A 115343-nucleotide genomic window follows, 5' to 3' on the forward strand; every position below is an offset into this window, starting at 1 on the left:
GAAGAACCGCTCCCGCAGGTCGCTGCTCAGGGCCTCGCCTCCGCACTGGAGGTGTCGCAGCGTGGGACGGCACGCTTCGATGCCGGGCGTTTCCAGCAGCACCCGCAGCATGGACGGCACGAAGCCCGCGGTGGTGATGCGCTGCTCCGCGAGCAGCTTCACGAGGTAGGCCGGATCTCGGTGCTCCCCGGGGCGGGCCAGCACCAGCCGGGCCCCGCTCACCAGCGGCGCGAAGACCTCCCAGACCGAGGCATCGAAGGTCAGCGCCGCGGACTGCAACACCGCGTCTCCCGGCGCGAGCGGATGGCGCTGGCGCTCCCAGTGCAACCGGTTGGCGATGGCCCCATGGGAGATCATCACGCCCTTGGGGACGCCCGTGGATCCGGACGTGTAGAGCAGGTACGCGAGGTGCCGTGACTCCACGGCGCTCGCGGGCGGCACCCCGGGCTCCGAAGCGAGCTCCGCTCCGTCTGGCCCCAGTTGCAGCACCCGGGCCGCGACGTCACGCGCCGTCGCGGCCGTGGCCGGGTGGGTGAGCACGAGCGGGATGGAGGCGTTGGCGATCAACGTCGCCAGGCGCTCCCTCGGATGGGCCGGGTCGAGCGGAACGAAGGCACCTCCGGCCTTGAGCGTCCCGAGGATCGCGACGACGACCTCCAGGGAGCGCTCCATGCAGAGGCCGACCGGCACGTCCGGGCCGATGCCCAGCGCCATCAGCCGGTGCGCGAGCTGGTTGGCGCGCCACTCCAGCGCCGCGTACGTCAGCGCCGTGTCCTCGAAGACGAGCGCGGTGGCGTCGGGCGTCCGCGCGGCCTGCTCCTCGAACAGCGTGTGCAGGCAGACGCCTTCTCGCAGCGAGGCGCGCGGCTGGTTCCACTCGACCAGCATCCTGTGGCGCTCATCCGCCGCGAGGAGCGGCAGCGCGGAGACGGGCACGTCCGGCGTTGCCACGGCCGCTTCGAGCAGCACTCCCAGATGGCCCACCATCCGGGCCACCGTCCGCGCCTCGAAGAGGTCACTGTCGTATTCGAGCTCTCCCGACAGTCCGTCCGGGCCCTGGGCGAGCGACAGCGTCAGGTCGAAGGCCGAGCCGCGGGCCTCCACTTCGAACGCGCGCAGCTCCAGCCCCGGCAGCACGAGCGGACGCGAGCGCGTGTCCTGGTAGGCGAACATCACCTGGAACAAGGGGGTCCGGCTGGGATCCCTCGTGGGTTGGAGCGCCTCCACCACCTTCTCGAAGGGGACCTCCTGGTGCGCGTACGCCTCCAGCGCCGTCTTCCGGACGCGGCCCAGCAGCTCCCGGAAGGAGGGATCGCCCGTCAGGTCGGCCCGGAGGACGAGCGTGTTGACGAACATGCCGATGAGCGGCTCCAGCTCCTCCCTCGTGCGGCCCGCCACCGGGGTTCCCACCAGCAGCGTCTCCTGGCCGGAGTAGCGGGCCAGCAGCGTCTCGAACGCCGCGAGCAGCACCATGAACAGGGTGCTGTCCTCGCGCAGGGCGAGCGCGTTCAGCGCGCCCGTCAGGGACGCCGGGAAGGCGACGGCGTGCACGGCGCCGTGACCGTTGCGCACCTGGGGCCGGGGATGATCGGTGGGCAGCTCCAGCACGGTGGGGGCGCCTTCGAGCTGGCGCACCCACCAGGACAGCGGGACCTCCAGCACCGGGCCGCGCTCCTGCTCACGCTGCCACGCCGCGTAGTCTCCGTACTGGAGGGGAAGCTCGGGCAGCGGCGAGGGCGCGCCGGAGCGGAAGGCCTCGTAGAGCCTGCCCACCTCGTGGAGCAGCACGCCAAGGGACGCGCCATCCGACACGCTGTGATGCATGGGCAGCAACAGCACGTGGTCGTCCGCCGTCAGGCGCAGCAACGTCGCGCGCACCAGCGGGCCCTGCTCCAGATCGAACGGGCGCAGGTGCTCGGCGAACGCGCGCTCCCGTGCCCCGGCTGCGCGCGCGGACGGCGCGAGGTGGCCCAGGTCGACGACGGGCAGCGACAGCCTGCTCGGGGGCGCGATGACCTGGACGGGCCCCGCTTCGGTCCGCACGAACGTCGTGCGCAGCGCTTCGTGCCGCCGCAGGACTTCATCGAGGCTCCGCTCCAGCGCGGTCACGTCCAGCGTCCCCGTCAGCCGGACCGCCGCGCGGAGGGTGTACGTGGAGGACGTGGGCTCCAACTGGTGCAGGAACCACAGTCGCTCCTGGGCGAAGGACAGCGGCGGCGGCACGGCGCTGTTCCGGCGCGGGATGGGGCTGGGGTCGCGCCCATCCCCGGACGACGGCGTGTCGGCCAGCCGCCGGGCCAGGGCCGCCACCGTGGATGACTCGAAGAGGGCCGCCAGCGGCACGTCGCGCTGGAAGACCTGGCGCACGCGCGCGATCAGCCGGAGCGCGAGCAGCGAGTGGCCCCCCAGCTCGAAGAAGTTGTCCTCGACGCCCACCCGCTCCAGGCCCAGCACGTCCGCCCAGAGCGCCGCCAGCGAGGCTTCCAGTGGGTCCCGGGGCGCGACGTGCGGCGCGCTCCGATCCAGGACTCCACCGTCCAGGCGCGGAAGGGCCCGGCGGTCCACCTTGCCGTTGGGCGTGAGCGGCAGCTCCGCGAGCACGCCGAAGGCCGTGGGGCACATGAACTCCGGGAGGCGCGCCCGCAGGAAGTCGTGGAGCGCCCTGGGCTCCGGCGGCCGGTCCCCCCGCCACGACACATAGCCGGTGAGGCGCTTGTCTCCCGGACGGTCCTCGCGCACCACGACGGCGGCTTCGCGCACGTCCGGGTGCTGGCGCAGGAGGGCTTCAATCTCTCCGGGCTCGATGCGGTAGCCCCGCACCTTGACCTGGTGGTCGACGCGGCCCAGGAACTCCAGCCGGCCCCCCTCGGTCCAGCGCACGAGGTCGCCGGTGCGGTACAGCCGCGTGCCCGGCTCCGGGGAGAACGGATCCGGAACGAAGCGCTCCGCCGTCAGCTCCGGCCGGCCCTGGTAGCCGCGCGCGAGCCCCGCTCCGCCGAGGAACAACTCTCCCGCGATGCCAACGGGAACGGGGGCGCCGTCCGGGGCAAGCACCCGCACCCGCGTCCCCGCGATGGGCCTTCCGATGGGCACCGGGGCCCGCGCGTCCTCCGTGCGCGAGACCGCGTGCGTGGTGGCGAAGGTCGTCACCTCCGTGGGGCCATAGCCGTTGATGACCTGGCAGTCCGGATGCAACGCCAGCACGCGCTGGACATGGGACGCCGACAACACGTCGCCGCCCGCGAGGAGCTGGCGCACCCCGCGCAGCACCTCCGGGGCGTGCTCCACCACCTGATGGAACAGGCCCGCGGTGAGCCACAGGGTGGTGACGCCTTCCTGGGTGATGACCCGGCCCAGCGCCTCCAGGGCCAGGGCTCCGGGAGGGGCCAGCACCAGCCGCCCTCCGGTCAGCAGCGGTCCCCACAGCTCGAACGTCGACGCGTCGAAGGCCAGGGGCGCGAAGTGGAGCACCTGCTCCGCTGGCCCCAGCCGGACGTAGTCCACCTGGTGCACCAGCCGCACGATGGCCGCGTGGGTCACCTGCACGCCCTTGGGCCGGCCGGTGCTGCCTGACGTGTACAGCACGTAGGCCAGGTGCTCATCGGAGAGGCGCACCTCCGGAGGGGTGGCGGGGTGCCGGGTCCACGCGGCTTCCTCCGCGTCCAGCAACACGCGGTGCCCGGGGGCCGGGGGAAGCGCGTCGGCCAGCCGCGCCCGCGTCACCACGACCCGTGGCTGACAGTCCTCCAGCATGAAGGCGAGGCGCTCGCGGGGGTACTCCGGATCGAGCGGCACGTAGGCGCCCCCGGCCTTCAGGATGCCCAGCAGCGCCACCACCAACTCGAACGAGCGCTCGACGCACACCCCCACCTTGACGTCGGGGCCGACACCGAGCCCGCGCAGGTGGTGCGCCAGCCGGTTCGCGTGGGCCTCCAGGGCGCCATACGTCAGGGGCTCCCCATCGCGCACGACGGCCACCGCGTCCGGCGTGGCCGCGACCCGCGCCGCGAACAGGGATGGAACGTTGGCGCCGCCGTGGAAGGTCGCCGGGCCCTCGCTCCAATCGACGAGCAGGCGATGACGCTCCTGCTCGGACAGGAGCGTCATGTCGCCCACGCGTCCTTCCGGCAGGGCGAGCAGGGTGGAGAGGACCGTCCCCAGGTGCTCCGCGAGCCGCGCCACCGTGGCGTCGTCCAGGTGGCGGGCGTCGTACAGGAAGCGGAAGGCGAGGTCCGGGCCGGGCACGGCCACCACCGTCAGCGGGTAGCCGGTGCGCTCGAGGGTGTGGACGTCGCTGATCCGAAGGCCGAGCGCCGGATCCTCCAGCGCGTGCTCCAGCGGATAGTTCTCGTACACGAGCAGCGTGTCGAACAGCGCCTGGCCGCGCGGCAGCGCGCTCCACCCCTGGATGCGCGCCAGCGGGGCGTGCTCGTGCTGGCGGGCCTCGGACTGCTGCTGCTGGAGGGCCCTGAGCCACGCGTCCACCGGCGCGTGTTCGTCCACCGTCACGGGCACCGGCAGCGTGTTGATGAACAGGCCGACCATCGTGTCGGCGCCGGGGAGCTCCGCGGGACGGGCCGCGGTGGTGGCGCCGAAGAGGACCCGCCGCTCACCGCTGTAACGGGCCAGCAGCAGGGCCCAGGCCCCCTGGACCAGCGTGTTGAGCGTGAGGTGGTGACGCCGGGCCCGGGCCTGGAGCTGTCCGGTCACCCCGGCCGGAAGCCGGGTCCGGTGCTCCCGGTGGGGGGAGGCAATACCGGGGGCTTCCGGGCCCGAGCGGGGCAGGGCGGTGGGCGCGGTGAATGGCGCCAGGGTCCGGCGCCAGAAGGCCTCCGGCGCCGCGAGGTCCTGGCGTCGCAACCAATCCAGATAGGCGCGGTAGGGCCGGGACGGCGGGCTCGGCGGGGGCTCCCCCTGGAGGAGCGCCGCCTGCGCCATCGCCACCTCGTGGACCACGCGCGCGGCGGACCAGCCATCGAGCAGCAGGTGGTGGTAGCTCCAGACCAGCGTCCACCTCCGCGCCCCGGTCTGGAGCAAGGCCACCCGCATCAGGGGCGCGCTGTCGAGCGTGAACCCCCGGGCCTGATCCGCTTCGAGGTACGACGCGAGCCGCGAGGCCTGCTCGGGGGCGGGCAGGGTGCTCCAGTCGAGGTGTTCGACGGGGACGGTGGCCTCGCGGTGGACCACCTGGACGGGGTGCTCCACGGCCTCCCAGTGGAAGGACGTGCGCAGCACGGCGTGGCGCTGGACCACGTGCTGCCAGGCCCGCGCGAACGCGTCCGCTTCCAGCGCTCCCTCCACCGTGCAGTGGAGTTGCTGGAAGTACGCCCCTTGCGCCGGGGCGTTCAGCGCATGGAAGAGCATGCCCTCCTGGAGCGGCGTGAGCGTGAAGGCGTCCTCCGCCGTGGGCATGCGGGCCCGCAGCCAGTCCTGGATCGCCGGAGCGAGGCTGGAGAACGCGGCCGGCTCCTCCAACGCGGTGGGGGACTCCGGCGCGGGCGCGCCGTCGATGACCTGGGCCAGGGCGGCCACGGTCTGGTGCTCGAAGAGCTGGCGGACGGTGAGCGGCAGCCCGGCCTGGTTCGCGCGGGCGATGAGCAGCACCCCCTGGATGGAGTCGCCTCCCAGCTCGAAGAAGTTCGCGGTGACGTCCAGGTGCTCCAGGTGGAGGACTTCGGCCCAGAGCCGGGCGAGCCGTTGCTCGGTGGGCGTGCGGGGCGCGACGAGGCCCGCGGCGGGCTGGAGCGGTCCCGGGGCGGGCAGCGCCTTGCGGTCGACCTTGCCGTTGGGGGTCAGCGGCAGCGCGTCCAGGACCACGAAGGCCGACGGCACCATGTACTCCGGCAGCAGGGCGCGGAGGTGATCCCGGAAGCCGGCGGGCGTGGGCGGCTCACCGCTCGCGGTGACGTAGGCCACCAGCCGCTTCTCTCCGGCGACGTCCTCGCGCACGACGACGACCGCCGCGCGCACGCCTTCGTGGCGCGTGAGCGCGGCCTCGATGTCGCCCGGTTCGATCCGGTGCCCGCGCACCTTCACCTGCTGATCCCTCCGGCCCAGATAGTCGACGGTTCCGTCCGCCCTCCACCGGGCCAGGTCGCCGGTGCGGTAGAGCCGCGCGCCCGGTGCGTCGCTGAAGGGATCCGGCGTGAAGACAGCGGCCGTCAGGTCGGCCCGGTCCAGGTAGCCGCGCGCGAGCCCGGCGCCGCCGATGTACAGCTCCCCCGGGACGCCCACCGGGACGGGCTGGAGCGCCGCGTCCAAGAGGTAGAACGTGGTGTTGGCGATGGGCCTCCCGATGGGGATGTCCGCCCGCGTGTCTTCCACCCGGTGGACGGAGGACCAGATGGTCGTCTCGGTGGGACCGTAGAGGTTCCAGACGCCGGCCGTCGCCGCTCGCAGCGTGGCCGCGAGGTCGCGCGGCAGGGCCTCGCCTCCGCACAGCACGCGCAGGTCGGGCTTCCCGCTCCAGCCGCTCGCGATCAGCAGCCGCCACGTCGCGGGGGTGGCCTGCATGACGGTGGCGCCGTGGCGCGGCAGCGCGTCCGCGAGCCGCGTGCCGTCCACCGCCACCTCGCGAGACACCAGCACCAGCCGCGCGCCGGCCAGCAGCGGCAGGTAGAGCTCCAGGCCCGCGATGTCGAAGGAGAGCGTGGTGACCGCGAGCAGCACGTCCGTGGCACCCATGCCGGGCTCGTGCAGCATGGCGTCCAGGAAGTTGCTCAAGCCCCCGTGCGTCACCTGCACGCCCTTGGGGCGTCCCGTGGAGCCGGAGGTGTACAGCACGTACGCGGGATGCTCGGGCGAAAGCCCGACCCCCGGCGGAGTGGCGGGCAGCGTCCGCAGCAGGTCCGTGGCGGCGTCCAGGCAGACCACGGCCGCGTCACCGGCATCCACGGCGTCGCGCAGGGCCGTGCGCGTGAGGAGGACCGTCGGCCGCGCGTCCTCCACCATCTGGGCCAGGCGCGAGGCCGGGAAGGCCGCGTCCAGGGGCACGTAGGCCCCTCCGGCCTTGAGCACGCCCAGCAGCGCCACGACGAGCTCCACCGAGCGGTCCAGGCAGAGTCCCACCCGGACCTCGGGCCCGACGCCCAGCGACCGCAGGTGGTGCGCGAGCTGGTTGGCGCCGCGCTCCAGCGCCGAATACGTGAGCGTGGCCTCCGGAGTGATCACCGCCAGGGCGTCCGGGGTCCGCGCGGCCTGGGCGGAGATCCGCTCGTGCACGCACCCTACTGAGGACTCCCTGCGCGTGGCGTTCCACTCGCGCAGCACCTGGTGGCGCTCTGCCTCGGGGAGCAGCGGCAGCAGGCCGATGCGTGCGTCGGGGGTGCGCGCGGCCCCTTCGAGCAGCCGCTCCAGGTGGCGCACCATGCGCCCGGCGGTCGGCGCGTCGAAGAGGTCCGTGTCGTACTCCAGGCTGCCGTGCAGCCCCTGGGGACCCTCCTCGAGCGTCAGCGTCAGGTCGTATCGCGCGGTGCCGGGCTCCACCTCCACCGGTGTCAGGCGCAGGCCCGGCAGCGCCTGCTCCGGCACCGGCGTGCCCTGCAACGCGAAGAGGACCTGGAAGAGGGGCGCGTGGCTCAAGCCGCGGGGGACGCGCAGCTCCTCCACCAGCTTCTCGAAGGGGACGGCCTGATGCGCGTAGGCGCCCAGCGTCACCTCGCGGACGCGCGCGAGCAGCTCCCGGAAGGAAGGCTCCCCGGACAGGTCCGTGCGCAGCGCGAGGACGTTGGCGAAGAAGCCGATCAGCTCCTCCACCTCCACGGGGTCGCGGTTCGCGACGGGGGAGCCGACCACCACGTCGGTGGCGCCCGAGTAGCGGTGCAGCAGGGTCTGGAACCCCGCGAGCAGCGTCATGAAGAGGGTGGTCCCCGTGTCGCGGCCCAGCTCCACCAGGGCCCGCGTCGTCGCGAGTGACAGGTGGACCGGCTGGCGCGCGCCCCGGTAGCGCTGCACGGCGGGACGGGCGCGGGCCATGGGGAGGTCCAGCACCCGGGGCGCCCCCGTGAGCCGCTCACGCCACCAGCCCAGCACCGCCGCGAGCGCGTCCCCGTCCATCCACCGTCGCTGCCAGGCGGCGAAGTCCGAGAACTGGAGGCGAAGCTCGGGGAGGGGGGACGGGCTGCCGGCGCTGAACGCGGGGTAGAGCGCCATGAGCTCGCGCACCAGCACGGCCATGGACGCTCCGTCCGCGACGATGTGGTGCATCACCAGGAGGAGCAGGTGCCGCGTGTCCTCCACTTGCAGCAGGTGGGCCCGCAGCAGGGGACCCTCGGCCAGGTCGAAGGGCCGCCGCGACTCCGCGGTGGCGAAGCGCAGGGCCTCCGCTTCACGCGCCTCGGGCGCGAGCGCGCGCAGGTCCCTCCGCTCCACGGTGAGCGGCGACTCCAGGACGTGCAGGGCCGGGTGTCCCTCCCGCTGGGGGAACGTGGTCCGCAGCACCCGGTGCCGGCGGACCACCTCGCGCAAGCTCCGCACCAGCGCTTCGGCGTCCAGCGCGCCCTCCAACCGGACGAGGGCGGGCAGGTTGTAGAACGGGTTGTCCGGCTCCAACTGGGCCAGGAACCACATCCGCTGCTGGGAGAAGGACAGGCGTCCGGCGTCCGCGCTGGCCGCGGGTGCGAGCGGCGGAGCCTGGGGGACCCCCGGGGTGCTGGCGAGCGCGGCCGAGACACGGGCGGCCAGCCGCTCCACGGTGGTCGCCTCGAACAGGTCGCGCACCGCGAGTTCCACGGAGAAGGCCGCGCGCAGGCGGGAGATGACGCGGGTGGCGAGCAGCGAATGGCCGCCGAGCGCGAAGAAGTCGTCCGAGGGGCCCACGCGTTCGTGGCCCAGCACGTCCGCCCACGTCGCGGCGATCCGCGCCTCCACCGCCGTGAGCGGACGCTGGGTCGCCGCGCCCGACGCGGGGATGCCCCGGGCTGGAGCGGGCAGCGCCTTGCGATCCAGCTTCCCGTTGGGGGTGAGCGGCAGGGCCGGGAGTGTGACGAAGGCCGACGGCACCATGTACTCCGGCAGCAGCGCCCCCAGCGCGCCCCGGGCCGCCCCTTCGTCCCACGCGGGGGCCGGATGCGGCACCACGTACGCGACGAGGCGCTTGTCGCCCGGGACGTCCTCGCGGGCCAGCACCACGCACTCCTGGACCGCGGGCTGCCGCGCGAGCAGCGCCTGCACCTCGCCCGGTTCGATGCGGAAGCCGCGGATCTTCACCTGATGATCCAAGCGGCCCAGGAACTCGATGGCTCCGTCCGGATGGAAGCGGGCCAGGTCCCCCGTGCGGTACATGCGGGCGCCGGGCGTGGCCGCATGGAGGTCCGGGATGAAGCGCTCCGCCGTCAGGTCCGGCCGTCCCAGGTAGCCGCGCCCCACCGGCGTGCCGGCGATGAACAGCTCGCCCGCGACGCCCACGGGGACCGGCTGCAGCTCACCGTCGAGCAGGTAGATGCCGGCGTTGGAGATGGGCCGCCCGATGGGCACCGCGAGCCGGGAGTCGCCCCGCTGGCACTCCCACGCGGTGACGTCCACGGCCGCCTCGGTGGGGCCGTACAGGTTGTGCAGGGCGCAGGTGGCCCACCGCGCGAAGAAGCGGGCCTGGAGCTCCGCGGGCAGGGCTTCGCCGCTGCACAGGACGCGGGTGAGCGCCGTGCATGCCTCCAGGCCCGGGGCCTCCAGGAAGGCGCCCAGCATCGAGGGCACGAAGTGCATCGTGGTGACGCGCTCGCGCGCCACCAGCGAGGCCAGATAGCCGGCGTCGCGGTGTCCCCCGGGCCGCGCCACCACCAGCCGCGCGCCCGTCATGAGCGGCCAGAAGAACTCCCAGACCGACACGTCGAACCCGAAGGGCGTCTTCTGGACGACGACGTCCGAGGGGCCCAGCCCATAGGCCCGCTGCATCCACACCAGCCGGTTGACGATGGCGCCGTGGGTGTTCATCGCGCCCTTGGGGCGCCCCGTGGATCCGGACGTGAAGATGACGTAGGCCAGATGGTCGGGGGTCACCCCGGTCTCCGGGGCGTGGGTGGGTTCCCGCGCGAGCGCCGCTGCCTCCGCGTCCAGGCACAGCACCGCCGCCTCGCCCACGGGCAGCGTCTTCGCATGCCGCGAATGCGTGAGGACCACCGGGGCCCGGGCATCCTCCAGCATCCACCCGAGCCGCTCGGCGGGGTACTCGGGGTCCAGCGGCACGTAGGCGCCGCCCGCCTTGAGCACGCCCAGCAGCGCCACCACCAGCTCCAGCGAGCGCTCCAGGCAGACCCCGACCCGGACCTCGGGGCCCACGCCCATCCGGCGCAGCCGGTGCGCGAGCTGGTGCGCCCGCGCCTCCACCTGCGCGTAGGTGAGCGTCGCCTCCTCGAACGCGACGGCCACGGCGTCCGGAGCGCGCGCCGCCTGCCGCGAGATCAGCTCATGCAGGCAGGTGTCCTGGGGGAACTCCACGCGCGTGTCGTTCCACTCGCGCAGGAGCTGGTGCCGCTCGGGGGCCGTGAGGAGCGGTGCGCGCGCCAGGGTGACGCCGGGTTCGGCGCACAGCCCCTCCAGCAGCGTGCGGTAGTGGCCCATCCACCGGCTCACGGTGTCGGGCCTGAAGAGGTCGGGGTCGTACTCGCACTCGAACCGCAGCCCCTCCGGCAGCTCGGTCACCACGAAGCGCAGGTCGAGCGCGGAGGACCGGTTGTGGACCAGCTCGAACCGCGCGCGCAGCCCGGTGCCGGCGAAGCACTCGTCGCCGGGGAGGTCGAAGGCATGGAAGAGCAGCGCCACGTTGTAGAGGGGCGACGGGCCGCCGGTGCGCTGGGGCCGGGCCGCTTCGACGATGGCGGCGAAGGGACAGTCCTGGTGCGTGGAGGCCTCCAGCACGGACGCCTTCACCCGCTCCAGCAGCGAGCGCGCCGTGTCGTCCCCGGACAGCCGCGTGCGCAGGGGCAGGAAGTTGATGAAGTTGCCCACCAGCGGTTCCAGCTCCGACCGGCCCCGGTTCGCCACGACGGTCCCGACGACCAGGTCCGTCTGCCCCGTCCAGCGGTACAGCAGCACGTCCAGCGCCGCCTTGAGGACCATGAAGGGCGTGGCGCCCTCCTGCCAGGCCCGCTCGCGCACCCCGGCGGCGAGCGCCGCGGGCAGCGTCTCCGAGTGCAGGGCCCCGCGGAAGCCGCGCCGTGAGGGCCGGGGCAGGTCCGTGGGCAGGTCCACGGACGGGGGCGCGCCCGCGAGCGTCTCGCGCCAGTACGCCAGGGAGTCCGAGAGCGCCTCGCGCGTGAGGCGCGCCCGCTCCCAGACGGCGAAGTCCGCGTAACGCACCGGGAGCGCGTCCAGGGCCGCGGCGCCGCTGTCGCCCCCCGCGCGATACAGCGCTCCCAGCTCGCGCATGAGCAGGGCGCCCGACCAGCCGTCCACCACCAGGTGGTGCAGCACGAGCAGCAGCACGTGCCGGTCCTCCGCCAGGGGAAGGAGGCAGGCGCGCAGGGCGGAGCGGTCCAGGTCGAAGCGCCGCCCCACCTCCCGGGCCAGCACCTGCTCCGCCTCCAGGGCGCGCGCCTCGGGGGTGGAGCCGCGCAGCGCCACGACGGGCAGGTGGAAGTCGGTGGCCGGTGGGATGACCTGATACGCGTGGCCCTCGCGCGAGTGGAAGGTCGTGCGAAGAACCTCATGCCGGCGCAGCAGGGCGGCGAGGCTCGCCTCCAGCCGGAGGACGTCCAGCGGCCCGTCGAAGTGCACCGCGTAGGGCACGTTGTAGAAGGCCTGCTCGGGCTCCAACTGGGTGTTGATCCAGATGAGCTCCTGGGCGTGCGACAGCGGCGCCTCTCCCAGCGCCTCGCTCCCGCGCGGAATCCCCGCGGCGGCGGCGGCGGCCTCCACGGCGTGGTCGGCGTTCCAGCGCGCGAGCACGCGGCCCGCGAGGTCCGTGACGCCCTCCGCGAGGAAGATCTCCGCGAGGGGCAGCTTCAGGGACCAGGTCCGCTCGATGCGGTTCTTCAGCTCGAGCCCCATGAGGGAGTCGAGCCCCAGCCGGTTGAGCGGCTTGCCCAGCTCCACGCGCGCCGGAGGCAGGCGCAGCACGGCGGCGACCTGTCCCGTGACGCCCTGGGCGAGCAGCTCCGCGCGTTCACCGGGAGTGGCCGCGTTCTGGAGCGCCACGAGCGGGGGCACGCCCACGGGCAGCGCGGCCTCCCGCGCCGCCGTCCAGGCCTCGGGCTCCACGTCCGGCACGTCCGCGGGCGCCCGCCGGGCGGGGCCGTCCGGCAGCGCCGCGACGACGACGTGCTGCTCCAGCACCTCCGCGGGCGAGCCCGGGGGCGGGAAGGCCTGGACGTCCACGAAGCCCTGGGTGCGCAGCAGCTCCGTCCAGCGCGTGGCGGGCAGCAGCGGTTGGTCCTCGCGCCAGGCGTCCTCGTGCCGGGACCACCCTTCGATGAGGCCGAAGGAGATGTCGAACCACGGCTGCGGGTGCGTCACCTCCCAGAGGACGAGCACGCCCCCTGGCGCGAGCAGCGACCGGACGTGCTCCAGGGTCTCCCGCAGGTCGCGCGTGGCGTGCAGCACGTTGGAGGCCACGATGAGCTGGAAGCCGCCGGGGGCGAAGCCCTGCGTCCGGGGTTCCCGCTCGATGTCGAGCACGCCGTAGCGCACGAATGGATGCGCGGCGAAGCGCTCGGCGGCCCGGGCGAAGAAGAACTCCGACACGTCCGTGAACCAGTACGTCACGCCCAGGTCCGACAGGGCGGGCAGCAGCGTGGCGGACGTGCCGCCCGTGCCCGCGCCAATCTCCAGGATCTGCACGGGGCCCGGCAGGACGCGCGGGACGGACTCCACGACGGACCGGACGATGGCGTTGTAGTACCGGGCGATGGCGGACGTCTGGTACAGCCCCTCGGCCGTGGCCAGGGAGCCGCCCGGGAACATCAGCTCCAGCGGATCCACCGCTCCGCGCAGGACGCCGGGCAACTGCTCGCCACAGCGCTGGAGGTAGTCCACGAGGAAGCCAAGGCCCGCGCAGTGCGTGCGCGCCTCCGCCACGAGCGTGCCGACGGAGGGCTCGGGCAGCGCCAGGCGGGCGACGAACGCGTCACCGTGCGGCTCCAGCAGCCCCGCGTCCACCAGGCGGCGCAGCCACCGCGACATGAGCTTGCGATAGCGCGGCGCCACGCCGTGCGCGGTCTCCAGCCCTTCGAGCGTGACGTGCTCGCCGGCCTGACGGAAGGCTCCCAGCGCTCGCAGCGCCGCCACGATGAAGCCCTGCGTGAGGGCGTCCAGCCGCCGGCGGGTGTCTGGCTGCGCATGGAGCGCCAGATCCAGCGGGGCCTGGGCCGCCTGACGCTGGCCTGCCTCCAGCGCCACCTCCGCTGGCGAGCGCCGCGCGGTCCGCGTGCGGGAGGGCGCCTGCGCCGGCAGCCAGTATCGCTCCCGCCGCCAGGGGTGGCGCGGCAGCGGGACGGGCGGAGTCCGGGGATGCACCCGCTCCCACCGGGGGGCGCCTCCGCGCACGTAGAACGCGCCCAGGGCGCCGAGCAACACCGTGCGCGCGTCCTCGTCGCGGCGCAGGGACGGCAGCACCGCGATGTCGCCGCCCTTGAGCGCGATGCTCTCCGCCAGGGGCATCGCGAGGATGGGGTGGGGGCTCACCTCGATGAAGGTGTCGTAGCCCTGGGCCAGCAGGTCGGCCACGGCCTCCGCGAAGCGCACCGGCTGACGCAGGTTCCACCACCAGTAGTGCGCATCCAGGTACGGCTCGCCCTCGCGCTCCACCGTGGAGAAGAACTTCAGCGTGGGCGTGCGAGGCTCCACCGCGTCGAGCGCGTCCAGCAGCTCCGCGCGCAGCGGCTCCACCTGGGGGCTGTGCGAGGCGACGTCGACCTTCACCTCGCGGCAGAAGACATGCTCGCGCTCCAGCTTCGTCCGCAGCTCCCGGAGCGTGTCCGGCGCCCCGGAGAGCACGGTGGAGCGGGGGCCGTTGCTCACCCCCACGGAGACGCGATCCTCCATGCCCGCGATGAGCGCGGTGGCCTGCTCCGCGGACAGCTCCACCGCGAGCATGGCGCCCTGGCCCCGCAGGCGCAGGAGCAACTGGCTGCGCACGCAGATGATCCGCGCCGCGTCCTCCAGCGACAGGCCCCCGGCCACGTACGTCGCGGCCACCTCACCCATGCTGTGGCCCACGACGGCGTCCGGCTCCACGCCCCAGGAGCGCCACAGCGCCGCGAGCGCGACCTCCACCGCGAACAGGACCGGCTGGAGGACGTCGATTTCGTGGAGCCGCGTGGCCGCCGGGCCTCCCGTCAGCACCTCCACGAGCGACCAGTCGACGTGGGCCTGGAGCGCGGTCTCGCACCGCTCCACGGCTTCGCGGAACACGGGCTCGGACGCGAACAGCTCCCGGCCCATGCCGGCCCACTGCGAACCCTGCCCCGGGAAGACGAACACCACCCGGGGACGGCTCGCGCGACGGGGCCCCGAGAAGAGCCCCGTCCGGGGCTCGCCCCGGGTGAAGGACTCCAGCAGCCCCGCGGCCTCGGCGTTCCCCCGGGCGACGAGCGCCAACCGGTGGTCATGCTGGCCGCGGCGCCGTGCGGCGGTGGAGGCGACGTCCGAGAGCGCGGGCGCCTCCGGGGTTCGCGTCAGCAGCTCGCGGTAGTCCCGGGCCAGGGACTCCAGCGCGGCGGCGTCCCGGGCGGACACGGTGAGCAGCCGCGCTGTGTCCGTGGCGTCCCGGTGCTCCGGCGACGTCGCCTCGGAGGCCGGCGCGGACGGTGGCGCGTCGAGCACGACGTGCGCGTTGGTGCCGCCAAAGCCAAACGAGCTGACGCCCGCGAGCAGGGCCGCGTCCGCCCTCGGCCACGGGGTGGCCTCCGTCTGCACCGTCAGGGCCAGCCGGTCGAAGGGGATGAGGGGGTTGGGCGTCTGGAAGTGCAGGCTGGGCGGCAGCCGGCGGTGCTTGAGCGACAGGACGACCTTGATGAGCCCGGCGATGCCGGCGGCGGCCTCCAGGTGCCCGATGTTCGTCTTGACGCTGCCGACGCGGCAGGGCCGGCCGGGCTCGCGGCCCACGGAGGACACGCTCCCGAGCGCCTCCAACTCGATGGTGTCTCCCAGCGACGTGCCGGTGCCATGCGCTTCGACGTACTGGACCGCGCCGGGCACGGTGCCCGCGCTCCGGTGGGCCTCGCGCAGCACGGCCTCCTGGGCCTGGCGGTTGGGCGCGGTCAGGCCGTTGCTCCGGCCGTCCTGGGTGACGGCGCTGCCCCGGATGACGGCGTGGATGGCATCGCCATCCGCGAGCGCCTGGGACAGCCGCTTGAGCACGACGACGCCCGCGCCCTCGCCCCGCACGTAGCCGTTCGCCCCGGCGTCGAACGCCTTGCAGCGCCCGTCCGGGGCCATGAAGCCGGCCTTGGTGAAGTTCACCGTCACGGCGGGAGACAGCAGCAGGTTCACGCCGCCGACGACCGCCAGCGTGGACTCGCCGCGCAGCACGCTCTGGCAGGCCAGGTGGACGGCCACCAGCGACGAGGAGCAGGCGGTGTCCACCGCGAGGCTCGGGCCGCGCAGGTCGAACTGATAGGAGATGCGGTTGGCCGCGATGCTCAGCGCGCTGCCCGTGCCCACGTACGCATCGCCCAGCAGCGGGTCATCCAACTGCATGCGCCCGTAGTCGCTGTTGGAGATGCCGATGAAGACCCCCGTGCGCGTGCCCGCGAGCCGCTCCACCGGCTGCCCGGCGTCCTCCAGGGCCTCCCACACCACCTCGAGCAGCAGCCGCTGCTGAGGATCCAACCGGATGGCCTCGCGCGGCGAGATGCCGAAGAACCCGGGGTCGAAGCGGTCGACGTCCCGGAGGAAGCCACCCCAGCGCGTGCTCATCCGGCCCGGGCGCGTGGGGTCCGGATCATAGAACTCGCCCAGGTCCCAGCGCTCGGCGGGCACCTCCGTGATGGCGTCCGTCCCCTTCACCAGCAGCTCCCAGAAGGCCTCCGGGGAGTCCGCGCCGGGAAAGCGGCAGCCCAGGCCAATCACCGCGATGGGCTCCGACTCGACGGCGGCCTGGGGCGCGGCTTCGGGCGGGGCCACGGCGGCGCCGGCCAGGAACGCGGCCAGCGCCAGGGGGGTGGGGTGCTCCCAGAGCACCGTGGGGGACAGCGGACGGCCGAGCCAGCGGGACAGGTCGCCCGACAGGATGACCGCCTCCGCCGAGCCCAGGCCGTAGCCTGCGAAGGCCTCCCGCAGGTCGATCTGTTCCGGGGGCAGCCCCAGTCTTTCGGCGAGCCGCGCCGTCAACCAGGCCTGGATGTCCTGCGCCGTGAGTACCGGTGTCATGAGATGGGGCTCAGTCGTGGCCAGGGGACTGGCGTTCGGGGCCGGCCTGGAGCGTGCTCAGGCTTCCGGAGAGGAAGCCCTGGCGGCACGCCCGCCGTTGCAGCTTGCCGCTGGAGGTCTTGGGCAGGGTCCCCGGGCGCAGCAGCAGCACCTGGTGGACCTGGACTTCATGGGCGTCGGCGACGGCCTTGCGCACCGCCCGCACGATGTCGTCCAGCCGCTCCTCCGCGTCCGGGGTCGTGGAGGCCCGGACGCCCGGCGCGTGCCGGTCCAGCTCCGCCGCGACGAACAGCCGCTCCTCGCCGTCCACGTCCACCGGGAACGCCGCGCACGCGCCCTGGCGCACGGAGGGGTGGCTGCGCTCGACGGTCTCCTCGATGTCCTGGGGATAGTGATTGCGCCCGTGGAGGATGATGAGGTCCTTGAGCCGCCCGGTGACGAACACGGTCTGGTCCCGCAGGAAGCCCAGGTCGCCGGTGCGCAGGAAGGGGCCCGCCTCCGGCTCCCCGGCGAGCCGCGCCTGGAACGCGTGGGCGGTCTGCTCGGGCTCCTCCCAGTAGCCCTGCGCGACGCTGGGGCCGCGCACCCAGAGCTCTCCCACGCGCTCCGGGCCACAGGGGCGCCGGGTCTCCGGATCCACGGCGACGACGGTGAGGTCGGCCGGGGGCGTGCCGCAGCCCACGAGCCAGCGTGAGTCGTCCCCCGCCTCCGTGGCGTCGATGACCTCGTGGCGCTCCAGCGCCGCGGCCCGCACGCGGGCGTACACCGGCCCGGTGGCGGACTGTCCGCCGCTGACCTTGAGCGTCGCCTCGGCCAGCCCGTAGCAGGGGTAGAAGGCGCCGCGGCGGAACCCGGCGGCCGCGAACGCATCGGCGAAGCGCTCCAGGGTGTCCCGCCGCACGGGCTCCGCGCCGTTGTAGGCCACGCGCCAGCGCGACAGGTCCAGCGCCGCGCGCTGCTCGGGCGGGATGCGGCTGACGCAGAGCTCGTAGGCGAAGTTGGGGCCGCCGCTGTGGGTGGCGCGGTAGCGCGACAGGGCCTGGAGCCACCGCAGCGGGTGTTGCAGGAAGGCCAGCGGGGCCATGCCGTGGCTCACGAAGCCGCCGTAGAGCGGCTGCAGGATGCCGTCGATGAGCCCCATGTCGTGGAAGGCGGGCAGCCACGTCACCGCGACGCTGTCCTCGGTGTGCCCGAAGCCCGCGTGGATGGCCTCCAGGTTGTGCAGCAGGTTGCGGTGGCTCACCCTCACGCCCTTGGGCGCGGAGGTGGAGCCGGAGGTGTACTGGAGGAAGGCGAGCGATTCGCCGGAGACCGCGGGCGGCACCCAGGCCGACTCCGCCCCGGCGGGCAGCACGTCCGTGGCGCACCAGCGCGACACCGGGAGCTCGGGCGCGCGCGGGCGCAGGAACTGTTCGATCTCCCGCGAGGTCAGCACCACCGACGGCCGGGCGCTCGCCGCGATGGACAGCAGGCGCGGCAGCGTCCGCTTCAGGTTGCCTCGGCCGGGCGTGTACGCCGGCACGGCGATGAGGCCCGCGTACAGACACCCCATGAAGGCGGCGATGAAGTCCAACCCCGGAGGCTGGAGCAGCAGCGCGCGCTCCCCCACGGCGCTTCCCTGTTGCAGCACCGCGGCGATGGCCCGCGCCCGCTGGTCCAACTGCCCGAACGTCAGTGAGGCGTCTTCACGCTCTCCGTCCCGGAGGAAGGTGTGGACGACGCGGTCCGGCTGGCTCGCGGCCCGCAGGCGCCCGAGTTCAATCAGTGTCGCGGGCTGCTCGTCGGTGAAATGCGGAGGACGGACGCGAGTGGTTTCCATGGACGGACGTTCAAGACGTTCTGGGAGGAATTCAGTCCGGGGCGTGGGAGGCATTTGGAGTCGCCGCCTGGAATCCGGCCAATATGTCATATCGAGTTGTGTCCAGGTAAGGGGGCTTTCCCAGGAGAGGAATGGTGATAGTTTCCAGCCGCGAATCCGCCCTCGCGAGGACGACCGTCCGTGCAGTTTCCACAGATTGAACGCCGAGCAGGCCTGAGCGACCACGCCTTCGTCCGGGACTACCTCCGCCAGCGCAGGCCGGTGGTGGTCACGGACGCGATGCGCGACTGGGCCGCCCTGGGGAAGTGGACGCCCGACTACCTGAAGGGGTTGCTGGGGGACATGACCGTGTGCTTGCAGGGGGGCGGTTTCCAGGAGACGCGCCGGATGCGTTTCGCGGACTACGTCGACCTGCTGCCACGCTTTGAGTCCGGCGACGTGCCCGCGGGCGGGGAGGTGCCCTACCTGCGCTGGTCGGACGAGGACGGCGGGTTCACGGACGCGCTGTTCCGGTGCGTCCGGGATGACTGGGCGCGCCCCTCCTTCCTCCCCGCGCGCTTCTACCTGCACCCGCACGTGCTGCGCTCGGATCCCACGACGCTGCGCCATCCGGCGTCCGGCATCTACGTCTCCCCGAAGGGGGCGGTGACGAAGCTGCACGCGGACTCCGGGCTGACGAACGCCGTGCTGTGCCAGGTGCATGGCCGCAAGCAGTGCTTCCTCATCTCCCCGGATCAGGCGCCCCTCTTCCCGGACCTGAAGTCCCGCACGCCGGAGCGGTGGGACTCGCCACGGCTGCGGGAGGCCTACGCGGGTGCCCGCGTGGTGGAGACCGTCCTCGAACCGGGCGACATCCTGTTCATCCCGGGCTGCTGGCTGCATGAGGTGTACACGCTGAGCGCCAGCGTCTCGCTCACCTACAACTTCGCCCACGTCACGGAGGCGGCCCGGTACATGCCCTTCGCGGTGCATTACGTCGCGTCGGAGGCGGCGCGGCAGCTCTCCCCGCCCGCGCTGCGGCGGCCCGTGCTGCGGCTGCTGGAGGGGTATGCGCGGCTTGGGCGGAGGCTGAACCTCGAGGGCTTCTGACGCGCGGGAGGGAGCGGTGCTCCCGACCGGGCGCGGCCCGCCAACGCCATGCAGGGACCGATGACGCCATCCGGAGCCGCCGACAGGATGGAGGGCGGCGTACGCGTCTGGTCACGGCCCTTCCTGCTGTTCTGGCTGGGCCAGACGGTGACGCAGGCGGGGTCCGCCCTGACGCGCTTCTCCCTGGGCGTCTGGGTCTTCCAGCGCACCGGGTCGGCTTCCCAGTTCGGCCTCATCGTGCTGTTCGGCTCGCTGCCGGCGGTGCTCGTCATGCCCTTCACGGGCGCGCTGGTGGACCGGATGGACCGCCGCCGGGCGCTCATCCTCAGTGACGTGGGCGCCACGCTCTGCACCCTGGCGCTCGTGGCGCTGCTGTTCGTGGGGCGGCTGGACACCTGGCACATCTGGCTCATCGTCGCGGCCAACTCGCTGTGCGGTTCGCTGGGACAGCCGGCGCACTTCGCGCTCGTCACGCAGCTCGTCGCCCGGCAGGAGGCGGCGCGCGCGGACGGGATGTTGCAGATCAGCGACGCCCTCTGTGGGCTGGCGGCCCCCATCGTGGCCGGGCTGCTGGTGTCGACGGTGGGGTTGACGGGCGTGGTGGTCATCGACCTGGTGACCGCGCTGTTCGGGCTGTCCACGCTGGCCCGGCTGCGCGTCCCCCCGCGCCTCTTCGCGGGCGCGGAGGCGCCGCGCCAGGGCCTGCTGCGCGAGGCGGCGGAGGGCTGGGTGTACCTGCGTCAGCGGACCGGCCTGTTCGGCGTGCTGCTCGTCTGGGCCGCCCTCAGCTTCATCGTGGAGCTGGTGACGCTGGGCGTCTCTCCATTGGTGCTGTCGTTCGCGAGCCCCGTGGCGCTCGGCTCGACGCTCGCGGCCGGGGGCGCGGGCATCCTGACGGGCGCGCTGCTGATGAGCGCCTGGGGGGGCCCCCGGCGGCTGGTGGACGGCCTGCTGGGCGCTGCCTTCGTCGGGGGGCTCGCCATCAGCGCCATCGGGCTGTGGCGCTCGGTGCCGTGGATTGCTGGCGGCCTGTTCGTCAGTGGCCTGTGCCTGTCGTGGCTCTCCACCTGCGTGCAGGCCCTCTGGGCGCGGTGTGTCGCGCCCGGGGTTCGGGGCCGCGTGTACTCCGTGCGGGCCGTCATCCAGGGGCTCTGCGTGCCGGTGTGCGCGCTGCTCGCGGGCCCCCTGTCGGAGGGCGTCCTGCAGGGGCTGTGGCTGGGCGGCGGGCCCGGGGGACTGGGCCGGCTGCTGGGCGCGGGGCCGGGCCGGGGATTGTCATTGCTGTTCGTGCTGGGCGGCGTCTGCGCAATGGCAGTGGCGGTGACGGCCCTGCTCCATCCGCGCGTGCGGGCCGTGGAACTTGAAACCGGATTGCCAATGACAGACGGGCAGTCCCTTGGACATGGTAAAGGAAACCCATGACGCAGAACCTCCCTGTTGTCGAAGTCGCCAGCGATGGCGTCGAGTTTGGCGCGGCCTGGTGGAAGACGATGCTCTGCTCCGCGCTGCCCGTGGACACGGGGCCCCGGGGGCTCATCTACGCGGGAGCGCACATCGGTGAGCACGTGCCGCTCTTCTCGGCCGGCGGCTTCAAGCCCATCCTCGCCATCGAGCCGAACCCGGTCGCCTTCGCCCGGTTGCGGCAGGTGGCGCCCCGGTTCGAGGGGGTGGAGTGCGTGAACGTGGCGGTGGGGGACCGCGATGGCACGACGCCGTACTTCGCGGTGAGCGACGTGCCGACGCTGAACTCCACGCTGGAGCCGGACCGGGACTACTGGCTCAAGGTGGCCGGCCCGGAGCTGGTGGACCGCCACCCGGTGCAGCGCAGCGAGGTGCCGGCCGCGCGGCTGGACACGCTGCTCGCGGGCAAGGCGGAGGCGTTCAACACGCTCTACATCAACACCCAGGGCTCCGAATTGAAGGTGCTCCAGGGGGCCCGGCAGATCCTCCCCCACATCGAAGCCATCTTCACCGAGGTGAACTTCGTGCGCCGCTACGACGGCTGCGCCACCTTCGACGAGGTGGATGCCTACCTGAAGGCCGCGGGGTTCGGGCTCATCTACCTGTGGCGCTACCAGGACGGGCGCTACACCCACGGTGAGGCCATCTATTCGCGCTCCGCGGCGCAAGCGTTCAAGGAATACGCCTGAGCATCCGTTCGCGGGGCGTGCCTGGAAGCGGCGCCCCCTTCGAGGAAGGACGTCCATGCATCAGCCATTCGTGTCCGAGTCGCAGTTCGAGGCCATCCAGCAACTGCTGACCGAGGCGCGGGGGCGGTTCGCCCCGTCCGAGCTGGAGCGCTTCGAGCAGGCCCTGCTGGGCGCCGCGGGAGTGGTGCCCCGCCCCCAGCTCGCTCCGTTGCAGGATCCGGCGTTCTATTTCCCGGGGCTTACGGCGCGGCCCTGGCATGAGGCGTCCCGCTATCCCGCCGTCGCCGCCACCGTGGAGCTGCTGGAGTCGGCCGCGGCCGGGGTCCGGGAGGAGCTGCTGGCGGTGCTGGAGACGCGGCAGGGCTTCCAGCGCTTCCCGGAGGGAAACGAGGAGCGCGCGGACTGGAACGTCGTCTATCTCAAGGGCAACTCCCGCAAGGTGCTCCAGAATCGCGAGCTGTTCCCCAGGACGGCGCGGCTGGTGGATGCGATTCCGCGCTCCGGCGCGGGGAGCATGGCCATGCTGTCGGCGGTGAACCCGGGAGGGCACATCGAGCCGCACTGCGGGCCGATGAACGTCCGGCTGACGGTGCACCTGGGCCTCGTCATCCCGCCGGACTGCCGCTTCCGCGTGGGCTCGGAGTCGCGGACGTGGCAGCCCGGCCGGTGCCTGGTGTTCGACGAGAGCTTCGAACACGAGGTCTGGAACGACAGCACGCAGACGCGCTTCGTGCTGCTGGCGGACCTGTGGCATCCGGAGCTCACCGACGTGGAGATCGAGCTGCTGGAGCGCTGCGATGTCATCCTCGGCAAGAGCGGGGCGGTGGACCAGATGGTGGACGCGGCGCAGGGCCGGCTCGACGGGCAGAAGTGGTGGGCGTAGTGGCCGGGCCCGGAGGATCGGAGGCGGGGACGGCGCGCCGGGGCGTGGCGCTCTTCCTCGGCGTGCTGGGGCTGCTCCTGGCCGCGTGCATGGCGGCGCTGCTGCGCACGCAGGGGCTGTTGGAGGAGCATCTCGGCCTGGCCCTGGCGTTCATGTGGACGCCGGCCGTGGCGTCGGTCGTGGCCCGGCTGGCCCTGCGCGAGGGCTTCCAGGACGTGTCGTTCCGCCTGGGCGGCGCGCAAGGACGCCGGGCCGTGCTGGTGGCGTGGCTGCTGCCGGCGCTGGCCTCGGGGCTCGCCTATGGCGTGGCGTGGGGGGCCGGGCTGGTGGCCTTCTCACCGCCGACGCTCCGCGACTTCGGGCTGGAGGGGCTCCCCCCACTGGCCCGGTTCGGCGTGCTGCTCGCCATCAACCTCACCGGGGGACTGCTCATCTCGGCGGTGACCGCGACGGGGGAGGAGCTGGGCTGGCGCGGCTACCTGCTGACGCGGCTGGTGGCGGCGGGGGTGCGCTACCCGGTGCTGTGGAGCGGGCTCATCTGGTGGGCCTGGCACCTGCCGCTCCTGGTGAGCGGTCGCTACCGGGTGGGGCCGGAGCCCTGGCTGTCGCCGGTGTTGTTCCTGATCCCCATCCTGGCGGCGTCCTACGTGATGGCGCGGCTGCGTCTCACCACCGGGAGCGTCTGGCCGGCCGTCATGCTGCACTCCAGCTCCAACGCGGTGGTGCAGGCCGCGTTCGACGCCTCGTCCGGTGATGCCTCGCTCTGGGTGGGCGAGTCCGGCCTCCTGGTCTGCCTGACGAGCCTCCTGGGAGCGGCGCTCATCGCGCGGTGGTGGGCGCCGCGGCAACCGGCGGGCGTCACACCGCGTCCCGCGCCTGGACCCTGAGCTCGCCTCCTCGGAGCTCCGAATCCATTTATCACCGGCGCCGGGGTCCATTATCAGGTGCGGCGCACCCTTCATCCCAGACTGGTATGCGCCCCATCGTGCTTCGTTCCCCGGGTCCTGACCGCCGCTCACTGTTCCACCTCCGAAGCCTTCCGGCGCTCGTGCTGGTGGTGGCCGCCTTGATGGCGGGCGCCTGCGGCTCGTCGGAAGCGCCCGTGGACCCCTCTCCGACGCCGCCTCGTGACGCGGGGGTGGACGCGGGGACGGGAACCTCGGATGGCGGCTCGGACGCGGGGGCGCAGGAGCAGGACGCTGGCACCGGGGAGCCGGATGCAGGGGGGCCGCCTCCCGCGTTCACCCTGTCGACGGCCTCCGAGCAGACGGTGCGTTTCAATCCTTCGACTTCGACCGCGTTCGCGGTCCAGGTCGACCGGGATGCGGCCTTCACTGGAGCAGTCTCACTCTCGGTGGAGGGGCTGCCTCCCCACGTGCGCACCACCCAGGCGCTGCCGGTGATCATCCCCGAGGGAGCGACCTCGACGCCGCTGGGCTACATCCCGGACGAGTTCGCGGCCTATGGCCGGTTCTCCCTCAAGCTCGTGGGGGAGGGGGGCGGCACGCGTGTGGAGTTCCCCGTCACGCTGGAGGTGCAGCCCGGATCGGCCGCGCTGGACAGTGCCTTTGGGACGGAAGGCGTGGCGACGGTGGAGCTCGGCCTTCCCGCGGTGAAGATCAACGGCATGGCCGAGCAGGCGGACGGCAAGTGGATCCTCGTGGGGTCCACCGGTGCCACGGGCCAGCGGGACGTGCTGGTGGCGCGGCTGCTCGCGGATGGGACGCCGGACGCCACGTTCGGCACGCAGGGCGTGGTGGTCAGCGACATCTGCGGGGGCGATGACTACGTGGACGCCGTCGCCGTGCAGTCGGATGGCCGCATCGTCGTCGTGGGTGGGGCCATCGCCGGCACGAACACCTGCTCGGGGACGAAGTATCAGAGCGTGCTGCTGGCGAGGTTCACGTCGGCAGGCGTCCTGGACACCACGTTCGGTGGCACGGGCGTGCGCACGCTCCAGATCTCCACGGGCATCTCCACCCTGCACTCGGTCACCGTGGACGCCAACGGCAACATCGTCGGTGCGGGCACCGTGGAGAACGACGGCCTGGACCTGCTGGTGGTCCGCCTGACACCGGCCGGGGTCCCGGACACGACCTTCAGCGCGGACGGCGTGGCGAGCATGGACGTGGGCCGCGAGGATGACGGCCTGTGCGTCGCAGCCGAGCCCGACGGCAAGGTCGTGGTGGCGGGGACCTCCACGGGGAGCCTGGACACGCTGGTCGTGCGCCGCTTCAACGCCAACGGCACCGCGGACAACAGCTTCCGCTACCTGGCGGCGTTCAGCTCGCCGGACCTCACGCCGCGAACGCTGCGGCGGCTGCCGAACGGGAGCTGGTTGGTGGGCGGGAAGGCGGTGTTCTCCGACGGCGACACCCAGGCCATGGTGGCGCGGCTGACCGCGAGCGCGGGACAGGACACGTCCTTCGGCCGCGAGGGCTACACCTACTTCACGGCGGGATTCACGGGCGTGCGGGACACGGTCGTGGGCACGGGCGTGCTGGCGGATGGAACCCTCGCGGTCGCCACCTGGAGTCAGGACGCGAAGGGCGCATCCGGAGTGGGAGTCGTCCACCTGTCCCCGAACGGCGCGAGCATCCTCCGCTCGCACCGGACGGACCTGCCCGGTGACGAGCAGCCCACGGCCGCGCTGCTGGACGCGCAGGGCTTCCTGCGCGTCGCCGGGACGCGAGTCCCGGCGGGCAAGAGCGAAGCCGTGCCGTTCGTGACCCGCTTCCACCCGTACTGACGGCGGAGGTCCGCGGTTCCTCAGGCGGTCTCCAGCACGATGCGCTGGCTGACCTCCCTGCACACGGACTGCGCCTGCTGCACGGTGTCCGCGTAGGCGAGCACATAGCCCGCGCGGTCCTCCGACTTCAGGGCCTGGCGGATGGTGGCGCCCAGCTCCACCGCCAGCGAGATGTCCACCACCCCCGGCAGCCGCTTCAGCGCCAGCGCGCCGTTGATGCGCTTGAGCTTGCCGGGGGGCGGGGTGAAGTACTGGATGGCCGCGCCGCCCCGGGGCACCGGATCCGCCTCCAGGGGCTTCAGCGTCCCCATGGCCCACTGGAGCGTCATGTCCAGCAGGTCATGCCCCGTGGTCAGCCGGACCAGGTCCCACAGGCGATCACCGCCCAGCCGCGTGTGCGTCTCCACGATGCGCGGGCCGCGCGACGTGTACTTCAGCTCCGTGTGCGAGGGGCCGTCCTTCAGCCCGAGCACGTCCAGGAAGCTCCGGATGAAGTCGCGCACCTCGCGGTCCCGCTCCGGGCTCATCGGCGCGGGGACCTGGTGCGCGACCTCCAGGAACGCGCTGCCGTTGGGGTCCGTGCTCTTCGTCTCCTCGTTGATGCCCAGGATGACGTGGCGCCCCGCGAAGGAGAAGCACTCCACGGAGTACTCGGGGCCGTCCAGGTACTCCTCGGCGATCCACGACGCGCGGCCGTTCAGCACGCCCTCCAGGTCCGCGGCGGAGCGCACGAGCCGCACGTCGATGCTGCCCACGCCGTCCACGGGCTTCAGGATGAACGGATAGCCCTGGCGCTCGGCGAACGCGACGGCCTCCTCCCGCGTCTTCACCGGGGCCCACTGCACGGGGGAGAACCCGCCGGAGTCGAGCACCCGCCGCATGGCCGGCTTGTCGCGCGTCTTCTCCACCAGCTCCAGCGGCGTCCCGGGCAGCCCCAGCGCGTCGTTGATGCGCGCGCAGGTGATGAGCGCCTCTTCCGCGACGGTGACGGCGCTCACGAACGGCGTCACCGCGTGCGCGGCCTTCAGCATGGGGATGAGCGCCGGGTCGTCGTAGCTCATGAGGAGGACCCGGTCGGACTGCCGGTTCACGTGGTCATCGGACAGGCCCGGCTGCTGGATGATCAACGGCCGCAGGCCCAGTTGCCATGCCCGCTCCGTGATGAACTGCCTCGCGCCCAGAAGGATGAGGTTCGCCGCCATGGTTCATGCACTCCTTGCAGTGACGTCCACCGCGCGGCTCCGCGCGTGACGGATGAAGGCCTGGCGTCCCTCCTCGGAGACGACGAACGCCCACCCCAGCTTGCCTCCACTGGTGATGTTCACCACCTTCGAAGTGCGGCTGCCGCGCACCAGGAAGCCGTTGGGCTTTCCGCCATACGAGTAGAAGCCCAGCACCAGCCGGTACTCCGCCGGGGCGGAGTCGCCCGCCGCGCGCAGCCGGACGGTCTCCGCCTCCACGACGCGCTGGCAGATCCACCGCTCGATGCCCGGCTCGCGCAGCTTCTGCTCCAGCACGTCCGCGGGCCAGTCCGTCCCCATCAGCACGCCGCTGCCGCCGTAGGAGCTGCTGTCGTCGATCTTGAACACCCACCCGGCCCTGTCGCGCAGCGCGTCCGCCAGGTTCTCCTCGGACAGGGAGAAGGCGTGGGGCAGGTACCTCCGGATGGCGGCCACCTCGTCGTCGCTGAACAGCGCGTGGTGGCCCGGCTCGCACAGCAGCGCGAGGAACCGCTTGCTCATCCGCAGCTCCGGCTCGAAGCCGTTGGTGAGCACCGCGCCGCTGGCCCAGAGCTTCTCCAGGAACACGAAGCCGTCCGTCACCTCCTCGTAGGTGAACATGCGGTGGATGAGCGTGCGCTCGCCCTCCTCACGCGTCAGCCAGGCCGCCGGGTAGCTCACCTCGTCGAGGATGTGGACCGGCACGCCCGGGTTCAGCTCCTCCAGGTACCGCTTCAGATAATCCTGACGGGGGTACCCCAAACCCGAGTGCCCCCTGGAGTCGAGGATCACCACCCGGCGCAGGTCCCGCTCGCGGCACGTCTCCGCGTACAGCACGGCGAGGTCCTTCAGCGGGCTGTTCATCAACCCGGCCGTGGGATGGCCCAGCGCCTCCGTGGCCGCGCGGGAGCCCTCGTAGGCCTCGCCTCCGCCCACGCCGGGGAAGATGTTGAACTCGCAGAAGAAGTAGCCCTGCCGCGTCGGCACGACGTCCATCCGGCCAATCGTCGCGTCGCCGTGGCGCAGGTTGTCCCAGTGGATGAAGTCCACGAGCCGCCGGGGCATCCGCAACAGGTCCAACAGGCCCTCCCGCGAGCGCGTGTCGATGAGGTGGCCGATGAGCTTCAACTGCGCGGAGAGCAGGTGGCGGCACGCGCGGCTCAGCTCCTGGAACTCCGCTTCACTGAAGAGGAGCGGGTGCGCGAACTGGCTCTTCTCGTACATGGGAGAGTCCAGGTCGTGGATGGCGGCGATCGTGCTCGCGTGCGCCCGGGCATCCCGCTCGGGCGACCATCCTTCCTCCACGGCGTCGAGGAACGCTTCGTTGAATGCACCGATCATGGGTGGGCCTCAGGAGCGTCCGGCGTCGGTGACGCCGAACAGCGCGTTCATCTTCTGGAGGGAGAAGGCCTTGTAGACGACGGGCTCGTACTTCGCGGGCGTGTCCTTGCAGAACTTGGGGAAGCACTCGATGAGCGCGTCGTCGTTGGCGAGCTTGAAGAACGCCAGGGATTGACGCTCGCCTCCGGACAGGACGACCCGGTGTGGCGTGGACACGTATTCGTCGTTGGACCAGCGGGCCATCAGGTCCCCGATGTTGACGATGAGGTGATCCCTCCGCTCCAGCGTGGGCGTGATCCACGAACCCCCGCGCTCCTTCACCTGGATGCCGGGGCCCGTCTGCGCCAGGACCGTCAACAGCGTCCCGTCCGTGTGCTCGCCCATGCCCTGGTCGTTGGTCAGCTCCGCGCTGAGCTGGGGGTAGAGCAGGGAGCGCAGCGAGTCGGTGGACGCGGAGGTCTTCTTCGCGAAGAAGTCCCGGGGCAGGTCCAGCGCGATGCTGAACAGCTCCGTGAGCCGGGCCGTCAGCGCCTCGCACTCCCGGAAGTACGCCTTGAGCGCCGCGCGCAGCCGCTGGCCCTCCGCGTCCTCGCTGAACGGCAGGCTCGCGCTGTCGTCCTCGATGAGCCGGCCCACGCTGAACTTCTCCACGTAGTCGCTGGGGAGCCCCTTGCGGCCCATGTACGCGAAGGCGTTCTCCTCCAGCATGCCGCTGTAGCCGTAGGGCGTGTAGTCGTCCGCGGCCATGGTGAAGCCGGACTTCAACCGGCACCGGTTCTTCGCCTCCAGCGGCAGGCGGAAGAACGCCCGCGACAGGGCATATGCGTCCTCGAAGACCGAGGGGGCGATGCCGTGGCCGCTCAGGGTGAAGAAGCCCACCTGCTTGCAGGCCCGGTCGATCTCGAACGCCGCGCGGCGCTCGGCTTCGGACCCTGGCGTCGCGGACGTCAAATCGATTCGGGGCAACTCCTTCATCATGTGCTCCTCCAGGTTCAATGGCTCAGCTCGCGTTCACGCAGCACGTGCGCGACCGTGAGGACGTCCAGGAAGGCGTGTCCCGTCGAGCTGAAGACGGTGCGGCCCGAGCGCAGGGGACCGCTGTCCCTCCGCACGAGCTGCCCCAGGGTGATGGCGTTGGCGTGCACCGGCCCGGCCTCCGCGAGCGCCGTGGCCAGGTCCTCGACGATCACCGTCAAGGTGCGCAGCAGTTCGAGCGGAACCTCCCGGGCCTCCACGGTGTGCCCGCCCATGCAGTTGATGTGCACGCTGGGGGAGAGGCCCTCGAAGCGCCCCAGCGGTGTCTTCGACGACGTCGCGGTGCCGATGACATCCGCGCCCCGGATGGCCTCCTCCAGCGACGCACAGGCGACGACGTGCACGGCCTCGCCCAGGGACGCGCGCAGCTCCGCGGCGAACGCGCCGCACCGGGCGGGGTTCCGCGCCCACAGCCGCACCTCCTGGATGGGCCGGACCGCGCGGACCGCCAGCACCTGTTGCCGGGCCTGCGCCCCGGTGCCGGCCACCGCCAGCGTCCGGGCATCCGTGCGCGCGCAGAAGTCCGTGACGAGCGCGGACACGGCGGCGCACTTGAGCTCCGTCACCGCCGCGCCATCGAGCAGCGCGAGCAGCTCTCCCGTGCGCGCGGAGAACGCCGCCACCACGCCGTTCATGGTGGGCAGCGGGTCCGTGGCGGACCGCTCGAAGAGGGTCGCCACCTTGTTGATGTAGAGGCCCAGGTGCTCCGACACGGCCGGCATCGACACGAACGCGGCGTGCCGGGAGGAGGAGGGGACGGCGACGCGCAGCGGGACCTGCATGCGCTCATGCAGGCCCGCCGTGAGCGCCGCCTCCAGCTCGCGCACGAGCCGGGACAGGTTCCCGTGCGCGGTGACGACCTCATGTGAAAGGAAGGCAGCCATCGCGCGCGCTCCTCCGCCTACAGCGTCGCGAGGACTTCCTTCAGGTGGCCGATGAACGCCTGGACCTGCTCCGTGGGCAGGTCGCCGCGCAGCATCAGCCGGATGCCCGCCTTCCCCACGGGCACGATGGGGAAGAAGACCGCGGAGCAGTAGAAGCCTCGCTTGTAGAGCTCGCGCGAGAGCTTCACGGCCTTGTCCTGCTCGCCCACCTCCACGACCTTGATGTGCAGGCCGTCTCCGCGCTGCTCGGTCTGGATGTGCTCGTCGAACAGGGCGATGTTGCGGCGGAGCTGCTCCTGCCGCTTCGCCAGCTCCGGGCTGCGGTGCACCTTGATGCTCCCCATGGAGGTGCCGATGGCCGCCGTCCGAAGGCTCTGGGACCAGCCCATGGGGCCGGTCCGGTAGAGGAAGTCGTAGTGCTTGCGGGAGCCGAGCATCGCGATGCCGCCCGTGCTGCCGAACGCCTTGGCGATGGAGGCGATGATCAGCGTGCGGTCGTTCATCTCGCGCAGCCGCGAGCGGATGTAGCCCTCGCCGTTCTTCCCCTGCGTGGAGAGCGAGTGCGAGTCGTCGATGTAGAGGAAGAGGCCGTACTTCTCCTGGAGCGTGAGCAGCGCCTGGAGGTCCGTGACGCCGCCCGTGGAGTAGACGCCGTCGCACACGTACGCCACGCGCGGATACTTCCGGCAGACGTCCTCCAGGTAGTTCATGTCGTTGTGCGGGCAGTTCAGCACCCGCGTCTCGTCCGCGACGATGGGCTTCACGAACGCCATGGAGAAGTGCGCGAACTTGTCGAACACCATCACCAGGGGCTCGCTGTCCGTCAGGTGGCCCGACCCGAGCACCGGCAGGATGGCCGCCGTGAGCGCGCTGGAGGTGACGGCGGGCAGCACGGGCCCGCCGAAGAGGTCCGCGAGCTGCTCCTCCAGCTCCTCCATCAGGCCCAGCCGGATGCGGAACTCCGCCATCGACAGGCCGGTGATGCCCGCGCGCTTCAGCGCGTCGATGCCGCCTTGGAGGACGTCCGGGTGGCTGTTGAGCCCCAGGTAGGAGCAGGAGCACAGGTTGGCGAACTCGTGCCCGGTGTCCACCTCGCGCAGCCGGTTCTGGCCGTCCACCGCCTCCACGCGGATGTTGAGCATGTTCGACTCCCGGGCCACGGCCCAGGCGCTCTCGCTGGCGGGGATCATCTTCTGGTTGTTGCGGTGAATGTGGGGACCCATCACCGCGTCGCTGGGCGTCGTCACTTCCGCGCTCCTGTCTTGTCGATCACGAACTGGCCGATGCGCCGGAGGGCTTCACGGCCGCTGGTGAGGCGGTGGAAGTGCAGGTGCCAGACGTGGACCATGTCGGGCCACTCCTCGAACGTGACGTCCACGCCCTGGGCGTGGGCCTTCTTCGCCATCGCCTGCGAGTCGCTGAAGAGCAGCTCCCGCTCGCCCACCTGGATGAGCAGCGGCGGGAAGCCGGTGAGGTCCGCGTGGATGGGTGAAATCGTGGGCTGCCGCGCGTCCTGTCCGTTGAGGTAGTGCCGGGCGACCTCCTCCACCACCTTGCGCTGGACGAGCGCGTCCGCCTTCTCGCGCGTCTCGTAGCTCTCACCCTGGATGCCCAGGTTGAACCACGACGAGATGCACACCAGCGCGCCCGCGAGCGGGAGCCCCTTGGCCCGCGCATTGACCTGCATGGAGACCACCAGGCCGCCACCGGCGGAGTCACCCGCGATGGAGATGTGGCCATGCTTGAACCCCCGCTCCAGCAGCCAGCGGTACGCGCTGGTCGCGTCGTCCAGCGCGGCCGGGTAGGGGTGCTCCGGTGCCCGGCGGTAGTCGAGCTGGAGCACCCGGCAGCGCGCCTGCCGAGCCATCTCCGCGGCCATGTGCCCATGGCTCACGAGCGAGCCGAACACGAACCCGCCGCCGTGCAGGAAGAGCAGGGCGCGGTCCTGATCGCACTCCGGCGGCGTGAGCCACTGGGCACGGATGCCGTTGACGTGGATGGGCTCCACCCCGATGTCCGAGGCGATGGGGAGCCCGAGCGAATCGTAGTGGACCCGCGCCGCTTCGTACCCGTCCGGCCAGGGCCGCGCGTCCAGGTACGCGAGCAGGTCCTTCATCTCCGCCGCGTTGCGCTCCGCGTGCTGTCGCGAGGTCATGCCCGCACCTCGATGATGTTCGGGTACGGGTTGAGCTCGCCCTGGACGAAGCGGGTGATGTTGGCGTCGTCCTTGTGGTTTGTCGCCTTCTCCAGCGACAGGCCGTAGTAGTCGTACCAGCGCTTGAGGTCGTCGGTGCCCGCGACCTGGTACTCGACGTGGCGGATGGGGCGCCTGGCGGCCTTGCTCGCGTCGGTGAGGGACGGCTGGGTGGCCGCGTGCGCGAGCCCGCCCACCACCTCGTTGTGGAGGACGATCATCACGATGTCGTTCTCCAGGTCGAGCTTCAGCGCGAACGAGTAGTCGCGCAGGATCTCCTCGGAGAACTCCGCCTTCACGGCGACGTTGTAGTTGTTGGGGATGTTCTCGATGAGCTCTCGCGGGTCCAGGCCCTTGTCCTGGCAGAACCGGCGCGTGTCGCAGATCATCGGCATGCCGCCGCTGATGTTCTGGTTGGGGCCGTAGAGGTTCGCGATGAACGGCGTCGCCGAGTCGAAGTGGACGCACTTCGTGGTGACGAACTCGCGGCTCTCCGTGTGGTCGCTGTTGGGCGTGAAGTTCCGGTTCTTGTTGAACCCGTCCACGTCCATCTTCGCCACCCGGTCGTAGGCGACGGGCGTGGGGCTGTAGCGGGCCAGGTCGAAGCGCGGCGCGATCGCCCGGAAGATGCCCTCCAGGTAGTCGCGGGCCAGCGCGGCACCGGACTCCGTGTGGATGTCCAGCCCGCGATCCGCGAGCAGCTTGTTCACGCCGAACACCACCGCGAAGCCGTTCTTCTTCTCCACGGCCTCCACCACGGCGTCGAGCAGCGCACCGGCCGGAGCCGCCGAGCGGCCTTCACCCAGGTCCGCCGGGAAGGTGGAGACATTGATGAACGAATCCTTGAGACGGCTCGGATCGAGTCTTTTCATGGGCTGTCCAGGGGATGAGGGGAATGGGGCGGCAGCCAATGCCTGGATGGCGGGCCGCGATGTCTGACTTGATATACAGATGCGAAAGTCTGGCGTCAATCCACCCTGGGTTTGGCTGGATGATAGGGATTGTGGATGGTGCGCGCCGCTTGAAAACATATCAGCCGCTCCCGGGCTCCGGAACGACGCTCCCAGGAGGGCGGTCGCGCTCTCTCGACGAGACCCCTTGAATACGTTGGGTAGGATCGCGCTGGCGCCGTCTCATGTCGGCCTGGGTGTATGTGATTTGGCTGGTCGTGGACGCATCCGGATCATGGCTTTACATTGATTGGCAATGCGGAAGGTCAATCTGGATGGGATCGCGCCGGTGGCGATCTCTGGTTTTGCGTTTGCGTTGCCTGGCGCTCGCACCCTCGATGAGCTGGCGGAGGTGCTTCAAGGGGGGAAGACGACGTATGGCCAGTGGCCGGAGGAGCGCATTCCCCGGGGGCTGTATCTGGATCCTTCAGCGGCCGTGGGCGCGGCCCGGACGTCCACGTTGCTGGGGGGCGTCGTGGAGGACGCCTCCCCGCGGCCGTGGGTGGTGGAGACGGCGCACCGGGCCCTGGCTTCGGCGGGGCTGGCTCCTGGCTCGCTGGGTGGGCAGCCCGTCCCGGTGTTCCTGGCGCACTCACGCGGTGGCGGCCACGGGCTCTACGACGCCGCGGTGCTGGCCGTGGCGGGGCAGCTCCAGCCGTATCTGGTGCACGGCGCGCATCCGAATGAGTTCTCCCATCAGGAGCTGACGGACCTCACCCGGAAGGTGCGCCAGTCGCTCCGGGAGTCGTTCGGACCGGACTTCGTGGAGGCCCCGAGGGAGCGCGCCACGCACCGGCTCGCGAGCGCCATCGCGGAGGCGCTGGGCACGACGGAGAAGGCGCTGCTCGTGGATGGGAACTGCACCGGCGGTCTGGCCGCGATTGAACTGGCGGCGCGGGAGCTCGCGAAGGGAGCGCCGTGGGCCATCGCGGGGGCGCTGTCCTACGTCGACACGGTGAACCAGGTCCTCTATTCGAACTCACGCCTCCTGTCGTCCGAGGGCTGCTTTCCGTTCGCCCAGAAGGGGAACGGCACGGTCATCTCCGACGGCGTGGTGCTGCTGGTGCTCACGAGCCTGGAGCGGGCGACGCAGGAGCGGCTCCCCGTCCACGGAGTGATCCGCGGCATCGGAGGGGCGAACGACGGCGCGGCCGAGGCGTACATGCTGGTCCCGAACCCGCGTGGCCACGGGCTGGCGGTGGGGCGTGCGCTCGAGCAGGCAGGCGTGGAGCCTCGGGAGCTGGGAGTGATCCTCGCGCACGGGACAGGGACGCGGGCCGGTGACGCCGTGGAGGCGAAGGTCTTTGATCGCGCGCTGAAGGCGCATGGGGAGGAGGCCCGACCCACGTCGCCGGTGCCGGTGATGTCGATCAAGGGGAACCTGGGGCACGCGAAGGAGGCCTCGGGGCTGGCGAACCTGGTCGCGCTGCTCGCCCTGTTCGAGTCCGGGGCCATACCGGGGCCGGTGCATGGGGACAAGCCCCGGAGCCTGCTCGAACCGGGAGGGCTCATCGAGGTCGAGAAGACCGCCCGGTCGTGGCCCGCGGGCGAGCAGCCGCGCATGGGAGGTGTGAGCGCCATCGCGAGCGGAGGCCAGAACTACCACGCGGTGGTGGAGGACCGTCCTTCTCCCGCGCGAGCCCAGGCGCTGCTGCGAGGCACGCGGAGGCGTAGCGGGAGGAGCGACGAACCCATCGCCATCGTCGGGATGGCCGGTGCGTTCGCGGACGCGCCCGACCTGGGCGCGCTGTGGAGGAACCTGCTCCATGGCCGCAGGGCCTTCCGGCGGCTGCCGTTCGGGTTCGGGGCGCCGTTGGACCTGGATGCGTCCCGATTCACGGGCAACGCCAGCCAGTACGACGAACGACCGGCCGACATCCTCCGGCATGATCCGCTCCACTACCTGCTGGTGGACCTGACGCGCAGCGCGGCGGCGAAGGTCTCCATTGAGCGGGGGAGCAACATCCCGGTGGTCGTCTCCGCGGAGCACTGCAGCGAATACGGACTGCGTCAGGTGGCCGCTGCGCGCCTGCCGGAGATCGAGGAACACCTTCAGCGCGTGCTGCGCGAGACGGGCAAGGACCCCAAGGGCGTGGCGCGGACCGTGCGTGCGGCGATGAAGCGCCTGTCGAACGACCTGCCGGAGCTGTGGGCCGGCAGCCTGTTCAACCTGTCGCCCAGCTTCATGGCGGCGAGGATCGCCCGAGCGTTCGATCTGACCGGCCCGACGTGCGCCATCGAAGCAGGAGGCGCGGCGGCCTCCATGGGCGGTCTGGACGTCGCATGCGGCCGGTTGTCGTCGCGTGAAGCGGACGCGGTGTTCTGGGCGACCGCGGAGATGCGACTTGGAGTCACGCGCATGGCCGACGAAGGCGCGATGGGGCTCCTGTCCCAGCGGGACACACCGACCGCGTTCGACGCGGCCGCCGATGGGTATCTGCCAGGAGAAGGCGCCACGGTGTGCCTGCTGAGACGCTTGTCGGACGCGCGGGAGCGGGGGGAGCCGGTGCTCGGGATCATCCGTGCGGTGGGGAGCGCGTACGGAACGCCCGAGGACCACGGTCTCGTCTCCGAGCCCGCGATGAGCCTGGCCATCCGGCGCGCCTGGTCCCGGTGTGACGTGTCGGCGGACGCGCTCGCCTTCGTGGAGTGCTTCGGAAGTGGGCATGCCGCCAGCGACCGCGCGGAGCTCGCGGCCCTGGGGCGGACGCTCGGCGCAGCGCGAGCCCGGCCGCTCCCGCTGGGAGCCGTCATGCCGAACATCGGCCACACCGGTGCGGCCGCGGGAGCCGCGAGCCTGATGAAGGCACTGTTCACGCTGGCCGCGAAGCGGGCACCGGCAACCCTGGGCGTGACGGCTCCGCTCGCCGGAGCGGCCGACAATCTGCGCGTCCTCACGGCGCCACAAGAGCTGGAGGATGCGCGCTTCGCGGCCGTCAACGCAGCGGGAAGCGGAGGCACCCACTACCACGTCGTGCTCGAAGCCGGGCCCGACCTCCAGGTGTCAGGAACATGATCCTCCACCCGGACGCAGAGCAGAGCGCTCCCTGCATCAAGGCTTGGGGCGCTGCATGGGACTCTCTGGAGACAGTGCGTTCCGCGCAGGGCATGACGCGGTTCATGGGAGGCCGGTCGTGAACGGGCACCCCAATGAGGCGCAAGAGAACAGCGCTTCCCGGCCAGGGCATGGGTCGAATCCTGGGGCGCCGGCCGCGCACGGTGCGCACCTCGATGCACCGGAGGACGTCCTGGCGCTGTTGTCTCAGGAACTTCATGCACGCATCCCGATGACGAAGTTCCTCGGAATCCACTTCGAGTCGTTCGAGCCTGGGCGCATCGTGCTCGTGGCTCCACTGGGGCCTTCGCTCAACCACCGGGGCACGGCCTTCGGTCCGGGGGTGTTCACCTCTGCGGGGCTCGCGCCATGGCTGCTGCTGGTACGAGCGGCGTGGGCGGAGCGGCTCGCCGTGCAGATCCTCCTTCGCCGCTGCGAGTTCGCCATCCATCGGCCCATCACCCGCGACTACCGGGCCCGCTGTGACACGCTGCCCGCGTTGGAGGCCGACACGCTTCGTCAGGGAGGCAAGGTGCGGCTCACGGCGACGTCGCAGGTCTTCATCGACGAAGGCGAGCCCGCCGCGACCTACACGGCGCACTTCACGTTGCTGGGCCAGCCTGCTTCCTCCACCGGAGGAGAAGGCGACCTGGCGTTGCCCTTTCCGGAGGCGTGGCGGACGTGATCTACCGAAAGCTGGGCGGCATCGACGTCTCGGTCTTCGCGCTGGGGGCTGCCAACTTCGGAGGCATCGGGAGCTCCCGGAAGCTGCTGGGCCAGGGAGAGACCGAAGCCGAAGCGCACGCGCTCCTGGATCGCGCGGTGGCGCTGGGGATCAACCTCATCGACACGGCGGGCACCTACGCGGACGGAGCCAGCGAGGCCATCATCGGCGCGTGGTTGGCGTCACGCGGCGCAGCGACGCGGGACCGGGTGCTCATCTCTTCCAAGGTGGGACTTCGTGGCGGGCTCGCGCGGAAGCACGTGTTCGCGGAGGTGGACCGGTCGCTCGCACGGCTCCGCGTCGACACGCTCGACTTCTACCTGGCGCACGTGCCGGACCCCGCCACGTCGTGGGACGACGTCCTGGACACCTTCCAGGCGCTCGTGAGGGCAGGCAAGGTCCGCCGCTTCGGCTTGTCGAACGTGACCGCGAGCGACCTCTGGCGCTGCGCCGCTCCGCGCTCAGGCGGCCCGGTGGGGTTCGGCTGGGTCCAGAACCGCTTCAACCTGCTCGAACAGGATGACGCGCACAACGGCGTGCTGGAGGCCTGCGCGAAGCTGGGGCTCCAGTACACACCCTATTCACCGCTGGCGGGTGGCCTGCTGAGCGGCAGGTACGCCATCGCGGGTGCCATCCCGGAAGGCACGCGCATCGGACAGCGCAGGGACCTCTACGCGAAGGCGTGGACTCCGGAGAACGCGGCCCGCGTCGAACAGCTCAAGGCGAAGGCCGCCGCCCACGCGCTGTCACCGTCGGGCCTGGCCACGTGGTGGTTGGTGCACTGTCCCTTCGTGACGTCGATCCTCGTCGGCGCGCGCAGCCCGGATCAGCTCGAACAACTGGTGACCGAGACGTCGAGCCTGCCCGCGAACGACGACCTCTGGCGAAGCCTCGCGGCCCCTTCCACCCAGGAGTGACGACATGCGAGCGATTGTCTGCGGGACGTGGGGCGGGCCCGAACAGCTCACCCTCGCGGAGGTCCCCGAGCCCGTTCCGAAGCCCGACGAGGTGAAGATCGACGTGCACGCCTGCAGCGTGAACTTCGCCGACCTCCTCATGATTGGAGGCACCTATCAGACCCGGCCCTCACTGCCCTTCGTCCCAGGGCTGGAGGCCGCCGGCACCATCGCCAGCGCCCCCGAAGGCTCGGGCTTCCAGCCCGGAGACCGCGTCGTGGCCATCCTGTGGCACGGAGGCTATGCCGAGCAGGCAGTGGCCTCCGTGAGGGAGACCTTCCTGCTGCCAGCAGGCGTCTCCTTCGACGTCGCCGCCGCGCTGACCAGCGCCTACGTGAGCACCGCCCTGGCGCTGATCCGCGTCGCCCACCTGAAGCCGTCGGAGGTGCTCCTCGTGCTGGGCGCCAGCGGAGGCGTGGGGCTCGCGGCGGTGCAACTGGGCAAGGCGCTGGGGGCCACCGTCATCGCGGTCGCGAGCACGCCGGACAAGCTCGCCATCGCGCGTGAAGCGGGCGCGGACCACGTCATCAGTCACGCCGCCGGAGACTGGAAGGAGCAGGTCCTCGCAGTCGCCGGAGCCTCCGGGGTGAGCGTCTGCTTCGATCCGGTCGGTGGCCCGCTCTTCGACCCGGCGCTCTCGACGCTGGGGTGGGGTGGCCGCTACGTGCTCGTGGGCTTCGCCGCGGGACAGGTCCCGAAGATCCCCGCCAACCGGCTGCTCGTGAAGCACCGCGCGGTGCTGGGGTCGTCGCTGCGCTACTTCCGCTACCACGACCCGGCGGCGCTCCGCGAAACCCTGGAGCAGCTCTTCGCCTGGTATGCGCAGGGCCGCATCCTCCCGCGCATCACCGCGCGCCTCCCCCTGGAGCGGACCGCTGACGGCCTGCGCACCCTCGCGGAGCGACGCGCCATCGGCAAGGTCGTGGTCCACGTCCGCGAGGACCAGGACGCACCGCGCGACACCCGGTGACTCGCGGAGGCAAGAGCCGGGACCTTCCGCCCGGCGCTCCGTGCGCCGCCCGTCGCTACGTGAACGAGCGGGGCAGCCCCAGGACGTGCTGGCTGATGTACGACAGGGCCATGTTCCGGCTCACGGGCGCGTTGATGAACAGGCGCACCTCACGGAACTTGCGCTCCACGTCGTACTCCTCGGCGAAGCCATAGCCCCCGTAGGTGTCCATGCAGGCATTGGCGGCCTCCCAGGCGGCTTCGGCGGCCAGATACTTCGCCATGTTCGCTTCGGCTCCGCAGGGCTGGTGGCTGTCGAACAGCGTCGCGGCCTGCTCCGTCAGCAGCGACGCGGCCGTGAGCGCCGTGTGCGCCTTCGCGATGGGGAACTGCACGCCCTGGTTTGCCCCGATGGGCTTGCCGAACACGACGCGCTCCTGCGCATAGGTGACGGCCTTCTCGATGAACCAGCGGCCATCACCGATGGCCTCCGACGCGACGAGCACCCGCTCCGCGTTCATGCCATCCAGGATGTATGAGAAGCCCTTGCCCTCTTCGCCAATCAACCCCTCGACGGGCACTTCGACGTTCTCGAAGAACAGCGCGTTCGTCGCATGGTTGAGCATGGTCCGGATGGGCCGGACCTCCAGCCCCTGCGTCTTCCGCAGGTCGAGCAGGAACACGCTCATCCCGTCCGTCTTCTTGCGCACGTCCGCGCGGGGCGTCGTCCGGGCGAGCAGGAGCATCAGGTCGGACTGGAGCACGCGCGAGATGAAGATCTTCTGCCCGTTCACGACGTAGCGGTCCCCGCGCCGGACCGCCGTCGTCTCGATGGCGGTGGTGTCCGAGCCCGAGTTCGGCTCCGTCACCGCGAACGCCTGGAGCCGCAGCCGGCCCGCGGCGATCTCCGGCAGATACCGCTGCTTCTGCTCGGCGGACCCGTGTCTGAGGAGCACGTTCATCACATACATCTGCGCATGACACGCGGACGCATTCCCGCCGAAGTGGTTGATCTCCCCCAGCACGACCGCCGCTTCGCGCAGGCCCAGCCCCGCGCCGCCGTACTCGGCCGGGATGAGCGCGGCCAGCAGGCCGGCCTCCGTGAGGGCCTGGACGAAGGCGTGAGGGTATTCACGCTCCGCGTCGAGGGTGCGCCAGTACTTCGGGGGGAAGCGGTTGCACAGGGCACGCACGGACGCGCGGATCGCGTCCCGGGTCTCGGTGGAATCCATGCGCGAAGGATGTCCGTCCCCCCTTGCTGACTCCAGGACAGGGCGGGTCCGGGCCCGCGCACCGCGCGAGTCCACCCCCGGGGTCCGTTGGAGTAGAGTCTGCGGTTCCATGGAGCGGAACGGCGCGGCGGCGATCATCATTGGCAACGAGGTCCTCACCGCGAAGGTGAAGGACGAGAACGGCCCCCACCTCATCCAGCGGCTGCGGGAGCTGGGCATTCCCCTCGTCTCGGTGGAGACCATCCTGGACGACGTGGACGCCATCGTGGACGCGGTGTCCCGCGCCCGGCGCAAGGCCCGCTACGTCTTCACCAGCGGAGGCATTGGCCCCACCCACGACGACGTCACGGTGCGCGCGGTGGCGCTCGCGCTGGGCCGGCCCGTGGTGCGCCTGCCGGAGATGGTGTCGGCCATCCAGGCCCGCGCCGGCACGTCGCCGGTGACGCCAGAGTCCCTGCGCCTGGCGGACGCTCCCGAGGGCGCGGTGCTCCTGGCCCAGCCGGGCATGTGGTTCCCCGTGCTGACGGTGGGGGACATGTTCCTGCTGCCGGGGGTGCCGCAGCTCTTCCGGCTGCAACTGGAGACGGTGCTCTCACGGCTGAGCGGCACGCCGGTGCACCTGATCAACCTGTACTTCAACCTGGGCGAGAGCGCCCTGGCCGCCGTGCTGGACCGCGTGGCGCTGGACATGCCCCACGTGGCCATCGGCTCCTATCCGGTGTTCGACGCGGCCATGGACTACCGCGTGAAGGTGACGGTGGAGGCCACCGAGCGGGCCCACGTGGACGACGCCGTGGGCCGGCTGCTCGCGGGGTTCCCGGCGGACGCGCTGGTCCGCCGGGAGTAACGCGCCGGACTACAGCGCCAGGCCGATGCGCTGGCGCAGCCGGAAGAAGTCGTCCGTCAGCAGCCACGACAGCAGGGCCTTCAGGTCCGCGCGCTCGCGCACCGCCTGGAGGATGGCGTCGGTGCTGCCCTCCTGGCGGTTGGCCACGATGTTCGGATCCTCGCGCAGCACCATGGTGAGGCCCACGGACGGGTCGCCGCAGACGAGCAGGCCCGCGCGGTCCGCGGAGAAGCCGAGCGCGTCCACCACCGTCGCGACGTCGATCTTCGGCTGCTCGGACAGCGTCTGCGAGGGGCCCTCCGAGGCCTTCATCGCCTTGCGGCTGAAGGCCTTCTTGAGCTGCTTCGACATCTCGTCGTTGCGCCGGCCCAGGCCGTTGAACTGCGGCACGTGGACGCGGATGGCGTTGCCGAACAGGTCCACCGTCTCGCCCTGGGACAGCTTGGAGAGGACGGCCGTCTTGTTGAGCAGGCCCAGCACCGCCTTGCCGATGAGGAACTTCTGCTCGCGGGCGTTGAAGCGGCGCACGACGTCCTGGCCCACGCACAGGGACAGGGGCTCCGTCGTCTCCGGCTGCAACATGCCGCGCCGGGCGAGGTAGACCTCGAAGTCCTCCACGCCGAACGTCTGCGCCACCGCGCGCACGGCCTTGAACACGGCCGAGTCCGGCTTGAGCTTGTCCTGCTTCGGGTTGACGCCGAGCATCTCGAACTGCGGCGGGTACACCTTGCCCAGGTGCTCACCCATGGCGCGCAACAGCTCCGTCAGCGGGCCGCGTGCGGCCGGGTGCATGAGGACGGTGTCCACGTCCGTGGCGGGCAGCGCCTCCCGCGGCTCCTGCGGCTGCCGGGCGCGGGCCTCCGAGTAGAAGGCCTGCTCCACCTCGTTGGTGGCGCGCATGAAGGTCAGCACCGCGGCGACGGCGAACGCCTTGTCCTGCTGCTTCTGCGCGTCCCACAGCTTGAACAGCGCATGCAGGCTGCCCACGCTGGACGGGTCCTGGCGCAGGATCTGCCGGTGCTCCTCGATGGCGAGCGGGTAGCTGGCCATGTCGCGGCCATACAGCTCCGCCAGCGCGGCGCGGGCCTGGAGGTTCTGCGGGTCCTGCTCCACGAGCTGCCGGAGGATGACGGTGGCGCGAGCCGGCTCCGCCAGCGGCCCCGCGTAGAAGCTGGCCACGCGGATGCGCAGGGACACCGCGCGCTTGACGTCCGTGGACGCGGTGGCGGCGGCCTGGGCCTCCAGCATCTGCGCCAGCTCCGGCAGGTTGCGCTGGCGCTCGTAGAGGGCCACCAGCCGGTCCACCAGCGCGGGCTCGCCCGGCGTCAGCTCCAGCGCCTTCTTGTAGAGCGCCGTGGCCGAGGCGACGTCGCCCAGGCCCTCTTCGTGGATGCGCGCCAGCTCCACGGTGAAGCGCGCGCGGGCGTCGTTGGGCAGGTCCTGATCCAGCAGCCGCCTCAGGCAGTCCACCGCGCCGCCGAAGTTGCGGCCCTGCGCGTACACCGTGGCCAGCCGCTCCAGCGCCTCCGGGTGGCGGGGCAGGGTGGCCAGCGCCGTCTGGAGGTGCGCCGCCGCGCGGCCCGGGTCGTTGAGGTGCTGCTGGTAGAGCGCGCCCAGCGTCAGGTGGTGCTGTGCGAGCACGCGGGGATCGCCGCCCTGCTGCACGCGCTGGCCGAGCATCTGCGCGGCCTCCGCGTACTGCTGCGCCTCCAGGAGGAGCAGGCCGCGGGTCTCCAGCGCGTCGGGGAAGCCGGGCCGGGCCGCCAGGGCCTTCTCCAGCACCGCGAGCGCGCGGGCGCGGTCACCCAGCGCCACGTTGTGCAGCCGCGCCGCGGTGACGTACGCGGCCGCGGCGGCCTCCGCGTCGCGCTGCGCGAGCCGGGCCTCCGCGCGCCGCTCGTGCAGGGCCGCGAGGTCCGAGGAACCGCCGCGCTGCGCGAGCAGCTCCTCCAGGCCGGTGGCCGCGCCCGGGTGCAGCGGGTCGCGCTCCAGCGCCAGGCGGTAGAGAGCCGCGGCGCCGTCGGGGTCGTTGAGCTTCTGGGCCGCGATCTTCGCGGCGGCGACGAAGCCCTCGATGGCGCTCTTGGTGTCGCGGCTCGCGCGGGCCTCGGCCTCCATCATGGCGCGCGCGGTGGCGAAGTCGCCCCGGCGCAGGGCCACGCGGCGGGCGCCCTGGAGCGCGGGGAGGCACTGCGCCTGGAGCTCCAGCGCCTGCCGGTACAGCGCGGCGGCCTGCTCCTGGTCGGGGTTCTTCTCGGCCAGCTCGGCGGCGCGCAGCAGCAGCTCCAGCGCCTCGGTGGCGTCGGTGGTGACGGCCAGCCGCATGCCGTACATGCGCGACAGGGCGGCGGTGTCACCGCTCTGGCGCAGCACGCGCTCCAGGCCGAAGGCGAGGCGCGCGTCCGAGGGGTCCGCGTCGAAGGCGCGCTGGTAGACCTCCAGGGTGCGCTCGGAGGGCGGGCCCTTCTCCTGATCCGCGGCGGCCAGGATGCGCAGGGCGCTGGACAGGCGCGGGTCGGTGACGCGCTCGGCGATGCGGGCGCGCAGCTCCGCGCGGCGGAGGCGGTCCGACACGCGGATGCGCTCCAGCAGCATGAGGGCGGTGAGGTTGCCGGGCTCCAGGCCCAGCACGGACTCGCAGCACTGCGCGGCGCGGGACGGCTCCTGGAAGCGGTCCAGGTACAGCCGCGCGAGCTTCAGGTACGCGGTCACCTTGGCCGCGGGCGTCTGGCCCACCTGCGTCTCGCGGTCGAGGATGGACACCAGCTCCTTCACGTTGTCCTGCGCGACGTACAGGCGCTCCAGCGCGCGCAGCGTGGCGGCGTGGCCCGGCGTGAGGCGCAGCACCTCCTGGTAGCCGTCGATGGCCAGCTCCGGGCGGCCCAACTGGTCCTCCCAGATGGCGGCGGCCTGGTACATCGCGTTGGCGCGCTCCAGCGGATCCGTGCGGTTGGCGGCGTCCGCGCGAAGCACTTCCACCAGGCTCTCCCACGCACCGTGGGCCCGGTGGATGCGGGCCAGCGCGCGCAGCGCCGGGAAGTAGCTGGGCGCCAGCATCAGCGCCTCCTGGTACGACGCGAGCGCCTCGTTCTCCTGCTTGAGGCGGTGCTCGTACAGCTCGCCGATCTTGTAGATGAGCGCGGCGGCCGCGTCGGTGGACGGAGAGATCTCCGACTCCGCGCGGTACATGTCGATGAGCTTCTCCCACCGGCCGTCCTGCGCGTACAGCCGGCCCAGGGCCTTGAGCGCGGGCAGGTACGAGGGTGACAGCGCGAGCACGCGCTCATACGCGGTGATGGCGCCCACGCGGTCCTTCAGGTTCTCGTCGAGGATCTCCGCGTTGCGGTGGAGCAGCGACAGGACCTGCTTGGTGTCACCGGCGAACGACGCCTCCAGGTCATTGGTCTCCAGCAGCTCGCGGAAGCGCCCGGCGCGCTCGTAGAGGCGGGCCAGGTTGCGCAGCGTGGGCAGGTGATCCGACGCCAGATCGAGGATGCGCTTCATGCACTCGATGGCGTGGTCCAGGTCCCCGAGGCGGTCCTCGTAGATGACCGCCATCTTGTTGAGCGTGGTGATGACCTGATCGCGGTCGGACGTCTGGAGCAGGTCCTGCTCGAACATCTGGACCAGCTCGGCGAAGCGGCCCTGGCGCTCGTAGAGGCGGGTGAGGGCCTTCTGCGCGGGGAGGTAGCCCGGCTGGAGCTGGAGGCACGCGTTGTAGCGCGCGATGGCGTCCTCCTGGCGGCCCAGGCGCTCCTCCAGGATCTCGGCCGCCTTGTACATGCGAGCGGCCTTGCCCTTGGCGTCCTCGGCGGCGGTGACCTCCGCGTCGAAGACGGCGACGAGCCCTTCCCAGTTCTGCATCCGGTACGACAGCTTGCCCAGGCCCGCGAGCGCGGCGGCGTGGCTGGGGATGCGGGAGAGGATGGCCTGATAGCGGGCGGCGGCCTCCTGGTCGCGCTTGAGGTCGTCCTCGTAAAGCGCGGCGAGGCGCAGGTTGATGGCGACGAGCTCGCTCTCGTCGTTGATGGAGCCCACCCACGCGAGCAGCACGTCGGCCAGCTCCTCGAAGCGGCCCTGCGTCTCGTAGATGCCGGCGAGCGCGCTGAGCACGAGCGGCTCATGAGGGCTCACGCGGCGGGCGGCGAGCAGCGCGGACAGCGCGTCGTCCTTGCGGCCCAGGCGGTCATGGACCTTGGCGATGTGGAGGTACGCGGGAGCGCCCTGGGAGCCCTGGCCCTCGGCCTCGGAGAGGAGGGCGGAGAGGAGCTCGTCGGTGCGGCCCTCGCGCTCGGCGACGCGCTTGACGGCGGCCTGGAGCAGCGGGTCGGAGCGGTCGAGCGCGAACGCCTCACGGAACGCCGCGGCGGCGGCGTCCTTCTGCTTGAGGCGCTCCTCCAGGAGCATGCCCGCGGAGGTGAGGTAGTGGGCGCGAAGGGACGGAGGGACGACGGCGGTGGCGAGCAGCCGGTAGATCTCCACCAGCGCGCCCGCGTCGTTGCGCGCGGCGTAGACGGACTCGAGCTGGGTGAGGAGGGTGACGTCGGTGGGCTTGCGGTCCAGGGCCTGGCGAAGGGCATCCGCGGCGTCGTTGTCGCGGGACAGGCGCTCCTCGAGGATCTGCCCCTTCTCGAAGAGGAGGGACGCCTGCTGGCGAGGATCCTCGGAGGCGGCGAGCTCCGCGTCGATGAGCTGCACGACCATCTGCCAGTTGCCGACGTCCGCGAACAGGCGGCGGGCGGCGCGGATGTTGGCGAGGAACCGGGGCGCCAGCTTGTAGGCGTTCTGGAACGCGACCGCGGCATTGCGAGGGTTCTTGAGCGGCTCTTCCCAGAGCAGGCCGACCTCATGGAACAGAAGGGCGGCGGTCTGCGGCTCGGTGGTGGCGAGCGCCTTGGCCTCGCGCTCCATGGACGCGATGCGCTCGCGGGCATCGTCCTCGGCGCTGGCCTGGGGGGTGGGGGAGGGGAGGGTGCTCACGTTCTGGGCGAGTGTCTGGGCCGCGCCCACCTCGGGGGCCCCGGGGGGAGGCACCGATGCGGAGGACGAAGGCCGCGTGACGTCATTGCTCTCGCTCATGGAAGCCGGCTCCAGGCACTTTGGAAATGAGAGGGGGAGACTGAACGGGAGTTCGTACCACGCGCTCGCCCGGCCCCTCAACTTCCCGTCTTTCCTGGCGATTTGAGTGCAGGGGAGGCAGGCGGACGGGCGGTGGGACGGTGCCGGGCAGGTCGGGGGAGGTCGTGTTGCCCGGGGACGGAGCAGCGTGCATTGCTCTGCACTCGTGTAGGCCACTACTGCGCCACCCTCAATCATCTCAGCGTTGCAAATGGCCTGGGCGAGCCAGGGGAAGTACCCTGATCGTTTTGTGCAGATAGGCTCCCACCAGAACGCGGGCGTACCTGTGGTGCCGGGAGTCTGCTGTGCCCTTAATCGGTCAGCAAATCCGTTATAGTTACACTACCGCAAAGCCTGGGTAAGGTTGTTCGAATTAATGCTCGCGAGTCCGAGGTGGACCATTGATAATCGAAGAATCTGTGCAAGTACGGCCAAGGCACGTGGTGCTGGCATTGGTGGGAAGGCTCCAGCTAACTGCTTGAGATCCGCCATTTAGATGACATGCAGGACCTGAGGCAGCAGTACCTTTCAATAATCCGGGAAAGTTTCCGTCTATGCCATGCGGCGCTATCGCCCACGATCAAGACGCACAAGCCGATAGCAGATGGGCTCTGTGTTTAATTGCAAGCAAATGCGCAATGGTAGGATGGGGAGGTTTGAATGTTGGACATGTGTATCGAATAAATCAGTCGTATCGTTTGCTGGCTTGTTGCATGTCTTCTTTTGCCGCTTGGAGGGAATCGTGAAGAAGGTGTTTATTAGTTACGCGCAGGAGGGGAAGATCCACAACAAACGAGTGCGAAAAATCGCCGATCGATTCCGCAAAGATGATGTGAATTGCATGATTGATCAGTACGTTGAAGGTACCCCCGAGGAGGGTTGGCCTCAATGGATGGAGAATCAGCTTGTTGAAGCTGATTATGTCTTGATCGTATGCACCGCAACGTATCTTCGACGATATGAACTTAAGGAGGCGCCAGGCAAAGGACTGGGAGCGGTATGGGAGTCCATGCTGACGCGCCAGTTGCTGTATGCGATGCAGGGAAGGAATAAAACGATTATACCTGTGTTGCTTGAGGGCGCTTCTGTCGACGACATCCCGTTGGCGCTCAAGGGAGTCACCTGGTACAAGCTTCCCGAAAGCTATAGAAAATTATGTCAGTATATTAATGGTCGGATGACGAATGGTGCGCCACCGCTGGGGTCGCAAAGGAGTTCCTCTTCGCCGGACCCTTGACTAGCCCCTCGGCGACCGCGTTGCCCGATTCACATCGAGGGACTGCGGGTGGCGGTAACGAGTTTTCGCCGGGGGGCGATGTAGTTGGTGCGGTTTTGCGCCGTTTGCTGGCTTGGCGTGTTGTTGGTATGTGTGTTGCGCTTGGGTTGGCTCTCTGGGGTGTTGTGTTTCTTGTTCGTGATGGGTTCTGGCGGTCTTTGATTCCTGTTGAGGAATCTGTGCTGCCCGGTCCTTATCGAAACTCACATAGTACGCATGTGTTGATTGCGGATTTTGAGGGTTCGACGGCCGGGAAAGATCCTTTTTCGCGAAAAATAGCACTCCAGTTGACAAGGGCGCTGAAGCAGTATCAGGAAGAAGAGTTTAGGGATCCAAAGCGGTTTGATATTAAGGTTCCTGATGAGGCGCTTGAGGTTGTTCGGTTGAATCGAACAATTGAGTCTCACGAAGAAGCCGAAGAGATTAGTGCCAGGCTTGGTGCAAATGTTGTTATTTGGGGGGAAGTTGTTGGTGATGCAGATGGCGGGGCAAAAGTATTTCCACGTGCGACGTTGACGGACCGTGCGGTTTCTATTCGGGCAAGCGAGCCTGGTATTGAAATGGCTCGTCTCGGACGGTTTGACTTGCCGACATTGCAGGTGAGTAAGTCTTTCTATCTGGTGCAGTTCGCGCTGGGTTTGCATTTTATTGAGCAGGAAAATCCCTGGCTCGCGGTTCGGTTTTTGCAAAAGTCAGCGGAACAGGTTCTTGACGGACAGCGCAATGCAGAGTCATTGGATTTCATGCTGGCGACGGCCTACTTGGCGCTACCTAATCTTGACAAGGCGATGGAGTATGCACAGCAAGCTCTGGATAGAGTCGCGGCTAGTGGTAGCGTAGATGAGTCCATTCTGCTGAATGTTGTCGGGATTATCCATCAGGAAGGGGGGCGACTTGTGCCTGCGATTGATAGTTTCACTCGGGCATTTGATATTGAGCGAACGAATGGTCGCTCGTTGGGAGCAGTTGCAGATTTTTCGGCTGCGCGCCTGTTGTCGGCGTTGAATAGAGCTGGAAATTATGAGGAAGAATCGAAACTGCGGTCGGAGTTGAATGGTGCCGTCGCCCTCAAGGCAAGAAAACCTTCGCCAATGCTGACAGGGTGGCAAGGGCTTGTTCTTCGGCAGTTGAGTCGAATCGTAGATACCCATGGTGAGTCTCGGTGGGAGGCTGCTGGTATTGGTGGATTGGGTTCGCAGTCGTCTGTCGCTCGGGCAGGCGAATTGCGAGGGTTTTGTAGAGTAATGCATGAGGCTCGTGAGTATGCGAAGGGGCTTGAGTTTTGCAGGTTGAGTTTGGAGATGTATCGAGATGTAATGGGTCCCAAGCATCCGCGAGTTGCGCTCGCGCTAGCGGGGATGGCGATTAATCTTCAGGATATGCGCAAGTTCTCCGAAGCCCGTCGCTACTTGCTTGAGGCGATGGGGATGTTGACGGAGGTGAGGGGGTTGGACCATCCTGACACTGCATATGTATTTGCGGAATACGGGGGATTGCTGATCGCTGAGGGATTCAAGCTGAGTGACTTGAAGAAGTTGGAGGAGGCGCGTACTTATCTTGAGCCGGCCATGGTTAAGCTGGAGGCGGCTTATGGTAGAAGTCACGAAAAGCTGTTTCCTGCTCTTTCTCAGTTTTGTTTTCTGGCTGTGTCCGGTGCTAGCTCTGCGGGAGATTTAGATTTGTGTCGCAGGGCGTATCTTGTTGAGGTTGAGTTTCATGGTGCTGATAGTCCTCGCACTAAGGAGATTGGTAATGCCTACTACAATGCGGTGATGTTTGGCCGGATTCGCGATTTGATTTCGAAGTGGGTGGTTGTTGTCGATAGTTGTCCACCTTTGGCTTGTGGTGATCTGCGGGTCGGTGATGTTGTGGTCGAGTATGAGGGTGTGCGGATTAGGAATGCCGAACACTTGCGCCGAGTGTTTAAGGGTGGGGCGAAGCATAGGTTGAAGGTTATTCGTTCGGGCGCTGTCGTTGATGTTGTGTACGCCATGTCGGGTCTGCGTTTTGGGATTCGCTGAGTGGCTGGGTGGGGGTGGGTGTTTTGGGGCTGCTTGGTGAGATGCAAGTGCGCTGTGCGGTAGGAACATGAATAAAGAGTAGTGCTGCCCATTGAGTGTTAGGGGGGCTTTGCTCGACACTTATGGCTAGAGCCGAAACCAGCTCGGCAAAAGTGGACGTGAATTTTTTGCGTTACGTCTGGCTCTGCCGTGTATGGAGCTGGGCGTGATCCGCTTTCGTGGACAGGTTGGCTACGCCGCTGCCCTTCCGAAATCGGCCGGCGCAGCGTAGTCGATTGCCGAGTGCAGGCGCTGCTGGTCGTAAAAGACCTCGATCTCGTCGAAGGGCTTGGCCCCCGCGCTGCTGACGCTCTCGAAGGTAACCGTCCGGCCAACGACGTGCCGTGAGGGGTTGCCGGTATCGCGGCGCGCGGCGGACGCTTCCGGGCATGGCGAAGCAGGTGGAGAAGCCGGAGTGGGCGCGCGTCGCGGAAGCGTTTGAGGCGAGCGGGCAGACGCGGCCGGAGTTCGCGTTGGCGCACGGCATGCGACTGAGCACGTTGCAGTCGTGGGTGTACCGGTTGCGGCGGAGCGCGCCGTCGCGAGCGGATGCCGTGCGGCTGTTGCCGGTGCAGGTGGCGAGCGTCTCCGAGGCGCCCGAGGCCGTGCTGGAGGTGGTGGCCGCTGGCGGAGCGCGAGTGCGCTTCGCGGTGGGCACGGACGTGGCGTACGTGGCCCGGCTCGTCGCGGCGCTGGGGCGGTAGGCCGTGTTCGCCCTGCCTGCGTCGGTGCGCGTGGTGCTGGCGGTGGAGCCGGTGGACATGCGCAAGTCGATTGACGGCCTCATGGCGCTGGTGCGTACGGCCTGGGGCGAGGACGTCTACTCGGGCCACCTCTTCGCTTTAGTCTCTCGGCGGGGGACCGCATCAAGGTGCTGACGTGGAGCTGGGGCGGCTTCGTGCTCCTCTACAAGTGGCTGGAGACGGGCCGCTTCCGACTACCGCCGGTGGACGCAGGCGCGCAGGCGGTGACGCTGGACGCCACGCAGTGGGCGATGCTCCTGGATGGCATCGAAATTCGCGTGGCCTGCCGGAGCTTCACTCGTCCGTCGGCTCCAACTCGGAGATGAGTCCGGCCGGATCAAACGTGACCTTCCAACGCAGAGTCTGATTTTTGCCGTACACAGCGCGATAGGTCCGCGACAGATGGTCCGAGGAGTCCTGGAGGAGGACCAGACGGCTCAGCCGAGGCCATCCGCCGCGTTCGATGGGCAGCCACTCGTTGAAGTCCGCGAGCGCTTCTTTCGCGGCCCCGGTGAAGTGACGGGCTTCCGCCTTGCCTTCGAACAAGGCGGGCAGGAGTTCCTTCAGGACCTGCGTCCGCTCGGGAGCGGCATCGGTGATGCCGGAGTCGGTCAAGAAGGGTGGGGGCGGCAGATAGAAATTAGCGACGCCGTGCGCCAGGGTGGGGGACAGCTTCCGCTGGTTGGTGAGCACCACCACCGCGAGCTTGTCGTCCGGGTAGATGACCGTGTCGGAGAGCGCGGGGCCGCCGCTGTGTCCGACCTCACGGCGTCCCCGGTACTGGCCCACGGTCCAGCCCACCGCGAAGCTGCTGGGCTTACCGTCGTTGAGCTTGGGCTGGGTCCACATGGCGGACCGCAGCTCCGAGTTCAGGATCTTGTCGCTCATCATCGCGGCCGTGAAACGGGACATGTCCATCACGGAGGAGAAAAGGCCACCGGCCGACAGCGTGTAATAGGGATACATGAACCAGTATTGCTGCTGGTGGTCCGTCTTCCATTGATAGGTCGCAGAGCGTTCCATGACGACGTCGCTGGTCATGACGACGTGCTGCTCGGTGAGGGTGGCGTGGTCGAAGCCGCTGTTCGTCATGCCCAAGGGATTGAAGATGCGGTCCCGCAGGAGCTGTTCGTAGGGTGCGCCGCCGACCTTTTCCAGCACGTGAGTGAGGAGGACGAAGTCGTCCGATCCGTAGGCATTCTTCTCGCCCGGGGCTGACGCAAGCGGAGCCCCCTTCGCCGCAACGATCGCGGCCGTGACGCTGGCGTTGTCCGCGTCCACCGGGCCCGGCTTCAAGCCAGACGTGTGACTGGCGAGGTGGAGCAGGGTGATGTCCTTCCAGGCGGGAGGACACTCGGCGATGTACTGACAGACGCGGTCCTCCAGCCGGAGCTTTCCCTGGCCCACGAAGTCCATCAGCAGGACCGCCGTGAACATCTTGGTCCCGGAGGCGATCTGGAACGCCGTGCGGGTGCTCGCGGGGGCCTTCCACTCCAGGTTCGCCGTGCCATAGGCCGTGAGCTTGATGACCTTGCCGTCACGGACGACTGCGACTGCGGCACCAGGAATTTGATTGCGATCCATCTCCGCGCGCAGGAATGCATCCACCTTGTCCGGCGCGGCCCAGGCCCACTGCGACCAGCCAAGGAGAAATAACAGGCTCCAGCGTCGAAGAGACATGATCAATTCTCCTTCTGCTCGCTCTGGAGACCCAGGAGCGACTCAGTGAAGGCGAAGAGCTTCGCGTCATCTGGCCGCAGGCTGCTCAGCAGGATGACGGTGCGGCCACTTTCGAGGTCACGCCAGGCGACGGTGCGATAGGCGCCGCAAGTCCCGTCGTTCGTCGCGACTGTCCGGGGAGCCTGGCCCTTGGCCTCGAAGGTCCGGACGCGACCGCCCAGGGCATAGTTGGATTCAGGGCGCTCGATGGTCAGCAGTGCCTTCCTGGAGGCGGGTGACAGGAGCTTTCCCGACAGCACGCCGTGGGTCAGGCGCAGCATGTCGTCCGCGGTGCTGTAGAAGCCGCCAGCGACCACGAGGTAGTTCGGGAGCGTGTACACGCGACGCTCCAACTTGGGCTCCAGCGAGCGATAGCCCAGGGCCAGGTTCGGAACGTTCCCGGCTTCACCCGCCGCGATACCGCTGTCCGCCATGCGCAAGGGCTTGAACACGCGCCGCTGAGCGAGCTGCGCATAGGGCTGACCGGAGACTCGTTCCAGGATGGCCTGCACGAGAATCCAGTTGGTGATGTTGTAGTCAAAGCGGCTCCCCGGCGTGAACACCAGATCGCCGCTCGCGTACTTGGTGACGGCTTCCGCCTGGGGCCGTGTCTCACGCTCGATGCTGGGGTCCTTCTTTGCCGCGTCCATCAGTCCATTGGGCAGGCCGCTGCCATGGCTGATCAGGTGGCGCAGGGTGATCTGTTTGCCCGTGTCTGCGCGGTACTCCGGAAGATAGGTGAGGATGGGCTCGTCGAGCGCCAGCTTCCCCTCATCCACTAGCCGCAGGACCACGATGGACGTGAGCCACTTGCTCACCGACCCCACGAAGAAGCGGCTGTTCCGTTGGACCGACTTCTTCGCCTCCGTGTCCATGACCCCGAACGCTTCGACGTACTCCGCACGCCCGCCTTTCCCGGTCAGGACGACGCCATTGAAGTGCGAGTCCGCTACGAATCGATGGATCTGCTCCTGGAGCGGGTCTTCCGCACGCGCAGGAAGTGCGAAGCCGAGGCTGACCGTCAGTCCCAGGCAGGTCAGCTTGAAGTGGTTCATGGACAAGAGGCGCCTCGATGGATGGGGGCAGTCGAATCCCGCGTACGTCGGGAGTCGATGCCGATTTCATGAAATCGCCTTTCCCTCTGAGGAAACAAGCGATCCAAGGACTTGCTTTGAGCCCCACGGCCTACAGTTGCGTCCTCAGCGCCCGCCGATCTTCGGGAAGCGCTCGTAGGCTTTCAGGAGCGCTTCCAGATGCGCGGGCTTATCGAGATCGAGTGGCGCGTCTGTGAGGCTTACTATCCATCCATCCGTCGCTGTGCGTCGTGTCCGCGAGAGCAGGTCCGCGTCGCGCGAAGGATCGGGAAATCCGATCGCTCTCGCAGACTCCGCCGACCAATAGTTCAGCCATCCCAGGCGGTGTGGAATTTCAGGCGAGGAGATGTCCCAGGCGCATTTGAGGGCTGGGAGTCCTTTCGGTGGGGAAGGGGGACCGGCCATTGTCGGGGCCGTCTGCTCCGCGATTTCGACCGCTGCCTTGAATGGCGTGGCATGACCCCAGATTGCTCGCGCTCCGACCGCGATGGCTTCCAGCGCATTCGCTGCGTCAATGGGGCTGAAAGCCTCCATCCGGAAATCAGCGTGGACCTCGAAGTGCGGTGGACCCTCCGAAGAAAGTCCGTTCGGGTTCTCCCAGCCTGAAATGGTGACGAGGTTGTTGTCATCGTCATTGCACAGGAAGGGGAGTTTGCCGCTCAGACCGTTTGCAACAACCCACCCGTCGCGGTTGGACAACGGGATGAGGTCCTCTGTCGCTGAAGAGGTCCACTTCAGGTGCAGACCGGGAAGTGCTTGCTCCAGCCTATGGATGATGGTGAGTGCGCGGCCGTCGTTGCCCTGGGAACCAGGTGCATATGCAATCACTGCCAGTTCGATAGGGTTGGAGGGCATTCAGCACCAATCCATGATGACAACGTGGAGGGATGGATCCGCGAGCTTCAATTCGCTCCGATGCGCTTCGCTGCGCACTCCAACAACGAAGTCGTAGCCACACTCTCTGGCGAGCCTGGCTTCGCGTTGCAGTTCGGTCAGTTTCATGGAGACGAAGAATCGTCGGGAGCGGGGGGAGTGCTTCTCGAAGTCGTCGGTCTTGACCTCCCACAGCGTTCGACGGGACAGGACCAGGGCGTCGTAGTGCTTGCCATTGATGAGCACGTTGAAGCCGGGAAAGCTGTTGCCGAGAATCTTGTCGGCGCATTCATTGTGCGGATCGTTCCCGCCCCGGGGTGGCCCCAAGACGGGTCTGCACTCTGGCCTGCGATCCCGCTCGAACGGGTCCTTCGGCGATGGCGGAAACAAGTCCTGACCTGAAGGCTGGGGGCTGGGGTTTCGGTTCCTTGATGCTTCCCGCTCGGCGGCTTCACTCCTCTGCATGGGGATGGGGTGTTCGGCCGCTTCAGGCCAATCCGACTCATCCATCGCTTCCTTGATGGCGACCGCCACCACCACCACTCCGATGACGATGACCGCGCCAACAATGACCTCCGGAGCGGCCAGCACGCAGAGCCCGATTCCCAGCGTGGCGGCTTCAGCAGAGGCGACCGTGCATCTTCCTGCGCGATCAGTGAACCGGACACGATCCTGGTCGAGGACTTGAAAGCACCGTTCCGCCAGGACAGGCCAGGGCTCGGCGGACTCCCGGACGACGCAGCGTCCTTTGTCCGTCCACGGCAGGCTTGCTGCTCGCTGGAGGTTGGCGCGCCTTGGAGATCGACTTTCATGCGCCGCAGGTGCCGCGCATGCCGTCAGGAACAATAGAAGCGTGGCGAGGGCTCCGAGTTTCAAGGTCACAGCCTCTCCGTGGGCGCACGCTTCAGACTGGAAGCAGAGCCGGAGTAGACCTGATCCGGCCCTGCCTGATTCGCGACGGTGATTACGCCGTCGCCGACCGCACGGCCTCACGGATCGCCCCGGACTCCACCAGCGCGGTGACCGCGGAGATGTCGTGATGCAGCTCGCGGTCCCGGTCCATGTGCGGGACCTTGCTGCGGATCAGTTCGTACGCCGCCAGCACGCCCTTGCCGGGCTTCACCGGCTGACGGAAGTCCAGCGCCTGCGCCGCCACCAGCAGCTCAATGGCCAGACACGAACGCGTGAACTCCGAAACCTGACGGCCCTTCAGCGCCGCCGTCATGCCCATGGACACGTGGTCCTCGCGGCCCGCGGAGGAGGGGATGGAGTCCACCGATGCCGGGTGGCTCAGGATGCGCGACTCGGCTACCAGGGCCGCCGCGGTCACCTGGGCGATCATGAACCCGCTGTTCAACCCACTGTTCTTCGCCAGGAACGCGGGCAGACCCGACAGGCTCGGGTTCACCATCTGTTCCACTCGCCGCTCACTGATGCTCGACAGTTGCGTCAGCGCCATGGCCACCACGTCCATCGCCAGCGAGATGGGCTGACCGTGGAAGTTGCCTCCGGAGATGATGTTCCCCGTGTCCGGAAACACCAGCGGGTTGTCCGTCCCGCTGTTCACCTCCACCTCCAGGATGCGACGCGCGAACGCCAGTCCCTCTCGCGCGGAGCCGTGCACCTGCGGGATGCACCGCAGGCTGTACGGGTCCTGCACCTTGCTGCAGTTGACGTGCGTCTCCACCAGCTCGCTGCCCTTCAGAATCCTCCGCAGGTGCTCCGCCACCGCCTTCTGGCCCGCGTGCGGACGCACCGCGTGGATCTCCGGCAGGAACGGCTTGTGGCTCCCCAGCAGGCCCTCCACCGTCATCGCTCCCGCGATGTCCGCCACGTCCGCCAGCAGCTCCGCCCGGAGCTGCGTCAGCGTTCCCACCGCGCACATCGCCTGCGTGCCGTTGATCAGCGTCAGGCCTTCCTTCGCCTCCAGCACCACCGGCTTCAGGCCCGCCTTCTCCAGCGCCTGCTTCGACGGCATCCGCACGCCCTCGAAGAACGCCTCGCCTTCGCCAATCAGCACCAGCGCCAGGTGCGCCAGCGGGGCCAGGTCTCCGGACGCGCCCACGCTTCCCCGCTCGGGGACCACCGGGACCACGTCCTTGTTCAACATGTCGATGGCCAGCCCCAGCGTCTCCATCCGGATGCCGCTGAAGCCCTTCGCCAGCACGTTGGCCCTCAAGAGCAGGAGCACGCGCGCTTCCGGCAGGGGCAGCGGGTTCCCCACGCCACAGGCGTGCGACAGGATGAGGTTCCGCTGCAGGTCCCGCAGGTCCTTCCGGTCGATCCGCACCTCCGCCAACGTGCCGAAGCCCGTGTTGATGCCGTAGGACGGCGTGTCTCCGGCGGCCACCCGGTCCACCAACGCCCGGGAGGCCTGCACCCGCTTCGCGGCTTCGGGGGCGAGCTCCACCGTGACTTCGTGGCGGGAGACCTGGAGGATCTCCTCCAGCTTCAGGGTGTCACCATCGATGAGGAGGCGGGGGCGGGACATGTTCTGGCTACTCCGGGAATGCGGCTTGGAATCGTTGGGCCACGAACGCTAGCGGATTCGCGACAGGCAGGTTGAGGGCCCTTTACACCCAGGCCCCGGCGCCCATATAGCCTGCGCGCGTCCGTGCAGGGAGGTCGCAAGCCCCGTGGCCCTCATCGTCCAGAAGTACGGCGGTACCTCGGTGGGTGACACCGAGCGCATGAAGAACGTCGCGCGCCGCTGCCTCGCCGCCCAGAAGGCCGGTCATGACGTCGTGGTGGTCGTCTCCGCCATGTCCGGTGAGACCAACCGCCTGCTCAAGCTCGTGGCGCAGATCACCGACCGGCCCGACGAGCGCGAACAGGACGTCGTCGTCGCCACCGGTGAGCAGGTGTCCATCGGGCTCGTCGCCATGGCCATCCAGGCGCAGGGCGGGAAGGCCGTGAGCTTCCTCGGCCATCAGGTGCGCATCGTCACCGACAGCACCTTCTCCAAGGCGCGCATCAAGAGCATCGACGCGGAGCCCATCCGCGCCGCGCTGAAGCAGGGGAAGATCGTCGTCGTCGCCGGCTTCCAGGGCGTGGACGAGACGGGCAGCGTCACCACGCTCGGCCGCGGCGGGTCCGACACGACGGGCGTCGCGCTGGCCGCCGCGCTCAAGGCCGATGCGTGTGAAATCTATACGGACGTCGACGGCGTCTACACCACCGACCCCAACGTGTGCCCGGCCGCGAAGAAGCTGGACCGCATCACCTACGAGGAGATGCTGGAGCTGGCCAGCCTGGGCGCCAAGGTGCTGCAGATCCGCTCGGTTGAATTCGCCATGAAGTACAAGGTGCCCCTGTGGGTGAAGTCTTCCTTCACCGAGGATCCGGGCACGCTCGTCTGCGAGGAGGACGCATCCATGGAGGACGTGCTGGTTCGAGGGGTCGCCTACGACCGGAACGAGGCGAAGATCACCGTGGTGGGCGTGCCGGATCAGCCGGGCGCCGCGGCGAAGCTCTTCGGGGCGCTCGACGCGAAGCACATCGTGGTGGACCTCATCGTGCAGAACCTGTCCCGCGACGGGCGCACCGACGTCACCTTCACCGTCGCCAAGTCGGACTTCGCCAAGGCCCACGAGGTCGTCAGGCAGGCCGCGCAGGACGTGGGCGCCACCGGCGTCGAGGTCGATGACAATATCGCCAAGGTGTCCATCGTCGGCGTGGGCATGCGCAACCACTCGGGCGTGGCGGCGCGGATGTTCCAGACGCTCTCCCAGGAGGGCATCAACATCCAGCTCATCTCCACGTCGGAGATCAAGACCTCCTGCGTGATCCACACGAAGTACACGGAGCTGGCGGTGCGCGCGCTGCACACGGCCTTCGGGCTGGACGCGCCGCCCCCCGTGACGGCCAACCCCACCGTGTCGGAAGTGGACGCGCTCAAGGGGCAGAAGGCCTGAAGCGGTTCGGGCGCACGTCCGCGCTCGCGGCGCTGTCCCTGGGGCTGCTCGCCCTGGGCTTCACCGCCCGGGCGCGGTGGCCGGAGTCGCGGCCCTCGCTCGACTGCCCGCCGGAGGCCGTGCGGCTGGACGCGGCGGGGCTGGCCACCTGTGGCCCGGGGACGGTGCCCACGGGGGCCCAGGCGCTCGCGCTGGGGCTCAAGCTGGACCTCAACGCGGCCTCCGAGTCCGAGCTGGCCCTGGTGCCCGGTGTGGGCCGTGACCTCGCCAGGAAGCTGGTGTCCGCCCGCGAGGAGCAGGGGAGGTTCTCGAGCTGGGAGGACGTGGACGCGGTGCCCGGCGTGGGTGCTGCCAAGTTGCAGACCCTCCGGGCAGCCACGGTGCTGGACGCGGCGCCGGCTCCTGGGGGCGTGTGGTAAGCACGGCCGGTGCAGATCGCCTGCCCGCAATGCTCGATGCAGTACGTGCTGGATGCCCGACTCCTGCCGCCTGGAGGCGCGTCGGTGCAGTGCACCCGGTGTGGCCATGTGTTCATGGCCTCGCCCGCTGGCGTCATGGCTCCCGCGCCGAAGATTCCTCCGGCGGGTGGGGGAGACCGGTCGGGTGCGCAGTCGTCCACGCAGATCTTCGGCGGTGAGAGCACTGCCAACCTGAAGGCCACGAACCTGTTCGCGGGTTCGACCACGGCCTCCGGGTCCTTCGTTCCGCAGCCGACTCCGCCTTCGGGCGCGCTCTCTGCGTCCGGCGTGATTCCGCCGCCCCCGTCCATTGCTCCGGTCGCGGCGCCGCCCCCCGGGGCGTCCGGTGCGCAGGCTCCGGCGGAGCTGGGCAAGACGCGGGCCTTCGGGGCGGTGGGGGCCGCGGCGGAGGCTCCTCCCCCGGCGACGCCGCCGGGGCAGGGTGCGGCTCCTGGCGCGACGACGCGCGCGTTCGGCGCAGTCTCCGCTTCGTCCTCGGGTTCGTTCCGTCTCTCGGAGCCCGGTGCTTCATCGCGTGGGCCGGAGGGTGTGGGCGCGACGCGTGCGTTCGGCGCCGTGACGGGCCCCGCGCCTTCGGGGTCCGCCGATGCGGGCATTGGATCCACCCGTGCGTTCGGTGCGGTGCCGGGTCCGTCGGGAACACCGGTGGCCGAGGCGATCGGTTCCACCCGTGCGTTCGGCGCGGTCACGGACCCAGCGCGTTCGCAGGTGGCCGAGGCGATTGGTTCCACCCGTGCGTTCGGCGCGGTGCCGGGCTCCCCGGCTTCCGGTTCGCCCGAAGCCGGAGGCTCGACGCAAGCTCCCGGTGCGGTGTCGCTCCCTTCGGAATCCTCCGCTCCCCGCGCTGCCCCCCGGTCCTTCGAGGACATCTCGCCCTCGGGCGACCCCACGGATGCGCCATGGTCCGCTAGCGGCTCGCGCTCCAAGCTCGTTCCGGAGGGCCACGGCGACGCGCCCTGGGCAACCTCCGCTCCGACCGCGACCGTCTCCCTGCCCGACGACGACGCGCCCTTCGCGCGCACCGAGCCCTCCAGGCCCGCGGCTTCGTCCTCCGGCGCGTCGGTGCTCGGGGGCGGCCTGGACCGGCCTCTTCCTTCCCGGAAGCCCTCCAGCGAGCTGCCTCCGGAGCTGCTCGGGGCCTCCTCCCGCGCCGGCTCCATCGTCATCGAGGACGGCAACCGGGGCTCCTCCTCGCTGAGCCGGGTGCTCCTCGGGCTCATGGTGCTCGCGGGCATCCTGCTGGCCGGCTACCTGGCGTATCCCGTCTTCCGCGACCGCAACGCGGCCATGCCCGAGCAGGCCGTGACGGAGAAGGAGCGCGCCGTCAGCTCGCTGCGCGGTGATGACGCCCCCGCGCGAGACCAGGCCATCCAGAGCCTCAAGGCCCTGGCCACCGCCCATCCGAAGTACTCCGAGGTCCAGGCCGAGCTGGCCGTGGCCTACACCCTCCAGGTGTCCGACCTGCACGCCGAGTTCGACCGGCTGAACAGCCAGTCGGCCGCGATCAAACGGCAGATCGACGAGGTCACCACCGCGAAGGCGTCACCGGGCTGGATGAGCCAGGCCAACGCGCTCCACGACGACCTGCGCGCGACCGAGCGCGAGATGCAGCCGCTGCGCACCGACATCGCCGAGCGGCGCAAGGGCCTGGACGCGCTGATGGAGACCCTACGGGCCGCTCCGGACGTGGAGCCCGCCGCCTCCGTCGCCGCGCGCCTCAAGGCCCAGGCCCTCTACGCCGCCGTGACGGGCGCCCCCAACGCCCTGGCCCTCGCGGAGCGCCTGCGCCAGGTGGAGCCCCAGCCGACCTGGAGCGTCCTCGCCCGCGCCGAATACGCCCTCAGCGCCGGTTCACCCGCCGCCACCCTCAACGCCGTCTCCGAGGAGCTGGGAGCTTTGCGCGCGCAGGACCGCTACCTCTTCCGCGCCTTCGTCCTGGGCGCCCGGCTGGCCCTGCGCCAGGGCGACCCGGATACGGCCCGGAAGCTGCTCGACGAGGTGGTGGCGCTCAACCCCAAGCACGACCTGGCCAGACGTATGCTCGCTCAGACCGCGGCCGGAGAGCGCTCGCCCTGAAACGTTGACCGGATCACCTCCATCTCACCCTGGAGAAACTCCAGTCGTTCCGGGGGCTCGCTGGCTCCCTCGCCCTGAGGTGCCTCTAGACGCCCGGGCATGCACCTTGCTTTGTGCCCAGGTGTCGAGGACTCGGGGTTCGGAGGGTGGGTCGATGGCGGAGGTCTTCTTCTGGTGCGCGGCGCTGGCGCTCGTGCACACTTATTTTCTCTATCCCTTGAGCCTGTTCGCCCTGGAGGGCGCGGCCCAGGTCTTCCAGAACGTGCGGAAGATGCGCTCGGGGCAGGCCGCCAGCACGGGCATGAAGGGCGGACCGCTGCCTTCGGTGAGTCTGGTGGTGGCCGCCTACAACGAGGCGGATTGCATCGAGTCGAAGCTGAAGAACAGCCTGGCGCTGGACTACCCGGCGGACCGCTTCGAGGTCGTCATCGGCTCGGACGGCTCCACGGACGGCACGGACGGGCTCGTGCAGAAGTGCACGGATCCGCGCGTGCGCCTGTCGCCCGCGCCCCGCGCCGGCAAGACGACGGTGCTCAACCGCTGCATCCCGTCCGCGCACGGCGACATCGTGCTGCTGTCGGACGCGAACACGATGATCGACGCGGACGCGGTGCGGAAGATCGTCCGCCACTTCGAGGACCCGGAGGTCGGCGCCGTGTGCGGCAAGCTGCGCCTCTACAACCCCACGAAGCAGGACTACGAGGAGAGCGCGTACTGGAGCTACGAGTCCCTCATCAAGCTGTACGAGGGCCGGCGCGGCGCGGTGGTGGGTGCCAACGGCGGCCTCTACGCCATCCGGCGCTCGCTCTTCACCCACCTGCCGCCGTCCACCATCGTGGATGACTTCGTGATTCCGCTGCGCATCCTGGAGAGCGGCTACAAGGTCGTCTACGAGGAGGGCGCCGTCGCTCACGAGGAGACGACGGAGGACTACGGCAAGGAGTTCGGCCGGCGCGCGCGCATCGCGGCGGGCAACTTCCAGAGCCTGCGGCTGGTGCCCGGGCTGCTGCTGCCCACCGCGGGCTTCGCCGCGTTCGCCTTCTGGTCGCACAAGCTCCTGCGCTGGTGCGCTCCCGCGCTGATGGCGCTGGCGTTCGTCGCCAACCTGTTCCTGCTGGACAGCGTGTTCTACCGCGTCACGCTGGGCGCGCAGTTGGGCTTCTACGCCCTGGCGTACCTGGGCCGCTCGGGCGTCTTCAAGAGCGGCGCGGCGAAGAAGGCCACGTCCATCGCGTACTACTTCGTGACCATGAACGCGGCCATCGCCGTGGGCTTCTGGCGCTTCCTGCGCAACTCGCAGCGCGCCGCCTGGGACCGCACCGCCCGCGTGCCGACCTCCACGTCGACCTGACCTTCAACGGGCTTGGCGGTCCAGGCCCGCCGGTTCCCCGCGGCGCTCCGGCTGGTTCCGGAAGCGCACGGCTGGAATCGGCGGGCTTTCCTTTTCCAGCTTCAGCGGGCCGCCACGGCCATGGGCTTCGTGGCGCCCGAGGGCAGCACGCTGCCAAACGCGGCGAAGAGCTGTCCGGTGAGCACGTGCGGCTGACCGGGGGCGGGGCTTCGCAGCATGTCGTTGAGGATCTCGCCCGTCTTCGGATCGCGGGCCATGTGGGGGCGCGCCAGGTTCATCCGGTAGCGCACCACGCCGCGCTTCACCCGGTGGATGACGGTGACCGTGCCGTCCGCGTCCACGCCGTCCACCAGGCCCACGTGGGTGAGGCCGTCGTTGCGCCGGCCGTCGCGGTTCTGATCATACGTCTCGCGGAAGAACACCAGGTCACCCGGCGCGGGGCGCCCGCTCGTGTACACGCGGCCGTTCGCCTGGGCGTAGCGGTACATCGCGGTGACGCCGTTGTCCCCGGGCTTGAGGGCCCCCCGGAACTTCACGCCCGCCTGGGCGTAGGTGGCCTCGATGAGCGCCGTGCAGTCCGCCGGGTAGCGCTTGCCGTTCACCTGCACCGACGACTGCCCCACCAGCCCGCGCGCCGTGGCCAGCACGCGCTCGCGGGGATTGGACGTGGGGGTGGGGCTCGGAGGCGTCTGCTTCGCGGGCGTGACGCGCGGCCGGGCCTTGGCCGGGGCCTTCGCCACCGCCGGGGCCTTGCTCGGGGCCGGGGCCTTCGCGGGACGCTCGGCGGGGGCGCTCGGACGGACCGCCACCTCCTCGGACAGCGCGGCGCGCGGGAAGGCCGGCGGGGAGGCGGAGCGGTAGCGGACGGCTTCCGACGCCACCCAGGCCCCCGTGGGGGAGCCCGTCGCACAGCCCGTCGTCATCGCCAGCATCGCCATCCATGCGCCCAGCTTCATGGCCACCTCGTCCTGTAGCGTCCTGGGACAGAGGCTCCCTCCGCTGGTGCGTGTAGGCAAGAAAACCACCCAGGCAACCGGGCGGAGCGGCTCGGGTTTTCGACGGGGGGCGGGTGGGGTATTGCTGGAGGGGATGCCCACCTTCCGCCGCGCCCTCGCCCTCGTGCTCCTGGCCACCGGTTGCTCGCACATGTCCTTCGAGAAGGCCAGCGAGCTGGACACCGTGCAGGCCTACCAGGACTTCCTGCGCGAGAACCCGGAGGACCCCGAGGCCACGACGGCCCAGGGGCGCATCGAGGGGCTGGAGTTCGACGAGGCGAAGCGGCTGCACTCGGTCATCGCCTACAAGCGCTTCCTGGAGACGTACCCGGACGCGCCGCAGCGGCAGCGGGCGCAGTCGCTGCTGGAGGGCCTGCGCTTCAACGCGGCGAAGGAGGCGGACACGGAGGCCGGGTGGCGGCAGTTCCTCGCCGAGCACCCCGACGGCTCCCACCGCGACGAGGCGCGCGCGAAGCTCCAGGCGGCCCAGGAGCGCGACGTCCAGACGACCACCGACCTCAAGCGCGTGTCCCAGCTCCTCCAGGGCGAGGCCGCGGGCGCGCGCCGCGAGGAGCTGGAGCGCAAGCTGGACGACGAGTCCTTCGCCCAGGCCAGGGACGCCGGGAAGCTCTTCGCCTACCTGCGCGACTTCCCCGCGGGCGCGCACCGCGAGGAGGTCCGCGTCAAGCTGCTGGAGCTGGAGGTGGAGGGGCTGCTCGTCTCCGGGCTGGTGGACGAGGCCGAGGCGAAGGTGAAGCTCCACCCGCTGGGGCCGAAGCTGACGGGCTTCCCCGCGCGCCTGGCCCGCGCCCGCGAGGAGCAGGGCGCCCTCGCCCGCACCGAGCCCGCCGCCCGCGCCATGCAGCCGGGCCACTACCTGCGCGACCTGGAGGACCTGAAGCGCGCGCTCGTGGCGCCGGATCCGCTGGACCGCTGGCAGGCGGCGGAGGAGCTGGGCCAGCACGTCTCCGTGCGCGCGGTGGATCCGCTGCTGGAGGCGCTGCGCACGGCGCGCAACCCGCTGATCCGCCAGAACGCGCTGACGTCGCTGCGCACCGTGCTCTCCGCGCTGCCCGCCCCCGTGGCCGGCTATGAGGTCGCCGTGCGGCTGGAGTCCCTGCGCGAGCGCGCCAGCAGCCCGGAGCTCTACATCACCGTGGCGGCGCTCCTGGACCTGAGCGGCCAGTTGGAGCAGGCCGCCAGCCAGTACCAGCGCGTCTATGAGTCCGGCGGCACGGACCCCGTGGTGCTCTGGCGCTGGGTGCAACTGCGCGAGCAGCGCCGCCAGGCGTTCTCCGCGGCGGTGGCGGCCCGGCAGCTCGCGGTATGGGCCCAGACGACCGCGCGCGAGGAGACCGTGTCCGCGGAGGGTGGGGTGCCCCTGGCGTCGGCGCGTCAGCTCTGCGCGGCGGTGGTGGACGCGCGCTTCGCGGCCCAGGCCATCGCCCGGGTCCGCAAGGAGAAGACGGAGTTCCCCGAGGACCTGGACACCTTCGAGCGCACCGCCCAGGACGCCGTGCGGCTGGCCGAGGCGAAGCTCGCGGACGCGGAGCTGCTCCTGCGCCAGCAGCACCCCGGCGTGCGCACCTGCGCGGATCAACAGGTCGCCGAGCGCCTGTCGCAGGGCGTGAAGGAGCGCACCCAGGCGCTCCAGCAGGCCTCCAGCGCGAAGCTGCCCAGGCCCGTGGGCACGCTGCTGTTGGAGCTGGCCCGCGAGCGGGATCCCTCTCCGGAGGTCCGCGCCGCGGCGGCCTCCCGGTTGGCTGGATCCACCCCTCCCTGAGACGGACTGGCGGACCCTTCGGCGGCGGTTAGAGTCCCCACCCCCCATGGCCGCCCCCCAGCCGCTGAGCCCCGCCGTCCCCGCCGGAGCGCCCTCGCGCCGCCTGGACCTGGAGGGCGCGCTCAACGACGAGCAGCGCGCGGCCGTGGAAGCGGGGGAGGGGCCCGTGCTCGTGATCGCCGGGGCGGGCTCCGGCAAGACGCGCACGCTCACGTACCGCGTGGCGCGCATGCTGGAGCGGGGCGTCCCGCCGTCGTCGCTGCTCCTGCTCACGTTCACCAACAAGGCCGCGCGCGAGATGATCCGCCGCGTGGAGGAGCTGGCCGGCGGCTTCGCGGACGTGGGCAGCCTGCTCGGCGGCACCTTCCACCACGCGGCGCACGTGCTCCTGCGCCAGCACGCGGGGGCGCTGGGCTTCTCCACCGGCTTCACGGTGCTGGACCGCGAGGACGCGCGCGACCTGATGGCCACGTGCCTGGCGGAGCGCAAGCTGAGGAGCGACAAGCGCTTCCCGCGTCCGGACGCGCTGCTGGACCTGGTCTCCCTGGCCACCAACCTCCAGCAGCCCGTGTCGCAGGTGCTGGTGGAGCGGCGCAGGGAGCTGCTCCCCGTGGCCCCGGAGGTGTTCGCCACCGCGCGCCGCTTCCAGCAGCGCAAGGCGCAGTTGCACCTGATGGACTACGACGACCTGCTCGCGCACCTGAAGCGGCTGCTGGAGGACCACCCGTCCGTCCGCGCGGAGCTCACCGGGCGCTTCCAGGGCGTGCTCGTGGACGAGTACCAGGACACGAACCGCCTCCAGGGCGACCTCGTGGACCTGCTCGTGGGCGAGCGGCGCAACCTCACCGTCGTGGGCGACGACTGCCAGTCCATCTACAGCTTCCGGGGCGCGGAGTTCAGCCACATCATCGACTTCCCCCAGCGCTACCCGGGCTGCGGCATCTACCCGCTCACGCGCAACTACCGCTCCACGCCCCAGGTGCTGCGGCTGGCCAACGCCGTCATCGCGCGCAACACCCGCCAGTTCCCCAAGGCGCTCGTGTCCGACGGCGCGCCCGGCCCCGTGCCCCAGGTGGTCCCCACCCGCGACGTGAAGGCCCAGGCCGCCTTCGTCGCCGAGCGCGTCCTGGAGCTGCGCGCCCGGGGGGAGCGCCTGGAGTCCATGGCGGTGCTCTACCGCGCCCACCTGCACTCCCTGGAGCTGCAGTTGGAGCTGACGCGCCACGGAGTCGCGTTCCGCGTGCGCTCCGGGGTGCGCTTCTTCGAGCAGGCCCACGTCAAGGACGCGCTCGCCCACCTGCGCTGGGCGCACCAGCGGACCGACGAGCTGGCCTTCAAGCGGCTCGCGCGGAGGCTCCCCGGCGTGGGCACCGCCAGCACCGAGCACCTGTGGACCGCCCTGTCCGCGTTGCCCCCGGAGCTGTCCCTCGCGGACGCGCTGGCCCACCCGGACGTCCAGGCCCACGTGCCGAAGAAGGCGCAGGCCGGCTTCCAGCGCTTCCAGGCCCTGATGACCACCCTGTCCTCCGGCGAGCCCCGGAGCCCGGGCGCGCTGCTCGCGGAGGTGCTGGCGGCGCGCGAGCCCCCGGCCACCGGGGACGGGGCGGACCGGCGCGCGGAGGACCTGCGCCAGCTCCAGGAGTTCGCCGGCCGCTTCGAGGACGTGCCCCGCTTCCTGTCCGCCATCGCCCTGGTCTCCGAGTTCTCCGCCCGCGCCGCCCTGGAGGGGGAGGGCGAGGCCCCGGACGACGTGCTCACCCTCACCACGGTCCACCAGGCCAAGGGCCTGGAGTGGCGGACCGTCTTCGTGCTGGGCCTCACCGACGGGCGCTTCCCCCTGTCCGTCGCCACGCGCGACCCGGAGGCCGAGGAGGAGGAGCGCCGCCTCTTCTATGTCGCCGTCACCCGGGCCCGGGAGGCGCTGTGGCTCGTGTACCCCCACACGTCACTGCCCCGGGAGGACGGACGGCTCCTGCTCACCCCGTCGCGCTTCCTGGCCGAGCTGCCGGTGGGTCCTGACGCGGTGTGTGAGACGCACCCGCCCCCGGAGCCCGACGGGCCGATCCGCCTGCGCGAGCTGGGGCCGGATCCGGACCGGGAGCTGTAGGCCAGGAGGGGAATCAGCCCCCCTGGTGGGCAGGCTGGCCAGAACTACAGTCAGGGAGGAAGCGTCCGCCTAGAAACGCGCACGCGACGGCTCGACGTGCTAGAGAGTGAGGACGGGCGCGGCCTCCCCCTGAGCTGCGCACGTTGACCTTCATGGCGGACAGACCTCGCATCGTCGGGATTGACCTGGGCACCACCAACACCCTGGTGGCGTCCGTGCGCAACCGCATCCCGAAGATCGTCCCCACGGATCGCGGCAACCTCATCCTGCCCTCCGTGGTCGCGCTGTCCGCCAAGAACGACCTGCTGGTCGGCGGCGTCGCCAAGGACCAGATGGTGACGAACCCCAAGAACACGCTCTGGGGCACCAAGCGGCTCATCGGCCGCAAGTACCACTCGAAGGCGGTGGAGGACCTCAAGGGGTACTTCCCCTACGACATCGTCGAGGACGCCAACGGGGACGCCGCCGTCACCCTGGGCGGCAAGCTCTACACGCTGCCGCAGATCTCCAGCTTCGTGCTGTCGCAGTTGAAGACGATCGCGGAGCAGTTCCTGGGCGGCCCCATCGACGCGGCCGTCATCTCCGTCCCCGCCTACTACAACGACAACCAGCGCAACGCCGTCAAGGAGGCCGGGCGGCTGGCCGGCTTCGACGTCAAGCGCATCGTCAACGAGCCCACCGCCGCGGCGCTGGCCTACGGCTTCAACCGGGGCCTGGACCAGAAGGTCCTCGTCTATGACCTGGGCGGCGGCACCTTCGACGTCAGCGTGCTGCACCTGGCCGGCAACGTCTTCGAGGTGCTGGCCACGGGCGGCGACTCCTTCCTGGGCGGCGCGGACTTCGACAACCGCATCATGGAGTACGTGCTGGAGCGCTTCCGCGACGAGACCAAGGTCGACCTGACCGAGAGCCCCATCGCCCTCCAGCGCATCAAGAACGCCGCCGAGGCCGCGAAGATCGACCTGACGCTGATCCCCAACGTCGTCATCGACCTGCCCTACATCGAGGAGCGCAAGGGCAAGCCGCTGGATCTGCGCATCCCGCTGACCCGCGACTACCTCAACAACCTCACCGGCGACCTGGTGGACCGCACCTTCGACATCTGCGACCGCGTGCTCGCGGAGAAGGGCATCAGCCGCTCGGAGATCGACGAGATCATCCTGGTGGGCGGCCAGAGCCGCATGCCGCTGGTGCAGCAGAAGATCCAGGCCCACTTCGGCAAGGCCCCGCGCAAGGGCGTGCACCCGGACGAGTGCGTGGCCCTGGGCGCGGCGCTGCTGGGCGACTCGCTGGGCAGCATCGACGCGGTGACGCTGCTGGACGCGCTGTCCATGCCCATCGGCTACGCGCTGCCCAACGGCCGCGTGAAGCGCATCATCGAGAAGAACTCGCTGATCCCCATGGTGAAGAGCTTCCGCCTGCCGCCTCCGGCGCAGCAGGGGGCGCAGTTCATCGAGCTGGACATCTACCAGGGTGACAGCGACCTGATGGTGGACAACGAGTACCTGGGCACCGTCCGCGTGCCGGCCGCCGCGGCGGGCCGGAAGATCGACTTCCGCCTCACCGAGGAGTGTCTCCTCCAGGTGCAGGTGGAGGACGCGAGCGGCATGTCGCGCAAGGTGGATCTGGCCACCCGCGACACGCCCGAGCAGTTGAAGAAGGCCCTGCAGGAAGTCGCCTCGCGCAACACGCAGGCTGCTCCGTCGAGCAGCAGCGGGCCGAGCGACGACCGCGGCCTCTTCTCCAGCATCAAGAGCATCTTCCGTAGGGGGTAGGGAGGCGCGATGCCGAAGTTTCCGTCGAAGGAATGGCTGGACGAGGCCGTCCGGCTCACCAATGCAGACCCGGAGTGCGCCATCGCCGGCAAGGGCTGGAAGGGCGACTTCGGGGCCATCATCGAGGCGGAGCAGGGCAAGCTGGACAAGCCCTTCGTCGTCCACGTGGAGCCCGGGGACCGCGACATCAAGCGGGCCCGCGTGCTGGCGGATCCGGACGACCTGGAGGAGCTGGAGCCGGTGTACCTGGCCCGCGCCCCGTACTCCGTCTGGAAGCAGCTCCTGCTGGGCACGCTGGACCCGGTGGAGGCGGTGCTCAAGCGCCGCATCTCCATGCGCGGGGACCTGCAGCCGCTCATCGAGCGCATGCGCTACAAGGGCATCGCCGACCGCGTCTTCGCCGCGCTGAAGACCGAGTTCCCCGACGGCCCCTGAGGGGCCAGAGGACCGCCACCATGGGCATCCGGGACGACTTGAAGAAGCAGGCGCTGGGGCTCTCCAGCATGGCCATGGAGAAGCTCATGGCCGACGAGAAGCGCGCCATGGCCGTGGCCCAGGCCATTGGCCGCGTCCAGCGCGGGAAGCAGGCCCTGGACCGCGGACAGGAAGAGGTCATGAAGGCCCTGCACTTCGCGCCGAAGGGGGACTTCAAGGCCGTGGGGAAGCAGCTCGCGGGCCTCAAGCGCCGCCTGCGCGAGCTGGACGAAAAGCTGGAGGCGCTCGCGGAAGAGTCCTCGTAGAAAAGGCGTTGACACCCACGGCGGCGAATGGCATTTACCGCCGCGTTCGTTGCGCAGCGGTCGCGCGGCGGGCGGCGGAAGACAGCAGGGCGCGTAGCTCAGCGGTAGAGCACTGCCTTCACACGGCAGGGGTCGCAGGTTCGAAACCTGCCGCGCCCACTCAAGAAAGGCCGTGAGTCCCCAGGGGCTCACGGCCTTTCGCTTTTCCAGCTCCCGACACGCCGTTGCTCGCCGGGCGGAGGCGCACGTTGGCTGCCGCACGCGGCCGGGCCGCAGTGTCGGGTTCCGGCGCAATCGGCGGGGGCGGGGCGTGGCCGGCGATCCACGGACTGTGCGACCTTCACGGCCGTGCCCAGGACATTGCGATTCACGTGGGATCAGCAGGGACGGGCGGTCGTGAGTGGCCTGCCGCCCGACGACGTGCTGGCGGACTACCTCGCCCAGGAGCTGCGGCCGGATGCGAACCGGGCGCAGGGGATGCTGCGCGTGCTGGCGGCGCTGCGGCAGGGGCGGCGGGAGCGGTGGGACGTCACCGGGGAGACCTGGAGCCTGGAGCTCAACCGGGCCCGGGCCTCCATCCACAGCGAGGTGGCCATCCCCGGCCGCTCCCAGGACCTGCCCCTGGAGGAGTTCGAGGACGCCATCCGCTCCTGGCTGGAGTTCATGGAGCTGTCGCGGGCCCACTGAAAAAGAGGCCCGAGCCCCCATGCGCTTCGGGGGCCCGGGCCCGGAGCCCCACACCCCATGGGACCCACAGCCGGAGAAGGTTGGGTTCCGCGGGAGCGTCAGCTCTTCGCGGGCGCCGGGGTGTTCGGCGCGTTGTCACGGTTGGGCGTGTGCGGCGGCGTGTTCTTCGCCTTCACCAGCGAGGCCACGATGCTGGCGCCCAGCACCAGCGCGATGACGCCCAGGGAGATGGCCGGCGACAGGTGCACCACGTCCACCAGCGCCATCTTCGCGCCCACGAAGACGAGCACGCCGGACAGGCCGACCTTCAGGTAGGTGAACTTCTCCATCGCGCCGGCCATCAGGAAGAAGAGCGAGCGCAGGCCCAGGATGGCGAAGATGTTCGACGTGAAGACGATGAACGGGTCGCGCGTCACCGCGAAGATGGCGGGGATGGAGTCCAGCGCGAAGAGCACGTCGGACGCCTCCACCAGCATCAGCGCCATGAGCAGCGGCGTCGCCAGCTTCCGGCCGTTCTCCACCGTGAGGAAGTGCTGCCCGTCGAAGTGCGGCGTGGAGGGAATCACGCGGCGGGCGGTGCGCATCAGCCAGCCGTCCTCCGGGTGATCCTCATGGTTGCGCTGGATGAAGAGCTTCACGCCCGTGAGGATGAGGAAGGCGCCGAAGACGTAGATGAGCCAGTGGAAGCGCTCCAGCATCGCCACGCCCGCGAAGATCATCGCCGCGCGCAGCACCAGCGCGCTCAGGATGCCCCAGAAGAGGACCCGGTGCTGGTAGATGGCCGGGACCTTCATCGTGGAGAAGATGACGACGAAGACGAAGATGTTGTCGACGGAGAGCGACTTCTCGATGAGGTAGCCGGTGAGGAACTCCATCCCCGGCCCGGCGCCGTAGCGCCACCACAGGAAGCCGTTGAACGTCAGCGCCAGGCTCACCCACACCGCGCTCCAGGCCCCTGCCTCCTTGAAGCTCACGGTGTGCGCCTTGCGGTGGAACACACCGAGGTCCAGCGCGAGCATCGCGAAGACGAACGCGATGAAGCCGCCCCACAAGAAGGGGCTGCCGATGGTTTGGAAGGATTCCAAGGAGTTCACCTGGGGAAGGCACGGGGAGCCAACCCCTCTCAAATAGGAGCGCCGCGTATCTTCGGCAAATAGAGAATCCGGGCGCGATGCTTCGGGAAAACGGAGGTATCACCCGGGAGCAGGCGTGCCGCCGGGGTAGGGGAGGCGGCCGGCCGGGGGCCATGGCGGCCCTTGTCGCCAGGGGAAGTGTTCAATTCCGCCGCGGTTTGCAAGGACCCCGGCTGGAGAACGCTTTCACCGGGCCGTTGAGACCAGCCGAGCGCCCGAACCTCCCATGGCACGTGAGCCTGGAGGCTGGGGCGTGGGTGACAGGCCGCCGGCGATGGCGTCGCGGCCGCTGCCCGTCTCGAGGGCCCCCCGTGCACGGAAACCCCCTGCCTGATGCGGAACCGATTTGTCTTCACGTCCAGCGCGCTGCTGCTGGCGCTCCATGCCTTTGGCTGCGGCGCGAGCCCCGGCGGCGACACGACGGACCCGAGCGGCGAGGTGAGCACTCCCGCGCCCAGCCCCGCCCCGGGCACCCCGGCCACCCCTGAGCTCCCGGCCACCCCTGAGCTCCCGGCCACGCCGGCCCCCGAGCCGGAGACCCCGCCGGAGCCGCTCCCCTCGGAGACGGAGCCCCCGCCAGACCCCTCCACGCCCGAGCCCACGCCCACCGCTCCGCCGGAGGTCACCCCGGCTCCCGCTCCGTCCGGGGTGGACGGCTTCGGCGTGACGATGCTGTACCCCTCGCTGCCGGGCGGCGAGTCCTGGGCGCTCGCGGAGAACGCCACCGCGGACAAGCGCTTCGACCCGCAGGGCACCATCACCCGCAACGCGGACGGCTCCTGGAAGATGAAGAGCACGAAGGTGCGCATGAGCGCCTTCCCGTCCTCCGGCTACAGCGCGAATCAGATCGCCACGTATGACCGCGACGTGCTGGCGAGCCGCGGCTACATGCAGGCGCCGAACGACTGGAAGAACATCGAGATGACCGGCTTCGTGAAGGTCAACGCGGTGAACAACAACCAGGACAACTTCGCCTGGTACGCGCGCGGCGGGAAGCACAACGACAAGAACTCCGGCTGCGAGGGCAGCAGCTACAAGGGTGGCCTGCACTACGACGGCCGCGTGCGCTGGGAGAAGGAGACCTGGCACGTGTCCTACGACCAGGCGCCGTACAAGTCCGCCACCTCCGCGCTGAAGGGCCGCTGGGTGGGCTTCAAGGCCGTCATGCGCAACGTGCCGGGGGCCAAGGGCGGCGAGGCGGTGAAGCTGGAGCTGTACCTCAACGACAACGCCGACAAGGTGACGTGGAAGAAGGTCTACGACATGACCGACGACGGCGGCTGGGGCGGTGACGCCCAGCACTGCGGCGGGGCCGTGGGCGCCATGCCGATCACCTGGGGCGGGCCCATCGCCACGTTCCGCTGGGACAGCGCCACGGACGTGGACTTCAAGTGGATGAGCGTCCGGGAGATCCAGCCCTAGGCGGGCCGCACGCCGCATGTCCTGAAGTCGTCAGGGGAGGGGGCCTCGTGGAGGCTCCCTCCCTTTTTTGTTCGCGGCCTGACGCGACGTGCGTGGGCTTTCCGACAGGAGGGGCGCGCCGGGGTGCCGCTGGAAAGAGACGCCCTAGCTTCGCAGCCTAGCTGACGCCGGGGCCATGGGCCCGCGCGCACACAGCCACTCCAGGGCGCGGTCCTCCCGGCCGCGTCCTCCACACGAGGGACGACGTTCATGCGGATCACCTTCCTGGGTCATGCGGGCTTCGCGGTGGAGACCGCTGGAGCGCTCGTCGTCATGGATCCGTGGCTGACGCCGCAGGGGGCCTTCGACTCCGCGTGGATGCAACTGCCGCGCAACCACCACCTGGCGCCGCGCGTGAAGGAGCTCCTGGAGACGCCGGGCAAGGAGCGCTTCCTCTACATCAGCCACGAGCACAAGGATCACTTCGACCCGGAGTTCCTGGCCACCATCGCGAAGCGGGACTTCACGGTGCTGGTGCCGAAGTTCCGCCGCTCGGAGCTGCGGGACATCTTCGAGAAGTACGGCTGCAAGCGCGTCATCGCGTGCGAGGACTCGCGCGAGATCCCCATCAAGGGCGGCTACATCAAGCTCTTCGTGTCCGAGCAGGGCACCAACCGCGACTCCAGCGTGATGGTGCGCGGTGACGGGCAGTGCTTCCTCAACATCAACGACTGCAAGATGCATGATCGGCTGGTGCGCGTCATCGCGGAGGAGGGGCCCATCGACGTCTTCTCCGCCCAGTTCTCCGGCGCCATCTGGCACCCCACCTGCTACGAGTACCCGCAGGAGACGTACTCGGCCATCAGCCTGAAGAAGCGCGACAGCAAGTTCGAGGCGGTGGCGCGCGCGCTGGAAGTGGTGCAGCCCCGCGCGTACATCGCGGCGGCGGGCCCCGCGGCCTTCCTGGACCCGGCCCTCTTCAGTCTGAACTTCCAGGACGTGAGCATCTTCCCGCGCGCGCCGGTGCTCTTCTCCTACCTGGAGAAGCGCATGCCCACGCTGCCCACGCGCTACCTGGAGCCCATGCCCGGGGACGTGCTGGACGCGGGCTCGCTGGAGTTCGTGTCCCAGGTGCCGGAGCGCGTGACGACGGAGAACTTCAAGGAGTACCTCCACACGTACGCCAAGGACATGGCCTACGTCTTCCGCGAGCGCCGCCGCAACCTGATGCGCGAGGAGGTGGACGAAATCCACGGCCGCCTGCGCACGGAGCTGCAGCGCAAGCTGGACCTGCTGGATCTGCACGACCGCGTGGGCATGCCGTTCTACGTGGAGCTGACGGAGGCGCCCACGCGGCTGCTGCGCGTGGACTTCAAGGCCCGCCGCGTGGATGAAGTGACGGAGATGCGCGACAAGAGCCGCTACGCGATGAAGGTGAGCGCGAGCGACATCGTGCGCGTGTTGGACCGGAAGCTGAACTGGGAGGACTTCCTGCTGTCCTTCCGCCTGCGCCTGTCCCGCACCCCGGACGTCTACGAGCCCGTGCTGCACGGCTTCCTGGGCGTGGAGGTGGAGGACATCCGCGAGTTCTGCGACGGCATCCGCGCCACGGAGGCCCAGAAGGAGCGCACCGTGGTGGAGGCCGGCGGCAAGCGCTTCACCATCCAGCGCTTCTGCCCGCACCAGGGCGCGGACCTGGCGGAGGGCTGGGTGGAGGAGGGCCGCTACGTGGTGTGCCCGCGCCACCGCTGGCAGTTCGACCTGCAGAACGGCGGCGCGTGCAAGTCGAACAACTCCACGCTCTGCGCGGAGCCCGTCGCGGACAGGCCGGAGAAGGTGGAGCGCGGCGGCGACAAGGCCCCGGCGGAGAAGGTGCCCGCCGCGGACAAGGCGCCCGTCGAACCGCCGCGCGTCTGAAGCTTCAACTGCCCCGGTAGGTGGAGAAGCCGAAGGGGCTCAAGAGCAGCGGGACGTGGTAGTGCTCGTCGGTCGCGGTCACTTCGAACACGACCTGCACGTACGGGTAGAAGCCCCGCTGCCCCCGGGCCTGGAACCAGGCCCCGGTGTCGAAGGTGAGGCGGTACACGCCGGGCGCGAGCTTCGTGTTCGCGCCCGACAGGTCCTTCACCCGTCCGTCCGCGTTGGTGACGCCCCGGGACAGCTCCCGGAAGTCTTCGCCCGAGCGGGCCTCCAGCGTGAGGGAGAGCCCCTCCGCCGGGCGGCCCGTGCTCGTGTCCAGGACATGCGTGCTGAGGGTGCTCATGACGCGAGGAGCTTCTCCAGTCGGATGCGGGTGATCTTCGCCTGCTCCCCGGCCGCGATGCGCAGCTCCGCGTCCGGGGTGTTGTGCATGCGGTCCTGGAGCAGCTCCAGCATCTGCGCCGCGCTCTTGCCCGTGGCGCAGACGAGGAAGATGAAGCCGTAGCGGGACTCGTAGTCCCGGTTGCCCTGGGCCAGCGCCTGCAACACGCCTTCGTCCGCGCCGGCCACGCCCTTCTGCTCCTGGGACGACCACTGCGCGGTGGAGGCGAACTTCTCCCGCAGCTTCGACACGTCGCCGATGCGCGGGTGGTGCGTGAAGGCCTCCTTCCAGTCCTCCGGCCCCGTGCGCGCCCAGGCGTCCGCGGCCTCCGCGTACAGGTGCTCCGCGTCCCGGAACGGGCGGACGGCCAGCATCCGCTGGACCCACTTCGTGCTGCCGCAGCAGCGGGTGAAGGCCTCGGTGGCCTCCTGCGTGGTGGCGGTGTTCAGGCGCTCCAGCGGCGTCGTCACGCCGGCTCCCCGAAGAGGCGCAGCCGGCTGACGCCGCCGTCCGGGAAGATGTTGAGGCGCACGTGGGTGATGGGGCCCACGTCCTTCAGCTCCCTCTCGAAGACGTGGCAGTGGTCCGCCTGGAGCTTCGACTGGGGCAGCAGCTCCTTCCACTGGAGGTGCGTCGCGTTGGCGAAGTCCAGCAGCGGCTCCTCCAGGTGGATGCCCTCCAGCGAGCAGCGGTCCGGGAAGTTGCCCTTGAAGAAGTGGGTGTCCACCTCCGCGCGGCGCAGCGTGCCCGCGGTGGCCAGCTTCACGACGATCCAGTCGTAGCCGGGCACGCGCTTGCGGCGCGTCTCCCAGCCCTCGCCCATGTTCGCCGCGCGGCCCGGGAAGATGAGGTTGTCCTTGGTGCCGAAGAACTGATCGTTGCACGTGACGACGGAGCCGCCGTTGGCCGCCGCCGCCAGGTCCACCAGCCCGGCCTTCTTGAGCGCGTGCCAGTCCGGCAGCACCTGCCCGTGCACGCGCAGGCGCGCGACGCCGCCGTCCGGGTAGATGTTGAGGCGCACGTGCGTGAAGCGCCGCTCGTTGGCCACCGCGAAGAGGTTGCGCGAGCCGCCGCGCAGGCGCTGCTTGGGGACCAGCTCCGTCCAGCGCGACACGTCCTCCGCCAGCGACTCGGGTGACGGGTCCCCGTCCACCTCGCACGCGTCCAGGGAGGCGTACTCGGGGAAGTTGCCGAGGAAGTGGTTCGTGTCCACGTCGATGCCGTGGATGGCGCCGGGCAGGCCCAGCTTCACGATGCACCAGTCGTAGCCGGGCACGCGCTTGCGGCGCGTCTCCCAGCCGTCCATCCACTTGCCGCGCTCCGTGTACTTGTCCGCGATGAAGACGCCGCGCCCGGGCTCCAGCATCGACTCCTTGGGCGCGAAGAACTCGTCGTTGGCCAGCAGGGCCTTGCCGCCCACCTTGCGTGCGGCGAGGTCAATCAGGTCGGCGAAGGCGACGTGCATCGCCCCGGGTGCTTCGGCTTGCATCGGTGTCCTCTCCCGGACCGCCGGGGCTCATCCGCGCGGCAGCCACTGGCCGATGCGCGGGCCCGTCAGTCCCTCGGTGGCGTCGAAGATACGCTGGCCGCGCAGGTATGTCCTCATCACCCGGCCCTCCAGCTCGCGGCCCGCGTAGGGCGTCAGCCGGTGCCGGTGGCGGATGTCCTCCGGGGCCACCTTGAAGCGCGCCTCCGGGGCGAAGACGACGAAGTCCGCGTCCAGCCCCGGCCGGATGGCTCCTTTGCGCCCCGACAATCCGGCCAGCTTCGCGGTGCGGTGCGCCATGCGCTCCACCAGCGCGTCCAGGCCCAGGCCGTGGGCGCGCATGCCCGTCCACACCGCGGACACGCTGAGCTGCAGGCCGGCGATGCCGCCCCACGCGCCGGAGAAGTCCCCGGCCTCCAGCTTCTTGAGCGCGGGCGTGCAGGGCGAGTGGTCCGACACCACCAGGTCGATGAGGCCGCTCTTCACCGCGTCCCACAGCCGCTCGCGGTTGGCCGCCTCGCGGATGGGCGGCGCGCACTTGAAGTGGGTGGCGCCGGCCTCAATCTCCTCCGCGCTGAAGGTGAGGTAGTGCGGGCACGTCTCCACCGTGAAGGGCAGCCCTTCCGCCTTCGCCTTCGCGATGTCGTCCAGCGCGTCCGCGGCGGACAGGTGGACGATGTGCACGGGGCCGCGGTGCTCGCGGCACAGGTCGATCATCATCCGGATGGCGTCCACCTCCCACGCGGCCGGACGCGACGCGAGGTAGCTGGCGTACGCGCGCACGTCGCCCGCGAAGGGTGGCTCGTGGTCCGTCAGCTCCGCGTGGACCAGCAGCGGCACGCCCGCCTTCGCGAGGATGGGCATGGCCGCGTCCAGCACCTCGCGCGTGGCGGCGGGGAACTCGTCCACGCCCGAGTGCACGAGGAAGCACTTGAAGCCCGGCGCGCCCGCGTCGACCATCGCCTGGAGCTCGTGCGCGTTGCCGGGGATGACGCCGCCCCACAGGCCGTAGTCGATGGCGCACTGGCCGGACGCGGCCTCCGCCTTGGTGCGCAGCGCGGCCAGGGACGTGGTCGCGGGGATGGAGTTGAGCGGCATGTCCACCACGGTGGTGATGCCGCCCGCCGCCGCCGCCGCCGTCGCCGTGGCGAAGCCCTCCCAGTCCGTGCGGCCGGGCTCGTTGATGTGGGCGTGGCTGTCCACGATGCCGGGCAGGAGCGCGTCCCGGCCCAGCTCCACCACCTGCGCGTCCTTGGGCACGTCCACCGTCGCGTGGACGCCTTCGATGCGCCCGTCGCGCACCACCACCGCCGCCGCGCGCGTGCCCTCGGGCGTCACCACGCGCTCACTTCGAAACACCGTCACACCCGAAGCACTCACGTCTCGAACTCCGTCGTCGCGTAATCCGCGAGCGCGCGGAAGTGGCGCTCGCTGTCATCCAGGTAGAGCTGCTTCGTGATGCCGCCCACCAGGCGGGGCAGGCTGTACTTCATGCCGGAGATGCTGGCGCCGCCGAAGCCCAGCGAGAGCAGGCACCCGAAGGTGTAGTTGAACACGCCGCCCAGCCACGGCGCGGTGCCGGGCTGCTTCTCCTGGAACTCGAAGGAGGGGCCCAGGTACGGGTGGCGCAGCAGGTCCGCGTGCCGTTCGTTCTCCGGCGGCGTGAAGCGGTCCTTCCACAGCGCGATGTGCGGGTGCAGCTCCGCCAGCTCCGGCCGCAGCGACAGGTCCGTGGTGAAGCCGGACGCGATGATGAGGAAGTCGAAGGTGTGCGTGGCGTGCGGCGTGCGCACCACGGCCTGCCCGTCCTGTGCCTTCACCTCCACCCAGGGGCTCTCCGCGTGCAGGTGGAAGTGCGGGTGGCGGCGGGCGCGCTCGAAGGTGTCGCGCGGGGGCAACTGGCCCATGTCGATGATCTGCCGGATGAAGCGCCAGCGCTGCGCGTCCGGCAGGTCGCCGTGGTGGCGCAGGAAGCCGGCGAACTCCGCCCAGCGGTAGGGGTTCACGTTGGGCAGCTTCTTGCGGCGGTAGAACAGGTCCACCTGGCCCGCGCCCGTCTCCAGCGCCACGGAGGCGTTGTCGAACGCGGAGGCCCCCGCGCCCAGCACGCCAATGCGCTTGCCCTTCAGCGCCTGGAAGTCGATGGGGTCATGTGTGTGCGCCCACAGGGAGCGCGGCAGCGGCCGCACCTCCGGCGGCGCCTCCCAGCGGCCGGAGCCGTCGATGCCGGTGGCCAGCACCACCTTGCGCGCGAGGAGGAACTCCGTCTCGCCGTTGTGCGCGGCGGGGACCTCGAAGCAGTCCAGGTCCTTGCGCCAGCGCAGCGCGCCCGCCTTGGTGCCGCACCTCACCGGGATGCCCAGCACGCGCCGGTACCAGAGCAGGTAGTCCGCCCACAGCTCCTTCGGGATGAGGGCCACCTGCTGGAAGCCCTCCGCGCCGTGCTGCGCCTCGTACCAGGCGCGGAAGGAGAGGTGCGGGATGTTGTAGTCCGGGCCGGTGAGGTACTTGGGCGTGCGCAGGGTGATCATCCGCGCGAACGTCTTCCAGGGCCCGTGGAAGCCGTCCTTCCCGTCGTCCAGCACGAGCACGTTCGTCACCCGCTCGCGCATCAGCCCGAACGCGGCGCCCAGCCCGCTCTGGCCACCGCCCACGATGAGCACGTCCAGGATGGGACGTCCGTCCGGCGTGGAGCGCGGCGGCACCCAGCCGCGGGCGGGGTACGACAGGATGTCCAGGTCGCGGCGGAGGGCGTCTTCCAACGCCTCCAGACCTTGCGGTGGACGATACGTCGAAGCCAGCGGATCGCGGTCGGGCATCGTCCCTCAAGCAACCCACGCCCGGAGGGTCCCATGCAAGGGGGGGCCCCCAGGCATTCGCCCCGTCGTGCCGGTTCCGGACGGCCGCTCAGAGGTGCGAGGTGGGGCCGGCTGCCTGGGGCACGAGCAGCTCGAAGCGCACGCGAGCGTTGTCCGTGCGCATCCCGACGGGGCCTTCCAGCCCGAGCGCGTCGGCGGGCAGCAACCCCTCCCAGACGCGCTGGCCGTCCGCGTACACGGTCAGCACGTTCGCGTCAATGCGGGCGCGCAGCACATGGGACTCGCCGGGGGACAGCCGCTCCAGCGGCTCCATGAAGCGCGGGCGCACGGTGGTGTAGCCGGAGTTGCCGCACTCGCCGCTCTCGCGGTCGTCTGGGTTGGACTTGAACTGGACCACGATGCCCGCGGAGGGGGCGATGCGCCACATGGCGTAGATGAGGTTGCAGCCGTCCCGCGCGCGCAGCTTGAGGCCCACCTGCTCGCGGTGCTGGCCCGACGCCAGCGGGACCACCTCGTCGGTGGCGCCCAGCCATGTGAAGCGCAGCTCCACGTCGTCCCCCGTCGTCTCCGGGACGACCGCGCGCTGGCGCGGCCCGTCGATGGCGAAGTGCGTCCCGTCCTGCTGCTCCTCCTCCTGGAGGTTCACGACCTGGCCTTGGGTGACGTGCAACCGCTGCCTCGTGACGGGGACCAGGCCGTCCTTCGTGGGCGGCGGATCCGCGCGGAGCGCGCGCGCGCTGGAGGACGGTGCGGATTCCATGGGCTTCCTCGCGCCGCTGCACGCGCCGTGGCTCAGGAGCAGGGAGCCCGCCCAGAGCATCAGGATGCCTGACGTCCCGAGCGCCACCCACCGCGGTTGCCGTGCGTCGCTCATGGGGCTGCTTCTCCCAGGAGCGTGCGGAGGGTCTCCAGGTGCGCGCCCAGGTAGGCCTGCTCCGCCTGGAGCCGGGCCAGCTCCAGCAGCAGGTAGTCCCGGAAGCGGCGCACCTGCCGCGTCTGCAGTTGCTCCACCTCGCGCAACTGGCCTTGCAGGTCGGACACCAGCGCGGACACCTCGCCCAGCCGCTGCCGCTCGCTCTGCTCGGTGATGCGCAGCTCGCCCAGGAGCTGGCGCACCCGCCGGGGCGCCCCGTCCACCGCGTCGCGCGACTCCAGGCGGCGGCCCTCGCGGGCCTGGGTGTTGGCCCGGCCCTGCCACAGGTTGCCCAGGTTGTAGCCCAGCGTGAGCTGACCGAAGAGGGGCGTGGACTGGTCCACGTCGAAGACCTCGTCGTAGCCGCCGCGCACGCTCAGCCGCCACGCGCCCGCGGTGCGCAGGCCGCCGGACAGGACCTCGACCTGATCATCCGCGGACTCGAAGGCGCTGAGCAGCATGCCCAGGGTCTGCCCTTCCGGGAGCGCGGGTTCGAGCGCCAGCCGTTCACGGGCCTGGGCGGTGTCGCGCGCGAGCGAGCGCAGGTGGTCCAACCGCACCTGCACCGCGTTGAGTTCTTCCAGCGTGGCGCCGCCGTCGCGCAGGTCGTCGCGCAGTTGGGCCACCAGCTCCTCCGCGCGGGGCAGGGAGGTGGCCAGCGCCCGGGCGCGTGCGTCCAGGGCCGCGGCCTCGCCCAACCGCGAGCCCTGCTCCACGGCGCTCTGGAGCGCGGCGAGCGCCTGGTAGCGACGGCACTCGGCCTCCGCGCGCGAGCGCCGCGTGTGCCCCCGGTAGAGGCCGACGAAGTCGTAGCCCACCCCCGCGGTGACGCGCAGCTTGGGCGCGCCCAGGGGCGTTTCGTCCGAGCCTCCCACCGCGTCGCCCGCGTTCACCGCGCCCACGCTGGCGAACACCTCCGGCGCCAGCTCCAGCGCGGCCTCCGCCTTCGCGGTGCCGCGCACGCGTTCGCAGTAGCCCTTCGCGAGGTCGCCCCGGGCCCGCACCGTCCCCGCCTCCTCCGCCGGGGCCATGCCCGCCCACAACCCGAGCCCCAGCAGGGCTCCCCTCGCGAGGCTCGTCCGCATCCTCCGCTTCCTTTCCGATTCCACGACGGGCCTCACAGCATCAATGGGGGATGGCCCAGGTGAAGCAGCGGCTCGCGCGCGCTCGGCGCGTCCCGAAGCTGGAGCTCCACCATCACGCCTCGCAAGTGGTACTGGCGGATGGGGTGCTGCTGGGAGACCTCGCCCTCCAGCACGGGCCCCACCACGCCCACCTCGCGGCACCAGAAGATCTTGAGCGCGCAGGTGTAGAGCGGGGTGCCGGCCCGGGCGTTGGGCAGGTTCTCGTAGGGCACGAAGGCCACGGTGAGGTTCTGCTCCAGCGCCTTCAGGTACGGCGAGCTGTGCACCACCTGGAGCAGGTGGTCGAAGCGGCGGATGCGGTCGTCCAGCGCGCGCACGTCCTCCTCCAGGCTCTTGCGCTGCGCGTCCGCCCGGGCCAGCGTCAGCACCGACTGTGTGTACTCACGCTCCAGGAGCAGCGTGTCCTTCGTCAGGCCGTCGGCGGCGGCGTCGCGGCCCAGGCCGTTCTCCGCGGCGGTGAGCCCCTGGCTCTCACGCCGGAGCGTGTCCAGGCGCATGTCCAGGTCCACCGTCTCCTGCGCCAGGGACAGGTTGCTCTGCGCCATCTGCGCCAGGTGGTGGTTGGTGGTGAGCACGTCCTCGCGCTCCATCAGCTTCGCGCCATAGAGCGCCGTCGTCCGCGTGCGGGCCAGGCCGCTGAAGGCGCGGTTGGACTCGGCGATCTCCGCGCCCGTGCGCAGGTACTCCTGGCGCAGCGCGGACAGCCGCTTCGCCAGCCGGTCGCGGGCGCGCTTCTCGCCCTGGAGCGCCACGACGAAGCGCTGCTGGAAGGAGCGCTCCGCGGACGCGGTCCGCTCGGCCTCCAGCAGCCGGTCCGCCGCCTCGCGCCGCCGGGCCATCAGCCCGTCCCGCTCCGACTCCTGCTGCGCCGCCTGCGCGTTGAGCGCCAGCACGTTGGGGTCGGTGGGCGACAGGATGGTGGGCGCCGCCCAACTGTTGCTCGCCAGGAAGAAGCCCTGCACCGCGAGGAACGACATCAGGCCCAGGAGGATCAGCGCCAGCAGCACCGACCCCATGAACTTGTAGGCGGAGACCGCGATGGAGTTGAGCCGGTTGGCGACCTGCTGGTTCATGACGGGGTTCCCTCGCCTGCGGAGTTGGACGTGAGCTTCGCGGGGGCGGGAATGGGGGAGGGCGCCGGCGCCGGGGCGGGCGTGGGGCTGCCGCGCGTCTCCCAGCTCCCGGAGTCGAGCGTCAAGAGCGCCAGCGGCGTGAAGAGCGCGTACGTCACCGGCATGAGCAGCGCCATGGGCAGGAAGCTCACGGGATGCACGCGCCGGTCCGCCGGCAGGTAGCGCGTCTCCAACCGGTAGATGAAGCCCAGCAGGCCAATCACCAGGAAGTGGAACGCGAGGATGTCCCAGAACTCGCCGTTGAGCATGTTGTGGACGATGACCACCGGGTACGCGAGCAGCAGCGCCAACTGCGACACGTAGTGCACGGTGATGACCGGGTGCAGCCGCCACGCGTGCGACAGGCCGCAGATGAGGTCCACCAGGTTGGAGCGCCGCCAGCGCAGTTGCTGGCTGAAGTAGCCCGCGAGCGTGGAGGGCGCGGCGGTGAAGCAGAACGCGTCCAGCGTGTAGACCGTCTCGTAGTCGTGCTTGACGATCTGCCGCGTGAGGAAGCGGTCCTCGCCGTACTTGATGGGGATGCCCGCGATGGCGCGCGACTCCAGGATGGGCTCCAGCTCCAGCAGCACGGAGCGGCGGTACGCCGTCAGGCAGCCGGACAGGCACATCACCTGGCGGAACGAGCGCTCCAGGTCCTTCAGCCACTTCTGGGCGAAGTGGAACTTGATTTCAATCATCCGCGTCAGCCAGTTCTGGTGGCGGTTGATGACGAAGGTGCGCCCGCCCACCGCGGCCACGTTGGGGTGCACGAAGCGGCGGATGAGCTGGCGCACGGCGCTCTTCTCCACCACCACGTCCGAGTCCACGGAGACGATGATCTCCGCGTCCTCCGCGGCGCGGACGCCCCGGTTGATGCCCTTGCGCTTGCCCATGTTCTCCGGGTTGCGCATCACCCGGACGTTGGGGTGGCCCTCCGCGGCCCTGGTGGCCCACGCGACGCTGTCGTCGCGCGAGCAGTCATCCACGACGATGATCTCGGTGAGCTCGCGGGGATAGTCCTGCTCCAGCAGCGCCTTGACCGTGTGGTAGATGCCCTCGCCTTCGTTGAAGAGCGGAACGACGATGGCGACCTTCGGGCGGTAGGTGTCGTCGACCCGTTCGAACCGCTGCCCCTTCAGCCGCCGCAGGAAGGGGCCGAGGATGTAGCGGTTCATCAAGACGACGATGAACAGCAAATGGATGGGAAACAGTTCCATCGGTCCCGCGCGCCCCCTCACGCCCCGGAAGGGCCCCGGGAACCTCCCGGAGCCCTTCCTTCCGTCCCCAGACGGCCGCTCCACCCCTGTGAAGCGCCCGGAAGGTTGGGGTGCTTCGTCCGTCCCGCCAACTGTCCGGGACCGGTGGGCCGGCCGGTGTCAGGGAACGCGCATCCGCGCGGCGCGGACCCCTACTCGCCTTCCAGCGTGACGAAGACGCGGGTGGTGGAGGGCCCGTCATCCTCCGCGCACTGCTGGACGTAGTCGGCGTCAAAAGTCACACCGACCCGGGACTCCGCGGTCTCGCGCCCGCCGGTGCCCTCGGCGATGTGGAGCCGGATGGAGCATGCGAACCTCCCCTCTTGAGGGGGGATGAGCAGGGAGCAGGAGCCCGCGTTCAGGGCGAAGGTGGACGCGCCCGTCATCGTCGCGGTCAGGTCGCAGTCGAAGGGCGCAAGGGAGACGCGCAGGCCGTCCCGCGAGCCCACCTCCGAGGTCAGCTCGAGCGTGGGCCGCGAGGGGAGCAGCGGCTCGAGCACCCGGGCGCCGTGCGTCGTCATCACGACGGGGTGGGAGCCCGTCACGCTGGCGCGCGTGTCCTGGAGTTGCTGGAGGGGCGCTTCGTCCTCCTCTCCGCCGCACGCGGCGCAGACGAGGGAGAGGGAGGCGGACGTCAGGGCGAGGAGGCGGCGCATGGGTGAAACCCTTTCGAGAGGGCGCTGGCCTCGGGGCGACGTGCCCGCCCGCCCGAAATTCAAACAGGCGCGCTTTTCTGGGGCAGCGCCCGCGCCAGCTCCAGGTCGCGCTTCAGCTCCGCTTCCCGTTCCTGGCGCTGGGCGGGGGAGGTGAACGCGATGGCGGCCAGTGACTCGGTCGCGGCGGCGGCGATGCGGTCCACGCCGTCCCGGGAGATGACGCCCGCGTGGAACGCGTCCACCGCCGCGCCCACGTACGTGTCGAAGAAGAACACCTGCTTCGCGCGCCAGGCGTCCCGCTGCTCCCGAGGCGTCGCCACCACGTCGTGGATGAACACGGCGCGCACCGCCTGGGGAAGGGACTCCAGCATGCGGGCGCCGAACTCCACGTCGCCCTGGCCGCTGTCGCCCACGAAGACGAAGCCGTACTCGGGGAAGAGGCGCGCGTACTGTTCGAAGTTCTCGAACTTCTTCTGCGCGATGCGCGTGTTGCCCACCAGGTAGAAGAAGCTGCCGGAGAGCATCACCGCCAGCGGCACGCCGCGCCGGCTCAGCGAGTCCAGCGTCGCGTTCTCGATGAGGCCCAGCGGATCCTGCGGGCGCGCGCTCACGAAGACGAGGTCGCCCGCGCGGCCCGGGATGATGCCGGGCCCCCGGTCCAGCTCCTGGTAGAACGCGAGCACGCCCGGGTACACCGTCTTCGGCGGGTAGCGCTTGTCCACCCAGTTGGCGAAGAACGTGTCGTCGATGTCGCTCAGCACCTTGTTCTCGCCGCTGGGGACGGCGTCCGCCTCGCGCTGGAAGTGGGCGAGCAGCTCCGCGCGCACCGCCACGTCGTCCACGTCGTCGAAGACGAGCTTGTGCAGGTCGTGGTACTCGCCGCCCGCCTCCAGCAGGTTCTTGAAGCCGGTCAGCTCACGGCCCTTGAGCCCCAGGAACAGGTCGCGCAGCCGCGCTTCCGCCTGCGCGGGCGTGGCGCCCTTCTGGAGTGCGGTGGCCAGCGACGCGCGCACCGGCAGGGACAGCTCCGGCGCCCGGCGCGTGCACAGCAGGTCCAGGAGCGCCGTGTGGTGGTCCGGGCCCACGATGCGGTCATCCAGGTCCGACAAGAGGCGCACCAGGTCCACGTTGGACAGGAGGAAGTTCAGCTCCTCGCGGGTGGCGCCCTCCAGCAGGTCGAGGATGCGGCGCTCGTCGTGCCGGTCCGTGTGGCCCGTCATGTCCCGGCGCAGCGCCTGGAGCTTCGTCGTCGCGGTGGTCAGGTCCATGCGTGTCCCTCCCCCTGGGCTTGGGGCCGTGAAGCCTACGCGCCCGCCGAGCGGCCGGACCACCCCCCGTGACAGGCGCGGCGGTTCCTGATTGCCTGCGCGACATGACGGTGTCCCCCTCCTCCACGCCCCTCGACCTGCGCCCCGACGAGGTCCACGTGTGGCTCGTCGAGCCCGAGCGCATCGACGACCCGCGCCTCCTGGAGGCCTACAAGGCCCTGCTGGATCCCGGCGAGCGCGAGCGGCAGCGGCGCTTCCACTTCGAGCGGCACCAGCGGCAGTACCTGGTGTCCCACGCGCTGGTGCGGCTGACGCTGTCGCGCTACGCGCCCGTGGCGCCGGAGGCCTGGCGCTTCGTCCCCAACGAGTACGGCCGCCCCGCCATCGTCGGCCCCGAGGGCCAGTGGCTGCGCTTCAACCTGAGCCACACGGACGGCATGGCGCTGGTCGCGGTGGGCCGGGACGTGGACCTGGGCGCGGACATCGAGGACGCGGAGCGGCCGGGCGAGACGGTGGAGATCGCCGACCACTACTTCGCGAAGACGGAGGTGCAGGCCCTGCGCGCGCTGCCACCGGAGCGTCAGCGCGCGCGCTTCTTCGAGTACTGGACCCTGAAGGAGGCCTACATCAAGGCGCGCGGCGCGGGCCTGTCCCTGCCGTTGGATCAGTTCGCCTTCGACCTGGTGCCGGAGGGGATGCCCCGCATCGCCTTCGACCCGAGGATGAACGACCTGCCGGACGTGTGGCAGTTCATGCAGCACAAGCCGTCCGCCCGTCACCAGGCGGCGGTGGCCTTCCGCAGGCCCCGGGGTGGGGCGCTCACGGTGCGCTGGCAGCACACCGTGCCGCTGTCCGGGGACATGGCCCCGGTCATCAAGACGGCCTAGGTCGCGGCCGTCATCCAGCGCGTGAGGTCCTCGCGCACGGCCGCCAGCACCGGCGGCCCGTGCGTGCGGATGAAGAAGTGGCCGCCCTCGAAGTGGCGGATGCGCACGTCGGCGGTGGTCTCCTCGCGCCAGTGCTCCATCATGTCCAGCCCCACGTGCTTGTCCCCCTTGCCCGCGTACACGGACAGCGGGATGTCCAGCGGGGCCGCGTCCTTGCCGTTCTCCGACCAGGCCAGCGCGAAGTCCGCGCGCAGCGTGGGGAGGATGAGCTCCAGGAGCTCCTTGTGCTGGAGGACCTCCTCCGGCGTGCCGTCGTACTCGCGCAGCTTCGCGATGAAGCCCGCGTCATCCAGCGTGTGGATGGGCTCCCGGTCGTTGTGCGCCGGCGAGGGCGCCGCCGCGGCGATGAAGCCCAGCGGCTTCGGCCCGCCCTGGCGCTTCAGCGTCCGGGCCACCTCCAGCCCGATGCGCGCCCCCATGCTGTAGCCGAACAGCGCGAAGGGCCGGTCCATCAGCGGCGTCAGCGCCGGCATCAGCACGTCCATCAGCTCCGGCAGGGACTTCATCGCCGGCTCCATCAGGCGCCGCTCGCGCCCGGGCAACTGCACCGCGCACAGCTCCACGCCCGTGGGCAGCGCCATGCTCCAGGGCGTGTAGATGGCCGCGCTGCCGCCGGCGAACGGCAGGCAGAACAGGCGCAGGCGCGGCTCCGGAAGCGGCTTGCGGGACGGGAACCAACGGTCTTGGACGGGAGGGGTTGCGCTTGCCATGGCGCGGCCGTCTATACCACGCGCCCCCCGCGCGAAAATCCCCCTCCCGCACGCGGCGTGGGGGGCCGGAGCACGCACCGCGAGTGGAACGTGAAACATCCCTCCCAGCAGGTCCTCCCCCCATGTTTCACCGCCCCCTCCGGCGTGTCGCATCCGGCGTGTCTCGCACCCGCGGACGCGGAAACCTCCACGGCCACGGTTGGGTGTGGGGAGGGTTGTGGTAGCTTGCTTGACCGTGAGCTACGAGCTTTCACATCTTGAGGCGCTGGAAGCCGAGTCCATCTTCATCATCCGGGAAGTCGCGGCGGAGCTGGACCGGCCGGTGCTGCTCTTCTCCGGTGGCAAGGACTCCGCGGTGATGTTGCACCTGGCGGTGAAGGCCTTCTGGCCCGCACCGCTGCCGTTTCCGCTGATGCACGTGGACACGGGGCACAACTTCCCGGAGGTCATCCAGTATCGCGATGAACGGGTGGCGGAGCTGGGCGCGCGGCTCATCGTCGCGTCCGTCCAGGAGGCCATCGACGCGGGGAAGGTGACGGAGGAGAAGGGGCCTCGCGCGTCCCGCAACCGCCTGCAGACGCAGCCGCTGCTGGAGGCCATCGAGAAGAACGGCTTCAACGCCGTCTTCGGCGGCGCCCGGCGCGACGAGGAGAAGGCCCGCGCGAAGGAGCGCGTGTATTCCTTCCGCGACGAGTTTGGCCAGTGGGACCCGAAGAACCAGCGGCCGGAGCTGTGGGCGCTCTACAACGGCCGCCACCGCCGGGGTGAGCACCTGCGCGTGTTCCCCCTGTCCAACTGGACCGAGCTGGACATCTGGCAGTACATCGGCCGGGAGAACGTGGCGCTGCCGTCCATCTACTACACGCACCGGCGCGAGGTCTTCCGCCGGGACGGCATGCTGATGGCCTGGTCGCCCTTCATGTCCATGATGCCCGGCGAGACGGTGACGACGGAGACGGTGCGCTTCCGCACCGTGGGCGACATGACGTGCACCGCGTGCGTGCCGTCCACCGCGTCCACCGTGGAGGAGGTCATCACGGAGGTGACGGCCTCCCGCGTGACGGAGCGTGGCGCCAGCCGCGCGGACGACAAGTTCTCTGAGACGGCGATGGAAGACCGCAAGCGCGAGGGATACTTCTAGTGGAACTGCTGAGATTCGCGACCGCGGGCTCCGTGGATGACGGCAAGAGCACCCTCATCGGGCGGCTGTTGTACGACACGAAGTCCATCCTCGAGGACCAGCTCGCCGCGGTGGAGCGCACGAGCCACGCCCGGGGCGACGAGTACGTCAACCTGGCGCTGCTCCTGGACGGCCTGAAGGCCGAGCGCGAGCAGGGCATCACCATCGACGTGGCGTACCGCTACTTCTCCACCCAGAAGCGCAAGTTCATCATCGCGGACACGCCCGGACACCTGCAGTACACGCGCAACATGGTGACGGGCGCGTCCACGGCGGACCTGGCGCTCATCCTGGTGGACGCGCGCAAGGGCGTGCTGGAGCAGACGCGGCGCCACGCGTTCATCGCGTCGCTGTTGCGCGTGCCGCACCTGGTGCTGTGCGTGAACAAGATGGACCTGGTGGACTACGACCAGGGCGTCTTCGACCGCATCCGGGAGGAGTTCCGCCAGTTCTCCATGAAGCTGGACGTGTCCGACCTGTCGTTCATCCCCATCTCCGCGCTGGGCGGGGACAACGTGGTGACGCGCTCGGAGAAGATGGCCTGGTACCAGGGCCCCACGCTCCTGCACCACCTGGAGAACGTGCACATCGCGTCCGACCGGGACCTCATCCACCTGCGCTTCCCCGTGCAGGGCGTCATCCGGCCGGCGTCCGCGAAGAAGTTCCACGACTACCGCGCGTACTCCGGGCAGCTCCTGGGCGGCGTGATGCGCCCGGGCGACGAGGTGATGGTGATGCCGTCCGGCTTCACCACGCGCATCAAGGCGCTGGAGCTGGCCGGCAAGCCGCTGACGGAGGCGTTCCCGCCCATGTCGGTGAACGTGTCGCTGGAGGAGGAGCTGGACATCAGCCGCGGCGACATGCTGTGCCGCCCGGGCAACCCGCCCACCGCGAGCCAGGACATCGACGCGATGGTGTGCTGGCTGTCGGACTCGTCGCAGCTCAACAGCGGCTCGCGGCTGGCCATCAAGCACACCACCCGCATGGCGCGCGCCATGGTGAAGCAGTTGCACTACCGGCTGGACGTCAACACCCTGCACCGCGACGAGCAGAGCTCCGGCTTGAAGCTCAACGAGGTGGGCCGGGTGACGCTGCGCACGACGGTGCCGCTCTTCTTCGACGAGTACCGGCGCAACCGCAGCACCGGCAGCTTCATCCTCATCGACGAAGGCACCAACGCCACCGTGGGCGCGGGGATGATCAACGGCCCCGCCGTGGACAGGTAGAAGGGAATGGCGATGCAACAGCGTCCGGGCTTCATCCTCTGGTTCACCGGCATGTCCGGCGCGGGCAAGAGCACGCTGTCCACCGCGGTGGCGCGGCAGTTGTCGCCCGTGCAGCGCGTGGAGCTGCTGGACGGGGACGAGGTGCGCACGTACCTCTCCCGCGGCCTGGGCTTCAGCCGCGCGGACCGCGAGGAGAACGTCCGGCGCATCGGCTACGTGGCGCGGGTGCTGGCGAAGCACGAGGTGGGCGTCATCACCGCGGCCATCTCGCCCTACAAGAGCTCCCGGGACGAGGTGCGCGCCCTGGCCACCCAGGCCGGCATCCCGTTCCTGGAGTGCTACGTCCAGGCCAGCCTGGACGCGCTCATCGCCCGCGACGTGAAGGGGCTCTACAAGAAGGCCCTGGCCGGGGAGATTCCCCACTTCACCGGCGTGTCGGACCCGTACGAGCCGCCCGAGTCCCCCGAAATCACCGTCCGCTCCGACGCGGAGACGGTGGAGGCGGGGCTGGAGCGCATCCTCGACACGCTGCGCGACCGGGGGCTGCTGGCTCCGGCCGCGAGCGCCGCCTGAGACGGCCGGGCCGGTTCCGGCCGTCGCTTTTCGGCTAGGCTGGTGACCCGGGAGGGGGTCCGAAGGCCGTGCCGATGCTCGTCTACAATCCAGGCCAGCCGGATGAGCTGTCCTACCCGCTGGGGGACGCGCCCATCACCATTGGCCGCGCGGACGACCAGGGCATCTGCATCCCCCACCGCAGCCTGTCCCGCCAGCACGCCCGCATCGAGTCCTCCGACGGGCGCTTCTTCGTCACCGACCTGGGGAGCAAGAACGGCACCTTCGTCAACGGCGTGCAGATCCGCCGCAAGGAGCTGCGCCCCGGCGACACGCTGACCCTGGGCGAGCTCGTCTTCCTGCTCACCCACGAAGCGCCGCCGGCCGCGCCCGCGGGCTCGCCCGGCTCCGGCTCGGCATCCGGTGAACCCCGCCCCCAGCTCACGCGCGCGCTCACCCGCGTGCCGCTGAAGACGCTGGTGCAGGCGGTGTCCGGCTCGGAGCGGTCCGCGGTGGAGCCCCCCGGTACGGCCACGCGCGCCCGCGAGCGGATGCGCATCCTCCAGGAGGTGGCGAAGCTGCTGTCCGTCACGGACGACCTGGAGGCGCTGCCCGGCCGGGTGCTGGACCTGGCGTTTCAAATCCTCCACGTGGAGCGGGGCGCCATCCTGCTCATGGACGAGGGCACCGGGAAGCTGGAGCCGCGCGTGACGAAGACGGCCGAGGGCACGGCCGTGCGCGGGCCCATCTACAGCCAGAACATCGTGGACTTCGTGCTGCGCCGGAGCGTGGCGGCGCTCTTCTCCGACGCGGTGAATGATCCGCGCCTGGGCGCCGCGGAGTCCGTCATCTTCAGCTCCATCCGCGCCTCCATGTGCGTGCCGCTCAAGCCCCGCGACGAGGTGCTGGGCGTGCTGTACGTGGACAACGTCTCCACGCCCAAGAGCTTCTCCGAGGACGACCTGGATTTCCTCGTCGCGTTCGCGGGGCAGGCGGCGCTCGCGCTGGAGAACGCGCGGCTCTACCGCCGCATCGAGCAGGAGACGGTGCAGCGCATGCAGCTCATCATGGACGCGAAGCTGGCCTCGCTCGCGGCGCTGGTGGGCGGCATGGCGCACGAGCTGCGCAACCCGCTCAACTTCATCAGCAACTTCGCCGGCCTCTCCGTGGGGCTCACGGAGGACCTGGCCGGCGTGCTGGAGCCGCAGCGCGAGCGGCTGACCGCGGACTCCGTGCGCGACGTGGACGAGGCGCTCGCGTGCCTGCGCACCAACGTCCAGAAGATCAACGAGCACGGCCGCCGCGCGGACGCGCTCATCCAGAACATGCTCCAGCACGCGCGCCGCTCGCCCGGTCCGCGCGAACCGGTGGAGCTCAACGCCCTGGTCGCGGAGAGCGTCGCGCTGGGGCAGGGCGGCATGCGCGGCGAGCCCCTGTCCGTCCACCTGGACGCCGAGTACGACCCGGCCGTGGGGCGGCTGGAGCTCAGCCGCGCGGACGTGGGCCGCGTCATCATCAACGTCGTGGACAACGCGCTCTACGCCATGCGTCAGAAGCGCCAGACGCAGGGGGCCACGTACGTGCCGGTGCTCAAGGTGCGCACCCTCGCGCGTCAGGAGCAGGTGGAGGTCCGGCTGCGCGACAACGGGCCGGGCATCCCCACGGAGAGCGCGGGAAGAATCTTCGACCCCTTCTTCACCACGAAGCCGCCGGGGCAGGGCACGGGGCTGGGGATGTCACTCAGCCATGACATCATCGTGCAGGGACACCAGGGCACGTTCCGCATGGAGTCGGTGCCAGGGGAGTTCACGGAGTTCGTCATCACCCTGCCCAGGCGGGGGGGACGGTCACCCATGGAGCGAGGCTCGGGAACGCGATGAAGAACCTCATGGACCCCGCGCTGCTGGAAGCCTTCCAGGGCCGGTACGAGCTGCTGTCGGAGCTGGGCGAGGGCGGCTTCGGCCGCGTCTACAAGGCCCGCCAGGTGACCACCGGCCAGAACGTGGCGGTGAAGCTGCTGCGCCTGACGGACGGCGCGACGCCGGAGTCCGTGGAGCGCCGCAGCGCGCGCTTCGAGCGCGAGATGAAGCTGTGCGCGCAGATGCACCACCCGAACATCGTGCGGCTCATCGACTCGGGCCGCGCGCAGGGCGGCGCCGTCTACTCCATCTTCGAGTTCGTGCCGGGCAAGAACCTGGCGCAGGTGCTCGCGGAGGAGGGCGTGCTGGACCCCGTGGAGGCGCGCCACCTGATGCTCCAGTTGCTGGACGCGCTGGCGTGCGCGCACGCGCAGAACGTGGTGCACCGCGACCTGAAGCCCGCGAACATCATGGTCGTGCCCACGGGGGCCCGGCGCAACGCGCTGGTGCTGGACTTCGGCATCGGGTCGGTGACGGACGAGCTTGCCCGGGGGGAGGGCCAGCCGCGCATCACGTCCACCAATGAGTCGCTGGGCACGCCGTCGTACGCGGCGCCGGAGCAGCTCCGCGGGCAGGCGCCCACGCCGCGCTCGGACCTGTACGCGTGGGGGCTGGTGTTCCTGGAGTGCCTCACCGGCCGCCGCGTCTTCGAGGGCGCCACCGTCGCGGAGGTCATCTTCCAGCAGCTCTCCACGGAGCCGGTGCCCATCCCGCCGGCCATCGCCGCGCACCCGCTGGGCAAGCTGCTCCAGCGCGTCACCGCGAAGGACGCGTCCCAGCGCACCGTGTCCGCGGAGGTGCTGCTGCGCCAGTTGGAGGCGGTGGACGTGTCCAACCTGCCGCGCCGGCCCGCGCCCGTGCGCATCCAGCCCGCGGCCCCCAACGCGGAGACGGCGACGGTGGAGCTGTCCAGCCGCACGCCCAACGCCGTGTCCACGCGCTCGCGCCGGTGGGCGGAAGGGGAGCGCCGGCAGTTGACGGTGGTGTGCTGCACGCTGTCCGCGACGCAGACGGCGCCGGGGCCGGTGGACATCGAGGAGTTGGATCACGTGCTGGGGGCCCAGCAGGAGGTCTGCATCGAGATCGCCCGGCGCTACAACGGCCACATCGCCAGCGCGCTGGGCGACATCGTCCTCTTCTACTTCGGCTATCCGGCGGCGCGGGAGGACGACGCGCGGCGCGCGGCGCAGGCGGCGCTGGACATGGTGGCGGAGGTGAAGCGGCGCGGCCGGGCCATCGAGGCGGAGCGCGGCACGCGGGTGGAGATCCGCGTGGGCCTGCACACGGGCCTGGTGGTGTCTCGCGAGCAGCGGGACCCGACGCTCTCCGGCCTGGGCTTCGTGGTGGGCACCACGCCGAAGCTGGCCTTCCGGCTGTCCACCTCCGCGCCCTCGGGCGCCATCCTCCTGACGGGGGACACGCAGCAACTGGTGCGCAAGCACTTCCCGCTGGAGCGCGTGCCCGCGTCCCCGAGCGAGCTGTTGCCCCCGGGGCTGGAGACGTTCGCCCTGCAGGGCGCGGACGCGACGTGGAGCGGCACGGACGACACGCTCACGCTGGTGGGCCGCTCGCGCGAGCTGGACCTGGTGCTGTCGCGCTGGGAGCAGGTGCGCGCGGGGCAGGGGCAGGCGGTGCTCATCACCGGCGAGCCGGGCATCGGCAAGTCGCGCCTCGTGCGCGAGCTGGGAGACCGGCTGGGCGCGGAGCCCCACACGTGGCTGGAGGCCCGCTGCACGCAGGACAGCTCCGGCCAGGCGTATGCCCCCGTGGTGGACCTGCTCACGCGGATGCTGGACCCGAACCGCGACCTGCCGCCAGAGGGCCGGCTGACGGGCCTGGAGGCGCTCCTGTCCGGCTACAGCTTCGAGCTGCCGGAGACGCTGCCCCTGTTCGCGGCGCTGCTGTCCCTGCCGCTGCCGCCGGAGCGCTGGGCGCCGCTGGACGTGTCTCCCATGAAGCACCGGGAGCTCACGCGCAACGCGCTGCTCGCGTTCCTCGCCGCCATGGCGGAGCGGCAGCCCGTGGTGCTGGCGCTGGAGGACCTGCACTGGGCGGACCCGTCCACGCTGGAGCTGCTCAAGGCGCTGGTGGAGGAGGTGTCCTCGTCGCGCCTGCTCGCGCTGTTCAGCGCGCGGCCGGAGCTGGAGCCGCCCTGGGCCGCGTCGTCGGTGACGCAGGTGCAGTTGGGCGCGCTGGCTCGCGCGGAGGTGGAGCGGCTGGCCACCGCCGCCGCGGGAGGCCCGCTCTCCCCGGAGGCGCTGGAGGAGATCGCCACGCGCACGGACGGCATCCCGCTGTTCGTGGAGGAGCTGGTGCGCACGCTGCGCGAGTCCGGCGCGCTGGTGGAGCGCGAGGGGCGCTTCGCGCTGGAGGCCAGCAAGGCGGGGCCGGCGGTGCCGGGCACGCTGCGCGATCTGCTCGTCGCGCGCCTGGACCGGCTGGGCCGCGCGAAGGAGACCGCGCAGATCGCCTCCGTGCTGGGCCGCGAGCTGACGCATGAGCTGCTGCGCCACGTGAGCCCCCTGACGCCCGAGGCGCTGGAGGCGGACCTGGAGCGGCTGGTGGGCTCGGGGCTCCTGCACCGCAAGCGCCGGCCGAAGGGGCCCGTGTACCTCTTCAAGCACGCGCTGGTGCGGGACGCGGCGTACGACTCCATGCTCAAGCGGTACCGCCAGCAGATGCACGCGAAGACGGCGGAGGCGCTGGAGGCGCACTTCCCGGAGCAGGTGGAGTCGCGGCCGGACCTGCTGGCGCACCACTGGGCCGCCGCGAACCTGAAGCGCAAGGCCATCCTCTACGCGCAGAAGGCCGCGTTCGCCGCGCTGGTGCGCTCCGCCTACCTGGAGGCCATCCTCTTCGCCCGGCTGGGCCTGTCATGGCTGGACGCCATCGACGACCCGCTGGAGCGCGCGCAGTTGGAGCTGAGCCTCAACGGCGTGCTCGCGCCGGCGCTGATGTCCACGCAGGGCTGGCGCTCGCAGGACCTGCGCACCGTGGCCGAGCGCTCGCTGGAGCTGCTCTTCACGGTGGGGGAGAGCCCCTACGCGGCCCCGACCCTGTGGGTCCTCTCCATCTACTACCACCTGGGCGGGGATCAGCGCCGGGTGCGCGGCCTGTTGGACCGGCTGGTGGCGCTGGCGCAGCGCAACGGCGACGCGGGCCAGGAGGCGGTGGCGCTCACCATCCTCTCCAACATCGAGCTGCTGGAGGGCCGCCTGGGCGAGGCGAAGGCGAAGGCGGACCGGTGCCTGGCGCTGTTCGACCCGGTGGCGCACCGGATGCACCGCATCCTCTACGGACAGGACACGCGCGTGGGCGGCGAGTCCGTGCTGTGCCGGGGCCTGTGGCTGCTGGGCTTCCCGGACCAGGCGAAGGCGCACGGCGAGGCCGCGGTGGCGTGGGGCCGTGAGCTGAACCACGGCACCAGCATCGGCCTGTCGTTCATCTACCTGCTGCTCATCGCCCAGGAGCACAACGACCGGACGGAGGCGCTCCAGCTCATCGCCCAGCACACGGAGCTGTCCCACCGCTACGGCCTGCTGGAGCAGTCCGCCTACGTGGGCATCCTGCGCGCCTGGGCCGTGAAGGACCTGGAGACGATGCGGCGCAGCGTGGCGCTGCGCGAGGCGTTCGGCACGGAGATGGACCAGCCGGCGTACTACGCCATGCTCGGGGAGCTGGAGCTGGAGCTGGGCCACGTGGAGGCGGCGCTGGCCTCCGTGGAGCGCGGCCGGCAGCGCGCGCAGGCCCTGGGCGAGGCGTACCACGAGTCCAAGCTGCTCCACGTCAAGGGGCGGGTGCTGCTGCAGCGGGATGGAAACACTGCACCCTCCGCGGAGTCGTGCTTCCGGCAGGCGGCGGAGGTGGCGCACGCGCAGGGGGCCCGGATGCGGGAGCTGCAGGCCGTCACCGCCCTGGCGCGGGTGCTCCAGGCATCCGGGAAACAGGAAGAAGCCCGGCAACGGCTGCAAACGGTCTACAGTACCTTCTCCGAAGGATGGGGAACCCCGCCCGTCTCGGAGGCCCGCGCGCTGTTGGATGCGCTGGGAGGAGATCGCTGACATGAGCAAGAAGAAGCCGGAGTCGAAGGCCGCGCCCGCACGGGCCCGTCCGCTGGCGCGCAAGCCCGCGCGGGGCCCGGAGGCCAAGGCCTCGGTGAATGACTGGCAGGCCGTGTGGATGCGCGCCGTCGCGCTGGCGTGGAAGGAGCCCGAGTTCGAGGCGGCCCTCCAGAAGGACCCGCGCGCGGCCCTCAAGAAGCGCTTCGACTTCGACCTGCCCGCCAGCATCCACCTGAAGGTCGTCCCCTCCACCGCGCAGGACGCGGCGACGGACGGCACCTGGAAGGTGAACAACGCGGAGGTGGAGCTGCACCTGCCGAAGAAGCCGGCCGACGTGGCGGACCACGCCGTGGCGCTCTCCAGCCTCACCGACACCTACGGCCGCTCGCACTGCTGCGGCAGCCCCTGCTGCTGAAGCCCGCTCGGGGGGCGCCTCAGCGCTCCTGGGACTCGCCCCCCGACACCGCGAAGGCGCCCACGCTGGCCTCGCCGAAGCCGTCCACGCCCGCCACGCGCTGGAAGAAGTCCGGATCGCTCCGGCCCAGCGCGTAGGGCCTCAAGCCCAGCGCGGTGGACACCAGGTAGAGCGTCTGCACCAGCGCTCCCGTGTCCTGCAGCACCAGCGAGTACGCCAGCGTCTCGTACTTCCACGCGAGCCGGGGCACGCGCGCGGCCACCACCATCAGCACCTCCGGCCGCTCGAAGGGCTCCACCGGCGCGCGGGCCTCGTCCAGCAGCGCGTGGAACTCCGGCGTGGGGCCGCTCAGCTTCTCCAGGCGGTGGCCCAGCGGATCGTAGTGGTAGGCGCCCGGGGCCAGGCCCTGGCACTCGCCCACCAGGGGGTAGAGCTCCAGCGCGTACACCGCGCCCGCGCCGGGGTAGGGCCGGTCGGTGACTTCGCCGTCCTGCGTGGTGCGCACGTCGCGCACGCGCGCGGCGCGGTAGAGCAGCTCACCCAGTTGCTTCACGGTGAGGGGGGCCGCGCCCCGGCCTCGCAGGCTGCGGCGGGCCTCCAGCACCTCCGTGAAGGAGCGGTCGCCGCCCGCGCGCAGCGCCTCCAGGTCCGGCCGGTACAGGTCCACCCCCTCTTCCGTCACGGTGGGCTTGAGGGCGGGCGGGTTGGGCAGCTCCCCCCGGAAGCGGTAGGTGGCCCCCGCGCGCGTCTGGTGGCCCCAGCCGCGCGAGCGCAGGTGGAAGAGCAGGTCGTGCGGCTCCCACTGCTTGAGCGCCGTCTGCGTCTCCTCCGACGCCGGCACGTCCAGCCCGTTGGGGACCAGGATGCCCGTCTCCGCCAGCAGGCGCACCAGCTCGCGCAGCGTGAAGGACTCGATGCCGGTGTTGAACTGGTTGAGCCGCGCCAGCAGCGTGGGGCGGGCCATGTCGAAGAGCAGCGACACCACGCGCCGGTCATGCAGCGCCGCGGTGGCGTGCACCGTGGGGCAGTCCAGCACCGCGCGGCCCTCCGCCATGCGCGTGTGCGCGAAGCGCGACAACTGCAGCGGCTGGGCCGCGTCGAACGTCGCGCGGTGGCGCAGGAAGGACGCGGACGCGGGCGTGAGCGTCAGCAGCAGGTTGCCGCGCTCCTCCACCGTCCAGGACAGCAGGCCGCCGTCCCCGGCCAGGTCCAGCCAGTACCACGCGAGCGTCGTGTCCGTCCCCGCGGCCGCCGGCACCTCCGTCTCGTGGATGCCTCCGTCCGCGAGCGACTCGAAGACGGCGCGCACACCGGGGGCCAGCGGGCCCAACCGCAGTGAGCGGCCAGGGCCCTCCACGCGCGCGTCCTCCGCGTCGGGGCAACGCAGCGCCACACCTTCGGCGAGCGACAATCTCATTCGTGCGGCCTCACGGTTCCACACCGTAGAACCGAGTCGGGTTTTCCCAGAGAACCTTTCGTAGACGACTTTCGGTCATCACGTCACGCAAGGACAGCATCGCACCCAGCACATCCTCGCCGTGGTCCAGATGCGGGAAGTCGCTTCCAAAAACCAATCGGTCCTCCGGGAGGTGGCGCACCACGTCAGACAGGTACGGTTCGTCCGGTTCCACGGAAACGAAGCAGTGTTGGCGCAGGTAGGAGGAAGGGAGCTGTCGGATGGTGGCGGAGACCTCTGCACCCACAGCGCGATATTCCTCATCCAGGCGCCACGCCCAGTATGGCAGCCAGCCGCAGCCGGCCTCCATGGCGCCAATGCGCAGGGCCGGGTGCCGCTCCAGCACGCCCCCCTGGAGCAGCGCGAGCAGCCCCATCATCAGCTCCATGGGGTGGGCGCAGACGTGGTTGGCGAAGCGGGTGTCGAAGCGGTCCGCGCCCGCGGACGGCACGTAGACGTGGCCGCTGCCGTGGAGCACCACCGCGAGTGAGAGCTTCTCGCACTCGGACCAGAAGGGCTCGTAGGCGGCGTCCGACAGGAGCCGGCCGTTGATGGGGTTGGGGCGCACCATCACGGCGCGCCAGCCGAAGCCCGCGACGCGGCGCGCTTCGGCGACCATGGCCTCCGGCTGGTGCCGGCTGATGAGCCCCACGCCGCGCAGGCGCTCCGGGTGGTGCGCGCAGAAGCCGTGCAGCCAGGTGTTGTAGACGGACGCGAAGGCCGTGGCGACGTGGGGCTTCAGCGGGGAGAAGCCCTCCAGCAGCAGCGCGTAGGTGGGGAAGAGGGCCGCCATGTCCACGCCGTCGCGGTCCATCTGGGCCAGGTACACGTCCGGCCGCTGCAGCAGCTCGTTCCGGCCCAACCGCGCGTAGGAGCGCGCGGAGAACTCCAGCCAGGCCTTCTCCGGCATGTGGTTCCACAGCGGCTTGCCGTCCACCTCCGGCAGGGGCAGCACGGGCAGGAGGCCCTGGGGGCCCAGCCGCGCCAGGCGCTCCTCCAGCGACTCGTCCGGGAGGCGTCCCGGGCGGGGCGCGTGCCGGCGCAGGCCGGGCTCCAACTGCTCCGCCCACAGGCTCAGCGGCTCCAGGACGTGCCGGTCCGCGTCGAAGATGTGAAGGCCGTCGCGCATGCGTCAGGGTCCCCAGCTCGCGAGCTCGTCGCGCACGTCCTTGAGCAGCGCCTCCAGCAGGCCGGTGCGGCGCGCCTGGGTGCGCAGGGCCTGCTCCTCCGCGTCCTCCAGCGTGCCCGGCTGTCCGCCCCGCGCCGCCACCGCGCGGTCGCACAGTTCGCGCAGGAACTCGTGGTGCTGCGGCTGGAGCGCCTGGAAGCCCTCGCCCCAGCGGGCGACGAAGTCCACCAGCACGTCGCGCGAGGCCTCCGGCACGTCGCGGCGGTCCGGCAGGTCGCGGCTCAGGCGCACGAAGAGGTCCGGGAACACGTCGCGCATCGCGGTGGCGAAGCCCGGCGGGACGTAGACGGGCTGCGTGTCCGGGACGAGGTCGCCCTGGCGCTCGGCGGCCAGCACCGCGTCGAAGTCCGTGAAGAGGCGCTCGTGGCGGCGGCGCTCGTTCTGGTTTCGCGCGAGGAAGAACACCGCGCGCGGCAGCATCGCCGGGGCGGTGCGGCGCACCTCCGCGAGCGTGTCCCCCAGGGCCTGCCGCTCGGACGGCGTCAGGGCCCAGGCGGTGGTGGACTCGCGCAGGAAGCGGTCGGTGACGGCCTCCGGCCAGGGGGGCTCCTCCACCCGGGGCGGGCGCTGGATGCCGGCGATGAAGCCCCGGATGCGCTCGCAGGCGGCGTCCCAGGTGGACAGCCGCTCCACCAGGTCGCGGAAGCCTTCGAGCAACTGGGGCCGCGTCATGCCCAGGGGCATCACGTTGAGCATGATGGCGCCCCGGTCCTTCGCGTGCGCCTTGCGCGGCGTGGCGAGCCGGCCCTCCGCGCGCAGCCGCGTCCACAGCTTCGTGCCGCGCGGGGCCTGGAGGGGCGCCACCACCACCCAGGGCAGGTGCGTGCGCTGGATGTTCGCGTGCAGCGAGTCGAAGACCGCGGGCGTGTCCTGGTCGAACCCGACGATGAAGCTGCCCCGGGGCCCGATGCCGTGCGCCTGGATGCGCAGGAGGTCTCCCACGAGGTCCGCGCGCACGTTCTGGTGCTTCTGCGCTTCCTTGAGCGCGGCCGTGTCGAAGGACTCGATGCCCAGGACGACGGTGTAGAAGTTGGCGTCCGCCATGCCCTCCAGCAGCCCGGCGTCGCGGCTCAGGTTCATCGTCACCTGGGTGAAGAAGCGCAGCGGCCGGGGCAGGGCGCGGTTGAGGGGCACCAGCCCCGCGAGCACCTCCTTCGCGTACGCCGCGTCGCCGATGAACTCGTCGTCCGCGAAGAAGACGCCCTCCGCTCCGAGCGCCGCGTGGGCGCGCACCTCGTCCAGCACGCGCTCCACCGGCTTGTGCCGCTGCTTGCGGCCGTACAGGTAGATGACGTCGCAGAAGGAGCAGTCGAACGGGCAGCCGCGCGTGGTCTGCACGGAGCCCCACGCGTAGCGCGGGAGGTCCGCCGCGATGGCGTCCCAGCGGGGCAGGGGGCTCTCGCTCAGCGCGGGCTTGTCGAGCTGGCGGTACTCGGGCGCGTACTCGCCCCCGAGCCAGTCCGCGAGGAAGCGCGGCCAGGTGCGCTCCGCCTCGTTGACGAAGAGGGCGTCGAAGAAGCCCCGGTAGTCCTCCGGCGCGGCGGAGATGGCCGGGCCGCCCGCGACCACGGTGGCGCCCCGGTCGCGGAAGTGGCCGCCCAGGAAGCGCGCCTGGTAGGTGAGGGCGGAGTACATCACCGACACGCCGACGATGTCGTAGTCCGGCAGCTCCGTGTCCGCGCGGAGCTGGCCGTGCAGCTCCTCGTCCCAGATGTCCACGGTGAAGGTGTCCGGCGTGAGCGCCGCGAGCGTCGCGCAGGCCAGCGGCGTCATCGTCGCGCGCTTCACCAGGCCTCGCTCGGGGTCGAAGTCCTCCGTCTCCCGGTCCACGTGGCGCCGGTCGGGGCCGCACTGGACGAGCAGGATGCGGGGCTTGGGTTCAGGGGGCGGCGCCATCGCTCAGAAGTAGAAGGGCACGGGGTTGAGCTGCGCTTCTGCCTTGGGGGCCTTCAGCCACCCCATCCGCACGGGGACGTCATACAGCCGGCCGGGGCCCAGCCTCCGCCAGAAGTGGCGCAGCCCCGGGACGATGACCTTCACCGCGGATACGCCCACGTCGGGCCGTGATTGCTCCACCACCAGCGTCTCCAGCCCCACGCTCGCGGCCCGGGCCACGCACTCGCGCACGTCGTCCCGCAGGTCGTGGTGCCACACGCGCGGGAAGTCGTCGCGGACGCGCGCGGGCACCAGGTCGTTGGGGAAGAGCCAGCTCACGTCGCCGTGCGCGCTGGCGTCCCACGGCGACGGGGCCACGTCCTTCGGGTCGTAGCACTGGGCCACCTCCGTGAGGGCGCGCTGCACGGCGAGCTTCGCGTCGAAGTGGCAGCCGCACCCGGCCCAGGCCCGCCCGCGCTCCGGTGACCAAACGAGCGCGGCGAACACCGGGATGCCCAGGTCGTGCGTGAGGTCCAACACCGACAACGTGAGGCCGAGCGACTGGTAGTGCTCGCTCACGGACGCGAACCACGGCTCGTCGAAGGAGCGCAGGTCCAGGCGCGGACGGCGCAGGCGGTTGTACCACCAGAGCGCCACCGCATCGCGCTCCACCAGCTCCAGGAAGCCCTGGAGGATGGCCTCCTCCAGGCAGTTGCCCGCCGCGTTCCCGTTGGAGTTGAAGAGGCAGAAAGGCCCGTCCGCGGACGGGGGCGTGGGCGCGAAGAGGTACGCGAACGCCGTGGGCACGTACCGGGGGACCCCGTGCGTGAGCGACCACGCGGGGCTCCAGTCCATGGGCTCATCCGCGTACGGGCGGGGCACCGCGGTGCGCATGTCGCGCCGGCCCTCGCCGTCGGACCGGGCCTGGAACTGCGCGGCGCTGAAGTGCTGGAGCGCGTCCGGGTGCACGGCCTGCGCGCCCAACTGGGACGCCGTGGCGTGGACGCGGGGCTCGTCGCCCTGGAACACCGCGCTGTAGCGCTCCAGCGCCTCACACAGCGCGCCCGCGCGGGCCTGGGCCTCCGTGCGGCCCTTGCCGCTGGCCACGCGGTGGAAGTCGTCGGAGGCCGGCGCGTCCGTCCACGGGCACACGCGGAAGACGGCGGACTGGATGTGGCCCAGCGGGGCGTCGCCCGGCACCGCGCGCAGGTCGCTCACCACGCCCGTCACCGGGCTGATGAGGTGGCGGTGGCGCTCCCAGGTCTGCTCGGGCGTGAGGATGCGGTGGCCCCCGTCGTCGGTGAAGCGCTTGAAGCGCGAGGCCAGCTCCAGGGGCTTCTTCGCCCGCGCCTCCATCCAGTGGGGGTCGCCGCAGTCCGGGCACTGCGGGCGCTTCGCCACCGCGTGCGACTCCAGCTTCCAGGTGGCGAAGTCCAGCGTCCACAGCCGCGCCTGCCCCGGGCCGGCGGGCCCGTCCACCACCCAGCGGGCCACGAGCGTCGCCGCGAAGGACAGCCCCGCCTTCGCGGTGGTGGGCAGGCCCGTGCGCGGCGGGCGGATGGCGCGCGGCGGGGTGCCCTTGCGCGCGAGGTACTTCTCGATGGGGCGGTTGTCCCACAGCCGCGCCGTGAGGCACGTCCAGCAGGCGCGCTCGCCGGTGCCCACCACCGGGCCCGCGTGGCACGCGGTGCCGGACACCTTCAGCGGGAGGAACGCGGCGCCCGCGCTCCGGGCCTCCCGGGCCAGCGCGAGCGCTTCGGGTGACAGGTAGTCGTCCACCAGCAGCACGCGGCGGTCGGCGTCGTCGCGCACGTCCAGGCCGGTGTCGCGCAGCGCCTCCGCCAGCCCCTCGCCGTCCTCGCCGTCCACCGCGTGCACGGAGACGGACACGTCCAACAGCCGACCGGCCGCGGTGGCCGCGCCCACGCCCATGGACTCCCAGAAGCCGGCGACGCTCTCGTCGAAGACGTCGAGCGCCTCCTCCACGTGCCCGCGCTCCTCCAGCAGCGCCAGCGTGTAGAGCACCTCCGGCGCGGAGGCCCGCCCCGCCAGCGCGGCGATGACGTTCGCCACGGTGCGCTCGCCATCCAGCAGGGGCACGATGCTCGCGTGCAGCTCGCCCTCCAGCAGGAACTGGGCGCGCTCCCCGACGAGGAACACGCGCCGCGCGTCGAGCACCTCGGCGCGCAGGTGGGGCTTGATGCGAAGGACTCGGTCCATGGGCAGGCGGGCGAGCCTACCCGGTAGCCCTCGCTCGTGGATACGACCCGGCGCGGCTTCCGGGGGCCCGGACCCCGCGTGGTAGAACGCCGCCTCATGGCCCGCATCCCCCTGACGCAGAGCGCGCGTGTGTCCCCGGCGTCCCTCCATCCCCCCCTCCGGAGCCGCGCCGCCACCGGCACGGTGGAGGTCACCCTGCTGCTGCGTCACGGGTCACCGCTGCCCACGGTGGCGGAGCTGTGCACGAACCCGCCGCGCCGCCCGCTCACCCATGAGGAGTTCGAGGCGAAGTACGGCGCGGACCCGAAGCACCTGGCCGCCGTGCGGCGCTTCGCGAAGAGCCACGGCCTGACCGTCACCTCCGAGCGGCGCGACCGGTGCTACGTCGTGCTCCAGGGGTCCACGGCCGCCATCCGCAAGGCCTTCGACGTGGACCTGCGGCGCTACACTTACGGGAAGACCTCCTACCTGACGCACACGAAGCCGGTGTGCCTGCCGCGCGCGCTGAAGGACGTGGCGGAGTGGGTCCTGGGCCTGGACACGCGGCCGCTGGTCACCCACAACGCGGCGGCCCTGCCCATCCCCCGGGAGATGGCGCGGCAGGCCGGGCTGCGCACGTACACAGCGCCCCACGTGGCCGCCCTCTACCGCTACCCCCGCAACCTGGGGGAGGGCCAGTGCGTGGGCGTCATCGAGCTGGCGGGCGGCTACAAGCAGGCGGACCTGGACGCGTACCTGAAGGCCGTGGGGGTGGAGCGCACGGCGCCGGTGGTGAACGTGGGGCCGAACAAGGCGGGGATCCTCAACACCGCCTCCAACGCGGAGGTCACCATGGACGTGGAGCTGGTGGCCTCCGTGTGTCCGGCCGCGCGCGTCGTCGTCTACAACGCGGCGTCGAAGGACTACTCGCTGCGCGACTACCACCGCGTCCTGGCGGAGGCCATCAGCGACCGGGAGAACCGGCCGTCGGTGCTGAGCACCAGTTGGTCCTTCTACGAAGGGGCGCTCATCCAGCCGGGCGAGGAGCTGGCCTTCGAGCGGCTCTTCGTCGAGGCCGCGCTGCTGGGCATCACCGTGTGCGCCGCGTCCGGTGACCTGGGCTCGCAGGTGCCGGTGAACGCCCGCTCGCCCACGGGCGCCATCACCGTGGCCGCGACGAGCTACCCCGCGGCGAGCGCGCTGGTGCTGGGCTGTGGCGGCACCACGCTGGAGGCGGTGGGGGACGTCCTCCACCACGAGCGCGTGTGGAACCGCCTGGGCGAGGCGATGTCCATGGGCCCCAGCTCCACGGCCGCGGGCGCGAGCAGCGGCGGCGTCAGCACCATGAACGCGCTGCCGCCGTACCAGCAGGGCATGGGCGTGCCGGAGCTGGTGAAGTCGTCATGGAAGAACGGCGTGTTCGAGGTCTCCCGGAGCACCGGCCGGGGCGTGCCGGACGTCGCGGCGAACGCGGACCTGCACACCGGCTATGAAATCGTCTTCAAGGGCCAGCAGGGCGTGGCCGCGGGCACGAGCGCCGCCGCGCCCATGTGGGCCGCGCTCATCGTCCGCCTCAACGCGGCGCTGGGCGAGCGCGTGGGCTTCCTCCACCCCCGGCTGTACGCGCTCGTCACCGAGGGCCAGCCCGTCGTGCGCCGCATCACCCTCGGCGGCAACGGCGCGTACTTCGCCAGCGACGAGACGCTGTGGAACGCGTGCACGGGCCTGGGCACGCCGGACGGCGAGGCGCTGCTCGCGGGCCTGCGCAGGCTCCAGCGCCGCAAGCACTGAAGCCTGGCTTCGTTGGCGCGCGGCTACTCCAGGATGCGCTCCATGCTCAGGAAGGGCCGCGCGGCGGGGATGCCGCGGCCCTTGCAGACCTCGATGAACTTGTTGGATTCGATCATCTGGGGCGCGGTCTCGTCGTACTGGAGCACCATCACGTGGCGCAGCCAGGGCTCCTGGCCCATGGCGTAGATGAAGACCTCCTTCGGGTTCAGGTGATTGAGGATCTCCGTGGCGCGGGCGCTGTCGGAGCCGTTGAGCCGGCGCGACTGGTCCATCTTGCGCGGCAGGGGCTGGCTGAGCAGCGGGCCGTACATCCAGCTCATCGGGCCGCCCTCGCACTCCATGCCCAGGTAGAGCGCGTCCAGCGGCCCCACCAGCGCCGACAGGTGCTGGTACATGCGCGGCTCCAGCGCGTTGGAGTCCGCGGCCATCAGCAGCGAGCGGCCGGCCAGCCGCACCAGGTGCGCCGTCTTCGCCTGCACCGCCAGGTCGCTGTGCTCGCCGATGAAGGGGATGCCCATCAGCGACCCGCCGGGGATTTGAATCTCCTGCAGGTCGTCGATCTCGATGACGTTCTTGAAGCCCGTCTTCTCCAGCACCAGGCGCAGCGACGGGTCCGCCAGCGAGTACGCGTTCGAGCGCGGCACCACGATGGTCCCGATGCGGTGACGCAACTGCAGCAGCGTCTCCATCATCAGGTGGTCCGCGTGGCCGTGGGTGATGAGGACGTAGTCGATCTTCTCCGGCAGGTCCGCGTGGGTGAAGCGCCGCTGGTCCGTGGGGAACTCGTAGCTGATGACGGGGTCGGTGAGGACGGACACCTCGCGCGTCTCCATCAGCACGCACGCGTGGCCGAAGTAGCGCACGCGCACGCCGGGGCCGGTGTACGGCTCGGGCTTGCGCGGGGCGGTCTCCGTGAAGAGGTCCGCGAAGGCCTCCGCGGCGGAGGACGGCACGCCCAGCATCTCCGCCACCTGGCCGGGGCTGCCCGGCGTGTGGCGCATGCGGAAGAGGGCGTCGATGCCCTCGTGCCGGTAGGGCACCTGGAGCCACAGGGGCGAGTCGCCCTCCAGGCGCGGGGTGCTGAAGACGTACTTGCGCGCGTCACCGGCCACGCGCATCAGCGAGATGCTCTGCGACGCTTCCTTGTAGAGGCTGCTGCGGTAGAGCAGCGGCTCCATGATGCGGGCGTTGGCGCGGTGGGCCAGGTCGTAGTGCAGCTCCACGAAGCCGCGCAGCATGTCCGGCACCTTGGCGTAGAGCGGCTCCAGGGACTCGCCCTTGGAGCTGGCCAGGAGCTGCTCCAGGTCCGACACGGCCTTGGTGTAGGCCAGCATGTCCGCCTGCTCGCGGGTGGTGCGGTCGAGCAGGGCCTTCACCTCGTTCACGCGCGACACGGGGTGGTTGATGAAGGGGCCGCCCATCAGCGCCGGGTTCTGCAGCGCGGCCACGTGCACGTCCGGGTTCGCCACGAACGACTGCATCAGCTTCAGGTGCAGGCGGGAGACGAACAGCGGCGCCGTGGCGGGGGAGATGAGGTACCACCAGACGTACCACTGGTTGAACAGCGGCTCGATGGCGACATCGGGCTTCAGGTACATCGGGCGGTCGAGCATGGAGGTCTCACGAGGGCGTCCGCCGGAACCGTGGGCCCGGACGCACGCGGATGGGCCGCCAATGTTGACGATTCCGGGCCTGACTTCAAGGTGCGGACTTCCTGGCCTGACCCGGAAGACGGCGGGGGCCCGCTACGGGCACCCCCGGCCCGCGTACGCGCTCGCGGACGGCGCATCACAGTCCAGCACGCGCACCCCGCCGGTCAGCCCCTCCACCTGGAACAGCGTGGGGACCCGCCCGGAGGAATAGGTGAGCGTCAGGGTGCCGGGCGCGGCGGCGGCGAGCGCGTCGGGGAGCCCCCGGCTGGCGCGCAGGCAGCCCAGGTCGCCCTCGACGCGCACGGGCCGCCCCGACGCGGGCAGGAAGCACAGCCCGCTCACGCTGGAGGCGTCCATCGACGGGGGGAGCGGGATGTCCTCGCCCACCTCGTCGCAGCATGACGGGACCTGCCGGCACGTCGTCGCCAGGCAGCGCGTGGCCGGGCAGGAGTCGCTGTCCCAGGTGTTGTCGCACACCGGCCGCTCCCAGCGCGCCACGCTGGCCACGGTGCCGTTCGCCAGCCGCACGTTCGCGTCCACGACGAAGCGGATGGGCTGCTGGGTGGCCTGGGCCCGCTGCCGCGCCTGCACCGCCGAGGACTCCAGCTCCCGCGCCGCGCCGCTCTCGCGCCGGCGCTCCAGGTCGCCGCGCATCCCCGCCACCGCCAGCGCCGTGCCCACGGCGAACACGGCCAGGGCCGCCATCAACTCCAGCAACGTCATCCCACGGGAGCGCTTCATGAGGTCCTCGGAGGGGCGTCGGGGCCCGGTCATGGCACCCGTCCCGCGATGGCCGGGTTGCGGAGGCTGACCCGGAAGGTGAGGGTGCGGCGGCGGTAGCCGTCCTGGGGGAAGCCCTCGTCGTCGCTCGTCCCCGCCTGGACGGAGCCCAGGTCGCGGCGGGGCGTGCGGACCACGAGCGTCACTTCAATGGAGCGGACGCGCTCCTGGAGCAGCCGCTGGAGCTCCGCGTCCGACGTGGGTGCGTCCTCCGGAGCGTCCGCGGGTCCCGTGTCCACCGCGCACAGCGCCTGGCCGAGCGTGCAGGCGTCCACCGCGGGCCTCCCGGCCTCCGCGTCCGGGAACCAGCGCGGGGGCAGTTGGGGCTGGGACAGGTCGATGAGCCCCTGCCGGACCTTCAGCCGCTCGACGTCGCGGCTCATCGCGGTCCACGTGGTGGCCCCCGCGGCCAGGTACTCCAGGACCGGTTCACCCGAGGCCCAGTTCACCCGGTACGACGCGCCCTGGGCCCGCATCAGCAGCCAGCCCGTCTGTTCCCACACGGCGTCCTGGGCGTCCACGCAGGGCCCGCTCCCGGTTCGCAGTGCGCCGGTGCCCGCGACGGCGGACACCTCCTGCGACGCCGCGCGGACCTGCGACACCTCCACGTGGCAGGCCAGCGCCTGGCTGGCATTGACGAGGAACGCGGGCGTCGTCTGCCCCGACACGGGCTGGAGCTCCGTGGAGGGCGAGGCCGCCGTGCAGAAGCGCTCCGCGCCATCCTCGCGGACGCGGTAGGCCTTTCCACCGGAGCAGTCGTCCAGGGTGATCAGCCCCCGGCTGTCGCCCCACCACAGTTGCAGCGCATCCGAGGCCATGTCCGCGTAGGGGCCGCTCGCGGGCGGCAGCCTGAAGCCTGGATCCGCGGCCAGCAGGGGCGGACGGCCCTCGGACAGGTCCGGTGACGTCCACACGGTGAGGCCCTGGCGCACGTCTCCCTGGGAGAACACCAGCGTGGCGTTCCCCATGCCGGCGCCCACGCGGAGCAGCTCGGAGACGAGGAACTCCTTGATGGAGCGTGCGTTCGTCTGCGCCAGCATCGTCTGCTGCTCCAGCGTCGAGCGCCGCTGGAGCTGGAGGCTGGCGCCCAGGGCCATGGCCAGCAGCACCACGGACACCGCGGAGCCGATCATCAGCTCCACCAGCGTGAAGCCCCGCTGAAGGGAAGCCCCGCGGCTCATGGCGCCATCCGCGTCTGGAGGACCACCACCTGGCGTCCGGTCCGGGCCGGCTCCACCCAACTGACGCTGACCCGCACGTTGACGAGGTCGCCAGGGCCCTGTCCCCGGAGCGAGCGGTCCACGGCCGGCACGCCGACGGAGCCGTTCTCGTTGAGGCCCGGCTGGACGGAGCCGTCCACGTCCACGGAGATCTCGTACTCGCGCGCGACGACGGAGGCCGCGGGCTTGCTGGTCAGCACCGCCCCGGCGGCGGTCTGCCACACCGTGGAGCGGGTGCCGTCCAGCGCGGCGATGTTTCCGCACGCAGGGGCGCGCGTGCACCCCATGGACACGATGTTCTCCAGGGTCAGCTCCCCCAGGGTCTGGGCTTGCGTGGCGGTGAGGGTCCGGCGGTTGGCGCGGTTCGTCTCGCGGATCATCGCCATGGCCCCCATCAGCCCCAGGATGAGCACCACCGACGCGGCCAGCGTTTCAATCAGGGCGACGCCCCGGCTCGCGGAGGTCTTCCGGGTCTTCATTTCGGCAACCGTCCTTCCGGCACGGGCTCCCAGAACAGGACCCGCGAGCGCGTGGCGGCGGCGCTTCCGGTGTCGTTGTTCCAGGCGTCGTTGCCCACCATCAGCATCTTTCCGTCCGCGGTGAGCACGAAGAGGTGCTCGTCATGGACCACCGGCGCGCTGACGCCGTGGCCCTGGAGGGGCGCGCTCGACAGCGTGGGCGCCAGCGCCCCGGTGTTCACCTGGCCCACGGCATAGAACCGCCCGCTCTCCGTGCTGCTCAGGCTGCAGATGTCCGCGGCCTTGCCCACCGCCGTGGTGGCGTAGACCTGGTCCTGGGACAGCGAGACGCCGCCCCACACCGCCTGCCCCGCGTCCAGCGGCTTCACCCAGAGCGGCGTCAGCGCCGAGCAGCCCCGTGTGCCCGTGGGGTCCGGATCCTCGTAGCCCAGCAGGTGGTAGCGGTAGCGGGTGTTGTTGGCCGGCCCGTCCGAGCTCTCGTCCGGGTTGTCCGCGGTGCCGAAGTAGAAGCGGACCACCGGGCCGGTGGACGCGTCCGTCACCTTCACGGCCAGGTTGGAGTAGAGCTGCTGGTAGCTCTGGTCCTGCCCCTGCGCGGCGCTGCTGCTCAACGACACGTCCACCGGGGCGTCCGCCACGCGGCAGCGGCGCACCTTGGCGCCTGGCGGCGCGCTCGTGTCGACCTGATCCAGGTTGATGCGGTACACGCGGCCGGCGGTGGTCGGGACGTAGAGGACCTCGTAGGTGCCGTCATGGTCCAGGTCCACCAGCGCGGCCTCGCCCGCGATGCCGGAGGCGTCGTCCAGGGTGATGACGCCCGCCATGCGGCCGGCGGCGGTGGTGCCCAGGTCCAGCGGGCGGCCCGTCTTCATGTCGAGCAGGTAGAGGGTGCCCGCCCGGCCGGAGCTGGGGACGTAGTCCGTGCCGACGACGGCGGTCCACGCGCCTGGGGTCCGTGTGGAGCCCCAGGCCAGGCGCACCACGCTCGGCGCGTGCCGCGAGCCGGAGTCATCCGGGAGCTTCACCTTCTTGGGCGATGACCTCTCCGCGTTGCGCGCGTCCGTGAAGGCCTGCTGCACGGCGCCGTCCGCCAGGCTGAACTCCCAGAGCGGCAGCGGGTACTGCGCGGGGAGGTCCGGCCGGGTGATGTCGAGCGCGAACACCGCCGGGCTGCCCTTGCCCGTGGCGGAGACCAGGACCGTCTTGGCGCCCTGCGTCCGGGAAGGGGTGCTGGACATCGTCCACGCGGGCTTGCCGGGCACGCCGAAGTCCACGTTGGCGATGGTGGGCGAGGCATCCACCTGCGGACGGGGCAGGTTGCCCGAGCCCAGGAAGCGCGCGTACCGGTTGACGTAGCGCTCCAGCAGGAGCCGCGGCAGGTAGGCGAACCGCTCCTCGCCGGTGCCGTAGTCGCGCGGCGACGTGCCGGCGCCACATGACGTCGGCGCGAAGTAGCCGCGTTGTTGATCCCGGGCGAGGCAGCCATCGCGCGCGCCGGTGCGGAACGCCCCCGCGTCGAAGGCGTGCAGGTAGCCGCTCACCGTGCCCACGTAGGCTACGGTGCGGCGGTTCTTCAGCGGCTCCATGAAGTTCTTGCGGTACTGGTCGCGCTCCGCGGCGCGGGCGCTCTGGTACCAGCCGTCGAGGAACGGCGGCACGGCCAGCGCCACGGTGGACAGGTTGACGCCGCCCACGGGCCAGGCGCGCCGCACGTTCGAGGCGCCCGGCGCGTGCAGGTCCTCCCAGCCGTACAGCCACTCGCGCAGGAAGGCGCGGTCGTTGGTGACGTCGTTGATCTGCTTGAACGGGTGCGTGGGCGTGCCGCAGGTGCCGTCGTTGTTCAGGTCGAAGACGTAGCGGCCGTTGACCACCTGATCACAGAGCGAGTCCGGGAAGAGGGGGCTGGTGGACGCGCTGTCGGCGGCGGCCGTCGCGATGTCCGTGCGCGCCCCCGTGGCGTCCAGGGTGAAGAGCCTGCGGGTGGCGGGGTCCTGGCCCTTCGTCAGCGCGATGGCCATGACCCGGCCGGCGTTCCACCGCTCGACGACGTTCGTCCGGTTGGGGGCCTCCGGGTCGTAGAGCGAGCGGAAGTAGAGGTGCCCGCGCACGGCCAGGTCCGTGGTGCCGTCGTAGGCGCGCGTGGTGGCGGCGGGCATGCCGGCATACCCGGGCGCCGTCCAGCCCTGGCCCCAGCCGCGTCCGGGCGTCTCGTTCGCGCCCCAGACGATGGCGTTGCCCACGGTGGACGGCGAGGCGCGAGCGTAGGTGCCGGCGCGCACGGCCTGGTAGCCCACGTCCACGTTGTCGATGATGGGGCGGCAGCGTTCGTTCGGGCTGGTGATGTCCGCCTTCCAGCACAACTGCGAACCGGTGAAGCCCAGCGCCAGCATGTCCAGCTCCACCTCCTGGGTGGGCGGCGAGGTGTTGGGGAACTCCACCGGATACCAGGTGGGGTTGGGATTGCGGGTGCAGGTGCCGCCGGCGCAGACGCGGCAGTCCACGGCCACGGCGTACCGGAGGGTGGGCAGCGGCCCGCCGGGAGGCCGGCACGCGCCGGGGATCTCCTCCGACCAGCACGGTGCGCCGCCGGTGCAGGTGCGCGGCGCGGGGGCGAGGTCGTCCTGGCGGCGGAAGCGGACCTTGGTGATGGTGAAGTCCTCGGCGATGTCCGGGGAGATGTCGCCGGAGACGGTGCCGGAGCGGACGCCGCCGCCGTTCTCCTTGTTGATCAGGAACACGACGTCGTTGAAGTCGCGGTCACCGCCGCCGTTGAGGTCCTCGAACCCGAGGATCCACCGGAAGGGGTCCGTGCTCGGCGCGCCCATGATGACGTGGGCCATGCGGTTGTTGGCGGGCCGGGGGATGGACTCCTTCTCCATGGGCATGTCGAGGTTGCCGTAGGCCGCCGTGTTCAACCGGCCCAGCGTGGAGTTGAGGTGGGTCTTGGGGCCCTCCAGCCAGCCGCAGAGCAGCTCCTTGGTGCCGGACACGGCGCAGGCCCCGGCGGACGTGGAGGGGCTGCTCGGGTTGCAGCTCGAGTTGTAGCTGCAGCCGATGTTGCGCTCGGCCGTCACCGTGCCGCCCACGGCGTTCTGGTCCATGTTCCACGCCGCCTTGGAGAAGAAGACGGAGACGGACGTGCGCAGGTGCAGGGTGCACTTGTCGTCCGCGTCCCGGCGCAGGCACGGGAAGACGGTGCCGCCCGTGGACGTGGGGGCGTGGGACGCGTCGTAGAAGACGACGAGGAAGAACACGAGCTCCTTGCCGCCTTCGATCTGCCCCAGGTCCACGGTCCTGTCGTACGTGGTGATGCCGGGGTCGGGGTTGGTGGCGCGCTGGAGGCCGTTGGGGTCGTACCGGGAGACGTCGTAGTCGGGGACGCCGTCGGCGGTGTTGCTGGAGTCGGCGACGGGGGCGATGTTGTTGAAGACGCTCAGGTCCGTGTCGTCGTCGGACAGGAGGAAGACCATCTTCCCCAGGCCCAGCTTGTTGTTGCGAGGGTCGGCGGGCTCCAGCAGGTTGGGGATGTAGTCGAAGACGCCACGGTCGGAGAACGCGGGGGACGTGGGCGCGCCGCCCATCAGGCTGCCCACGAGGTCGACCTTGAGGGTGTTGCCCGTCTGCCCCGGCCGCGCGTCCTTCAGCGACTGCTGGGAGGCGAAGGTCGACGCGCAGCCACCGTTCATCGCCAGCTCGGGCTGGTTGTAGGTGAAGCCGCCGGAGGTGAACGACACGTTGCACCGGCGGTTGGGCGCGCCCGCCGAGGTGTAGGGGCCGATATAGGGGCGGGCCTTGGCGCCGCTCGTGGGCGCCAGGTTGAAGAGGTCCTCGTGCAGGTCGAGGATGCCGTTGCTGTTCTTGTCGACGAGGTTCCCGTTGGCGTCCGCGTAGCCCCGGGCCTTCACGTCGTCCATGTACATGTAGCCGAGCGCGTGCGAGGCGCCGGCGGACTCGAACACGTAGCTGATGGTGACGTGCTGATCGAACGGGAAGTAGATGCGTTCGGGGTCCAGCACGGTGAGGTTGGTGTTGAGCTGGAGCCGGGGCGGGCTCTCGCGGGTGATGTTGACGGACTGGTTCGTGTCGAAGCCGCTGGCCTGGAAGTCGGGCTGCTTGTCCTGGGTGAGCACGTCCTGGCAGAGCTGGCTGAGCCCCTGTGCGTGCGCGAACAGCGGTGCCAGCAGGAGCGCGCAGACGGCGAGGGCGCGGTTCATCGCGTCTCCTTCGCGCGCCGCTCGGCGAGCTGCTGCTCCAGCTCCTGCCGCAGCCGCTCCGCGCGCTGGGGCTCCGGAGGCTGGGACGCGGTGGCCAGGAACGACATGAGCGCATCCAGGTCCGAGGGCGCGAGCATGCGGGTGTCGCAGCCCGTGTCGGGCTTGAGGCGCTGGGGCCCCTGGATCCACTTGCGGACCTGCTCGTAGCCACGGCGGGGCATCAGCTCGCCCAGGTGGGGGCCGCTGCCCTTGGAGGCCGCGACGAGGCCCGAGGTGGACGGGGCCTTCGTCTGCGCCTGGGCGACGTGGCACCGGGAGCACGCCTGTTGGAAGAGGACCTCGCCCCGGCTCTCCGCGTGGGCGAGCGGCGCGAGGAGGAGGAGCGCGGGGAGGAGGTGGACTCGCATGGACGCCTCGATGCCTTGCAAGCTTCAGAAGAAGCGGACGGTCTGGGTGGCCGGGGCGCGGCGGTCCAGGGAGTTGTTGAAGGTGTTGTTGGGGCCGCAGCCGCGGTTCACGCAGCCCGGGCCGGTGAGCTGCAAGGCATTGTCATTGGTGATGAGGGCCTGGACGACGGAGCGGGCAGGGCGCCCGCCGCCCACCACCACCTCGCCCACGGCGACGAGCCAGACCCGGCGGTTGGTGTCGGTGGTGAAGTCGGCGTCATCCGCGTCGTCATGGACGAACACGCGGTAGCGGACGTGGGCCTGGCGTGGGTAGTCCACGTAGGCCTCGCCCGTCGCGCTCGAAAGCTCCGAGGGCGTCATGGCCTCCGGAGTGAGCGAGTACGTGTTCCAGCCGTCAGCGGAGCCCGCGGCGGGGAGGACCTCGTACCAGGGCTGGGCGGCGGACCCGAGCCCGGGCTCGCTCACGGGGGCGCCGAGCTGCGCGAGCGCGGAGTTGTAGGTCTCCGAGTCCCCGAGCAGCAGGCGCATCGTCTCGCGTCCCTCCGCGAGTCCCGCCTCCGCGGCGAAGAACGCCTCCTTCTGTCTGCGCAGGTCGCCCTGGACAGAGGCCTCGCGGGTCACCGCGCGAACCGTCAGGGCGACGGTCACGCTCAGCGCGAGCGTGATGCCCAGGGCCGCCAGCAGGGCGAAGCCGCGATGGCGTGGCTTTCTGAGGGGAGAGGTGGGACGTCGTTGGGAGCGGGACTCCGAGGGGGGAGGAGCCATGGCCCGGGATAGAGCAAGGGCCGTGCCCTGGGCTTACGGATGATGACGAAAGGGCCGTCACCCTCTGGAAGACAGACGTCGCGGGTCCTGACGGCGCGCCAATTCCAGACAAACTCACGGGTGATTTCTCCAGAATCTGGATGGCCTGAACCAGATTCTGGAAGCGCGTCAAAAGTATGTTCTGGGAACATCAGGCAGGTCGGGCCATGCCTGCTTGCCCCGTGCCCGCCCGGGGAAGCGGCCGTTGCGGGGTGGACAGAGGACGCCCGGCCAGGCGTCAGACCCGTTGCGCCCGACGAGTCCCCTGCTATAACGCCCGCCGCCTCACGACCCCGTAGCTCAGTTGGATAGAGCGGCGGTTTCCTAAACCGCAGGCCACAGGTTCGATTCCTGTCGGGGTCACTCCGCAACCCCCCGTTCCGACTGAGGATTTCGTCAGGATGGGGTAGGGCGGACGCGCAGGGGCCGGGACCCTGGGAGCGCGGTAGGAGTCCTGAGGCTCTTCCCTCGGGCGCCTCTCCTCCTCCTCCTGACCTCAGGTGTCGTCGGGTAGGAAGACGAGGTGATCCACGGGCAGGCGCCCCGAGTTCGCGAGTTCGAGGTACTCCTCGCGGCTGCGGACCGTCGCGATGACCTCTGGAGAGCCGTTCTTCATCACCAGCACCGCGCCGATGGTTCCGGGTTCCTTCGCATTGAAGATCGCCTTGAGCGCGACCTGCTGCACGGAAGAGGGGCGGGCGCGAAGCTCGCGGACGATTGCAACGACGATTCCCGTGGCCGCGGTCGACAGCAACGCGACGAACAGCCAGTCCACCTGGCCTGTGGGTGACCGGTTATAGGCCAGACCCGTGACGATGATGGCTGCACCCAGCCAGACGGGCACCGCCAACACCCACCCTGAAGTTTCTCTCTTCACCCAATCATCCGCCGGCCAGTGGCAACGAGGCACCCGAGTTCACGGCCCCATGGACCGGCGAACCCCTTGCTCTATCTTATCACCCACCAGATAGTCCGTGATGAAGTACCCGACGCCTCCGATGATGATCCCCGCGACAGTACCCAATCCGGGAACCACCGAGCCCGCGAGCGCGCCGGTCCCCATCGCGGTAAGGATTCCGCCGACGGTCCCTCCGACCAAGGCGCGCGTCCCCGTGGCGACGTAATCGGTGGTGGAGTGCTCCTGGTCATCCATCGCCAGCATGGCCATTGAGAAGACGGGGGCTGCCACGCTACCTCCTGCCGCGCTGCCGAATCCCCGTCCAATGCTTGCTGCGAACCTCGGAACCGCGCCCTTGCTGATGAGTTGTCGTGCCATGGCGCTCCCCATGTTACCGGCGACAAGGGTTTCGGTGAGTCCTCCCGCCAGCCCCGAGGCACCGCCCGCGAACCCCACTTTGCCCAAGCGAACGCCTGCATCGGGGGGAAGTTGCTCATTCAGCAGCATCCCCCCTCCTTCGAATGCCATGGCAACGACCATCCCGCCCATTGAGCCTCGTCCCCCGGAGATGCCCCCTGCCTTCAGGTTTCCTCGAAGTCCACCCCCATGCTTCTCGATCATCAACAGTTCCGGTAGAAGCCACCCCTCAAGCTGGCCAGGGGTCATCGTCGGGTTGGCGCGCTCTACCTTCAATCGGAAGCTTTGTA

The 115343-nt window shown here is 70.5% G+C and carries 77 protein-coding genes, 2 tRNA genes and 2 pseudogenes (2 of these 81 cut by a window edge); 38 read left to right on the forward strand and 43 right to left on the reverse strand.

Annotated elements, in window-relative coordinates:
- Together K8556_RS00210 and K8556_RS00215 are read right to left on the reverse strand one after the other, a co-directional pair.
- A protein-coding gene (locus K8556_RS00210; protein ID WP_223738002.1) for a non-ribosomal peptide synthase/polyketide synthase crosses the window boundary here: on the reverse strand, positions 1 to 16305 show its 5' portion. Its footprint begins 8169 nt before the window's first position; only the first 16305 of its 24474 coding nucleotides appear in the window; it begins with the start codon at positions 16303 to 16305; its stop codon lies off the left edge, out of view.
- 10 nt (positions 16306 to 16315) lie between these two features.
- On the reverse strand, positions 16316 to 18124 hold the full coding sequence (locus K8556_RS00215; protein WP_223738003.1) for a fatty acyl-AMP ligase: 1809 nt from the start codon (positions 18122 to 18124) through the stop codon (positions 16316 to 16318).
- A gap of 180 nt (positions 18125 to 18304) precedes the next feature.
- Between K8556_RS00215 and K8556_RS00220 the strand changes: the two genes are divergently transcribed.
- From K8556_RS00220 to K8556_RS00245, 6 genes are all read left to right on the forward strand, one after another.
- The gene (locus K8556_RS00220; protein ID WP_223738004.1) at positions 18305 to 19213 is read left to right on the forward strand and encodes a cupin-like domain-containing protein; all 909 of its coding nucleotides are present in this window, start codon (positions 18305 to 18307) and stop codon (positions 19211 to 19213) included.
- An 87-nt stretch (positions 19214 to 19300) separates the two neighbouring features.
- Positions 19301 to 20635: an MFS transporter gene (locus K8556_RS00225; protein ID WP_223738005.1), complete on the forward strand. Its 1335-nt coding sequence runs from the start codon at positions 19301 to 19303 to the stop codon at positions 20633 to 20635.
- A complete protein-coding gene (locus tag K8556_RS00230; protein ID WP_223738006.1) occupies positions 20632 to 21363 on the forward strand; it encodes an FkbM family methyltransferase in 732 nt (243 codons plus the stop codon). The genes K8556_RS00225 and K8556_RS00230 overlap by 4 nt, the downstream gene beginning before the upstream one ends.
- Positions 21364 to 21418: 55 nt before the next feature.
- Entirely contained in the window at positions 21419 to 22246 is an 828-nt protein-coding gene (locus tag K8556_RS00235; protein ID WP_223738007.1) for an aspartyl/asparaginyl beta-hydroxylase domain-containing protein, read from the forward strand.
- Positions 22247 to 22290: 44 nt separating this feature from the next.
- On the forward strand, positions 22291 to 23133 hold the full coding sequence (locus K8556_RS00240; RefSeq protein ID WP_223738008.1) for a CPBP family intramembrane glutamic endopeptidase: 843 nt from the start codon (positions 22291 to 22293) through the stop codon (positions 23131 to 23133).
- Between the two features lie 215 nt (positions 23134 to 23348).
- Positions 23349 to 24995 (forward strand): delta-60 repeat domain-containing protein, encoded by a 1647-nt coding sequence (locus K8556_RS00245; protein ID WP_223738009.1) that lies wholly within the window; start codon positions 23349 to 23351, stop codon positions 24993 to 24995.
- A 20-nt stretch (positions 24996 to 25015) separates the two neighbouring features.
- Here the strand turns inward: K8556_RS00245 and K8556_RS00250 are convergent, their stop codons facing one another.
- The 7 genes from K8556_RS00250 to K8556_RS00280 are packed head-to-tail and all read right to left on the reverse strand — an operon-like array spanning position 25016 to position 32541.
- Positions 25016 to 26197, reverse strand: a complete 1182-nt coding sequence (locus K8556_RS00250; protein WP_223738010.1) for an ATP-grasp domain-containing protein — start codon at positions 26195 to 26197, stop codon at positions 25016 to 25018.
- A gap of 3 nt (positions 26198 to 26200) precedes the next feature.
- Positions 26201 to 27556, reverse strand: coding sequence for a hypothetical protein (locus K8556_RS00255; protein WP_223738011.1), 1356 nt, complete (start codon positions 27554 to 27556; stop codon positions 26201 to 26203).
- Positions 27557 to 27565: 9 nt separating this feature from the next.
- On the reverse strand, positions 27566 to 28534 hold the full coding sequence (locus K8556_RS00260; RefSeq protein WP_223738012.1) for an isopenicillin N synthase family oxygenase: 969 nt from the start codon (positions 28532 to 28534) through the stop codon (positions 27566 to 27568).
- A 14-nt stretch (positions 28535 to 28548) separates the two neighbouring features.
- A complete protein-coding gene (locus K8556_RS00265; protein WP_223738013.1) occupies positions 28549 to 29475 on the reverse strand; it encodes an ornithine cyclodeaminase family protein in 927 nt (308 codons plus the stop codon).
- Positions 29476 to 29492: 17 nt separating this feature from the next.
- Entirely contained in the window at positions 29493 to 30722 is a 1230-nt protein-coding gene (locus K8556_RS00270) for an aminotransferase class I/II-fold pyridoxal phosphate-dependent enzyme (protein WP_223738014.1), read from the reverse strand.
- Positions 30719 to 31630, reverse strand: coding sequence for an alpha/beta hydrolase (locus K8556_RS00275; protein ID WP_223738015.1), 912 nt, complete (start codon positions 31628 to 31630; stop codon positions 30719 to 30721). Before K8556_RS00275 ends, K8556_RS00270 begins: the two co-directional genes overlap by 4 nt.
- A complete protein-coding gene (locus K8556_RS00280) occupies positions 31627 to 32541 on the reverse strand; it encodes a hypothetical protein (protein ID WP_223738016.1) in 915 nt (304 codons plus the stop codon). Before K8556_RS00280 ends, K8556_RS00275 begins: the two co-directional genes overlap by 4 nt.
- A 334-nt stretch (positions 32542 to 32875) precedes the next feature.
- Between K8556_RS00280 and K8556_RS00285 the strand changes: the two genes are divergently transcribed.
- From K8556_RS00285 to K8556_RS00300, 4 genes are read left to right on the forward strand one after another with little or no spacing between them, the layout of a single operon-like run.
- A complete protein-coding gene (locus K8556_RS00285; protein ID WP_223738017.1) occupies positions 32876 to 35635 on the forward strand; it encodes a polyketide synthase in 2760 nt (919 codons plus the stop codon).
- 55 nt (positions 35636 to 35690) lie between these two features.
- Positions 35691 to 36359 carry a YiiD C-terminal domain-containing protein gene (locus tag K8556_RS00290; RefSeq protein WP_223738018.1) on the forward strand — a complete coding sequence of 223 codons (669 nt, stop codon included), beginning with the start codon at positions 35691 to 35693 and terminating at the stop codon, positions 36357 to 36359.
- Entirely contained in the window at positions 36356 to 37315 is a 960-nt protein-coding gene (locus K8556_RS00295; RefSeq protein WP_223738019.1) for an aldo/keto reductase, read from the forward strand. Before K8556_RS00290 ends, K8556_RS00295 begins: the two co-directional genes overlap by 4 nt.
- Positions 37316 to 37319: 4 nt before the next feature.
- Positions 37320 to 38324: an NADPH:quinone oxidoreductase family protein gene (locus tag K8556_RS00300; RefSeq protein WP_223738020.1), complete on the forward strand. Its 1005-nt coding sequence runs from the start codon at positions 37320 to 37322 to the stop codon at positions 38322 to 38324.
- Between the two features lie 55 nt (positions 38325 to 38379).
- Here K8556_RS00300 and K8556_RS00305 read toward each other — a convergent pair whose 3' ends face one another.
- Positions 38380 to 39534 (reverse strand): acyl-CoA dehydrogenase family protein, encoded by a 1155-nt coding sequence (locus tag K8556_RS00305; protein WP_223738021.1) that lies wholly within the window; start codon positions 39532 to 39534, stop codon positions 38380 to 38382.
- 109 nt (positions 39535 to 39643) lie between these two features.
- Here K8556_RS00305 and K8556_RS00310 point away from each other — a divergent pair, with 109 nt between their 5' ends.
- Positions 39644 to 40381 (forward strand): molybdopterin-binding protein, encoded by a 738-nt coding sequence (locus tag K8556_RS00310; RefSeq protein WP_223738022.1) that lies wholly within the window; start codon positions 39644 to 39646, stop codon positions 40379 to 40381.
- Positions 40382 to 40390: 9 nt separating this feature from the next.
- On the opposite strand, the gene K8556_RS00315 is transcribed toward K8556_RS00310, so the two are convergent.
- Positions 40391 to 45460, reverse strand: coding sequence for a tetratricopeptide repeat protein (locus K8556_RS00315; protein ID WP_223738023.1), 5070 nt, complete (start codon positions 45458 to 45460; stop codon positions 40391 to 40393).
- Between the two features lie 781 nt (positions 45461 to 46241).
- Between K8556_RS00315 and K8556_RS00320 the strand changes: the two genes are divergently transcribed.
- The 4 genes and pseudogenes from K8556_RS00320 to tnpB all read left to right on the forward strand — a co-directional run bounded on the left by K8556_RS00320 (position 46242) and on the right by tnpB (position 49904).
- Positions 46242 to 46736, forward strand: coding sequence for a toll/interleukin-1 receptor domain-containing protein (locus K8556_RS00320; protein WP_223738024.1), 495 nt, complete (start codon positions 46242 to 46244; stop codon positions 46734 to 46736).
- Positions 46737 to 46831: 95 nt separating this feature from the next.
- Positions 46832 to 48796 (forward strand): tetratricopeptide repeat protein, encoded by a 1965-nt coding sequence (locus tag K8556_RS00325; protein WP_223738025.1) that lies wholly within the window; start codon positions 46832 to 46834, stop codon positions 48794 to 48796.
- 428 nt (positions 48797 to 49224) lie between these two features.
- Positions 49225 to 49539 (forward strand): IS66 family insertion sequence element accessory protein TnpB, encoded by a 315-nt coding sequence (locus K8556_RS00330; protein ID WP_223738026.1) that lies wholly within the window; start codon positions 49225 to 49227, stop codon positions 49537 to 49539.
- A gap of 81 nt (positions 49540 to 49620) precedes the next feature.
- Positions 49621 to 49904: pseudogene (gene tnpB, locus K8556_RS00335) on the forward strand (IS66 family insertion sequence element accessory protein TnpB).
- On the opposite strand, the gene K8556_RS00340 reads toward tnpB, so the two are convergent.
- The 5 genes from K8556_RS00340 to hutH form a co-directional block, all read right to left on the reverse strand.
- On the reverse strand, positions 49873 to 51258 hold the full coding sequence (locus tag K8556_RS00340; RefSeq protein WP_223738027.1) for a serine hydrolase: 1386 nt from the start codon (positions 51256 to 51258) through the stop codon (positions 49873 to 49875). The pseudogene tnpB and the gene K8556_RS00340 overlap by 32 nt on opposite strands.
- Before the next feature lie 2 nt (positions 51259 to 51260).
- The gene (locus K8556_RS00345; protein ID WP_223738028.1) at positions 51261 to 52352 is read right to left on the reverse strand and encodes a serine hydrolase; all 1092 of its coding nucleotides are present in this window, start codon (positions 52350 to 52352) and stop codon (positions 51261 to 51263) included.
- 144 nt (positions 52353 to 52496) lie between these two features.
- Positions 52497 to 53246, reverse strand: a complete 750-nt coding sequence (locus tag K8556_RS00350) for a DUF5953 family protein (RefSeq protein WP_223738029.1) — start codon at positions 53244 to 53246, stop codon at positions 52497 to 52499.
- A complete protein-coding gene (locus K8556_RS00355; RefSeq protein WP_223738030.1) occupies positions 53247 to 54146 on the reverse strand; it encodes a DUF6310 domain-containing protein in 900 nt (299 codons plus the stop codon).
- 82 nt (positions 54147 to 54228) lie between these two features.
- A complete protein-coding gene (gene hutH / locus K8556_RS00360; RefSeq protein ID WP_223738031.1) occupies positions 54229 to 55755 on the reverse strand; it encodes a histidine ammonia-lyase in 1527 nt (508 codons plus the stop codon).
- Between the two features lie 145 nt (positions 55756 to 55900).
- Between hutH and K8556_RS00365 the strand changes: the two genes are divergently transcribed.
- The 5 genes and pseudogenes from K8556_RS00365 to K8556_RS00385 all read left to right on the forward strand — a co-directional run bounded on the left by K8556_RS00365 (position 55901) and on the right by K8556_RS00385 (position 61084).
- Positions 55901 to 57178 carry an aspartate kinase gene (locus K8556_RS00365; protein ID WP_223738032.1) on the forward strand — a complete coding sequence of 426 codons (1278 nt, stop codon included), beginning with the start codon at positions 55901 to 55903 and terminating at the stop codon, positions 57176 to 57178.
- A gap of 119 nt (positions 57179 to 57297) precedes the next feature.
- A complete protein-coding gene (locus K8556_RS00370; protein ID WP_223738033.1) occupies positions 57298 to 57597 on the forward strand; it encodes a helix-hairpin-helix domain-containing protein in 300 nt (99 codons plus the stop codon).
- A gap of 9 nt (positions 57598 to 57606) precedes the next feature.
- Positions 57607 to 57705: pseudogene (locus tag K8556_RS39640) on the forward strand (zinc-ribbon domain-containing protein); the annotation flags it as partial.
- 762 nt (positions 57706 to 58467) lie between these two features.
- Positions 58468 to 59733, forward strand: a complete 1266-nt coding sequence (locus K8556_RS39645; RefSeq protein WP_223738384.1) for a tetratricopeptide repeat protein — start codon at positions 58468 to 58470, stop codon at positions 59731 to 59733.
- Between the two features lie 154 nt (positions 59734 to 59887).
- The gene (locus tag K8556_RS00385) at positions 59888 to 61084 is read left to right on the forward strand and encodes a glycosyltransferase family 2 protein (RefSeq protein ID WP_223738034.1); all 1197 of its coding nucleotides are present in this window, start codon (positions 59888 to 59890) and stop codon (positions 61082 to 61084) included.
- 101 nt (positions 61085 to 61185) lie between these two features.
- On the opposite strand, the gene K8556_RS00390 is transcribed toward K8556_RS00385, so the two are convergent.
- A complete protein-coding gene (locus K8556_RS00390; protein ID WP_223738035.1) occupies positions 61186 to 62040 on the reverse strand; it encodes a CHAP domain-containing protein in 855 nt (284 codons plus the stop codon).
- Between the two features lie 133 nt (positions 62041 to 62173).
- Between K8556_RS00390 and K8556_RS00395 the strand changes: the two genes are divergently transcribed.
- The 7 genes from K8556_RS00395 to K8556_RS00425 all read left to right on the forward strand — a co-directional run bounded on the left by K8556_RS00395 (position 62174) and on the right by K8556_RS00425 (position 69171).
- Positions 62174 to 63862: a HEAT repeat domain-containing protein gene (locus K8556_RS00395; RefSeq protein WP_223738036.1), complete on the forward strand. Its 1689-nt coding sequence runs from the start codon at positions 62174 to 62176 to the stop codon at positions 63860 to 63862.
- A 46-nt stretch (positions 63863 to 63908) separates the two neighbouring features.
- Positions 63909 to 65969 (forward strand): ATP-dependent helicase, encoded by a 2061-nt coding sequence (locus K8556_RS00400; protein WP_223738037.1) that lies wholly within the window; start codon positions 63909 to 63911, stop codon positions 65967 to 65969.
- Between the two features lie 152 nt (positions 65970 to 66121).
- Positions 66122 to 67744, forward strand: coding sequence for an Hsp70 family protein (locus K8556_RS00405; RefSeq protein WP_223738038.1), 1623 nt, complete (start codon positions 66122 to 66124; stop codon positions 67742 to 67744).
- 9 nt (positions 67745 to 67753) lie between these two features.
- Positions 67754 to 68179 carry a hypothetical protein gene (locus tag K8556_RS00410; RefSeq protein ID WP_223738039.1) on the forward strand — a complete coding sequence of 142 codons (426 nt, stop codon included), beginning with the start codon at positions 67754 to 67756 and terminating at the stop codon, positions 68177 to 68179.
- Between the two features lie 20 nt (positions 68180 to 68199).
- Positions 68200 to 68484, forward strand: coding sequence for a hypothetical protein (locus tag K8556_RS00415; RefSeq protein WP_120581302.1), 285 nt, complete (start codon positions 68200 to 68202; stop codon positions 68482 to 68484).
- Between the two features lie 87 nt (positions 68485 to 68571).
- Positions 68572 to 68643: transfer RNA gene (locus K8556_RS00420), tRNA-Val, on the forward strand.
- A 237-nt stretch (positions 68644 to 68880) separates the two neighbouring features.
- Positions 68881 to 69171, forward strand: coding sequence for a hypothetical protein (locus K8556_RS00425; RefSeq protein ID WP_223738040.1), 291 nt, complete (start codon positions 68881 to 68883; stop codon positions 69169 to 69171).
- Positions 69172 to 69269: 98 nt separating this feature from the next.
- On the opposite strand, the gene K8556_RS00430 is transcribed toward K8556_RS00425, so the two are convergent.
- Positions 69270 to 70256 (reverse strand): TerC family protein, encoded by a 987-nt coding sequence (locus tag K8556_RS00430; protein WP_223738041.1) that lies wholly within the window; start codon positions 70254 to 70256, stop codon positions 69270 to 69272.
- Positions 70257 to 70637: 381 nt separating this feature from the next.
- Between K8556_RS00430 and K8556_RS00435 the strand changes: the two genes are divergently transcribed.
- On the forward strand, positions 70638 to 71726 hold the full coding sequence (locus K8556_RS00435; RefSeq protein ID WP_223738042.1) for a carbohydrate-binding protein: 1089 nt from the start codon (positions 70638 to 70640) through the stop codon (positions 71724 to 71726).
- Between the two features lie 249 nt (positions 71727 to 71975).
- Positions 71976 to 73622 carry a Rieske 2Fe-2S domain-containing protein gene (locus K8556_RS00440; protein WP_223738043.1) on the forward strand — a complete coding sequence of 549 codons (1647 nt, stop codon included), beginning with the start codon at positions 71976 to 71978 and terminating at the stop codon, positions 73620 to 73622.
- Between the two features lie 4 nt (positions 73623 to 73626).
- Here K8556_RS00440 and uraH read toward each other — a convergent pair whose 3' ends face one another.
- The 11 genes from uraH to K8556_RS00495 form a co-directional block, all read right to left on the reverse strand.
- Entirely contained in the window at positions 73627 to 73968 is a 342-nt protein-coding gene (uraH, locus tag K8556_RS00445) for a hydroxyisourate hydrolase (protein WP_223738044.1), read from the reverse strand.
- Complete coding sequence (uraD, locus tag K8556_RS00450; RefSeq protein ID WP_223738045.1) at positions 73965 to 74477, reverse strand: 2-oxo-4-hydroxy-4-carboxy-5-ureidoimidazoline decarboxylase; 513 nt, start codon at positions 74475 to 74477, stop codon at positions 73965 to 73967. The genes uraH and uraD overlap by 4 nt, the downstream gene beginning before the upstream one ends.
- Entirely contained in the window at positions 74474 to 75496 is a 1023-nt protein-coding gene (gene alc, locus K8556_RS00455) for an allantoicase (RefSeq protein ID WP_223738046.1), read from the reverse strand. The genes uraD and alc overlap by 4 nt, the downstream gene beginning before the upstream one ends.
- Before the next feature lie 27 nt (positions 75497 to 75523).
- Positions 75524 to 76873, reverse strand: a complete 1350-nt coding sequence (gene allB, locus K8556_RS00460) for an allantoinase AllB (protein ID WP_223738047.1) — start codon at positions 76871 to 76873, stop codon at positions 75524 to 75526.
- Positions 76870 to 78255 (reverse strand): FAD/NAD(P)-binding protein, encoded by a 1386-nt coding sequence (locus K8556_RS00465; protein ID WP_304503916.1) that lies wholly within the window; start codon positions 78253 to 78255, stop codon positions 76870 to 76872. Before K8556_RS00465 ends, allB begins: the two co-directional genes overlap by 4 nt.
- Positions 78256 to 78400: 145 nt before the next feature.
- Complete coding sequence (locus K8556_RS00470; RefSeq protein WP_223738049.1) at positions 78401 to 79186, reverse strand: hypothetical protein; 786 nt, start codon at positions 79184 to 79186, stop codon at positions 78401 to 78403.
- Positions 79183 to 80310 (reverse strand): hypothetical protein, encoded by a 1128-nt coding sequence (locus tag K8556_RS00475; RefSeq protein WP_223738050.1) that lies wholly within the window; start codon positions 80308 to 80310, stop codon positions 79183 to 79185. Before K8556_RS00475 ends, K8556_RS00470 begins: the two co-directional genes overlap by 4 nt.
- 32 nt (positions 80311 to 80342) lie before the next feature.
- Positions 80343 to 81443, reverse strand: coding sequence for a hypothetical protein (locus tag K8556_RS00480; RefSeq protein WP_223738051.1), 1101 nt, complete (start codon positions 81441 to 81443; stop codon positions 80343 to 80345).
- The gene (locus K8556_RS00485; protein ID WP_223738052.1) at positions 81440 to 82699 is read right to left on the reverse strand and encodes a glycosyltransferase family 2 protein; all 1260 of its coding nucleotides are present in this window, start codon (positions 82697 to 82699) and stop codon (positions 81440 to 81442) included. The genes K8556_RS00480 and K8556_RS00485 overlap by 4 nt, the downstream gene beginning before the upstream one ends.
- A gap of 191 nt (positions 82700 to 82890) precedes the next feature.
- Positions 82891 to 83394: a hypothetical protein gene (locus K8556_RS00490; protein WP_223738053.1), complete on the reverse strand. Its 504-nt coding sequence runs from the start codon at positions 83392 to 83394 to the stop codon at positions 82891 to 82893.
- Positions 83395 to 83453: 59 nt separating this feature from the next.
- Positions 83454 to 84662, reverse strand: coding sequence for a phosphatase domain-containing protein (locus K8556_RS00495; protein WP_223738054.1), 1209 nt, complete (start codon positions 84660 to 84662; stop codon positions 83454 to 83456).
- A gap of 104 nt (positions 84663 to 84766) precedes the next feature.
- Here K8556_RS00495 and K8556_RS00500 point away from each other — a divergent pair, with 104 nt between their 5' ends.
- Positions 84767 to 85549: a 4'-phosphopantetheinyl transferase superfamily protein gene (locus K8556_RS00500; RefSeq protein ID WP_223738055.1), complete on the forward strand. Its 783-nt coding sequence runs from the start codon at positions 84767 to 84769 to the stop codon at positions 85547 to 85549.
- Here K8556_RS00500 and K8556_RS00505 read toward each other — a convergent pair.
- The gene (locus K8556_RS00505; RefSeq protein ID WP_223738056.1) at positions 85546 to 86319 is read right to left on the reverse strand and encodes a thioesterase II family protein; all 774 of its coding nucleotides are present in this window, start codon (positions 86317 to 86319) and stop codon (positions 85546 to 85548) included. The two genes, K8556_RS00500 and K8556_RS00505, sit on opposite strands and share 4 nt — an antisense overlap.
- Before the next feature lie 235 nt (positions 86320 to 86554).
- Between K8556_RS00505 and cysD the strand changes: the two genes are divergently transcribed.
- From cysD to K8556_RS00535, 6 genes are all read left to right on the forward strand, one after another.
- Entirely contained in the window at positions 86555 to 87460 is a 906-nt protein-coding gene (cysD, locus tag K8556_RS00510) for a sulfate adenylyltransferase subunit CysD (RefSeq protein ID WP_120529214.1), read from the forward strand.
- On the forward strand, positions 87460 to 88725 hold the full coding sequence (locus K8556_RS00515; RefSeq protein ID WP_223738057.1) for a GTP-binding protein: 1266 nt from the start codon (positions 87460 to 87462) through the stop codon (positions 88723 to 88725). The genes cysD and K8556_RS00515 overlap by 1 nt, the downstream gene beginning before the upstream one ends.
- Positions 88726 to 88737: 12 nt before the next feature.
- A complete protein-coding gene (gene cysC / locus K8556_RS00520) occupies positions 88738 to 89298 on the forward strand; it encodes an adenylyl-sulfate kinase (RefSeq protein WP_223738058.1) in 561 nt (186 codons plus the stop codon).
- 74 nt (positions 89299 to 89372) lie between these two features.
- Positions 89373 to 91157, forward strand: coding sequence for an FHA domain-containing protein (locus K8556_RS00525; protein WP_223738385.1), 1785 nt, complete (start codon positions 89373 to 89375; stop codon positions 91155 to 91157).
- Positions 91154 to 95257 (forward strand): TOMM system kinase/cyclase fusion protein, encoded by a 4104-nt coding sequence (locus tag K8556_RS00530; protein ID WP_223738059.1) that lies wholly within the window; start codon positions 91154 to 91156, stop codon positions 95255 to 95257. Before K8556_RS00525 ends, K8556_RS00530 begins: the two co-directional genes overlap by 4 nt.
- A gap of 1 nt (position 95258) precedes the next feature.
- Positions 95259 to 95672: a BMA_0021/BMA_0022 family TOMM bacteriocin gene (locus tag K8556_RS00535; RefSeq protein ID WP_223738060.1), complete on the forward strand. Its 414-nt coding sequence runs from the start codon at positions 95259 to 95261 to the stop codon at positions 95670 to 95672.
- 19 nt (positions 95673 to 95691) lie between these two features.
- Here K8556_RS00535 and K8556_RS00540 read toward each other — a convergent pair whose 3' ends face one another.
- Genes K8556_RS00540 through K8556_RS00555 form a run of 4 tightly spaced genes read right to left on the reverse strand, consistent with a single transcriptional unit; the run spans position 95692 to position 102412 of the window.
- Positions 95692 to 97089, reverse strand: a complete 1398-nt coding sequence (locus K8556_RS00540) for a SagB family peptide dehydrogenase (protein ID WP_223738061.1) — start codon at positions 97087 to 97089, stop codon at positions 95692 to 95694.
- Positions 97090 to 97099: 10 nt separating this feature from the next.
- Positions 97100 to 98257 carry an amidohydrolase family protein gene (locus tag K8556_RS00545; protein WP_223738062.1) on the reverse strand — a complete coding sequence of 386 codons (1158 nt, stop codon included), beginning with the start codon at positions 98255 to 98257 and terminating at the stop codon, positions 97100 to 97102.
- 3 nt (positions 98258 to 98260) lie between these two features.
- Positions 98261 to 100213, reverse strand: coding sequence for a radical SAM protein (locus K8556_RS00550; RefSeq protein WP_223738063.1), 1953 nt, complete (start codon positions 100211 to 100213; stop codon positions 98261 to 98263).
- 3 nt (positions 100214 to 100216) lie between these two features.
- Positions 100217 to 102412, reverse strand: a complete 2196-nt coding sequence (locus K8556_RS00555) for a TOMM precursor leader peptide-binding protein (protein ID WP_223738064.1) — start codon at positions 102410 to 102412, stop codon at positions 100217 to 100219.
- 96 nt (positions 102413 to 102508) lie between these two features.
- Here K8556_RS00555 and K8556_RS00560 point away from each other — a divergent pair, with 96 nt between their 5' ends.
- Entirely contained in the window at positions 102509 to 104182 is a 1674-nt protein-coding gene (locus K8556_RS00560) for a protease pro-enzyme activation domain-containing protein (protein WP_223738065.1), read from the forward strand.
- Between the two features lie 23 nt (positions 104183 to 104205).
- On the opposite strand, the gene K8556_RS00565 is transcribed toward K8556_RS00560, so the two are convergent.
- From K8556_RS00565 to K8556_RS00595, 7 genes are all read right to left on the reverse strand, one after another.
- Positions 104206 to 105795, reverse strand: coding sequence for an MBL fold metallo-hydrolase (locus K8556_RS00565; protein WP_223738066.1), 1590 nt, complete (start codon positions 105793 to 105795; stop codon positions 104206 to 104208).
- Positions 105796 to 105927: 132 nt separating this feature from the next.
- Positions 105928 to 106575 (reverse strand): Tfp pilus assembly protein FimT/FimU, encoded by a 648-nt coding sequence (locus K8556_RS00570; RefSeq protein ID WP_223738067.1) that lies wholly within the window; start codon positions 106573 to 106575, stop codon positions 105928 to 105930.
- Between the two features lie 29 nt (positions 106576 to 106604).
- Positions 106605 to 107795, reverse strand: coding sequence for a prepilin-type N-terminal cleavage/methylation domain-containing protein (locus K8556_RS00575; RefSeq protein ID WP_223738068.1), 1191 nt, complete (start codon positions 107793 to 107795; stop codon positions 106605 to 106607).
- Positions 107792 to 108313 carry a pilus assembly protein gene (locus tag K8556_RS00580; RefSeq protein ID WP_223738069.1) on the reverse strand — a complete coding sequence of 174 codons (522 nt, stop codon included), beginning with the start codon at positions 108311 to 108313 and terminating at the stop codon, positions 107792 to 107794. Before K8556_RS00580 ends, K8556_RS00575 begins: the two co-directional genes overlap by 4 nt.
- Entirely contained in the window at positions 108310 to 112527 is a 4218-nt protein-coding gene (locus K8556_RS00585; RefSeq protein ID WP_223738070.1) for a DUF4114 domain-containing protein, read from the reverse strand. Before K8556_RS00585 ends, K8556_RS00580 begins: the two co-directional genes overlap by 4 nt.
- Entirely contained in the window at positions 112524 to 112934 is a 411-nt protein-coding gene (locus K8556_RS00590; protein ID WP_223738071.1) for a cytochrome c family protein, read from the reverse strand. Before K8556_RS00590 ends, K8556_RS00585 begins: the two co-directional genes overlap by 4 nt.
- Positions 112935 to 112958: 24 nt before the next feature.
- On the reverse strand, positions 112959 to 113582 hold the full coding sequence (locus K8556_RS00595) for a hypothetical protein (protein ID WP_223738072.1): 624 nt from the start codon (positions 113580 to 113582) through the stop codon (positions 112959 to 112961).
- 445 nt (positions 113583 to 114027) lie between these two features.
- On the opposite strand from K8556_RS00595, the gene K8556_RS00600 reads away from it, so the two are divergent.
- Positions 114028 to 114101, forward strand: a tRNA-Arg gene (locus K8556_RS00600).
- Positions 114102 to 114234: 133 nt separating this feature from the next.
- Here K8556_RS00600 and K8556_RS00605 read toward each other — a convergent pair.
- Positions 114235 to 114582: a hypothetical protein gene (locus tag K8556_RS00605; RefSeq protein ID WP_223738073.1), complete on the reverse strand. Its 348-nt coding sequence runs from the start codon at positions 114580 to 114582 to the stop codon at positions 114235 to 114237.
- Positions 114583 to 114654: 72 nt separating this feature from the next.
- Positions 114655 to 115343, reverse strand: the final stretch of a protein-coding gene (locus tag K8556_RS00610; RefSeq protein ID WP_223738074.1) for a hypothetical protein. Its footprint extends 1087 nt past the window's final position; 689 of the gene's 1776 nt are visible here — the last part of the coding sequence; its start codon lies beyond the right edge, outside the window; its stop codon occupies positions 114655 to 114657.

The organism is Corallococcus sp. AS-1-12 (assembly GCF_020036995.1).
Taxonomy (GTDB): Bacteria; Myxococcota; Myxococcia; order Myxococcales; family Myxococcaceae; genus Corallococcus.

Coding starts and splice junctions, on each gene's coding strand:
- K8556_RS00215 (WP_223738003.1), bottom strand. CDS start 18,124: ATGGAAACCACTCGCGTCCGTCCTCCGCATTTCACCGACGAGCAGCCC.
- K8556_RS00225 (WP_223738005.1), top strand. CDS start 19,301: ATGGAGGGCGGCGTACGCGTCTGGTCACGGCCCTTCCTGCTGTTCTGG.
- K8556_RS00230 (WP_223738006.1), top strand. CDS start 20,632: ATGACGCAGAACCTCCCTGTTGTCGAAGTCGCCAGCGATGGCGTCGAG.
- K8556_RS00235 (WP_223738007.1), top strand. CDS start 21,419: ATGCATCAGCCATTCGTGTCCGAGTCGCAGTTCGAGGCCATCCAGCAA.
- K8556_RS00250 (WP_223738010.1), bottom strand. CDS start 26,197: ATGGCGGCGAACCTCATCCTTCTGGGCGCGAGGCAGTTCATCACGGAG.
- K8556_RS00255 (WP_223738011.1), bottom strand. CDS start 27,556: ATGATCGGTGCATTCAACGAAGCGTTCCTCGACGCCGTGGAGGAAGGA.
- K8556_RS00260 (WP_223738012.1), bottom strand. CDS start 28,534: ATGATGAAGGAGTTGCCCCGAATCGATTTGACGTCCGCGACGCCAGGG.
- K8556_RS00265 (WP_223738013.1), bottom strand. CDS start 29,475: ATGGCTGCCTTCCTTTCACATGAGGTCGTCACCGCGCACGGGAACCTG.
- K8556_RS00275 (WP_223738015.1), bottom strand. CDS start 31,630: ATGACCTCGCGACAGCACGCGGAGCGCAACGCGGCGGAGATGAAGGAC.
- K8556_RS00280 (WP_223738016.1), bottom strand. CDS start 32,541: ATGAAAAGACTCGATCCGAGCCGTCTCAAGGATTCGTTCATCAATGTC.
- K8556_RS00285 (WP_223738017.1), top strand. CDS start 32,876: ATGCGGAAGGTCAATCTGGATGGGATCGCGCCGGTGGCGATCTCTGGT.
- K8556_RS00290 (WP_223738018.1), top strand. CDS start 35,691: ATGGGACTCTCTGGAGACAGTGCGTTCCGCGCAGGGCATGACGCGGTT.
- K8556_RS00300 (WP_223738020.1), top strand. CDS start 37,320: ATGCGAGCGATTGTCTGCGGGACGTGGGGCGGGCCCGAACAGCTCACC.
- K8556_RS00305 (WP_223738021.1), bottom strand. CDS start 39,534: ATGGATTCCACCGAGACCCGGGACGCGATCCGCGCGTCCGTGCGTGCC.
- K8556_RS00310 (WP_223738022.1), top strand. CDS start 39,644: ATGGAGCGGAACGGCGCGGCGGCGATCATCATTGGCAACGAGGTCCTC.
- K8556_RS00315 (WP_223738023.1), bottom strand. CDS start 45,460: ATGAGCGAGAGCAATGACGTCACGCGGCCTTCGTCCTCCGCATCGGTG.
- K8556_RS00330 (WP_223738026.1), top strand. CDS start 49,225: ATGGCGAAGCAGGTGGAGAAGCCGGAGTGGGCGCGCGTCGCGGAAGCG.
- K8556_RS00340 (WP_223738027.1), bottom strand. CDS start 51,258: ATGTCTCTTCGACGCTGGAGCCTGTTATTTCTCCTTGGCTGGTCGCAG.
- K8556_RS00345 (WP_223738028.1), bottom strand. CDS start 52,352: ATGAACCACTTCAAGCTGACCTGCCTGGGACTGACGGTCAGCCTCGGC.
- K8556_RS00350 (WP_223738029.1), bottom strand. CDS start 53,246: ATGCCCTCCAACCCTATCGAACTGGCAGTGATTGCATATGCACCTGGT.
- hutH (WP_223738031.1), bottom strand. CDS start 55,755: ATGTCCCGCCCCCGCCTCCTCATCGATGGTGACACCCTGAAGCTGGAG.
- K8556_RS00385 (WP_223738034.1), top strand. CDS start 59,888: ATGGCGGAGGTCTTCTTCTGGTGCGCGGCGCTGGCGCTCGTGCACACT.
- K8556_RS00390 (WP_223738035.1), bottom strand. CDS start 62,040: ATGAAGCTGGGCGCATGGATGGCGATGCTGGCGATGACGACGGGCTGT.
- K8556_RS00395 (WP_223738036.1), top strand. CDS start 62,174: ATGCCCACCTTCCGCCGCGCCCTCGCCCTCGTGCTCCTGGCCACCGGT.
- K8556_RS00400 (WP_223738037.1), top strand. CDS start 63,909: ATGGCCGCCCCCCAGCCGCTGAGCCCCGCCGTCCCCGCCGGAGCGCCC.
- K8556_RS00405 (WP_223738038.1), top strand. CDS start 66,122: ATGGCGGACAGACCTCGCATCGTCGGGATTGACCTGGGCACCACCAAC.
- K8556_RS00410 (WP_223738039.1), top strand. CDS start 67,754: ATGCCGAAGTTTCCGTCGAAGGAATGGCTGGACGAGGCCGTCCGGCTC.
- K8556_RS00415 (WP_120581302.1), top strand. CDS start 68,200: ATGGGCATCCGGGACGACTTGAAGAAGCAGGCGCTGGGGCTCTCCAGC.
- K8556_RS00435 (WP_223738042.1), top strand. CDS start 70,638: ATGCGGAACCGATTTGTCTTCACGTCCAGCGCGCTGCTGCTGGCGCTC.
- K8556_RS00440 (WP_223738043.1), top strand. CDS start 71,976: ATGCGGATCACCTTCCTGGGTCATGCGGGCTTCGCGGTGGAGACCGCT.
- uraH (WP_223738044.1), bottom strand. CDS start 73,968: ATGAGCACCCTCAGCACGCATGTCCTGGACACGAGCACGGGCCGCCCG.
- alc (WP_223738046.1), bottom strand. CDS start 75,496: ATGCAAGCCGAAGCACCCGGGGCGATGCACGTCGCCTTCGCCGACCTG.
- K8556_RS00470 (WP_223738049.1), bottom strand. CDS start 79,186: ATGAGCGACGCACGGCAACCGCGGTGGGTGGCGCTCGGGACGTCAGGC.
- K8556_RS00475 (WP_223738050.1), bottom strand. CDS start 80,310: ATGCGGACGAGCCTCGCGAGGGGAGCCCTGCTGGGGCTCGGGTTGTGG.
- K8556_RS00480 (WP_223738051.1), bottom strand. CDS start 81,443: ATGAACCAGCAGGTCGCCAACCGGCTCAACTCCATCGCGGTCTCCGCC.
- K8556_RS00485 (WP_223738052.1), bottom strand. CDS start 82,699: ATGGAACTGTTTCCCATCCATTTGCTGTTCATCGTCGTCTTGATGAAC.
- K8556_RS00490 (WP_223738053.1), bottom strand. CDS start 83,394: ATGCGCCGCCTCCTCGCCCTGACGTCCGCCTCCCTCTCCCTCGTCTGC.
- K8556_RS00495 (WP_223738054.1), bottom strand. CDS start 84,662: ATGGACCTGACCACCGCGACGACGAAGCTCCAGGCGCTGCGCCGGGAC.
- K8556_RS00500 (WP_223738055.1), top strand. CDS start 84,767: ATGACGGTGTCCCCCTCCTCCACGCCCCTCGACCTGCGCCCCGACGAG.
- K8556_RS00505 (WP_223738056.1), bottom strand. CDS start 86,319: ATGGCAAGCGCAACCCCTCCCGTCCAAGACCGTTGGTTCCCGTCCCGC.
- cysC (WP_223738058.1), top strand. CDS start 88,738: ATGCAACAGCGTCCGGGCTTCATCCTCTGGTTCACCGGCATGTCCGGC.
- K8556_RS00525 (WP_223738385.1), top strand. CDS start 89,373: ATGCTCGTCTACAATCCAGGCCAGCCGGATGAGCTGTCCTACCCGCTG.
- K8556_RS00530 (WP_223738059.1), top strand. CDS start 91,154: ATGAAGAACCTCATGGACCCCGCGCTGCTGGAAGCCTTCCAGGGCCGG.
- K8556_RS00535 (WP_223738060.1), top strand. CDS start 95,259: ATGAGCAAGAAGAAGCCGGAGTCGAAGGCCGCGCCCGCACGGGCCCGT.
- K8556_RS00540 (WP_223738061.1), bottom strand. CDS start 97,089: ATGAGATTGTCGCTCGCCGAAGGTGTGGCGCTGCGTTGCCCCGACGCG.
- K8556_RS00545 (WP_223738062.1), bottom strand. CDS start 98,257: ATGCGCGACGGCCTTCACATCTTCGACGCGGACCGGCACGTCCTGGAG.
- K8556_RS00550 (WP_223738063.1), bottom strand. CDS start 100,213: ATGGCGCCGCCCCCTGAACCCAAGCCCCGCATCCTGCTCGTCCAGTGC.
- K8556_RS00555 (WP_223738064.1), bottom strand. CDS start 102,412: ATGGACCGAGTCCTTCGCATCAAGCCCCACCTGCGCGCCGAGGTGCTC.
- K8556_RS00560 (WP_223738065.1), top strand. CDS start 102,509: ATGGCCCGCATCCCCCTGACGCAGAGCGCGCGTGTGTCCCCGGCGTCC.
- K8556_RS00565 (WP_223738066.1), bottom strand. CDS start 105,795: ATGCTCGACCGCCCGATGTACCTGAAGCCCGATGTCGCCATCGAGCCG.
- K8556_RS00570 (WP_223738067.1), bottom strand. CDS start 106,575: ATGAAGCGCTCCCGTGGGATGACGTTGCTGGAGTTGATGGCGGCCCTG.
- K8556_RS00575 (WP_223738068.1), bottom strand. CDS start 107,795: ATGAGCCGCGGGGCTTCCCTTCAGCGGGGCTTCACGCTGGTGGAGCTG.
- K8556_RS00580 (WP_223738069.1), bottom strand. CDS start 108,313: ATGAAGACCCGGAAGACCTCCGCGAGCCGGGGCGTCGCCCTGATTGAA.
- K8556_RS00585 (WP_223738070.1), bottom strand. CDS start 112,527: ATGAACCGCGCCCTCGCCGTCTGCGCGCTCCTGCTGGCACCGCTGTTC.
- K8556_RS00590 (WP_223738071.1), bottom strand. CDS start 112,934: ATGCGAGTCCACCTCCTCCCCGCGCTCCTCCTCCTCGCGCCGCTCGCC.